Origin of the sequence: Cerasicoccus frondis, from assembly GCA_031296915.1 — a bacterium.
Taxonomy (GTDB): Bacteria; Verrucomicrobiota; Verrucomicrobiia; order Opitutales; family Cerasicoccaceae; genus Cerasicoccus; species Cerasicoccus frondis.
The window spans coordinates 55,397-170,739 of sequence record JAVDPC010000007.1; the positions used below are offsets into that span (position 1 = coordinate 55,397).

97 protein-coding genes (2 of these 97 running past the window's edge) are annotated in these 115,343 nt (G+C 56.8%); 45 read left to right on the top strand and 52 right to left on the bottom strand.

Translation table 11 applies throughout. From position 1 onward, the window contains the following. Positions 1-859, bottom strand: partial view of a hypothetical protein gene (locus RBB63_RS07625; protein ID WP_309382754.1) — the 5' portion only. Its footprint begins 1,031 nt before the window's first position; 859 of the gene's 1,890 nt are visible here — the first part of the coding sequence; it begins with the start codon at positions 857-859; its stop codon lies off the left edge, out of view. Further along, positions 856-2,748: a hypothetical protein gene (locus RBB63_RS07630; protein ID WP_309382756.1), complete on the bottom strand. Its 1,893-nt coding sequence runs from the start codon at positions 2,746-2,748 to the stop codon at positions 856-858. Before RBB63_RS07630 ends, RBB63_RS07625 begins: the two co-directional genes overlap by 4 nt. 146 nt (positions 2,749-2,894) lie before the next feature. On the opposite strand from RBB63_RS07630, the gene hemL reads away from it, so the two are divergent. From hemL to RBB63_RS07650, 4 genes are all read left to right on the top strand, one after another. After that, on the top strand, positions 2,895-4,190 hold the full coding sequence (gene hemL / locus RBB63_RS07635) for a glutamate-1-semialdehyde 2,1-aminomutase (RefSeq protein WP_309382758.1): 1,296 nt from the start codon (positions 2,895-2,897) through the stop codon (positions 4,188-4,190). A 163-nt stretch (positions 4,191-4,353) separates the two neighbouring features. Continuing rightward, positions 4,354-6,006: a sensor histidine kinase gene (locus tag RBB63_RS07640; protein ID WP_309382760.1), complete on the top strand. Its 1,653-nt coding sequence runs from the start codon at positions 4,354-4,356 to the stop codon at positions 6,004-6,006. Further along, positions 6,003-6,446, top strand: a complete 444-nt coding sequence (locus RBB63_RS07645) for a response regulator (RefSeq protein ID WP_309382762.1) — start codon at positions 6,003-6,005, stop codon at positions 6,444-6,446. The genes RBB63_RS07640 and RBB63_RS07645 overlap by 4 nt, the downstream gene beginning before the upstream one ends. Before the next feature lie 8 nt (positions 6,447-6,454). Continuing rightward, entirely contained in the window at positions 6,455-8,440 is a 1,986-nt protein-coding gene (locus RBB63_RS07650; RefSeq protein ID WP_309382764.1) for an ATP-binding response regulator, read from the top strand. 160 nt (positions 8,441-8,600) lie between these two features. Here RBB63_RS07650 and RBB63_RS07655 read toward each other — a convergent pair whose 3' ends face one another. The 4 genes from RBB63_RS07655 to RBB63_RS07670 form a co-directional block, all read right to left on the bottom strand. Next, positions 8,601-8,993: a hypothetical protein gene (locus RBB63_RS07655; protein WP_309382765.1), complete on the bottom strand. Its 393-nt coding sequence runs from the start codon at positions 8,991-8,993 to the stop codon at positions 8,601-8,603. Positions 8,994-9,049: 56 nt separating this feature from the next. After that, a complete protein-coding gene (locus RBB63_RS07660; protein ID WP_309382767.1) occupies positions 9,050-11,638 on the bottom strand; it encodes an alpha/beta fold hydrolase in 2,589 nt (862 codons plus the stop codon). Between the two features lie 96 nt (positions 11,639-11,734). Beyond that, positions 11,735-12,481: an NRDE family protein gene (locus RBB63_RS07665; RefSeq protein WP_309382769.1), complete on the bottom strand. Its 747-nt coding sequence runs from the start codon at positions 12,479-12,481 to the stop codon at positions 11,735-11,737. Between the two features lie 2 nt (positions 12,482-12,483). Next, positions 12,484-12,987, bottom strand: coding sequence for a DinB family protein (locus tag RBB63_RS07670; RefSeq protein ID WP_309382771.1), 504 nt, complete (start codon positions 12,985-12,987; stop codon positions 12,484-12,486). A gap of 160 nt (positions 12,988-13,147) precedes the next feature. On the opposite strand from RBB63_RS07670, the gene RBB63_RS07675 reads away from it, so the two are divergent. The 4 genes from RBB63_RS07675 (at position 13,148) to menB (ending at position 15,449) form a co-directional block, all read left to right on the top strand. Beyond that, the gene (locus tag RBB63_RS07675) at positions 13,148-13,774 is read left to right on the top strand and encodes an SGNH/GDSL hydrolase family protein (RefSeq protein ID WP_309382773.1); all 627 of its coding nucleotides are present in this window, start codon (positions 13,148-13,150) and stop codon (positions 13,772-13,774) included. Between the two features lie 103 nt (positions 13,775-13,877). Next, a complete protein-coding gene (locus tag RBB63_RS07680; RefSeq protein ID WP_309382775.1) occupies positions 13,878-14,123 on the top strand; it encodes a hypothetical protein in 246 nt (81 codons plus the stop codon). A 4-nt stretch (positions 14,124-14,127) separates the two neighbouring features. Then, positions 14,128-14,508 carry a glycine cleavage system protein GcvH gene (gene gcvH, locus RBB63_RS07685; RefSeq protein ID WP_309382777.1) on the top strand — a complete coding sequence of 127 codons (381 nt, stop codon included), beginning with the start codon at positions 14,128-14,130 and terminating at the stop codon, positions 14,506-14,508. Positions 14,509-14,606: 98 nt separating this feature from the next. Beyond that, a complete protein-coding gene (gene menB, locus RBB63_RS07690; protein ID WP_309382779.1) occupies positions 14,607-15,449 on the top strand; it encodes a 1,4-dihydroxy-2-naphthoyl-CoA synthase in 843 nt (280 codons plus the stop codon). 109 nt (positions 15,450-15,558) lie between these two features. Here the strand turns inward: menB and RBB63_RS07695 are convergent, their stop codons facing one another. Next, the gene (locus RBB63_RS07695) at positions 15,559-16,530 is read right to left on the bottom strand and encodes a D-2-hydroxyacid dehydrogenase (protein ID WP_309382781.1); all 972 of its coding nucleotides are present in this window, start codon (positions 16,528-16,530) and stop codon (positions 15,559-15,561) included. Positions 16,531-16,611: 81 nt separating this feature from the next. Further along, positions 16,612-19,863: a glycoside hydrolase family 5 protein gene (locus RBB63_RS07700; RefSeq protein WP_309382783.1), complete on the bottom strand. Its 3,252-nt coding sequence runs from the start codon at positions 19,861-19,863 to the stop codon at positions 16,612-16,614. Positions 19,864-20,026: 163 nt separating this feature from the next. Here RBB63_RS07700 and RBB63_RS07705 point away from each other — a divergent pair, with 163 nt between their 5' ends. Further along, positions 20,027-20,815, top strand: coding sequence for a helix-turn-helix domain-containing protein (locus RBB63_RS07705; RefSeq protein ID WP_309382785.1), 789 nt, complete (start codon positions 20,027-20,029; stop codon positions 20,813-20,815). Between the two features lie 228 nt (positions 20,816-21,043). Next, positions 21,044-23,539: a beta-mannosidase gene (locus RBB63_RS07710; RefSeq protein WP_309382786.1), complete on the top strand. Its 2,496-nt coding sequence runs from the start codon at positions 21,044-21,046 to the stop codon at positions 23,537-23,539. Between the two features lie 74 nt (positions 23,540-23,613). On the opposite strand, the gene RBB63_RS07715 is transcribed toward RBB63_RS07710, so the two are convergent. The 3 genes from RBB63_RS07715 to nagB are packed head-to-tail and all read right to left on the bottom strand — an operon-like array spanning position 23,614 to position 27,780. Further along, the gene (locus RBB63_RS07715; RefSeq protein WP_309382788.1) at positions 23,614-24,465 is read right to left on the bottom strand and encodes a PIG-L deacetylase family protein; all 852 of its coding nucleotides are present in this window, start codon (positions 24,463-24,465) and stop codon (positions 23,614-23,616) included. Between the two features lie 11 nt (positions 24,466-24,476). Further along, positions 24,477-25,871: a hypothetical protein gene (locus tag RBB63_RS07720; RefSeq protein WP_309382790.1), complete on the bottom strand. Its 1,395-nt coding sequence runs from the start codon at positions 25,869-25,871 to the stop codon at positions 24,477-24,479. Next, positions 25,864-27,780 carry a glucosamine-6-phosphate deaminase gene (gene nagB / locus RBB63_RS07725; RefSeq protein ID WP_309382792.1) on the bottom strand — a complete coding sequence of 639 codons (1,917 nt, stop codon included), beginning with the start codon at positions 27,778-27,780 and terminating at the stop codon, positions 25,864-25,866. Before nagB ends, RBB63_RS07720 begins: the two co-directional genes overlap by 8 nt. A gap of 70 nt (positions 27,781-27,850) precedes the next feature. On the opposite strand from nagB, the gene RBB63_RS07730 reads away from it, so the two are divergent. After that, positions 27,851-28,723: a helix-turn-helix transcriptional regulator gene (locus RBB63_RS07730; RefSeq protein ID WP_309382794.1), complete on the top strand. Its 873-nt coding sequence runs from the start codon at positions 27,851-27,853 to the stop codon at positions 28,721-28,723. 132 nt (positions 28,724-28,855) lie between these two features. Here the strand turns inward: RBB63_RS07730 and RBB63_RS07735 are convergent, their stop codons facing one another. The 6 genes from RBB63_RS07735 to mce all read right to left on the bottom strand — a co-directional run bounded on the left by RBB63_RS07735 (position 28,856) and on the right by mce (position 34,816). After that, on the bottom strand, positions 28,856-30,358 hold the full coding sequence (locus RBB63_RS07735) for a butyryl-CoA:acetate CoA transferase (protein ID WP_309382796.1): 1,503 nt from the start codon (positions 30,356-30,358) through the stop codon (positions 28,856-28,858). Between the two features lie 84 nt (positions 30,359-30,442). Further along, complete coding sequence (locus tag RBB63_RS07740) at positions 30,443-31,963, bottom strand: sodium ion-translocating decarboxylase subunit beta (protein ID WP_309382798.1); 1,521 nt, start codon at positions 31,961-31,963, stop codon at positions 30,443-30,445. Positions 31,964-31,985: 22 nt separating this feature from the next. Continuing rightward, on the bottom strand, positions 31,986-32,390 hold the full coding sequence (locus RBB63_RS07745; RefSeq protein ID WP_309382800.1) for a biotin/lipoyl-containing protein: 405 nt from the start codon (positions 32,388-32,390) through the stop codon (positions 31,986-31,988). 34 nt (positions 32,391-32,424) lie between these two features. Next, positions 32,425-32,811, bottom strand: coding sequence for an OadG family protein (locus tag RBB63_RS07750; protein ID WP_309382802.1), 387 nt, complete (start codon positions 32,809-32,811; stop codon positions 32,425-32,427). A 7-nt stretch (positions 32,812-32,818) separates the two neighbouring features. Then, positions 32,819-34,372 (bottom strand): acyl-CoA carboxylase subunit beta, encoded by a 1,554-nt coding sequence (locus tag RBB63_RS07755; RefSeq protein ID WP_309382804.1) that lies wholly within the window; start codon positions 34,370-34,372, stop codon positions 32,819-32,821. Positions 34,373-34,411: 39 nt separating this feature from the next. Next, positions 34,412-34,816: a methylmalonyl-CoA epimerase gene (gene mce / locus RBB63_RS07760; protein ID WP_309382806.1), complete on the bottom strand. Its 405-nt coding sequence runs from the start codon at positions 34,814-34,816 to the stop codon at positions 34,412-34,414. 151 nt (positions 34,817-34,967) lie between these two features. Between mce and RBB63_RS07765 the strand changes: the two genes are divergently transcribed. From RBB63_RS07765 to meaB, 4 genes are all read left to right on the top strand, one after another. After that, the gene (locus tag RBB63_RS07765; RefSeq protein ID WP_309382808.1) at positions 34,968-37,112 is read left to right on the top strand and encodes a methylmalonyl-CoA mutase family protein; all 2,145 of its coding nucleotides are present in this window, start codon (positions 34,968-34,970) and stop codon (positions 37,110-37,112) included. A gap of 39 nt (positions 37,113-37,151) precedes the next feature. Then, on the top strand, positions 37,152-39,332 hold the full coding sequence (scpA, locus tag RBB63_RS07770; RefSeq protein ID WP_309382810.1) for a methylmalonyl-CoA mutase: 2,181 nt from the start codon (positions 37,152-37,154) through the stop codon (positions 39,330-39,332). An 18-nt stretch (positions 39,333-39,350) separates the two neighbouring features. After that, complete coding sequence (locus RBB63_RS07775) at positions 39,351-39,722, top strand: hypothetical protein (RefSeq protein ID WP_309382812.1); 372 nt, start codon at positions 39,351-39,353, stop codon at positions 39,720-39,722. Positions 39,723-39,908: 186 nt separating this feature from the next. Beyond that, positions 39,909-41,015 carry a methylmalonyl Co-A mutase-associated GTPase MeaB gene (gene meaB / locus RBB63_RS07780; protein ID WP_309382814.1) on the top strand — a complete coding sequence of 369 codons (1,107 nt, stop codon included), beginning with the start codon at positions 39,909-39,911 and terminating at the stop codon, positions 41,013-41,015. 8 nt (positions 41,016-41,023) lie between these two features. Here the strand turns inward: meaB and RBB63_RS07785 are convergent, their stop codons facing one another. Continuing rightward, entirely contained in the window at positions 41,024-41,608 is a 585-nt protein-coding gene (locus RBB63_RS07785; RefSeq protein WP_309382816.1) for an HD domain-containing protein, read from the bottom strand. A 95-nt stretch (positions 41,609-41,703) separates the two neighbouring features. Next, entirely contained in the window at positions 41,704-42,357 is a 654-nt protein-coding gene (locus tag RBB63_RS07790; RefSeq protein WP_309382818.1) for a hypothetical protein, read from the bottom strand. A gap of 77 nt (positions 42,358-42,434) precedes the next feature. Here RBB63_RS07790 and RBB63_RS07795 point away from each other — a divergent pair, with 77 nt between their 5' ends. Next, on the top strand, positions 42,435-43,730 hold the full coding sequence (locus RBB63_RS07795) for a DUF4190 domain-containing protein (protein ID WP_309382820.1): 1,296 nt from the start codon (positions 42,435-42,437) through the stop codon (positions 43,728-43,730). Between the two features lie 74 nt (positions 43,731-43,804). Here RBB63_RS07795 and RBB63_RS07800 read toward each other — a convergent pair whose 3' ends face one another. Continuing rightward, a complete protein-coding gene (locus RBB63_RS07800) occupies positions 43,805-45,385 on the bottom strand; it encodes an ABC transporter substrate-binding protein (protein WP_309382822.1) in 1,581 nt (526 codons plus the stop codon). Positions 45,386-45,699: 314 nt separating this feature from the next. On the opposite strand from RBB63_RS07800, the gene RBB63_RS07805 reads away from it, so the two are divergent. Next, complete coding sequence (locus RBB63_RS07805) at positions 45,700-46,638, top strand: restriction endonuclease (RefSeq protein WP_309382824.1); 939 nt, start codon at positions 45,700-45,702, stop codon at positions 46,636-46,638. 430 nt (positions 46,639-47,068) lie between these two features. Here RBB63_RS07805 and RBB63_RS07810 read toward each other — a convergent pair whose 3' ends face one another. From RBB63_RS07810 to RBB63_RS07835, 6 genes are all read right to left on the bottom strand, one after another. Continuing rightward, positions 47,069-47,830 carry a succinate dehydrogenase/fumarate reductase iron-sulfur subunit gene (locus tag RBB63_RS07810; RefSeq protein WP_309382826.1) on the bottom strand — a complete coding sequence of 254 codons (762 nt, stop codon included), beginning with the start codon at positions 47,828-47,830 and terminating at the stop codon, positions 47,069-47,071. Positions 47,831-47,909: 79 nt separating this feature from the next. Next, positions 47,910-48,275: a four helix bundle protein gene (locus RBB63_RS07815; RefSeq protein WP_309382828.1), complete on the bottom strand. Its 366-nt coding sequence runs from the start codon at positions 48,273-48,275 to the stop codon at positions 47,910-47,912. 50 nt (positions 48,276-48,325) lie between these two features. After that, entirely contained in the window at positions 48,326-50,320 is a 1,995-nt protein-coding gene (locus RBB63_RS07820) for a fumarate reductase/succinate dehydrogenase flavoprotein subunit (protein WP_309382830.1), read from the bottom strand. 21 nt (positions 50,321-50,341) lie between these two features. Next, positions 50,342-51,130, bottom strand: a complete 789-nt coding sequence (locus RBB63_RS07825) for a succinate dehydrogenase cytochrome b subunit (RefSeq protein ID WP_309382832.1) — start codon at positions 51,128-51,130, stop codon at positions 50,342-50,344. Positions 51,131-51,424: 294 nt separating this feature from the next. After that, positions 51,425-52,564, bottom strand: a complete 1,140-nt coding sequence (locus RBB63_RS07830; RefSeq protein ID WP_309382834.1) for a glycosyltransferase family 4 protein — start codon at positions 52,562-52,564, stop codon at positions 51,425-51,427. A 55-nt stretch (positions 52,565-52,619) separates the two neighbouring features. Next, entirely contained in the window at positions 52,620-53,789 is a 1,170-nt protein-coding gene (locus RBB63_RS07835) for a glycosyltransferase (protein ID WP_309382836.1), read from the bottom strand. 132 nt (positions 53,790-53,921) lie between these two features. On the opposite strand from RBB63_RS07835, the gene RBB63_RS07840 reads away from it, so the two are divergent. The 4 genes from RBB63_RS07840 to RBB63_RS07855 all read left to right on the top strand — a co-directional run bounded on the left by RBB63_RS07840 (position 53,922) and on the right by RBB63_RS07855 (position 59,964). Beyond that, the gene (locus tag RBB63_RS07840) at positions 53,922-55,217 is read left to right on the top strand and encodes an FtsW/RodA/SpoVE family cell cycle protein (protein WP_309382838.1); all 1,296 of its coding nucleotides are present in this window, start codon (positions 53,922-53,924) and stop codon (positions 55,215-55,217) included. A 107-nt stretch (positions 55,218-55,324) separates the two neighbouring features. After that, the gene (locus tag RBB63_RS07845) at positions 55,325-57,076 is read left to right on the top strand and encodes an Rne/Rng family ribonuclease (protein ID WP_309382840.1); all 1,752 of its coding nucleotides are present in this window, start codon (positions 55,325-55,327) and stop codon (positions 57,074-57,076) included. 144 nt (positions 57,077-57,220) lie between these two features. Further along, positions 57,221-58,270 (top strand): hypothetical protein, encoded by a 1,050-nt coding sequence (locus tag RBB63_RS07850; RefSeq protein ID WP_309382842.1) that lies wholly within the window; start codon positions 57,221-57,223, stop codon positions 58,268-58,270. Between the two features lie 221 nt (positions 58,271-58,491). Then, positions 58,492-59,964 carry a hypothetical protein gene (locus RBB63_RS07855; RefSeq protein WP_309382844.1) on the top strand — a complete coding sequence of 491 codons (1,473 nt, stop codon included), beginning with the start codon at positions 58,492-58,494 and terminating at the stop codon, positions 59,962-59,964. Between the two features lie 145 nt (positions 59,965-60,109). On the opposite strand, the gene RBB63_RS07860 is transcribed toward RBB63_RS07855, so the two are convergent. Both RBB63_RS07860 and ppdK read right to left on the bottom strand, forming a co-directional pair. Further along, a complete protein-coding gene (locus tag RBB63_RS07860) occupies positions 60,110-61,633 on the bottom strand; it encodes a hypothetical protein (RefSeq protein WP_309382846.1) in 1,524 nt (507 codons plus the stop codon). Positions 61,634-61,771: 138 nt separating this feature from the next. Further along, positions 61,772-64,534, bottom strand: a complete 2,763-nt coding sequence (gene ppdK, locus RBB63_RS07865; protein WP_309382847.1) for a pyruvate, phosphate dikinase — start codon at positions 64,532-64,534, stop codon at positions 61,772-61,774. Positions 64,535-64,731: 197 nt separating this feature from the next. On the opposite strand from ppdK, the gene RBB63_RS07870 reads away from it, so the two are divergent. Next, positions 64,732-65,175: a GNAT family N-acetyltransferase gene (locus RBB63_RS07870; protein WP_309382849.1), complete on the top strand. Its 444-nt coding sequence runs from the start codon at positions 64,732-64,734 to the stop codon at positions 65,173-65,175. 5 nt (positions 65,176-65,180) lie between these two features. Further along, a complete protein-coding gene (gene tatC / locus RBB63_RS07875; RefSeq protein ID WP_309382851.1) occupies positions 65,181-66,005 on the top strand; it encodes a twin-arginine translocase subunit TatC in 825 nt (274 codons plus the stop codon). A gap of 53 nt (positions 66,006-66,058) precedes the next feature. Here tatC and RBB63_RS07880 read toward each other — a convergent pair whose 3' ends face one another. Then, positions 66,059-67,660 (bottom strand): ArnT family glycosyltransferase, encoded by a 1,602-nt coding sequence (locus tag RBB63_RS07880; protein WP_309382853.1) that lies wholly within the window; start codon positions 67,658-67,660, stop codon positions 66,059-66,061. 245 nt (positions 67,661-67,905) lie between these two features. On the opposite strand from RBB63_RS07880, the gene RBB63_RS07885 reads away from it, so the two are divergent. Beyond that, positions 67,906-68,802 (top strand): helix-turn-helix domain-containing protein, encoded by an 897-nt coding sequence (locus RBB63_RS07885; protein ID WP_309382855.1) that lies wholly within the window; start codon positions 67,906-67,908, stop codon positions 68,800-68,802. A 173-nt stretch (positions 68,803-68,975) separates the two neighbouring features. Here RBB63_RS07885 and RBB63_RS07890 read toward each other — a convergent pair whose 3' ends face one another. Then, complete coding sequence (locus tag RBB63_RS07890) at positions 68,976-69,143, bottom strand: hypothetical protein (RefSeq protein ID WP_309382857.1); 168 nt, start codon at positions 69,141-69,143, stop codon at positions 68,976-68,978. Between the two features lie 607 nt (positions 69,144-69,750). On the opposite strand from RBB63_RS07890, the gene RBB63_RS07895 reads away from it, so the two are divergent. The 7 genes from RBB63_RS07895 (at position 69,751) to RBB63_RS07925 (ending at position 76,302) form a co-directional block, all read left to right on the top strand. Then, positions 69,751-71,112 carry a sulfatase-like hydrolase/transferase gene (locus RBB63_RS07895; protein WP_309382858.1) on the top strand — a complete coding sequence of 454 codons (1,362 nt, stop codon included), beginning with the start codon at positions 69,751-69,753 and terminating at the stop codon, positions 71,110-71,112. Between the two features lie 133 nt (positions 71,113-71,245). Further along, the gene (locus tag RBB63_RS07900) at positions 71,246-71,944 is read left to right on the top strand and encodes a lysophospholipid acyltransferase family protein (RefSeq protein WP_309382860.1); all 699 of its coding nucleotides are present in this window, start codon (positions 71,246-71,248) and stop codon (positions 71,942-71,944) included. A gap of 259 nt (positions 71,945-72,203) precedes the next feature. Beyond that, the gene (locus RBB63_RS07905) at positions 72,204-73,196 is read left to right on the top strand and encodes a hypothetical protein (protein ID WP_309382862.1); all 993 of its coding nucleotides are present in this window, start codon (positions 72,204-72,206) and stop codon (positions 73,194-73,196) included. 47 nt (positions 73,197-73,243) lie between these two features. Next, a complete protein-coding gene (locus RBB63_RS07910; RefSeq protein WP_309382864.1) occupies positions 73,244-74,152 on the top strand; it encodes an NAD-dependent epimerase/dehydratase family protein in 909 nt (302 codons plus the stop codon). 180 nt (positions 74,153-74,332) lie between these two features. Beyond that, the gene (locus RBB63_RS07915; RefSeq protein ID WP_309382866.1) at positions 74,333-74,641 is read left to right on the top strand and encodes a YbaB/EbfC family nucleoid-associated protein; all 309 of its coding nucleotides are present in this window, start codon (positions 74,333-74,335) and stop codon (positions 74,639-74,641) included. Positions 74,642-74,671: 30 nt separating this feature from the next. Next, on the top strand, positions 74,672-75,268 hold the full coding sequence (recR, locus tag RBB63_RS07920; RefSeq protein ID WP_309382868.1) for a recombination mediator RecR: 597 nt from the start codon (positions 74,672-74,674) through the stop codon (positions 75,266-75,268). Positions 75,269-75,273: 5 nt separating this feature from the next. Beyond that, on the top strand, positions 75,274-76,302 hold the full coding sequence (locus tag RBB63_RS07925; RefSeq protein WP_309382870.1) for a phosphotransferase enzyme family protein: 1,029 nt from the start codon (positions 75,274-75,276) through the stop codon (positions 76,300-76,302). A 70-nt stretch (positions 76,303-76,372) separates the two neighbouring features. Here RBB63_RS07925 and RBB63_RS07930 read toward each other — a convergent pair whose 3' ends face one another. The 6 genes from RBB63_RS07930 to RBB63_RS07955 all read right to left on the bottom strand — a co-directional run bounded on the left by RBB63_RS07930 (position 76,373) and on the right by RBB63_RS07955 (position 79,843). After that, positions 76,373-76,867, bottom strand: coding sequence for a response regulator (locus RBB63_RS07930; protein WP_309382872.1), 495 nt, complete (start codon positions 76,865-76,867; stop codon positions 76,373-76,375). Between the two features lie 128 nt (positions 76,868-76,995). After that, positions 76,996-77,646: a ribulose-phosphate 3-epimerase gene (gene rpe, locus RBB63_RS07935; protein ID WP_309382874.1), complete on the bottom strand. Its 651-nt coding sequence runs from the start codon at positions 77,644-77,646 to the stop codon at positions 76,996-76,998. 25 nt (positions 77,647-77,671) lie between these two features. Then, complete coding sequence (locus tag RBB63_RS07940; protein ID WP_309382876.1) at positions 77,672-78,145, bottom strand: YybH family protein; 474 nt, start codon at positions 78,143-78,145, stop codon at positions 77,672-77,674. 90 nt (positions 78,146-78,235) lie between these two features. Next, complete coding sequence (locus RBB63_RS07945; protein WP_309382878.1) at positions 78,236-78,619, bottom strand: hypothetical protein; 384 nt, start codon at positions 78,617-78,619, stop codon at positions 78,236-78,238. Between the two features lie 336 nt (positions 78,620-78,955). After that, positions 78,956-79,396, bottom strand: a complete 441-nt coding sequence (locus tag RBB63_RS07950) for a GNAT family N-acetyltransferase (protein WP_309382879.1) — start codon at positions 79,394-79,396, stop codon at positions 78,956-78,958. Positions 79,397-79,444: 48 nt separating this feature from the next. Then, positions 79,445-79,843 (bottom strand): hypothetical protein, encoded by a 399-nt coding sequence (locus tag RBB63_RS07955; protein WP_309382881.1) that lies wholly within the window; start codon positions 79,841-79,843, stop codon positions 79,445-79,447. A gap of 354 nt (positions 79,844-80,197) precedes the next feature. Here RBB63_RS07955 and RBB63_RS07960 point away from each other — a divergent pair, with 354 nt between their 5' ends. Beyond that, positions 80,198-81,292, top strand: a complete 1,095-nt coding sequence (locus tag RBB63_RS07960) for an L-dopachrome tautomerase-related protein (RefSeq protein WP_309382883.1) — start codon at positions 80,198-80,200, stop codon at positions 81,290-81,292. A gap of 30 nt (positions 81,293-81,322) precedes the next feature. Here RBB63_RS07960 and RBB63_RS07965 read toward each other — a convergent pair whose 3' ends face one another. Together RBB63_RS07965 and RBB63_RS07970 are read right to left on the bottom strand one after the other, a co-directional pair. Then, a complete protein-coding gene (locus RBB63_RS07965) occupies positions 81,323-81,757 on the bottom strand; it encodes a GNAT family acetyltransferase (protein ID WP_309382885.1) in 435 nt (144 codons plus the stop codon). 447 nt (positions 81,758-82,204) lie between these two features. Next, positions 82,205-82,828, bottom strand: coding sequence for a DUF445 domain-containing protein (locus RBB63_RS07970; RefSeq protein WP_309382887.1), 624 nt, complete (start codon positions 82,826-82,828; stop codon positions 82,205-82,207). Positions 82,829-82,880: 52 nt separating this feature from the next. Between RBB63_RS07970 and RBB63_RS07975 the strand changes: the two genes are divergently transcribed. From RBB63_RS07975 to RBB63_RS08000, 6 genes are all read left to right on the top strand, one after another. Then, the gene (locus RBB63_RS07975; RefSeq protein WP_309382889.1) at positions 82,881-83,924 is read left to right on the top strand and encodes a ligase-associated DNA damage response exonuclease; all 1,044 of its coding nucleotides are present in this window, start codon (positions 82,881-82,883) and stop codon (positions 83,922-83,924) included. Continuing rightward, entirely contained in the window at positions 83,921-85,525 is a 1,605-nt protein-coding gene (locus RBB63_RS07980; protein WP_309382891.1) for an ATP-dependent DNA ligase, read from the top strand. The genes RBB63_RS07975 and RBB63_RS07980 overlap by 4 nt, the downstream gene beginning before the upstream one ends. Before the next feature lie 311 nt (positions 85,526-85,836). After that, on the top strand, positions 85,837-87,096 hold the full coding sequence (locus RBB63_RS07985) for a glycosyltransferase family 4 protein (protein WP_309382893.1): 1,260 nt from the start codon (positions 85,837-85,839) through the stop codon (positions 87,094-87,096). 17 nt (positions 87,097-87,113) lie between these two features. Further along, on the top strand, positions 87,114-87,512 hold the full coding sequence (locus RBB63_RS07990) for a four helix bundle protein (protein ID WP_309382895.1): 399 nt from the start codon (positions 87,114-87,116) through the stop codon (positions 87,510-87,512). 46 nt (positions 87,513-87,558) lie between these two features. Beyond that, a complete protein-coding gene (locus RBB63_RS07995; protein ID WP_309382897.1) occupies positions 87,559-89,307 on the top strand; it encodes an alpha-amylase family glycosyl hydrolase in 1,749 nt (582 codons plus the stop codon). A gap of 9 nt (positions 89,308-89,316) precedes the next feature. Continuing rightward, positions 89,317-89,760, top strand: a complete 444-nt coding sequence (locus tag RBB63_RS08000; protein ID WP_309382899.1) for an SRPBCC family protein — start codon at positions 89,317-89,319, stop codon at positions 89,758-89,760. On the opposite strand, the gene RBB63_RS08005 is transcribed toward RBB63_RS08000, so the two are convergent. The 3 genes from RBB63_RS08005 to RBB63_RS08015 form a co-directional block, all read right to left on the bottom strand. Beyond that, a complete protein-coding gene (locus RBB63_RS08005; RefSeq protein WP_309382901.1) occupies positions 89,761-90,360 on the bottom strand; it encodes a hypothetical protein in 600 nt (199 codons plus the stop codon). An 86-nt stretch (positions 90,361-90,446) separates the two neighbouring features. Further along, a complete protein-coding gene (locus tag RBB63_RS08010) occupies positions 90,447-91,484 on the bottom strand; it encodes a Gfo/Idh/MocA family protein (RefSeq protein ID WP_309382903.1) in 1,038 nt (345 codons plus the stop codon). Positions 91,485-91,489: 5 nt separating this feature from the next. Then, positions 91,490-92,515 carry an HAD family hydrolase gene (locus RBB63_RS08015; RefSeq protein ID WP_309382905.1) on the bottom strand — a complete coding sequence of 342 codons (1,026 nt, stop codon included), beginning with the start codon at positions 92,513-92,515 and terminating at the stop codon, positions 91,490-91,492. A gap of 211 nt (positions 92,516-92,726) precedes the next feature. Here RBB63_RS08015 and RBB63_RS08020 point away from each other — a divergent pair, with 211 nt between their 5' ends. Continuing rightward, positions 92,727-93,833 carry a hypothetical protein gene (locus tag RBB63_RS08020; protein WP_309382907.1) on the top strand — a complete coding sequence of 369 codons (1,107 nt, stop codon included), beginning with the start codon at positions 92,727-92,729 and terminating at the stop codon, positions 93,831-93,833. 2 nt (positions 93,834-93,835) lie between these two features. Here RBB63_RS08020 and RBB63_RS08025 read toward each other — a convergent pair whose 3' ends face one another. The 7 genes from RBB63_RS08025 to RBB63_RS08055 form a co-directional block, all read right to left on the bottom strand. Then, positions 93,836-94,678 carry a CHASE2 domain-containing protein gene (locus RBB63_RS08025; RefSeq protein WP_309382909.1) on the bottom strand — a complete coding sequence of 281 codons (843 nt, stop codon included), beginning with the start codon at positions 94,676-94,678 and terminating at the stop codon, positions 93,836-93,838. Positions 94,679-94,734: 56 nt separating this feature from the next. After that, positions 94,735-95,346, bottom strand: coding sequence for an HAD family hydrolase (locus RBB63_RS08030; RefSeq protein ID WP_309382911.1), 612 nt, complete (start codon positions 95,344-95,346; stop codon positions 94,735-94,737). Beyond that, positions 95,343-97,877 carry a DNA topoisomerase III gene (locus RBB63_RS08035; RefSeq protein WP_309382913.1) on the bottom strand — a complete coding sequence of 845 codons (2,535 nt, stop codon included), beginning with the start codon at positions 97,875-97,877 and terminating at the stop codon, positions 95,343-95,345. The genes RBB63_RS08030 and RBB63_RS08035 overlap by 4 nt, the downstream gene beginning before the upstream one ends. Before the next feature lie 148 nt (positions 97,878-98,025). Further along, positions 98,026-99,108, bottom strand: coding sequence for a pyridoxal-phosphate-dependent aminotransferase family protein (locus RBB63_RS08040; protein WP_309382915.1), 1,083 nt, complete (start codon positions 99,106-99,108; stop codon positions 98,026-98,028). Between the two features lie 154 nt (positions 99,109-99,262). Beyond that, positions 99,263-100,522: a cytochrome P450 gene (locus tag RBB63_RS08045; RefSeq protein ID WP_309382917.1), complete on the bottom strand. Its 1,260-nt coding sequence runs from the start codon at positions 100,520-100,522 to the stop codon at positions 99,263-99,265. Beyond that, positions 100,509-101,618 (bottom strand): amidohydrolase family protein, encoded by a 1,110-nt coding sequence (locus tag RBB63_RS08050; protein WP_309382919.1) that lies wholly within the window; start codon positions 101,616-101,618, stop codon positions 100,509-100,511. Before RBB63_RS08050 ends, RBB63_RS08045 begins: the two co-directional genes overlap by 14 nt. A 13-nt stretch (positions 101,619-101,631) precedes the next feature. Next, on the bottom strand, positions 101,632-104,448 hold the full coding sequence (locus RBB63_RS08055) for a non-ribosomal peptide synthetase (RefSeq protein ID WP_309382921.1): 2,817 nt from the start codon (positions 104,446-104,448) through the stop codon (positions 101,632-101,634). 354 nt (positions 104,449-104,802) lie between these two features. On the opposite strand from RBB63_RS08055, the gene RBB63_RS08060 reads away from it, so the two are divergent. From RBB63_RS08060 to metF, 5 genes are all read left to right on the top strand, one after another. Beyond that, positions 104,803-105,651 carry a sulfotransferase family protein gene (locus RBB63_RS08060; protein ID WP_309382924.1) on the top strand — a complete coding sequence of 283 codons (849 nt, stop codon included), beginning with the start codon at positions 104,803-104,805 and terminating at the stop codon, positions 105,649-105,651. A gap of 134 nt (positions 105,652-105,785) precedes the next feature. After that, complete coding sequence (locus RBB63_RS08065) at positions 105,786-109,226, top strand: pyruvate carboxylase (RefSeq protein ID WP_309382926.1); 3,441 nt, start codon at positions 105,786-105,788, stop codon at positions 109,224-109,226. A 393-nt stretch (positions 109,227-109,619) separates the two neighbouring features. Then, positions 109,620-110,471, top strand: a complete 852-nt coding sequence (locus tag RBB63_RS08070; RefSeq protein ID WP_309382928.1) for a hypothetical protein — start codon at positions 109,620-109,622, stop codon at positions 110,469-110,471. Positions 110,472-110,963: 492 nt separating this feature from the next. Further along, entirely contained in the window at positions 110,964-111,137 is a 174-nt protein-coding gene (locus RBB63_RS08075) for a hypothetical protein (RefSeq protein ID WP_309382930.1), read from the top strand. A gap of 246 nt (positions 111,138-111,383) precedes the next feature. After that, positions 111,384-112,268, top strand: a complete 885-nt coding sequence (gene metF, locus RBB63_RS08080; RefSeq protein WP_309382932.1) for a methylenetetrahydrofolate reductase [NAD(P)H] — start codon at positions 111,384-111,386, stop codon at positions 112,266-112,268. Between the two features lie 320 nt (positions 112,269-112,588). Here metF and RBB63_RS08085 read toward each other — a convergent pair whose 3' ends face one another. The 3 genes from RBB63_RS08085 to RBB63_RS08095 all read right to left on the bottom strand — a co-directional run bounded on the left by RBB63_RS08085 (position 112,589) and on the right by RBB63_RS08095 (position 114,149). Next, positions 112,589-112,960: a transcriptional regulator gene (locus RBB63_RS08085; protein WP_309382934.1), complete on the bottom strand. Its 372-nt coding sequence runs from the start codon at positions 112,958-112,960 to the stop codon at positions 112,589-112,591. Beyond that, the gene (locus RBB63_RS08090; RefSeq protein ID WP_309382937.1) at positions 112,953-113,597 is read right to left on the bottom strand and encodes a hypothetical protein; all 645 of its coding nucleotides are present in this window, start codon (positions 113,595-113,597) and stop codon (positions 112,953-112,955) included. The genes RBB63_RS08085 and RBB63_RS08090 overlap by 8 nt, the downstream gene beginning before the upstream one ends. An 81-nt stretch (positions 113,598-113,678) precedes the next feature. Beyond that, complete coding sequence (locus RBB63_RS08095) at positions 113,679-114,149, bottom strand: Dabb family protein (RefSeq protein ID WP_309382939.1); 471 nt, start codon at positions 114,147-114,149, stop codon at positions 113,679-113,681. A gap of 68 nt (positions 114,150-114,217) precedes the next feature. Here RBB63_RS08095 and RBB63_RS08100 point away from each other — a divergent pair, with 68 nt between their 5' ends. Continuing rightward, positions 114,218-115,207 carry an endonuclease/exonuclease/phosphatase family protein gene (locus RBB63_RS08100; protein WP_309382941.1) on the top strand — a complete coding sequence of 330 codons (990 nt, stop codon included), beginning with the start codon at positions 114,218-114,220 and terminating at the stop codon, positions 115,205-115,207. A gap of 4 nt (positions 115,208-115,211) precedes the next feature. On the opposite strand, the gene RBB63_RS08105 is transcribed toward RBB63_RS08100, so the two are convergent. Beyond that, positions 115,212-115,343 carry the 3' end of an Ntn hydrolase family protein gene (locus RBB63_RS08105; RefSeq protein ID WP_309382943.1) on the bottom strand. The gene runs 441 nt beyond the window's last position, so only the last 132 of its 573 coding nucleotides appear in the window; its start codon lies beyond the right edge, outside the window; the stop codon is at positions 115,212-115,214.

The window sequence follows — 115,343 nt, forward strand, 5'->3', positions numbered from 1 at the left end:
ACCACTCTGTGTAGAGCGTGCTTTGGATTTGCCGTTGCAAGTCGAGGTTCGTAATTTCCGCCGATCGCGCAAAAGCCAAGTTGAAGTCTGTATCCTTCAGTGTGTTAAAGTAGCCTTGGATGGCGTGGCGGTAGGCTTGGGGGGGGAGATTGCCGATGGCCGCCCAGGCGGCTTCCGGGTCCTCCAGCGTGAGCTTTTGAAAAATGCTCTGGTAGGTGTAGTCGTAGGTGGTTCCGTAGCTGAGTTGCAACTCAAGGGCGAGCGTCGGGTTTCGTCCCATGGTGTCGTGGATGAGCATGTTCAGGCATTGTTTTTGCCGATCCACAGGCATTTGTTGAATGAGATTGAGTGCGCCCTGAAGGTCGTCCCGCGCCCAATTGATCACGATGTGATGCAGGAGGTATTGGTTGAGTTTGTCTTCGGGGTCTTGCAGGTAGCGCGCATAGGCGCCCTCGAGATCCAATTCTACCCAACGGGCCAGAAGCGTATGGATGGCCGCTTGGTTTTTCACATTATTCTCTAGTTTATCGAGGCTGGTGAGGATTTCCTCCTCACTCATGGATAAGACCAGGTAGCGCAGATCGATTTGCATTTTGAATTGGTTGAGCTTCTGGCTGATGTTGACCAACTGGCTGAGCCTTTCGTCGAGGCTGCCATCAAGCTCGCCACGGTAGATGGCTTCCGCGATTTCGCGATCCGTCATGCGGTTTGTTTTGGAGCGCCACCGGGCCTCGGCTTTTTCAACGAGTATCCCCTTGCCGTCGCCATTGGAGAGAAGGGGGGGCGTCTCGTGGTCATTCAGCATCCAACCAAGGCCAAAGGCGCCGAGCATTAAGAGTAGACTGAGGGCGAATTTCATTCGAAGAGCTCCTTGTTCAGGGCTTCTTTTTCCGCGTCAGTCAGATCACTGGAGTCGAGCGCCTTTTGCGCTGCTTCGGGGTTGAAGTTCTTCCAAGTGCGCAAGCTCTCTTTGACGTTTTGCAGACGGCTTTTTTCGTCATCGATTTCCAGCGCCCAGCCAAACGAGGTATCGGGTTCGTAGCTGCGGATGTCGCGGACAATTACTTCAACGGACTCATCGCGCAGCTTGCCCTCGGGCAACTCTGCGACCCAGGTTGACGCCGCATAGGGATCGTGTTGCAGCCAATTACGAGTGACTTCGCGTGTGCTGGATATTTGGCTTTTTTCGTCCTCCAGGCTGAGCGCCCAGGCGGCTGCCTCCTCGGGGTCATCTCGGGACCAGCCACGGGCCAGGTTGCGTGCAATGTTATCCGTCATGTCTATCTGCTGGCGCGCCAGATAATCCAGTGCTGTGGAGTAGTGTTCCTGAGCCATGCGTTCGATGAACACGTCCTGCATTTCCTGATGAAGCTTGGGGTCGGCGATTTGTTGGACGAGTTGTTCCGCAATTTTAGGGTCGGCGCGTATCGCTCCATCGAGAATGCGCTGTGCGATGCTGGACCTCGTATTGCCAAAGTCAGCTTTCAGGAAATAATCAATCGCGCCAGCGGGGTCGTACTGCGCATAATAGCCAAGCGCGCTGTTAAAGCCGCGGTCGACTTCTTCGCCTGGAGGTTGGGCGGCCAGCCAATTGATCGCGGCTTGGGGATCGTTTTGCGCCCATTCTGAAACCAGCCGGTCGAGCGACAGTTGGTAAGCGTTGCCATAGGGAAGCTGCTCGACAATAGCTGCGGCGGACTCAGGGTCTGTGCGCACGAGATTGGAAATGTAATTGCTGGTCGTATGGTCCTGGGTGCTCCCATCCGTCATGCGGTTGATCAGTTCGATGGTCGCCCAGGGATCGTCTTTAGGCAGTGACCACGAGATGCTTTGCAACAGATCACCCCGGATTTTAGGTGAGTCGATATTGGCTAAAGATGTCATGGCGGCGTCACTGTCTTGGTGGATCCATTGCTGGTAAACGCCGCGCAGCGCATCATCGCGGGGTTGGCCAGCGGGGAGGTCGAGCGCGAGAGTCCAGGCTTCGGCCGGGTTTCCCATGGCGAGTGACTGGATGTAGCCCTGCCAAGCCCGGGATTTTTCCTTACCGTCAGGTAATTGTTCTATGGCGTTACGGGCTGCGTCGGGGTCCTGGGTGGACCAGTTTTGGAAAATGGTGCTGTAGAGGTCGTTCGGCTGTTTGATCTCATCCATTTCCTCAAGCATGCGCAGGGCGCGTTGCGGATCCTGTCGGGCTATTGTCAGGAGGAAAGACTGCTGCGCCCATTGTTTCTGCCGTTCATCCACCCGCTCCAAGAATTTCCGGGCTTTGGCGGTATCGTTGACGCTGATGTTTGAGAAAATACTCCAAACGTGGATGGATGGGTCTTTGCCGCTGAGGAGTAGCTCGAAAGCGGCGTCGGGATCACGCTCGATCCAGTGATTGAGATACAGGTGCTTGTGGGGGGAACTGGGTAATTCGTCAATCAGCGCCCGGAGTTCGCTGGCGCTCATTTGCTCGACGAGCTGAAACCTGCGCAGCTCATTTTCGAGGCCATAGCTCAAGTCCAGACGGAGCACTTCCTCGTAACGGTCTTGGGAATCCTGAGGCAGCGGGGCAATTTCTACTTCTGTAGCCGAGCTGATTTCTGGGGGGGAGGGGGCGGTCGATTCCGCCATGGGCGCTGGCGATACATGAACGTCAGCGACTGTGGTCAACGGGCTCGACGCCTCCCATGCTTCGCGTGCGTACCAGCCCGCCGCGATGGCGACGGGGGCAACAAGACAGAGTATCCAGTAGGGTTTCACCAAAATCAGGAATTAGACACAGTTTATGGGATTAGGCAACAGGAGTCGGAAACGGTTCCCGACAAGCGCCATCTTTTCGTAAAAGAAGGAGACGGCCATAACTTTTTGCTTCAACCGTGGCGTAAGATGCGGCACCCTTGCGTTTTATGGCATCCACGATTAACGAGGCTGATTCCGCCCAACTTTTCGAACGCGCGCGCCAATTGATCCCCGGTGGCGTTAATTCGCCGGTGCGGGCGTTCCGCTCGGTGGGTGGAGCGCCTTTCTTCACGAGGTCGGCCCAGGGCAGCCGCCTGACTACGGCGGACGGTCAGGAGTTGATCGACTATGTGTGCACTTGGGGGCCCGCTATCCATGGCCATAATCGCGCGGAAATACGGGATGCCATTGCGGAGGCGCTGGCCAAGGGCACGAGCTTTGGCACGCCAAATCCTTACGAGGTCGCTATGGCGGAGCGAGTGGCGGAGCTGGTGCCATCAGTGGAAAAGGTCCGTATGGTCAATAGCGGCACAGAGGCGACGATGTCGGCCATTCGTTTGGCGCGAGGCTACACCGGGCGCCACAAGATCATCAAGTTTGCCGGCTGCTATCATGGGCATGTGGATGCGTTGCTCGTTGCGGCGGGCTCTGGCGCGCTGACTCTTGGGAGGCCAGATAGCGCGGGCGTGCCGCCAGCGTTTGCCTCGGAAACCATTGTATTGCCCTACAATGACAGCGCTGCGCTGGAAGCCGCGTTTTCGGCGCGAGGGCCAGATATCGCGGCAGTCATTGTGGAGCCTTACCCGGCGAACTGCGGGCTCATTCTTCCGCTTCCGGGTTACTTGGAGGAAATGCGTCGCCTGTGCGACAAACATGGGGTGGTGCTGATTTTTGACGAGGTCATGACGGGCTTCCGCGTGGCTAAAGGCGGAGTGCAGGAGCGCACGGGCGTGACGCCGGATCTCACGGCGATGGGCAAGATTATTGGCGGAGGTTTGCCAGTGGGCGCCTTTGGCGGTAAGGCCGAGATCATGGATATGCTGGCTCCCGAAGGGCCCGTCTACCAGGCAGGCACGTTGAGTGGCAATCCGCTGGCGATGGCGGCGGGCATTGCCGCATTGGACTTGCTGCAGGCGGAGGACCCCTATGCCCGCCTGGACGCCATGGGGCAAAAAATCCGCGACTCGCTAGAAGCGGCTGCGCGGGAGAAAGGCCTGCCTTTGCAAGTTCCCCAGGTTGGTTCCATGTTTGCTCTGTTCTTTACTTCAGAGCCAGTGACCCATTTTGAGCGCGCGCTTTCCAGCAATAAGGAAATGTTTAACCGAGTGTTTCATCATGCGCTGGAAAATGGCGTTTACCTGCCTCCCTCAGCGTATGAGACATGCTTTATCAGCACGGCGCACAGTGATGCAGATATTGATCGGACCGTGGAGGTCCTCATCGCAGGACTCAGTCAAATTTGACCGATTGACTATTTTCCCTATGCTAGGAATACCGTATCGACCGAGGCCGTTCTACAGGGTTTTATGTAGTTTCTGCGGCGGTCGGAAAATTCCGAAGTAAATGTAGCTAAGGCGGATGCGTGTGCTTGCCTTTAGGCGCGGCCTACCCTAGGAATGCTACCACGTGTTTGCTTACTTCTATAAGTCGTTTCCTTCATTGGCGGAATTGCCCTCGCTGTTCAGCACGGATGATTTTCCGCTGCGCTGGCAATGTGGAATCTGGAGTGAGACGCATGGTTGGGTGCATATCATTTCGGACATCGCGATCTGGTTGGCCTATATGGCGATCCCGTTCGCGATTTTTTATTACGTGCGGAAGCGCCCGGATGTGCCGAACCAGCCGATGTTTTACTTGTTCATCGCCTTCATTATGTTGTGTGGGATTACTCACTTGCTAGAGGCAATGATTTTTTGGTGGCCTGCCTACCGATTTCTAGGGCTGATGAAATTGCTCACGGCGATAGTATCCATCGCGACGGTGATCGGGCTTTTGCCCATGTTGCCGAAGCTGGTAGCTGCGCCCACGACTAAGGAACTGGAGGGAGAGATTGCCCGGCGTAAAATATCGGAAAAGCAAAACGCGGAGAGCGAGGAGCTGTTTCGCAACGCCATGAAATACGCCCCAATAGGCAAGGCGATCGTTTCGCTGGACGGTAAATTCCTCCGCGTTAATCAAAAGCTTTGTGAGCTCTTTGACTACGAAGAAGATGAACTGCTCAGTATGGATTTTCAGCAGATCACGCATGCGGACGACTTGGATAAAGACCTGGAGCTTTTCCAGAAAACGGTGGCTGGTGAAATCGATGAGTATTCGTTGGAGAAGCGCTATCTAAAACGGAATGGCAGCATTGTGCATGCGCTGCTGAATGTCGTCCTCATTCGTTCCGATGGTGAGCCGCAGTATTTCATTTCTCAGATTGTTGACATCAGTACGCAGAAGAAGCTTTTGCAACGACAGGAATCACTGATCCATGAACTGGAACAAAAATCCAAGGACATGCAGCAGATCGTTTACGTGGCCTCTCATGATCTGCGTTCGCCTTTGGTGAACATTATAGGGTTCAGTTCAGAACTCGACGCCACGGCGAAAGATTTGGAAAAGCAACTGCGTGCGGGCGAAAGTCTAAGCCCGGAAGTTGAAGCAATTTTAAACAATGATTTGCCGGAGATGCTGCACTTCATTGGTTCGAGCGCCCGGCGGATGGATCGTTTGCTCAAGGGGCTGCTTCAGTATTCTCGGTTGGGTCGTTACCAATTGGTCACCCAGCGCTTGGATATGAATCGGCTCTTTGACGACATGCAGCAGGATTTGTCATTTCAGCTCAACGAGATCGGCGCCACGGTGGAGATTGGAGAGCTCCCTGATTGTTATGGAGATTTGACGCTTATCAGCCAGTTGTTCGCGAACCTTGTCGACAATGCGATCAAATACCGCTCGCCTGATCGGCCGCTGCATATAAAGGTGAGCGCCGAGGTATTGGCGATGCACATTCGCTACTCAATCGAGGATAACGGCATCGGCATTGATGAAAAATATGTGCGCAAAATTTTCGAAGTCTTTCATCGCTTGAATCCCGATCAAACGGCGGGCGAAGGGCTTGGCCTGAGCATTTGCAGCCTGATCGCCCATCGGATGGAAGGCGATATTTACCTGGATTCGAAGTTGGGCGCGGGATCAAAATTCCACGTTGAGTTGCCACGCGATGAAATTACATTATCGGAAAGAGCAGACGCCATTGCTGATGCCGGTCTGAACCAAGATTTCTTTCACTCATGAGTAAAATTGCCAACGAAGTTACTATCCTGCTTGCCGACGACGATGCGGGGCATCGCCAGTTGATGCGCCGTAATTTAAAGCGTTTCAAGATCGCTAATGACATCATTGAGTTCGAAGACGGGCAGGGCTTGCTTGATTTTTTCCGAAAAGCCCAGGACAGCGGCGCCTTAGCCAGGATGGCCTTTGTGGTGTTTCTCGATATCCGCATGCCCAGAATGACTGGCGTGGAGGTTCTGCAGGAGCTTAAGGCGGACCCATACCTGAAGCGTGTGCCAGTGATTATGGTGACGACCACGGATGATCCGGCGGAGGTGACGCGTTGCCATGAGCTTGGTTGTAGTAATTACGTGACCAAACCTGTGGACTACGATAACTTTGTGAAGGCGATACAAAACCTTGGCCTGTTCCTCTCGGTGGTGCAGGTGCCGCGCTTAGACTGACGAACGACATGAGTTCTGAAATCGGCAACAGTCACATCATTATCATCGACGATGACGCAGGAGTTCGGGCCATCGTTCGGCGCCGACTCGTGAACCTTGGCATGACCGTGACGACGGCGGCGAATGGACAGGAGGCGATTGCCAGGCTTAGTGAGGCAGAGGCAAATTTTGACCTGATGCTCTTGGACTACATGTTGCCAGACACCAATGCCGAAGAGTTTTTGACGGAGCACTGGGAGCAAGTGGGAAGGCCGCCTTTTATTGTGCTCACGGGATTTGGGGATGAGCGACTGGCCGTCAAGTTGATGAAGCTGGGGGCGGAAGACTACATCACCAAAGATGCGGATTTTATCGACCACATGCAGTCTGCGGTCGAGCGAACGCTGCGTCACCTGGCAGGCCAGCGTCGTCTGGGGCAAACAGAGCGGCAGCTCAAGGAAAGTGAAGAGCGGCTCAATCTCGCCGTGCGTTCGGCAGGCATTGCCGTTTGGGACATCAATATGGTTGATGGCACGGCGGTCATTGATGACCGCTGGCGCGCGATTGTCGGCGTGGAACTGCCTCAGAATCCAGTGCCCATGAAACGGCTGTTGGAGCTTATATCCAAAGACGATCAGGAGTACTTCAACAAGCGTTGGAAGGCATTCTTGGGCAGTAAATCGAAATCGCACAATTTCGAGGCCATGTTCCGCGTAAAGAATCCGCGTGATGGCAAACGCTGGGTGGAGTGTCAGGCAATTGTCGTAAGTGGTGATGGAGGGCGACAGCCCCATCGAGCGATTTGCACGCTGCATGATGTGACGGATAAAATGATGGTGCGCGATATCGAGGAGCAACTACGCCGCGCCCAAAGGTTGGATACCTTAGGCACTATGGCCGGTGGCATCGCGCATGACTTTAACAACGTGCTGGCCTCGATCATGGGTTACAACGAGCTGACGATGCGGGACCCAGGCAACGCGGTTTTTGTTCTGAAGAACGCAAACCACATTAGCCGCGCGGCGCAGCGGGCGCGTGAAATTATTAAGCAGATCTTGCTGTACAGTCGTCGTGGAGAGCCAGAGATTCGGCAAGTGAATCTGGTTGCGATTGTCGACGAGGCGGTTGGTTTCATTCGCGCCGTGGCGCCGCCAGACATTCAACTGATTACACAGTACGACATTGATACCGCCATTATCGATGCGGACTCAGGGCAAATTAGCCAAGTCATCACGAATTTACTCAGCAATGCTGCGCATGCTATGAAGGCCCGCGAAGGCTCCATTAGCGTCCACGTTTATGATGCGAGCACCGTTGCGAATGATTGTAGCTGTACGGATGTGATCGCTAAACAGCTCTATGTTGTCAAAGTAAAGGACGATGGCCCCGGGATACCGGAGAATATTCGTCATCGCATTTTCGAGCCATTTTTTAGCACCAAGCGCAAGGGGGAGGGCACAGGTTTGGGCTTGGCGACTTCGCAGGGCATCATCAGTTCGCACGGTGGTCGAATCACTCTGGATAGCGAACCTGGCGAAGGCGCTTGTTTTTGCATAACGCTGCCCAAATGCCGGCGTAATATCCCTTTGGTCAAGGAGGACGAGCAGACGCCTCTGACCACACCAAGCACTTTGCGAGTGTTGTTGGTGGACGATGAAATTTCTCTGGCCGAGGTGACTACGCAGCTATTGATGATGCATGGCTATGGGGTGGATGCATTTCACGATCCACAGCAAGCCCTCGATTTTTTCAAAGAAGATTCTTCGGCCTATGACGTTGCTATTTGTGACTACAGCATGCCCCGCCTGAATGGATTGGAGCTCATCAGCAAGCTGCATCAAATCAATCCTGACCTGCCGTGCATTTTGGTGACCGGTAATCTGGACGATAAACAGCATCCGGAGTTTGAAGGCGCTTCGCATATGGTGCTGCTGCACAAGCCGTATTCACACGAAGAGCTTATGGCGGCGATCACGGATATTGTCCCGGAAGAAGTTATTTCAGAAAAATTCTGAGCACTGGGCTCGACTGTCCGAAATCATCGGGCCAACAGACATTCCGCTAGCAGATTATCGAGCAAATATAGCACTTTTTATCTAACTTGATCGATCAGGCCGCAGTGATTTTTCGTGTCCAGCAAGGCGGCTTGAGCGCGGCAGGCTACATGCGGCAAAATTATTCTGGATCGGATGAGTTAAAAAGGAGTACGGGAATCTCAGGCGCGCCTTTCACGTGGGCCCATTGGGAAACGGCATTGTGGTCGAGTATGGCGTTGCGCTGTATCTCGTAGTAGCTTTTTTCAGGAACTAGAAATGAGTGCGTTTCGCGCGTATCTTCACCAAGGCAGATGAGGTGATACTGTTGCTTGCTGTTGACGAATCGGTTGTCGAGTTTGTAGGTGCGTGGCGGAAAAATGCGCTTCCCCGTGACGGCCCAACGCTGCGGAACAAAATCAAAGGGCAGCCAAGACAGCATGACTTGCCGGGCGCGCAAGTCTTTGCTGCCAAAGACAAGGAAACCGCCCAAACTCAGGATAATGACTAGTAATGTGAAAAATGTTTTCTTCATTAGAGATCGCTTGATCGATCACGCATGATTGACACCAAAAGTCAAGGCGTGCATCGTTACGCTTCGAAGACCTCAAGCCCGCGCTGGTGGATGATCAGGCGGATGACGTCGATGGTCTTGTCGGGCGCGATGCCGTTAGCGCGGTTTTGCGCGCCGATTTGGAACGCGATATTCCATTGCGCAATGAGTGTCTTCCAGCCGAATGGCGCGCCGTGCTTGGGATCGTAAATCCAGGTCGCTTCAGACGAAACACCGTTGAGCTCAATGACGCGAAACTCGCCGCGCTGCAATGCGGCTTCGCTTTCCGCGCGGACATCGTAGCGGCCAAAGTAAAAGCCTTGGTAGTGCTGGCTCACGGCATTGACACGGGCGCTGAGCTCGGGCGTGATCAAGTGCGAGCCATCGAGGAACACTGCGCCGCGGCAATGCGTGCCCAGCTCGGCGAGGACGAACTCTTCGCCTTTCGCGGGCACATCGTTGAGATGCTTGATGTGTTTCTTTAGGAAGTACGGCGCGGAGCAAACAGCGCGCTCGTCGGCGAGGATCAGGTGGCGCAGCGAGTGTTCGCCATCGCCCGTCACGCTCGTAAAACGCTTGTCGGTAATGCCCCAGGTGACGCCCGTTTCTTGGTTGGGCAAGCGGTAATAAAACACGCCGTATTCGTGGCCGGGGAGGAACTCCTGCGCGATGACCGGCTGCGGGCAGCGCGTTAAATAATCTTCGGCTTGCGCGCGGTTTTTAATGATCGCTACGCCTTCGCCGCGTTGCCCGATGTCGGGCTTTAGTGCAACGGGATAGCCAAGGCTTTCCTTCGCAAAAAACGCATCGAGTTTCGCCAGGCGTTCGGCGGCGGGCTCGGGCGGCAGGAGAGTCCAGCGGCCAATCGCATCGCCCGCGCCAGCGAGGCCGCGCAGGATGTCGGATTTTGATTCTTCGGCCAGACCCCCCATCGGCATCGCGGGGTTGCAGAGCGTGAATAGCGTCGGGCAGAGATGTTTCAACCCCTGCCACAAGATGCTCGCGATGACGGGCGGATACACTGCCCAGAATGGCCAGAATTCCCAGCGCGTCGCGCGTCGCCATTTGCCCAGCATCAGGCGGCGGCCTTCCCAAGTCATGAGCGGCGTCACTAACTTTGTGATGCAAAGCATGGCGATGATGAAGCCGAGGAATAGGAGCGGCGCCCATTTTTCAAAGCGGCCAAACAAGTCGAGGAATGTCTGCCCGAGGAACATGGATGCGCCGACGAGAATCGGCGTCCACACGACGGCGGCGAGCATCAGGTAAAACGTAAACTGCCCGAACGGCGCGCGCAGCACACCGGCTGCAAAGTAGGTCGGCAGGCGTGAGCCCGGAATGAAGCGTGTGATGAGGATCAGCGCCGGGCCGCGGCGTTTAAACCATTCTTCAGCGGCTTCGAGGTCCTGCTCTTTGAGAAACCACTTCATCGGCGCGCGGTGGAGTGACGGATGCCCCAGCCAGCGGCCGAGGGCGTAGAGCCCAACGTCGCCCAAGAATATTCCCAGCAAGCTCGCAATCGTGGCCGACCAGAAATCGATGACGCCTTGCGAAGCGAGAATGCCAGCGGCGATGCACGAGAGGTCTTCCGAAATGAACGAGCCGATGATCAGCACGACGAAGTAAAGCACGAGGCCCCAACCGCGGGCAGGCTCCGGTGGCGCGGCGTTGGCCTGCGCGGCGGCAAGCTGCTCCGGGCTTAGTTGGCTGCGGACCTTGGCCTCGCCGCGCTCGACCTTATCGACGAATTCGCTCATGCGCCCGGCGGCCCAATCCTGGTGAGTGAAGGGAATCATGTGGCCTTCGTCAGGCAGCGTTTCAAGCGTGGCTTGCGGCGCGAGGCGGGCGTGTTCGGTGGCGGCGGCAAAGGGGACCATGGCGTCCTTTTCGCCGTGGAGGATCAGCAGCGGGCCATCGTAGTTTTCAAGGATGCCGCGGAGCGGACGTTGATCGGTGTCGCTGAAGTTGCGGGCGTAGGCGACGTTGATTAGGCCGTGGTCCATGGCGCCGAAGTGCGGGAAAATGTTTTGCAGCGACCACAGGCCGAGCCACTGCGTCGAGTAAAGTGCGTGGTTGAGCGTGTAGTCGCCCAGTAGCTCCAGTTCCTGCACGCCGATGCTCGCCAACATGGTGATCGAAGCTATGCGCTCGGGCGCGATGTGTGCGAGGTTGAGGATCACTCCGCCCCCCTGACTGTAGCCAACGAGGTGAGCTTGGCCGACCTCCAGTGCGTCGAGCAGATCGCGAACGTTGTAGGCATGCGTCGCAACGGAGTAGTCGGCAATGTCGATCGTCGAGCCGCCGAAGCCAGGCAGGTCGGGCACGATCAGGCGATACTGTCCGCGCAGCTCGGCAATGAGTTGGTCCATCGCCTTGGACCCCATTGGGCTACCATGGATGATGACCAGCGTCGGAGCAGCGGGATCATCAGCAGGCAAGTCGCGGTAGGCGATTTGGATGTCGCGGCCGGTGTGCTCGCCATCGGCGTATTCCGGCAAGGCAATGCGTTGCTGCTCGGGCAGGAGTTCGCCCTCGGCAGGCAGGTTCCAACGCACGATGGTCGACGCCGTCAACAGCACCATAAACGCGACCAGAAGCCAGCGCCGAAGTTTACGTTTGGCGGCCATTAATTAGTCGGCGTTAAAGAAAGAATAGAGCACATTTCGCAGCAGTAGAGTGGCAATCGCACGCTGTGCAAATCTATCGGTCCAGCGGGACGCTGGTTAGGCGACGCAGGCTTGGCGGCGTGGGAGTTGCAGGCGGCGCGCGCGGTCGAATTGGAAGGCGCCTGGAATGCGGGGCGCGTATTCGAGCGTGATCGTGTCTTGGCCGACCACCACATGGGTGAGGCTCACGGTGCTGGCGTCGCTGCGAGACATAAAGACGGAATGTGCGGCGGTTGCGGGCGCGTAGTGTTCATGGAATGCGCGGAGGTCATCGGGTGTTGGGTCGCCGCCACGGAGGCGGACGAGGTCGCCGAAGCGTCGGCGTCGGCTGCGGAGCACTTCGTCGGGCAGATGGCTGGAGGACGTGAAAGGCTGGGCCTGCGTGACGGTTTGCATCGACATCGTGCGAGTGTCCCAAGTGAACGTTTGCGCTGGGCGAACGGGGTCCACAGCGATGAGCAGAAAGGCCTCATAGCAAGATAGCGCAGTGGTTGAAATGCGTTGGCGCACGGCGTCGGCATCAGGGCAATCGGCTAGGTTCAGGACGAGTTGCCCGCGGCTGATGCGCTGTGGGGCAGGCGAGCGTGGATTGTCCGGATATTGGTTAATGAGGCAAATGCCCACTCCAAACTCGTTGACGAGCAGCCATGTGCCGCCGCCAGTTGGGTCTTTGGGCGCCAGGAAGCGCACGCCGTTGACGAGTTGTTGAGTTGGCGGGAGGCCGAGGTCGCGGGTCTTGAGCTCGTCTCGATTAAAGAAGAGTTCGTAGCCGTTTGCGCCGCTCCACCAAGTCGCCGTGCACATGATCAGTCCGCGAGTTGGTGTTTGATGGTGGACGGGGCGACGCCAAAGTCTTTGGGGGTCGATCCACGCTGAATGCTGCGGATCACATTGATCAGCGCGTAGTGGTGGACGGTGTGGCTGAGGAGAAATTGCAGCTCGCGGCGGACGGTGGATTGGGCCGGAACAGGCAGTGCTGCGCCAGAATCCATAATCACCGCGACTGGCCTTTCGAGGTCGTCGTCCGTGATCGTGGCCAGTTCATTGGCGAGCTCCTGGAGCGCCGCGCTGGCGTAGGCGACGTCGGTTTCCAGTCGTGGATCTCTGGCGCGGGCGTCGTAGTCGATATGGCCAATGGGCATGCCGCGCAGGAAGCAGTAGGCGTGGTCAATGCTGTGGCGCAGGTGTTGGCCGATTGAACTGGAGAAGCACGGCTCGCAACATTTTGCGAAAGTTTCGTTGTTGAGTTGCTGGAGGAGTTCTATGCCTTGGCGCAGGCAAGCGACGTTGTCATCTACAATGTCAGGCATGGAAATTCTAAATACTTATTATGAGCGAGTTGCGAATATGGTGTCAGACGTCCCGATTGGCAGTTCCTTACAGGCTAAATTGTCTGAATATATAGTGTGTCTTCAAACTATGTAAGAAAATGCTTTTCGCCAGTATGATTTTCCGCTGAACATTATGGGCATGGGACAACCATTTAAAGAAGGACAAACGATTCTTTTCCAAGGCGACAGCATCACTGATTGCGGTCGCAACAGGGACTACATCGACTGCTTGGGCAAGGGCTATGCGAGCATCATTGCTTCTCTCCTGGGCGCGCGTTACCCCGAGGCAAACCTCAAGTTTTACAATAAGGGCATCTCGGGCAATCGCGTGAAGGATCTTGCGGCGCGTTGGGAAGAGGACTGTATCGACATGAAGCCGGACTGGCTCTCAATCCTGATCGGCGTCAACGACTGTTGGCGCGGCTTTGACAGCAACGATCCGACCTCGGCCGAAGAATATGAGGAAGGTTACCGTGGCCTCCTCGACCGTGTGAAGGACAAGGTTGAGCAATTGGTTATCTGCGAGCCCTTCCTGTTGCCGATCCCTGAAGATCGCATAGCTTGGCGCGTCGACCTGGACCCGAAAATTCACGTCGCCCGTAAGCTGGCCCGCGAATACAACGCGATTTTTGTGCCGTTCGATGGCGCTTTCGCTGCCGCCGCCAGCCGTCAGGAAATGGCCTATTGGGCTCGCGACGGTGTCCATCCGACGCCCGCTGGCCATGGTTTGATGGCCAAGACCTGGATGCAGGTCGCCCGTGTCTGATCTCACGGAATTTATTTTGAAGGTCTTCTAATAGGAGGCCCGGTTGACGTTTTTTTCGCGTTGACCGGGCCTCTCTATTATCCCCATACTGCGCGGCTTTGGTATGGAAATCGAAAACCGCAAACTCGTGACTCCACTGGGCGCCTTGATCGACGTTGTGATCTGTGGCGCGGTGTTCCTGTTCTTTTTCTTCGTGGTGATTCCGTCCCACGTGCCGTTTTACGAGACGTTTTGGCGACTCTTCTTCACGGCCTACACTTCGACGGTCATGGCTGGCTTCACTTGGCTCGCCCTGTGCCTGTTTCGGGTGACTCGGGTGGACCAAATGCGCAATAAAAAGAACGCCTAAGGCCATGTCCAACATCCCAGCTGATCTTAAATACACCGAAGAACACGAATGGCTCCGCGCGGAGGCTGACGGCTCTGCCACCATCGGCATTACCGACCACGCGCAAACCAGCCTGGGTGACATCACTTTCGTCGAGCTGCCCGCCGTCGGCGACACCATCGAGAAGGGGGACACCTTCGGCACGGTGGAGTCCGTCAAGGCCGCATCTGACCTCTACGCACCCGTGACTGGTGAAGTGATCGCGATCAATGAAGCCCTCGACGGTGAGCCCGAGCTCGTCAACACCGACCCTTACGGCGCAGGCTGGATGATCAAGATCAAGATCGACGATTCCGAGGCGCCTGAGCTGCTCGACGCCGAGGCCTACGCCAAGGTCTGCGAATAAGAATACTTTAACTGGAAGATCGGGAAGAGCGGGAAGTTGCGACAAGGTTGACTCTCCGTTCTTCCCGATCTTTCTGTTTTCAAAAACCCACTTTTGCCATGAGCGACTGGATTCAAGTAAAGCCCTTTGAAGAAATCCTTTACCACAAGCTGCCCGGCGAGGGCATTGCCAAGGTAACCATCAACCGCCCGCATCGCCGCAACGCGTTCACGCCCGATACGGTCATGGAAATGATCGAAGCCTTCACCGATGCGCGCGAAGACCCCGAGATCGGCTGCGTGCTGCTCTGCGGTCAAAATCCCCAGACCGACGGCAAATTCGCCTTCTGCTCCGGTGGCGACCAGACCATCCGCGGCAATAAGGCCGGTGGCTACCAGGGCAAGGACGGTGTGCCGCGCCTCAACGTGCTCGACTTGCAAAAACTCATCCGCTCGATGCCCAAGGTGGTGATCGCGCTGGTGGCGGGATTCTCGATCGGCGGTGGCCACGTGCTTCACGTCATTTGCGACATGACCATTGCTGCGGATAACGCCATTTTCGGTCAGACTGGACCGAAGGTTGGCAGCTTCGATGGCGGCTTCGGCTCCAGCTATCTGGCTCGCCACGTGGGCCAAAAGAAGGCGCGTGAAATTTGGTATCTCTGCCGTCAATACAATGCGCAGGAAGCCCTCGACATGGGCCTCGTCAACAGGGTGGTCCCCTACGAGCAACTCGAAGCTGAGGGCATCGCCTGGGGCCGTGACGTGATGAAGCACAGCCCGCTCGCCATTCGCTGCCTCAAGAGTGCGTTCAACGCCGAGCTCGACGGCCAGGCCGGCATTCAGGAGCTCGCCGGCAACGCCACGCTGCTATACTACCTGACCGAGCAAGGCGAAGAAGGCCACCAGTCTTACGTTAACAAGCAGAAGCCCGACTTTAAAAAGTATCCCTGGCTGCCGTAGTTTAATGGCAGACAATTAAAGGTCGCGCCCGTTATCCATACGGGGTAGCTTCACCCTGTTGGTAAGGTGGCGCGGATCCGCAGTTTCATCTGCTCAAGAATGCCGAGTGCTACATCACCCGATCCACCAGCACTTCGCCGCGCTCGAAGCGGCGCAGGTTGTCGATGAAGTGGCGGATCAGCGTCAGGTGTTCGCCGTGATGACCGCCAGCAATGTGCGGCGTGATGTGGCAATTAGACAATGAGTGCAGCATGTGTTCGCGGGGCAATGGCTCGGGGGAGGTGACATCCAGCCACGCTGCCTTGAGTTTTTTGAACAACAAAAACTCCGCCAGTGCGTCCTGATCGACAGTCGCGCCGCGGCCAATGTTGTAAAATACGGCGCCGTATTTCATCGTGGCGAAGCTGCGGGCATTGAAGAAGTTCCGCGTCGCGTCGCTTTCGGGCAGGATGTTGACCACGTGATCCGCCGCAGCAAGGGCGAAAGGATATTCCTGCTCAGTGATCATGGGGATATTTTCATCGCCGCGTGGTGTCCGCCGGTAGCCCTTCACCTGCATGCCCAGCGGCTTCAGCAGTTCGGCCAGCCGTTGGCCAATGGCGCCGTAGCCCACGATCAGCACGCTTTCACCTTCCAGGAGGCTTGAGCGCGAGCGGATGTCGGGCCAGCTGGGATGCGAGTGCGCCACCCGGGTATAGAGCGCCTCGGGGAGTTTGCGCGCTTCCGCAAGCATGAAGCTGAGCGTGTGGAGCGCACAGGCGCGGTTGTATACGGTGGCGCTGTGGGTGACGGTGGTCTGTCGCTCTTGCATGAGGGCGCGGAACGCGTCAGTGTCGTAACGGGTCATGCCGGATGAACTGATGCTGAGCCAGCGCAGGTGGGATGCCTGTTCGATGGACTGAACGCTGGGCTGACCAAAGGCGATGTCCGCTGTTTGGAGTTGTGGGTCAGGCTTAACGATGTCGAGCACGGAGGTCACCGGCTGTTCGGAAAAAATCAGCTCATGCTCGCCAATGTTGCTTTCCAACCAATAGCGAGCTTCGGGGGGCATCTGGAAGTCCACATAAATGCGCAAACTCATGGCGCGAACCCTATGGATTCTAATTAGGGCGTCAAACTCGCATGCGCGCTTTTGAGGAGGCCCGGTAATCGGGCCAGCTGTTTATTTGTTCGAAGGGATCACTTCATAAGCCAAAGCGGGTGGACGATCTTGAGAGACCGTTTCGGCGACAAATTCGATGCTGCCGTCAGCTCCGACTGTATGCGGTGTTTCGGCGAGACGTTTGCCGTCGAGGCCGATCGCGTAGACAGTTACGTCCGACATTTGCGTGGGGATGCTAATTTTGGCCGAGCCGCGTTTGACGAGCTTTTGACCAGTCCCGGCGTCTAGGATGCTATACATCCCTGGTTGGCCAAAGCGAACACCTTCGGACAGGACATTCGTCAGGTGCAAGACCAACAGGTGTTCGGACTGCGGCAATGGCTTATCGTCAATGGCGCCAACGAACACCGTGGTTGGGCCGCCGGTCACATCGCGCACAAAGCTTTTATCGAGCGATTGGGAATTGATCACGATTGCTTTGCTTTGCAAAGTTTCCGCCAGGAAATTGCCGGCGTCCTCAAGGATCACCTGGGCGTCATCCTGCTTGGCAACGTAACGTTTTTGTGGCTGTTGTTGCTCGAATTCCACGTTGGCGTTGTGGGTGTCAGCCGAGGCGTCATAGCGGGCTGAAATGCGTTTAGTGAGACCGAGCAGCGAGTGGTTGTCGTTGATGCTGGGCGGTGTTTTACCGAGTGAAGAGCTGTCGATCTGATCCACTTTGTAAACGGAGTCCTCGGCCGTTGTCTTGCGGGCTTGGCCTGCCTCTGCGCCATAAGCCATGTCTTTGTTGACGACGAACACGGCCTCTTCTTCGAGCGTGGGCATGTCGCCACGGAACCAAAACATGCCGATGATGTGCTCCGTCAACTGACCGATTGGGTCTTGGGCGATGTCCATCCCCATGGCGGGTTGGGGACCAATGACGAATTTGCGATCATGCACCCAGGAAAAGCGGTAAACGCCATCGAAGTCCTGTAGTGCGGCATAGGCGCCAAAGACAGGGCCGCCTTCACCGCGAAATTGGTTTGGATAGCAATAGTTGAATTCGGTTACGGTGAAGGGAATGTCTTCAATGCGCGTTAAAAACAGGCGACGTGGCAAGTCCGCAAGGTTTTGCACGACGCTGCGCTGGGAGACGCTGTAGGGAAAATTCCAAGGGCCGTTGGGAAAGTTGGGGTGATCCCAATAGCCATGATTATCGACGTAGTCGTATTGGGAGCGGATCGGTGTTTGGGCGAGGTAGTCTTTCCAGTTGTTGCCGGTGATGAGCGCCTTCACGCCAAGATCTTCTTTGAGGAATCGCTTCATCTCAGCGTCGGCCGCCATTTGCTTTTCGGCAAGGTATTCGTTGAACGCCATGTCGAGTTGAGCCGGGGCGCCGACGGGACGTGTATTCGTTTTTAGCCACTGTTTGAAATCGGCCTGGTAGAGTTCGCGCACCTGCTTATCCGCGCGTATGGCGGCCCAGATGGTATCTTCGTTTACCGGGCAGATGGAAAACAACGCCGGGTCCTCCGCCCAGGTCATACCTGTGTAGGGGTTTTTGTGGGTGAGAAAATCCCGGGCGAAGCGTTTCCAGTCATCCATCGCGGCGTCCGATATGGGAATGAGCGCCTTGTAGGTGGCGGCGTTATTGCCGTTGAATTCCTTGAGTCGTTCATCGCGCAGGCGCCGAATCGTAAAGAGATCCGTTGAAACATAGAGGCCCTGTTCCTTCATCGTGTAGAACAGATAGTCCAGTAGGTCGAGTTGGTCTTCATTGATCACATAACGGCTCGGGTTCCAACCTCCGGCGAGCAATACATCGTAGTGGTGAATGCGCACCGAGTTGTAGCCCATCTGCCGCAGGCGCAAGGCCAACGCTTCGGATTCCTCCTTGGGCATAAAGTTGGCGCTGAAGTTAATGTTGCTGCCAAAGAATCGCACCGGCTTGTTGGGTTCACTTTGGAATGCAAAGTGTCCGTCGGGCGTGGTGATTACCGGGCCATGCTGACCGGCTGGCGCAGTGGTCCAATTGGAGAAGTCCAGTGCGCTGCCTGGGATGACTGTCATCGGCGTATCGAGTGGCGCCCACTCGCGGCCAGCGGTTATCTCGAAGTAATCGGGAACCGGAAGGGGGATTTTCGCGTCGCTCAACGTTGCGCCGAGAATCATCCAGGTGGAGTCGTTCATGGCGTTGAATGAAATGTCGCGAATGGGTTTGCGCTCCAATTCAAAGCGTGACTCAAACAAGCCGGAATTGCCTCCAGCGATTGCCTTGCTCCAGACGATCGCCGCATTTTCGGATTTACTGGGGTTCCACCAGTTGCCAACGGATTCACCACTTTTAACAGGCAACGTTTGCTCAGAGCCATCCGCGTAGTGGATGACGATGTTGCCGACATGGCCCCATGTGTAGGCCGAGGCGTGTAGCAGATACAGATACCCGGGCTTGGCTGAGCCTGTATTTGCGCTGATGGTCGCGCTGACTTCCGGCCCGCGCGATTTTTCTTTGGACAGCACGATGACGGAATTGCCGTTTGTGATGAGGTTGAACGGAACGACGCCATCAATTTCGGGATTGGCGGCAAAGGCGGCCATGTCCTGCTTTGGACCTTGATCTGTCCAGCCGCCCTGACCATCGCCAGATACTTTGTCATGCAAAGTTCGGTTGACTGCGGAGCTCAGTGAAAGCTGTTGGAACTGGTGTGGTTTGAAATCAACTCTGGCAGAGAAAACGCTCTGTTTAAAGGCGCCATTGCTCGGTGAAAAGAGTAAGCGGACGAAGAAATCTTTTCCGCCAAACTTACGTGAGTCGACTACCTGGATGGAGAAGTTGCCCGTAAAGATAAGTGACCCTGCAGTTGTCGGGACCACGAGCTTACGGGCTTGTTTTATGGCGAGATTGGACTCGCCGGTATAGTCCATCGGCAGCGTCAGCGCAGCATCGTTGATAAATACATCGGCGCCGGAGAATTGATTGACTGGTAAGTTACCCTGATAGGCCAGCAGGTTGGCGTTGATGTTTGTGGGGGAGCTTACTTGGCCGCGAATCGTATAACCATTGTCCTGCTTCGCATAATCGATAGCGAAATTAAATAGTTTAGCGCCTGCCTTGTCGTTAAATGCGCCTTCGAAATGAGAGCCACTGGACTCGGCAACTTTAAAGTGATTGCTTTGTGAGCTGGGTTGCCATTTGGGGTTCATGTAGAGCAAGCCCCATTGTGTGTCGCCCACGCTGAAGACGCCCTGTTTGGAAATGGATGGCGTTTCTTGGGCGAACAGGTTGGGCAGCAGAACAAGCGCTAAGATTAGGGAAAGTAGGTATTTCATGAATATTGGGGGTAAGGACCAGTTTAGCGCACATGGTGTTCCGAAGTGGACCTGCTAACAAGACGACCTAAGTGAAACAATATACAGCCGAGTTTGCGACCTTAAAGAGACGACTTGGAAAACTGCAATTTGACATTTTCGCTCACCGGTGGTCTCCTGCTGCATGCTCTGCTACCTCGGCATTGGTGACCGTTGGTATGGCGAAAAGCCATCCCTGATTCATCGGCGCCCCTACTGGGAATTTCAGGCAGTCCTGAAAGGGGAGATTGCGATGATGTCGCCCGATCAAGACGCGGTCATGCGCACGAGGCGACTCTGGATCACTGCGCCGGAGCACGAGCATGGTTGGACAGGGAAGCCTGGAGAAGTAGCCGAGGTGGCGGTGTTTCATTTCCTGTCGATCCCGGAGTTGGTGAAGCAACGTTTCGCCAAGACCGATTGCCTGGAATACGCCTTGAGCGCGTCTCAGTGTCAGAGGATTCGGGTGCTGGCGGAAGCGGTCGATATTAGTTGGAAATCGCCCAGAGCGGACATGACGTTACGGCATGAGCATCTACTGCTCGAGCTGAGCTTGTTGGTCTGCTCCGAGGATTCCGATGATGCTTCGCCACATGATCGGCTCAAGCAGGAGCGTGTGGATAGGGCGCTTTCTTGGTACAACCAACACATGCAGCAGAATCCAAGTCAGCACGAAGTCGCACGAGCAGCCGGGCTTTCTACGGCGCATTTGCGGAGATTATTCCACGAAGTGATGCAAGCGCCGCCCAAGAAGGTATTCGATCAAATGAGGTTGCAGCGCGCGATGCACCTGATGTCGGATCACTCAGTCAAACTTGATGCTGTTAGCGAGGCTTGCGGTTACCAAAGCGCGAGCGCGTTTTCCCGGGCTTTTAAGCACAAGTTCGGCTGCTGTCCGGATCAATGGCGTGGTGGGCGTGAGTGGCGGCGTTGAAGATGTGCTGGTTTCCAATGTTAAATATAGGCTTTACTGTAAAGTGAATATCGGGCGCGGGCAGTTGAGTAAATCGTTGTCTGCATTTTGGATATTTTGGGAACGTATCTGTAACCCGATATAAATTTCCCCGCAGGCGACTACCCCTGAAAGCACGGTTTCCTTGAAAAGCAAAGAAGCTGTCATGGGGTGCTCAATGACAGGTCTAAACCTTTCCACAAATTCCAAATGTTGAAGAAAATTATTGAACTCGATGAGTCAGGATGGTCGTTTCGTGACTGTTCCGAAAGTAACTGGTTATCGGCTGTTGTGCCCGGCTGCGTGCATACAGATTTACGGGCTAACGGCCAAATTGACGACCCCTATTATGGGTTAAACGAATTGGATTTACAGTGGATTGAGGAGCGTGACTGGGAGTACCGGTGTGTGTTCCACGCTGATGAAGCCTTACTCTCCGAATCACGGATCGAACTTTGCGCGGATGGGCTGGATACGGTCGCAACGGTCTATGTGAACGATGTGAAAATTGCATCGACCGACAACATGTACATCGCACATCGGTGGAATGTTAAAAAGCACTTGGTCTCGGGTGAGAACACTCTGCGCATCCATTTTGCCAGCGCCGTCGATTACATCCGGACGAACCGGACAAGCTTTACGCCGCCTTTGGATCACTTGGATCCAGTCGGCAACTCAGTTCGCATCCGCAAGCAACCTTGCCAATTTGGATGGGATTGGGGGCCGCGTTTAGTGACGGCTGGCATCTGGCGCAGTATTCGCTTGGAGGCGTGGAGCGCTATTCGTTTGGACCATTTCAAGGTGGATCAGAATCATCGCGACAATGGGGTCGTTGGGCTGACGGTAACGCCGAGTTTCGTGGGCCGCGCCAAGGGAGTTGGCTACCGCGTCAGTGTTTGCCTGGAAGGTGAAGTCGTTGCCGTAGCTGAAGCCGAGGCAGACGAGGCAGCGATGCTGGAAATAGATTCCCCGCATTTATGGTGGCCAGTCGGGCAGGGGGAGCAGCCGCTTTATCAGGTCACCGTAACGGCCTTTAACCAAGACGGCGCCGTAGTCGGTGAGTCGTCCAAGCGCATTGGTCTACGTACGATTCGACTCGACCGCAGTGCGGATGAGTGGGGTGAAGCATTTCAGTTTGTAGTCAATGGACGTCCGGTGTTCATGAAGGGTGCGAACTGGATTCCAGCTGACTGCTTTGTCGCTGGTCTGACTCGCGCCGACTATGAGCGTGACTTACGCAGCGCGGTGCTGGCGAACATGAACTGCGTGCGCGTATGGGGCGGCGGCATCTACGAAAGTGAAGACTTTTACGACCTGTGCGATGAGCTTGGTTTGATGGTGTGGCAGGACTTCATGTTTTCCTGTGTGCTGGTCCCCTCTGATGCAAAATTCCTGAAGAGCGTAGATGTCGAGGCGCGGCAGCAAGTGGTGAGGTTGCGTGATCGCGCTTGCCTGGCCCTGTGGTGCGGTAACAACGAGTTGCCCCAGCTCAATCAGAAATTTTTCCCTGATAATCCGAAGCTGAAAGTTGGCTACGAGAAATTGTTTCATGAGCTGTTGCCGCCGATTGTGGAGGAGCTTAGTGCGGGAACGGACTATTGGCCGAGCTCGGAATGGCGTGGCGTCTTTGAGTCTGGTCATGAGCTTGGAGAAAAGTCTGGCGACACGCATTATTGGGATGTGTGGCATGCGCGTCATCCAGTGAAGGATTATGAGAAGTGGCATTTCCGGTTCTGTTCGGAATTCGGCATGCAGAGTTATTCATCGCCAGCGACGAATCGCACTTTTGCACCGGAGGGGGCCAATGTGTTTGGCCCGATCATGGAGAATCACCAGAAGAATACGGCGGGTAACCAAGTTATTCTCGATTATGTTTCGCGGCGCTATCGTTTTCCCAAATCTCAAGATGACCTGATCTGGCTTTCCCAGCTTAACCAAGCCTACTGCATGCAAGTTGGCGTGGAGCACTACCGGCGCATATCACCGCGCTGCATGGGCGCCATCTACTGGCAGCTCAATGATTGCTGGCCAGTCGCGTCCTGGTCTTCGATTGAATACACCGGCCGCTGGAAAGCGCTTAATTTCGCGGCTCGCCGTTTCTTTGCACCAGCGTTAGTCAGTGCTCATGTGCCGGGTGACGAAAAAGTGGGCATTGGCAACTACCGGGAAACGACTGTCGACGAAGTTTGCCTCTATACGGTTTACGATGCTCCGGAAAAGGCGAAAGGTTTGCTACGTTGGGATCTGTTCCATCTCGATGGTCGTGTGCTGTTAAACGGCGAAAAGAAAGTCGCGTTGCGCTATGGAGAGAGCCGTCTGCAAAAGAAGCTGAAACTAGGCAAATTGATGGCGGAATATGGTCGCGATAATATCTACTTGCGCATTGCGCTCGACATAGACGGAGAAACGGCGAGTCAACAAACGGTGCTGCTCGCCCCTCCACGTTTTATTGAACTGCCGAAAGCGCACACGAAAATCTCGCTTAAAAAGGCTGGCGCTCAATCCGTAATCCTGACCGCTGAGTCCGATGCCTATCAACATGCTTTCACCTTCGATTTTGGTGACTTAGCTTATCATGCAACGGACAATGGCTTTGACCTATATCCCGCTGAGGCGCGCGAAATCATGGTCGAGTTCAATTCCAGTGTGACGATGAAAGAGATCCGCGAGGCGCTCACCTATCGATCCTTAGTCGATAGTTATTAGTCAGAGAACGAGGTTCGCAGTGGAAAGATAAAAATAATTACTAACTGGTTTATAAAGGCTTATAATGGTGTATTTTACTTCAAGGCTATGAACTGATTCTGTACGCTCTGTTGAAACTGCTCGATGAATCGGTTTACATAAACGACAGGGTCAAGTGCGTCGTCTTCGATTAACGGATTCAAATCCAGGGCGTAAGCCACGCGATCATGCGCATCGATGGAGTGTGAATCAAAAAACGTTGCATTGGCCAGGCGTCGCCCTTCCACGGCAAGATCATAGCGTTTGCCACCAGATATCTGTGAGTCAAACACGCCGTTTAGCGACGCGGCTAAATTCGGATGCTGGCTCAATGGAAGTATGACCTTGGATCCGTCATCAAGCCAGTCCAGTGAGCGCCATACTTCGCAGCCAAGGAATTGTTTAGGTCGCTGATCCTGGGGTAGCGAACGAATCGCCGCTAAAGTCGCCAGAAAAACGCCAATATGCGTGCTGTGTTTATCTGCTGGATTGTGAGTGTAGACGCAGTCGGGCTTAGTGGCGATAAGCAGATGCTTCAGGTCTTCGACCAGCGTCTTGCGCAGCTCGCTCTGCTTGCAGTTGCTGCTGGGGTGCCCGAGCTGTGCCACAAAGCTGTATTGTCCGATGCTGGCGGCGGTTCGTTGCTCCTGCGCCCTCACGCATTTCATTTCTTCATCGGAAAAATCCTGATAGGCGCCAGTGCGCGCACTGCCTGCTCCATCGGTGCAAGTGACGCCGCCAAACCAGCGATCTTTTCGTTGGAAGCATTCCAGAATCCCATGTAACGCCATGAATTCCAAGTCATCCTGATGAGCGCCAATGCCCAGGTGAGACGTCCGCGAAAGTGCGCTGCTTTCTTCACTTGAATCGGGTATGTAGAGCTCTGCTGGTTTTTGTGAAAAATCCATAGGTTAAATTATTAATTGAGTGTTGGCAGGCTCGCTGCAGCAATCGCTTGGCCATGACGTTTCATCTTTTCATCCGGCGTACTCAGCTTGATCTTGGCGGCTAGTTCAGGAAATTCTTTTTCGAGGACAATGCGTGCATGTTTGAGGATGTGCTGTCCACCTTCACCGGAGCTGACCCGGCCGAGCAGAAGCAAATGACGAAAGTTGTAAAAGTCTGAGTAGTGGGCCAGAGCATAGCCCAAGTAAACGCCAATTGTATCGTAAATTGCGGCTGCGCGTTCGTCGCCATCTTTCATCGCTGCCTGAACGGCTTCGAGCTTTTCTGGCAGTCTAAGCTCGGAGTCTACCTTCAGCTTAGAATACGGAATGAGGCGCGCCACCGCTTGTTGAGAAAAATACTGTACGCCGCAGCCCGCATCGCCACTCCATTCATCGATTGGCGCATCCAAACGATAGTCAATGGGGGCAAAGGCGAGTTCGTTCAGCCAACCGGTGACCTCGCCTTCGTGGTCGACATAGCCTGCGGCTTGACTGGTGCCCATCGACAGGCCCAACACCGCGGAGTCTCCCAGTGACATGGAGCCAGCCAGTGCGGTCACGTCTCCATCGTTGGCGACGACGAGAGGGGCCTGCCACTCGCGCTCCAACTGATGAAAAATGCCACGGATGACGCGATCAAAATCCTCTGGACTCACCCCACGAAACAGCGAAGCTACGCGGGGTTCGTTGGCGATGTAGATGCCGGCAGCGCTGCCGCCAATAGCGTCAACCCGGGGGAGATGCTTTGCGGCAAGCAGTAGGCTGTCGCGAATTCCGGCCAAGTGATATTCCGGGTCTTGCTGAAAATAAGGGTCCCATTTTATTTCTTCGGAGTAGACGACTTCACCGTCAATCAGGGCCGCGCATTTGCGATCACTGCCTCCCAGATCGAAGCCGATGCGGCAGCCGTCGAGCTTGCGACTGTTGTTGTTGGTCGCATCGCGGGCTTGTGTCGTTTCAAGAAGTCCTGCTTCAATGATGAGCGGCTGGCCAAAGCAAGTGTCGCCCATGAAGTCATAATCAAATGAACGAGTCGCATCGGGCCGATAAGTTTGCCGCAGTAGTGCAACAATTTCCCTCGCTCCTTCGATGTAGATTCTATTGCCGCCCCACGCCCAGAGAAGGAATTTGACCAAGCGCTCTGCATAGCGCCAGTTAAGTGCGGTATATTCCGGCATGTCAGGAAGCATTTCAGACTGATATGTCCAAGCTTCGTCAGTCGGCCGTGCAATGGTGAAGGTGACCATGCGCTTGCCAGGAGAATCGGCTGCCAGTGAGCGGTAGTGGCGAGTCCAAGTAGCTGCCGGCGTAAAACCGGGGTCCAGCACAGGCGTTACCAGTGGTGATGCGGATAAGGTGTCAAACATTGGGTTGGTAGCGTTTAAAGCATTCGATGGCTTCGTATTCGGATAGACCCAGCGCATCATAATGCTGCGCGGTGGCTCGGTTTAATTCACTGGCAAGGTTCCAGGAGTTCTCGCTTTGCCGTGTCGCGGAGGGAGACTGACTGCGTTGTGTCTGGTGTTGGTAGATTCCCTTGATTTTAAATTCCAGCTCGTCGGGTGAGAGCGGCACTGCCATGTCGATTTCATGCATTTCCCATTCGGCGCCTGGGCCACGATAGAGCCAAAAATGGCAGTTCTTCAGCCATGCCTGCTGCTTGCATTCGTTTAGGGCAGCGAGGAGCAGGTCGAAGCACAGTGCAGGCGCCGAAAGTGGATCTTGTCCCTGACCAGTTGCGAAGATTTGGTGTGGCTGGATTTCCTCCAAGAGTTTCACGAGAGCGGTAATGTCCTCCTGGCTGGTCTTGAATCGGCGGTAGCGGCCCTGCTCGTAAAATGGCAGGTCGAGGAAGCGTAAGCGATTGGGAGCTAGCTCAAGTAAACGGGCGGAGGAGCGCGCTTCGCCACGTCGGATGAGTCCCTTGATCTGACGGAGCTCAGGGGTGTCCTCGCCGAGCATTCCTTTCGCGTTTAATTGTTCCTCCAGTTTGCGTGCGTGCTTAACCTCGGTTTCATCCTGAATGGACTCGCCCATTTCATTGATGAGCTCAATTGCACGTCGTGCATCCGGGTCGGGTACGGCAAGGTTGCCCGACGTCAGGTAGGCAACCGTGACTTTGTGGCCCTGATTGGCGAGACGGTGAATCACGCCGCCGAGGCAGAACACGTCATCCGTTGGCTCGGGACTCAGGATGAGGGAGCGTTTGGGAAACGGGGATGCGCGTTCGGGTCGGTTGGTATCGTCGGCATTGGGCTTGCCTCCCGGCCAACCCGTTATCGTGTGCTGCGTGGTGTTGAAGATGTCGATATTCAGGTTGTAGGCAGAACCCTTTTCGGTGAGCAGGTCGGCCATGCCGTTTTCAGTGTAGTCTTCATCAGTCAGTTTCAGGAGCGGCTTGTCGGTTTTTGACGCCAGCCAGAGCACAGACTTGCGGATCATGGCGCTGTCCCAATTGACCGGGCCAACCAACCATGGATGACGTTCGCGCGTCAGGCGACTGGCGGCAGCCTGGTCGATGCAAAATGTGCAATCGGCGTGCAGTTGAAGGAAGCTGGCGGGAATGCGCTCAGTTTGGCTGCCTTCAACGGATTCTGCGATGACCGATGCCTTGGACTCGCCCCAGGCCAAGAGGAAAACCTTGCGGGCATCGAGGATGGTGCCAACCCCCATGGTGAAGGCGTGACGGGGCACGTTCTCTTCGCCTAGAAAATCGCGCGCCGCATCGCGTCGCGTCAACGTATCCAGGGTGACGAGGCGGGTGCGTGATTCAGGACCGGAGCCTGGCTCGTTAAAACCGATGTGTCCAGTGCGCCCAATCCCGAGGATTTGAATGTCGATGCCGCCAACGTCTTTGATCGACTGTTCGTAGCGCTGGCATGAGTCGAAGACATCAGCGCGGGGGGCCAGCCCGTCGGGCACGTGAGTGTTCTCCGGTAGGATGTTGATGTGGTCGAAGAGTTGGTCTTGCATGAACCGGCGATAGCTCTCGGGATGCTCGCCGGAAAGCCCGTAATATTCGTCGAGGTTATAAGTGATAACTTGCTCGAACGAAAGGCCCTCTTCAAGGTACCGGCGGATCAATTCGCGGTAAAGGCGCACCGGCGTCGAGCCTGTGGCGAGGCCAAGAATCGTGGGCTTACCCGCGGCATTGCGCTCGTTGATCAGCTCGGTTATCGCATCGGCAACATAGGCGCAGGCCTCATCTGCGGTTGGGTAGATGTGGGTGTTGATTCGCTCACGTTGGGTTAATTCAGAAAAGACTCCCTTGCTCATGATAAGAGTTTAGCATTTCCTTGAATGTCTTTTATTGCCATTTTCGGAAATTATTTTGATTATTTCGGCAATGCATACGGCCAGTGTTGACTTTCCTGCGGCTTTGAAGACTCCGAATAGCTACTATTCCGGGATTGGTCAGTCGTTGAGGCCGGTTAGCCATAATGTGGTTGTTTTCATGCGGACGGATCGTTCGTCGCTGCAGCAAAAGCATTTCTCAAATCGCTCACATCATCGTTTCGTTTTCATGCTGGTGCTCGATACTCCAGGCAGCGTGATTGTGGATGGCGCCGAAATTCCCTTGCGGGCAAACGACGCCTTTTTGGTGCGTCCGTTTCAATTTCATCACTACATTAATATAGAGGCAGACAAGCTGCGTTGGCTTTTCATTACCTTTGATTTATCGGATGCAGGAGCGCGCATCGATGATGTCGAGCCGCGCGTCATGCATCAGGATCAAGACAGTTTGTGCTTATGGTGCGCTATCGCTGAGCTTTCCCAGCAGACCGGCAGCACAAGGCAGGAAGAACTGTTGCCAGTGCTGGATCGTTTGCTGCTCCGCTTTACGAAGCAAGAGCGGGCGCTCCCGGCGAAGCCCGGAACGCCGGTTGCAAATTCTTGGATCGTTCGAGCACAGACTTTGGTTTTACAGGCGATCGAGCAGGGGTGGACGCTGGATGTCGTGGCGCGCAAGATTGGCCTTTCCGAGCGTCAATTTCGCAATCGCTTCGAGCAGGAAACCGGGGTTACCATTCGTCATTACCGGGCCAATTATCAACTGCACCAAGCCATGGCTTTCATGCGGGATTCGCGTTTAAGTCTTGGGGAAATTGCTGAGCGTGTTGGCTTTAATTCCTCGGCGGCTTTCACGCGTTTCATCCAGCGTGAAATGGGTTGCAGCCCACTGGAGCTTCGGCGTCGAAAGGATATTCAAGCCGTGTGAGGGGATAAAAAACTACCGGCCCAGCCAACAATAAGGCTGAGCCGGTTCACTCTACTACTGCTACTACTACTCTATTGGCTTATATAGAAATCCTCCGCGGATAGGTGTTCCATATTTTCGATAAAAAACGCATCATTTCTGCGAATCGCAGGACCATGAGACGTTGTGCATATCGCCGCTTTGGAGGAATGCCTGGTGCATGCTATAGGCATCACCCAGGCTCTGTGGGGTGTGACCGTCTTTGACGGAATCTAAATAGTGATGCAACTGCTCGCGGTAGTCCGGGTGCGAGCAGTTGTCGATGATCGCAATCGCGCGCTCATGGGGATCTTTACCGCGCAGGTCGGCGATGCCCTGGTCGGTGATGACTACCTGCACGCTGTGCTCACTGTGGTCGAGGTGGCTAACGAGCGGTACGATTGTGCTGATGGCGCCACCCTTGGCGACCGATGGGCAAGTGAAGATCGAAATAAATGCGTTGCGGGTAAAGTCGCCCGAACCGCCAATGCCGTTCATCAGGTCCTTGCCCATGACGTGCGTGCTGTTCACGTTGCCGAAGATATCCAATTCGATCGCGGTGTTGATCGAGATGATGCCCAGGCGGCGGACAATTTCCGGGTGGTTGGAAATTTCCTGCGGGCGGAGCAAGATGCGGGTCTTGTAGAAGTCGAGGTTTTCGTAAACTTCCTTGAGAACCGGTGGGCTGAGCGTCAGGGAGGTTGCGCTGCCGAACTTCACGGCGCCGTCCTTCATCAGGTCGATCACGGAGTCTTGAATAACTTCGGAATACATCTCGAAGGCAGGGATGTCGGGGTGCCGTCCCATCGCGCCGAGCACCGCGTTGGCAATGTTGCCGACGCCGGATTGGATGGGCAGGAACTTGTAAGGGATACGGCCGCTCTTGAGTTCGTTGGCCAAGAAGCGAGCGACGTTATCGCCAATCTTGAGCGTTATGCCATCGGGCTCTTTGAAACCGCCGGTTTCGTCGGGCAGATTGGTGCGCACGATGCCAACGATTTTGGACGGATCAACTTTCAGCACTTCAGAACCAATGCGATCTTTGCACTGGTTGACTGGGATTGCCTCGCGGCAGGGCGGGTCCATCGGCTCGTAAATGTCGTGCAGGCCGCGCAGGGATTTGGGGTGCTGCTCGTTGAGCTCGATGATGATTTTATCTGCGACTTTGCAAAAGGTTGGGGAAGCGCCAACGGAGGTGCTCAGCACGATCTCGCCATCTTCCGATACGTCGCAGGCTTCGACCACGGCGAACTTGAATTTGCCCAGGAAGCCGTAGCGCACGTTTTGCGGCAGCATCGACAAGTGCATGTCGAAGAAGCGCGTTTTACCGGCGTTGATCGACTTGCGGAGATACTTGTCCGACTGGTAGGGCGTGCGCCAGGCGACGGCGTCAGCACGGGCTAACTCGCCATCGAGCGAGTCGCCAGTTGAGGCTCCAGTCACCACACCGATCTTGAAGGGGCGTCCGGCTTCATGCTCTGCCTTGGCGCGTTCCGCCAGGGCGCGTGGGATGGCCTTGGCTGCGCCAGCGGGTGTGAATCCGCTGAAGCCAATGGTGTCGCCATCGTTAATCAGAGCTGCGGCTTCGGCTGCAGTGAGTTCGGGAATTGCCGTCATGGTCATCATGATATTCGGGTTTCTATATAAGCTTTGTGATGCAGAGTTTGTTGAGTATAGGTAAATTGCTTTGCGTGGCAAAGTTTAATGAGCGCTGGCGAAGACCGCCATGAAGTAGCCTGCGGCGAGCGCAGTGCCAATGACGCCAGCGACGTTCGGGCCCATCGCGTGCATGAGCAGGAAGTTGCTGGAGTCGGCCTTTTGTCCTTCGACTTGGCTGACACGCGCCGCCATGGGAACGGCGGATACGCCGGCCGAGCCAATGAGCGGGTTGATCTTGTTTTTGCTGAAGAGGTTCATCACCTTCGCCATCAAGATGCCGCTCGCTGTTGCGATGCTGAAGGCCACTACGCCGAGCGCGAGGATCATCAGCGTTTCCGCTTTCAGGAACCGGTCGCCGGTCATGGTGATGCCCACGCTCGTGCCGAGGAAGATTGTCACGACGTTGATCAACTCATTTTGTGCGGCCTTGGACAGGCGTTGCGTTACGCCACATTCGCGCAGGAAGTTGCCGAGCAGGAGCATGCCGATCAGTGGTGAGGCGTCAGGGGCGACCAGGATGCAGAAGATCGTCACGACCAGGGCGAAGATCAGCTTTTCGAGACGGCCAACCTTGCGCAGGCTTTGCATGCGAATCTTGCGTTCCTTCTCGGTGGTTAAGGCGCGCATGATAGGCGGCTGAATCACCGGCACCAGCGCCATGTAGCTATAGGCGGCGACGGCGATGGGGGCCATCAAATCCGGCGCAAGAGCGTTAGCGAGGAAGATGGACGTTGGGCCATCCGCGCCGCCAATGATCCCAATTGAGGACGCTTCTGCGCTGGTGAAGAATCCTGAGCCAATCGCGCCGAGGTAAGTGGCGAACACCCCAAACTGCGCGGCGGCGCCTAGGAGCAGGGTGCGTGGGTTGGCGATCAGCGGGCCGAAGTCAGTGAGTGCACCCACGCCGAGGAAGATCAGCGGCGGGAAGATTTCCAGGATGATGCCTAGCGATATGTAGTGGAACAGACCGCCATTGTGATCACTGTGCACCCGAGCCAATGGCTGGCCCGCGACGACAGTGTCGCCCGCTTTGACAAAGGCTTGTGATACCTTGCCCGAAGCCTGCGCCCAGACCAGGTAATCGTCGGAACGCACCATCACCTTTTCGTCAGAGCCTAGCCACGGCACTGTGGTTTCGATAGGCTCGTTTTCGCCGTGTGCAGTGTCGGCGCGCACGACGTAGAGCAGCGTCTGACGGCCTTCGCCGTAGAGGAGGTTTTCCTCGGCGAAGATCCGCTTGATGCCAGTCTCGCCGAGCTTGGTCAGGTGGGTGTCGCGCTGGCGTGGGGTGTCGGGCATTTTAACGACTTGCCCGGGCTCCGCGTAGGCGGCCACCACGACGCCGCTGACCGGGCTGAAAATTTCCCCGGGCGGCGTGTCGATCATGTTTTTGGTTGGCAGGTTGGCGAGCAACGCGCCGAAGGCAATGGGGACCAGTAGCAACGGCTCAAACTCCTTAAAGACCGCGAGGTAAAGGAGGACGGCGACCACCACCCACATGATGATCATTTGCCAGTTGAGTGCGGCAAATCCGGTTAGTTTAAATAGTTCGCTGAGTTCCATGGAGGTGCTCCTTTGGCGGTGATCACTCGACGGAGATCAGGCCCTGACCTTCCTCCACAGCGTCGCCTGGTTTCACGTGAATGGCTTTCACCGTGCCGGCTGCCGGCGCGTTAACCATCGTGTTCATCTTCATCGCTTCGAGTGTGATGAGCTGGTCGCCTGCGTTGACTTGCTGGCCGATTTGCACGTCGATCGAGACCACCACGGCCGAGAGCGGGCTGGGCACATCGCCAGCGCCAGTGGCGCCCGTTGCGGCGGGCTTGGGCGCGGGCGCTGCGGCTGGAGCCGGAGCGGCGGCAGCGGCGCGACGTGGGGCGGAGCGTTTGGCTGGCGTAGGAGCGGAAGCCATGGGTTGTCCGTCGTCATCGAGCATCTCGACCTCGACCTCGTAGGTTTTGCCTTCAACGGTGATTTTTAAGCGTTTCATGATGAGTGAGAGAAAGTTTGTTTTTGAAATTTAGTTAGCGAACTGAGTGCGATGAGAATATCTGGCGGCGGCCTTCCTGGGCCCAGCTTTGCTGCTCTGGTCGAATGCTCAGGATGCGGTGTGGCTGGTTGCCTAAAACGGTGTGCACTGCTGCGGCGACGATGACTGCGGTGATCGCGGGATCGAGCTCCTCGACCGTCTCGTCCACCGGCGCTTCCACCACCGCAGGCGATGCGCTTTTCGCGGCGACTACGGGCTTGGCCTTGGCTGGCTGCTTGAAGGCGAGGCCGATCATTTGCGTAATCCCGGCCAGCACCAGCAGCACGAGAATCACGAAGCAGAAGCCAACGAGGATAAACTGCAGGTTTTGACCCAGGCTCGGGTGCGCTGGAAGGGACGCGATGATTGCTGGCGTTTGCATGGCGATCTTACAGTGGGATGTTGCCGTGTTTCTTGGGCGGACGCGTATCGCGCTTGGTCAGCGTTTTGCGCAAGGCCAGGGCGATCGTGGCGCGGGTTTCTGAAGGCTCGATGACGTCAGTGATCATGGCGTTGGCCGCAGCTTGGTATGGTGATGCGAACTCGCCTTGATACTCGGCGACGAGCTCCTTGGTCTTGGCGACGGGGTCGTCCGCTCCCTTAATTTGGTTGCGGAAGAGCACCTTGACCGCGCCTTCACCGCCCATGACTGCGATTTCCGCAGTTGGCCAGGCAAAGACCAAGTCGGCGCCCATGTCGGCCGAGCACATCGCGAGGTAGGCGCCGCCGTAGGCCTTGCGCATGATCAGCGTGATCTTCGGCACCGTGGCGGCCGCGTAGGCAAAGAGCATTTTCGCGCCATGGCGAATGATGCCGCCGCGCTCCTGGGCGAGGCCAGGCATGAAGCCGGGCACGTCGACGAGGTTGACGATCGGGATGTTGTAAATGTTGCAGGTGCGAATGAAGCGCGCGCCCTTATCCGAGCTGTCGATGTCCAGTGTGCCTGCCTTGACCTTGGGCTGGTTGGCGATGATGCCCACCACGACGCCGCAAATGCGGGCGAAGCCGACGATGATGTTCTTCGCAAAGTCCGGTTGAATTTCGAAGAAGTCACCGTCGTCGACGAGTAGGTCGATTACTGCGTGGGCATCGAGCGGCTCTTTCGGGCTGGCCGGAACGATGTCATTCATCGCCAGATTTTTGGTCAGGTCGATGTCGACGTCCAGGTCGTGTGGCGGATCAATAATGTTGTTGGCGGGTAAGTAGCCGAGCAGCTCCGTGGCAAGGTCCATGGCGTGCTTGTCGTCCTCGGCGATCAGGTGGATGTTGCCGCTGACCGATGCATGTGCCGCGGCTGAGGCGAACTGCGCGAGCTCGGCTTTTTCCCCGGTGGCCGCCTTGATGACATCGGGTCCGCAAATGAACATATTCGCGTTGTCCTGCGTCATGATGATGAAGTCGGTCAGGGCGGGGGAGTAGGCCGCGCCGCCAGCGCAGGGGCCCGCAATGACCGCGATCTGCGGTACGACGCCGGAGAGGTATACGTTCTTAAAGAACACTTGGCCGTAGCCTGAGAGCGAATCGACGCCTTCCTGAATGCGCGCGCCGCCGGAGTCATTGACGCCAACCACTGGAATGCCGGCTTCGTGCGCATACTCCATGAGGTCGCAAATTTTCTTCGCGTGAATGCGGCCCAGCGCGCCGCCGCCGACGGTGAAGTCCTGGCTGAACGCCGCGACCGGGCGGCCATTGACGTAGCCGGTGCCGCAGACCACGCCGTCGTAGGGCATGGGCTTGTCCGCCATGCCGAAGCGGTGGCAGGTATGCTGCGCGTGCATGCCGAACTCCTGAAACGTGCCGTCTTCAAAGAAGTATTCCAGCCGTTCGCGGGCGGACATTTGACCTTTTTCCTTGCGCTTGGCGAGCTTGTCCGCGCCGCCGGCAAGAGCGGCTGTTTCGCGCCGCTTCTTCAGGTCTTCAAGTAATTTTGGGTCGATGGCCATGGCCTTGAGTGAGTGTTTGGTAACTGGTGAAAGGTTGGGTTAGCTCTTGGGCATGCAGAACTCGGTCAGTACGCCGTGGGTGGACTTCGGATGAAGGAAGGCGACGAGTTTGCCCGCGGCGCCGTCGAACGGCTTTTCATGGATCAGGCGTACGCCGCTGTCGGCCGCGCCCTTGAGTTGGCCTTCGATATCGTCCGTGCCGAACGCGATGTGGTGAATGCCCTCGCCGCTTTTCTCCAGAAACTTGGCGATTGGGCTGTCTTCGGCAGTCGGCTCCAGCAGCTCGATGTGGACTTCGCCCACGTGAAAAAATGCGGTGCGCACTTTTTGCGATGCCACTTCCTCGCGGCCTTCGCACTTCAGACCGAGGGAGTCCTCGTAGTACTTCACGACTTCGTCGAGGTCTTTGACCGCAATGCCCAGGTGATCGATTTTCTGAATCATGGTTCGATTAGATAGAGTGGTGTTGTTTGATAAGCAAAACTTAGAATAAAGTTATCTGATATAAAATAAACTGATTGACAGGATGGGCCTATGTCAACAGTTATTTGAATATAAAGTTTCTTTATTATTAGAAAATCAAATCCACTCACTCATGGAAAACGATGCTAACCAGTCCCTGCTCGCCGAGTTCAACACGCCGAGCTATGAAGAATGGAAGGAAGCCGCCGTTCAGCTGCTGAAAGGCGCCCCATTCGACAAAAAAATGCTCACGCCAACCCCTGAGGGCATCACGCTGCAGCCGATTTACCGCCGGGAAGACCTCAAGGCAGCCCCTGCGGCCGCCACGCTGCCGGGATTCGATGAGTTTACCCGCGGCGCCCGCCCCGATGGTTATCGCGTCGAGCCTTGGGAAATCGCGCAAGAGCTGCCCTACGGCGAACCGGCCGAGTTCAATCAGATTGCGCTCGGCGATCTCTACCGCGGCCAAAACGCGCTCAATGTCGCTTTTGACATCGCGACGCTCAAGGGGCTCGATCCGGATTCCGCCAAGGACGGCGAAGTCTGCGCCTGCGGTCTGTCGATTGCCAGCCTGCGCGATTTCAAGCGCGCCTTTAAGGACATCTTGCCGACGGCGATCAGCATTTACTTTCAAGCTGGTTGCGCGGGTGCGCCGATCCAGGCGCTGTTCAAGGCCTGGTTGGCCGAGCAGAAAGAAGTCGATCTGAAAGACGTCAAGGGAGGTCTGGGGCTCGATCCGCTTTCGGTCTTGGCCAGCGCAGGCGCGTTGCCGACCTCGATTGACCAGCTATACGACGAAATGCTTTGCGTTGCAAAGTCCAACGCTGAGGAGATGCCCAACTTCACCGCGATCGGCGTCAGCGGTTTGCCATATCACTGCGCAGGCGCCAGTGCTACGCAGGAGCTGGGCGCGGTGCTCGCCACTGGTCTTGAATATCTTCGTGTACTCACCGAGCGCGGGATGGATGTCAGTGCTGCGGCCAAGCAAATTCGTTTCACGGTCGCGATTGGCGGTAACTTCTTCATGGAGCTCTCTAAGATTCGCGCCGCCCGTCAACTCTGGGCGCGCATCGTGAAGGAACTTGGCGGCGATAAGGAATCGCAGGTCATGAAGCTCCACGCGCGCACGGGATTTAATAATAAAACCAAACACGACCCGTACGCCAACATGCTGCGCACCGCCACGGAAGCGCTTTGCGGCGTAGTCGGCGGCGTGGACAGCCTGACGGTTGGCGCGTTCGATGAAATCATCCGCGTGCCCGATGAGTTCTCGCGCCGTATCGCCCGCAACACGCAAATCATCCTTCAGGAAGAGTGCGAGCTGACCGCCGTGGTCGACCCGGCCGGCGGCAGTTGGTATATTGAAAACCTCACCAACGAAGTGGCGCAGAAGGCCTGGGCAGTCTTCCAGCAGATTGAGTCTGCCGGTGGCGTTTATCAAGCTTTGCAGGGCAAAGTAATCCAGGACATGGTGGCCGAAGTTGCGAAGCAAAAGACCAAAATGGTCGGGCAGCGTCGCATGTCCCTCGTTGGCACGAACCAGTATCCAAACCTCGAAGAGAAGCCCTTGGACCCGCGGATGCCGGACTACGTGACCTTGCGCTTCAAGCGCTCGATGGAGCTGGAGCGTCAGCGTGTCGGTTGCGACGAAGAAACCGACAAGGCGATCATCGAAATGCTGGGCGGCATTCAATCCGCCAAGCTCGACGCGAAACTGGGCAAGCTAGTCGAAGCCGTAATTGCGGGCGCCAGCCTCGGTGAAATTTCCCGCGCGCTGCGGGCTCACGCCGATGCGCCGATCTGCATTCAAGCGTTGCCGAACCGCCGACTGGCCGAGATCTACGAAGAGCTCCGCGCCGCGTCCGCCGCTTACAAGCTGAAGAAGAGCCACGGACCGAAGATTTTCCTGACCAACCTCGAGAAGCTCAAGCGCCACAAGCTGCGCGCGGACTTTACCCGCAGCTTCTTCGAAACGGGTGGTTTTGAAATTGTGCCTTCGGCTGGCTTCACCGATCCGGCAGAGGCCGTTGCCGCCTTGGAAAAGTCCGGCGCGAAGGTCACCGTGGTCTGCGGTTGCGATCCGGACTACGAAGCCATGGGCGCAGACTTCATGAAAGCGATCAAGGCCAAGCTCCCCGACGTCAAAGTCATCCTTGCTGGTTTCCCCGGCGATAACGAAGAAGCGTTTAAGGCCGCCGGCATGGACGACTTCATCTTCATCAAGTCCGACAACTACGCCACGAACCGCAAGTACCTCGAATTGCTCGGCGTTCTCTAATCAACCACGACTGAAAAATTTAGCAGGAAAGATCGAACCATGAACAACGTCGATTTCTCAACTTTGGATTACAAAGCTCCCGACGCGGCATCGAGCCGGGAAGAATGGAAAACGGCCGTGGAGTCGAGCGCAGGGAAGTCCCTCGACGACTTGATGACCGACACCATGGAGCAAATTCCGGTGAAGCCGCTCTACACCGCCGACGACTACGAAGGCATGGAGCACCTGGACTTCACCGCCGGTCTGCCTCCGTTCCTCCGCGGGCCGTACGCCACGATGTATGTCTTCCGCCCCTGGACCGTTCGCCAATACGCGGGCTTCTCCACGGCCGAAGAATCCAACGCCTTCTACCGCCGCAACATCGCTGCCGGACAGCAAGGTCTGTCCGTCGCCTTCGACTTGGCGACGCACCGCGGCTACGACTCCGACCACCCGCGCGTGGTGGGCGACGTCGGTAAAGCCGGTGTGGCCATCGACTCCGTGGAAGACATGAAAGTGCTCTTTGACGGCATCCCGCTGGACCGCGTATCCGTCTCCATGACGATGAACGGCGCCGTGTTGCCGATCATGGCCTTCTACATCCAGGCCGGCCTCGAGCAGGGCTGCGACATGAAGGACCTCGCAGGCACCATTCAAAATGACATCCTTAAGGAGTTCATGGTGCGCAACACCTACATCTACCCGCCCGAACCTTCGATGAAGATCATCGGCGACATCTTCGAATACACCTCGAAGAACATGCCGAAGTTCAACTCGATCTCGATCTCGGGTTACCACATGCAGGAAGCCGGCGCCACCGCCGACCTCGAAATGGGCTACACGCTCGCCGACGGTCTCGAATACCTCCGCACCGGTGTGAACGCGGGCCTCGACATCGATGCCTTCGCGCCGCGCCTGTCGTTCTTCTGGGCCATCGGCAAAAACTTCTTCATGGAAGTCGCCAAGATGCGCGCCGCCCGTTGCCTGTGGGCCAAGCTCGTCAGCCAGTTCGACCCGAAGAACTCCAAGAGCCTTGCCCTGCGCACGCACTCGCAGACTTCCGGTTGGTCGCTCACCGAGCAGGATCCGTTTAACAACGTCATCCGCACGGCGGTCGAAGCGTTTGCCTCGGCTTGCGGTCACACGCAGTCGCTGCACACCAATGCGCTCGACGAAGCCATTGCGCTGCCCACGGATTTCTCTGCTCGCATTGCGCGCAACACGCAGCTTTTCATCCAGGAAGAAACCGGCATGACCAACGTGATCGACCCGTGGGGCGGTAGCTACTACGTGGAAGCGCTGACGCACCAGCTCATGCAAAAGGCCTGGGCGCACATCGAGGAAATCGAATCCCTCGGCGGCATGACGAAGGCCATCGAAGAAGGCATTCCAAAGCTCCGCATCGAAGAAGCCGCTGCGCGCCGCCAAGCCCGCATCGACTCCGGCAAGGAAACCATCACCGGCCTCAACAAGTATCGCCTGGAGAAGGAAGACCCACTGGAAATTCTCGACATCGACAACACCGCCGTTCGCCTGTCGCAAATCGAGCGCCTCAAGAAGCTCCGCGCCGAGCGCAACGAGTCGGACGTCCGCGTCGCCCTGGAAGCCATCACCAACTGCGCCGAAAGCGGCAAGGGCAACTTGCTAGAGCTCGCCGTTGACGCCGCTGGCAAGCGTGCTACCCTCGGTGAAATCTCGGACGCCTTCGAAAAGGTGGTTGGTCGCTACAAGGCAAAAATCCGCTCGATCTCGGGCGTCTACGCGAAGGAATTCGGAGAAGATATGAACGTCAACGCCGTGCAAATGCTTGTCAAACAGTTCGAAGAAAAGGAAGGCCGCCGTCCGCGCATCATGATCGCCAAGATGGGCCAGGACGGCCACGACCGCGGCGCCAAAGTCGTTGCCACGGCCTACGCCGACATGGGCTTCGATGTGGACATCGGCCCGCTGTTCCAAACTCCGGAAGAAGCCGCTCGCCAAGCCGTGGAGAACGACGTGCACATCGTCGCCATGAGCTCCCTGGCCGCCGGTCACAAGACCTTGCTCCCGCAGCTCGTTGGTGAGCTCGAGAAGCACGGCCGCGAAGACATCATGGTCGTCTGCGGTGGGGTTATCCCGGCGCAAGACTACGATTACCTGCTGGAAAATGGCGCCAGCGCTATTTTCGGCCCCGGCACCATTATCCCCGAGTCCGCTCGCACCATCCTGCAGATGTTGCTGGAGGACGGCGAGGACGCTTAAACTCTCAACTCAATCCCAATGGAAAAACTTGCCATGCTTCTTCAGGCCAAGAAGGCCGATCCGAACCTCGCGCACGATGTCGTGACAGAGGCGTCGGATTGGCTCAAAGGCCAATTCAACACTGCGGACATTCCGTTCAACTTCGCCAATTGCGAAAAGGAATATTGCGGTTTCTCGACGTTTCAAATCCAGGCGTCCTATCACGGCGCCTCCGTGACGCTGTTCATCAAGATTGCCGAGATCAAAGGCCAGGCGCATATCTTTGCAGATATTCGCGTGCTCGACGAAGTGCAGCGCATCATGTTTCCCTTCTTCGGTGAGATCAGTTCCGACGATGGCAAACTGACGGCGCTGAATTACATCGCTGACTTTCTACTTAGCGTCGAGTAACCAGCGTCCCGCTGGGCCGTTGGATTTGCACAATGTGCAAATGCTTCTGCTTCAGCTCAGCATTTTACTATTCAAAGTTAGCGCCCGTTATCCTTAACGGGCAGTTTCACCCTGTAATCAAGCGTGAGGCATAGGCTTGCCCGTTAGGGATAACGGGCGCTACCTTGGTTATCATAGATTTCCACCATGCACGACGAACACGCCAAAAGCCGCAAAACTGAATGGACGCCCAAGGAAGGGGACGAACACCACGGAACCTACGCGACTGAGGTGATGCACGGCGTGCAAGGTGTGGCGACCGTGCGCAACCACCGTAAAAAACGCCGTACGATCTCGGCCGACGAAGCCGTGGAAGGCGTTCTGGCGGGCGATCGCACCACGCTCGCGCGCGCCATAACTTTAGTCGAAAGCAAGGCCGAGGCACACCGCGAAACCGCGCGCGAAATCCTCCGCCGCTGCCTGCCGCACGCGGGCAACTCCGTCCGTCTGGGCATCACGGGCACGCCGGGCGCCGGCAAGTCCACCTTCATCGAATGCCTCGGCATGCAGATCTGCGAAAAAGGCGGCAAAATCGCCGTGCTCGCGGTCGACCCCACCAGCTCCCGCAGCGGTGGCAGCGTCCTGGGCGACAAGACGCGCATGGAGAAGCTCACGCGCGAGGCCAATGCCTTCATCCGCCCGTCACCCGCCGGCGAAGCCCTGGGCGGCGTTGCGGCGAAGACCCGCGAAGCCATGCTGCTTTGCGAAGCGGCGGGCTTTGACAACATTATCGTGGAAACCGTCGGCGTGGGCCAAAGCGAGGTTGCCGTGCGCACGATGGTTGACTTTTTCCTGCTGCTCCAAATTGCGGGTGGCGGCGATGACCTGCAAGGCATCAAAAAGGGCGTCATCGAAATGGCCGACGCGATTGCGGTCAACAAGGCCGATGGCGACAACATCAACAAAGCCAATCTCGCCTGCGGCGAATACAAGCGCGTGATGCATTACCTGAAGCCCTACACCGATGGCTGGGCCCCGCAGGCGCTGACTTGCTCGGCGGCCACCGGCGCTGGCGTGGACGACGTTTGGGCGATGGTCGTGCGCTTTTGCGAAGAGCTGAAGGCGCAGGAAAAGTTTGCGGCGATTCGCTCCGAGCAAAACCGCCAATGGCTCAAGGCGCTCGTGCGCGACGCGGTGCTGCTGCGCTTTTACAAGAGCCCGCACGTCGTGGCCAAGCTCCCGCAAATCGAGCAAGACGTTTCCCACGGCGTGTTGCCCGTCGTGGAGGCAGTTGAGATTTTACTGGGTGAGTAGGGCGCCGTTTATTCAGCCGATCGTTTCGGCAACAGGCCTCTGGCCGACGCGTCATCGAGCAGCTTTTTGACGTAAGCCCACAGCTCTTCCGAGGCGTCGCGAATCGACTCATTGCGAGCGTAAACTTGCTCGTAGACGATGCCGTGTTCGAGCCAGGTTTGCCCGTTGTTTTGATAGTTCTGAATGAGTGGCAACAGGCGGTCCAGGGCGTTGGCGAATTTTGCTTCCGGGCTGTCGCAGGCTTCAAACTCCAGCCAGAGCTCCATGAATTCGCTCGTGAGATCCGCAGGCAGCAGCCCAAAGATGCGTTCGGCTGCGCGGTGTTCGCTTTCGGCTTTATCGGGGCGTATATCGTAGCAATACGTGTCGCCAGCATCGATCTCGACGAGGTCGTGGATCAGTAGCATTTTGAGCGTGCGAACCTGATCAAGAGGTTCATTGGAGGCGGGGAAAAGCGTGATTGCGGCGAGCGCCAAAGACCAACTGTGCTCAGCGGAGTTTTCCCGCCGGTCATGCGCGACGGCTTTGGTGCGGCGCTGGACGGACTTGAGCTTTTCGCTTTCAACAATGAATGGAATAATGGCTTCGATCATCTGGGTATTGGGCGATCAATATTTCATGATGAATAAAGTTAAACTTTAGGCAATAAATGAGTCGTACTCGGAGATTTTTGCCTTACCTCTATTAATCATGGACGAAACGCCGCCACCCATTCCGCGCCACAGTAAATACACTTTGGCTTATGGCGCGAGGTGCGACAGTTGCAGGCGGGGCACGTGACCATGAAAGAGTCGTCATCGACATGTCGCCCGAGGGGCACTCCCAAACGTTCACTTAGCATTTTTGCGAAAGCGAAGGACATGCCTTGTACATCATAGCCAAAATCCATTGTACCGTGTTTTTGCTCTATCAGGGAACCCAGCATGGGTGACGGTTCATTGAACGTCACTTTTTGATCAAATAAGCGAAGGGGCCGCCCAATGAAGACGCAGAGATCGTGCTTCATATCTTCTTGGGTGGAGACACTGACATGAAAGACATCTTGAAGATAGTTTGGACCGTGATCTGAGCTGGCCATACCCCATGTTGTATCGTAAGGGCGATCCAGGCTGTGCTCAATATAGGCGATCGATGAAAGGGGCAATATCGTGTTCATCGGTGTACGCCAAAGTGAGCTGGTTTCGATGCTAAGTTGGGCATTGCTAAAATCAATTTCAACATCGTGAGAGTGTAGCCCCAACTTTCGCGCAATGCCTGTATTTGCGATTATGAGCTTCTCAGGAAGTTCAGTGACACTTGGCCAGCGCGCAAAGATATTGTTCTTGGGAAAAACCAGCCCCATCACTCTATATTGATTAAAATCAAAGGGGTGGCAATAAATGAGTCGAGTTCAGTTAATAATGCGTTTTGAGTTTAATCATGGACGAAACGCCACCACCCATTCCGCCACGCCGTAATCCACTTGGAGCAATTCCCAGCGCGCCTCAGCAAAGCGCCCCGCCTCCGATGCCGCCACAGCTTCCGCCCAGTGCGCCAACTGCGTATTCGCCTGAGCCGGAGCCGCAGGCACGCTTGTGCAAGATGGCGGTGGGCAGCTTGATTCTGAGTATCTTGGGCTTGTTTGCCCTCGGCTTGACGTCGATTTTTGGCGTGATCTTTGGCTTTGTCGCGATTTTCCGAATCAAAGGATCAGGCGGAGCGTTAAGAGGCAAAGGCTGGGCAATATCTGCCGTGGTGACTGGTTTCTTGATCTCGGGCATGGCTGGCTATATCGCTTACGAAGGCTTTGCGGCAGTGCGTGATCAAATGGAGGCAAATCGCTCACCCTACACATACATTAATACGCCGCCCAGTTTTTCGCAGTTGATGGAGCGCGCGGATAGCGCCGTGTTGGGTAATGTCGACGTGCTGCAAGTTCAGACTCACGGCTCAGAACCCGCGCAGAATATGCAGCTCCGCATTTATCTGCCGCCCGGCGCCTGGGATGCCGAGCCCGGCACGCTGCCTTGCGTGTTGGTGGCGCCTGCAGGAACGGATTTGCTCAGTGGCGCGATGCTGGGCGAGCTTGACGCCGATGCCTACCACGACGAAACCTTGCCCTATGCGGAGGCAGGAATCGTGACCGTGTTCTACTCCATCGATGGCGGCTCGGAAGAAATTTATGATGACGATGAAGCCATGATGGATGCAGCGAGTTCGCAGTATGATGCGTTTCGCGATTCGCAGGCAGGCATACTTAATGGGCGCTATGCGCTGGAGTTTGTGTTGTCGGAACTCCCGATGGTGAACCCCAATGCGATATACACCGCAGGTCACAGTTCGGCGGGAACCTTGTCACTTTTGCTCGCCATGCACGAGCCGCGCATTGCGGGCTGCGTTGCGTATGCGCCTGGCGTCGACATCGAAGCTTTTCACGCCGAGCTGTTGGAAACGCCGTTCGTTGGCTTGGTCTTCCCCAATGTCGAAAATTTCCTGAACAAAAGCTCGCCGACCAACAACGTGGAAAAGCTCCAGTGCCCGACCTTTCTCTTTCAGTCCAAGGAAGACATGGTGGTCGGCATCGATGAGTTCAATGCTTTCACGGACAAGCTGAATGCCCAACCAGATGCGCCGGAGCTAGACATCATGATCGTTGACGAGGGCGACCACTATTGGACCATGATCGATGAAGGTATCCCGGCTGGCATTGAGTGGATAAAGGAGAGAACAAATTAAAGTGGGCAAATTAAAGGAGGATGTCAGTTGTTTGCGCTGTCTCTTTAATTTTAAATTGGCTTACTTTAACACTCCTACTTCCACTGTACTGGGCCCAAGAAAATATTCCCCGTGGGTGAGAGCACGAAGCCTACGACTTCGCTGCGCATGAGGACCATTTGCTCAGCGTGGACGAGGGGGATGATCGGCAAGTCTTTCGACCAGACTTCAAGCGCTTCGTTGTAGAGCTTGGCGCGGGTGGCGGTGTTGCTTGCGCGGCGGGCGGCATCGAGCAGCTCGTCCATTTTGGGGTTCCGATAGAATGCGAAATTGTTGGCGCTGCCTTTCACCGCGCCACGACTGTGAAGGAACGTAGCAAGGAAATTGTCGGTGTCGCCGTTGTCGCCAACCCAGCCAATGAGGCCGCACTCGAAGTCGCCATTACGCAGTGTTTGCAGGTGGCTCTTGAAGTCGCGGGATTCGATTTCAACGGTCAGCCCGGCTGCTTCCCAGTCGCTGCGAATCAACGAAGCCACGCGCTGCGGATCAGGGAAATACGGCCTCGAATCGGACAACGTGCTCAGCACAATGGGCTCTTTGAGAAACTCCGGATGCTTGGCCAGAATCGCCTTTGCGGCGGCGGGGTCGTAGGTGAAGGGGGGGGCGGCGTCTTTGGGCTCGCCGAGGAAGCCAGGCGGTATTGGGTAACTTGCGGGCACGCCAGCGCCGTCCAGCGCCAAGTTGACGATGGCCTCGCGATTGATGGCCATCGCGAGGGCGCGGCGGATTTCATGGTCGGCGAACTTCGGGTTCTCGGTTTGAATCGCCAGGTAGCCGACGTTCATCCCCGGACCACGATAGAGTTTGAACTGAGGATTGTCGGCGAGGGCAATGGCTTCGGCTGGCTGCAGACCATCGACTGCATCTACGCCGCCAGCTTCCATTTCCAGGCGACGCACGGTGTTCTCTGGCACGGTTTTGAGGATTACGCGCTCGAAATGCGCGGGCTCGCCCCAGTACTTGGGGTTACGCTTAAGGAGGACGGCCTGGTCTTTTTCCCAGCGGTCAAAGTGATAAGGACCGGTGCCAATCGGGCGTGTCGGGATGTCGGCTGGCGGCGTGTTGGGGCTGATCAGCCACGCGGGGAAAATGGCCAGCGAATAAAGAATCGACGCATTGGGCTGCTTCAGGCGGAAACGCAGCGTCATTTCATCGACGACTTCCACGGCCTCGACGTCGTTGTAAAGATAGTTCCAGTAAACGAAGCTCGCGGTCGGCAAATGCGCAGGATGATTTGGATCAAGTTGCCGCCGGAAGCTGAACGCCGCCGTCTCCGCCGTCAGCGGCGTGCCATCATGAAACGTGACGCCCGGGCGGATTTTAAATGTGTGCGTTAACCCATCTTCCGATGAATCGAAGGACTCCGCCAGCCACGGTTCCAGCTCCAGTGTGCCTGGTTTAAACCGCAATAAGCCTTCACAGATTTGCGCCAGTGTGTTGACCGATTCACCGTCGTCCACATCAGCGGGATCAAGCTTTTGGGCGTCACTTCCGCGCGCCAAGACGAAGACTTTTTTTTCCGCAGCGCCGCCTTCTGGCTTATCGCCGTCTCCACAGCCAATGAGACTCAACGCGAGCGCAAGGCATCCAGCGAGTAATACGTTTTTCGTGAGCATTGGTGAGTATGATACGAGTCCGTTCCTTGCTCGCCATCAAAAACGTTTTGCGATAAATAGTAACTTTTGGACAAGAACATACGTCGAGCCGCCATTAGAGAAACGGGTAAAGAATTGAATCGTTAATATTGGGATTAGCACTTGAGGCAAATTTCGGACTTCCCTTTGCCGAATTGGCTTGTGATAAAATTGGGCATGTCCAAGGGCGAACATATAACGTTCTTATCTGAGTCTAAGTAAATTTTTTCGGTTTCGACCGCCTCTCTCTCCTGAAAATAGGGCTGGGCGATTCAGCAACCACAAATTTAGCCGATATGCCGATACCAGAATTCCAGGAATTTCATCTACCAGTGCTTAAGCAGTTTTCTGAAGGTGTGATTATCTCGCCTAGTGACCTTGAGTCATATTTCGCTGACTACTTTAAGCTGAATGAAGAAGAACGTAAGGAATTGCTTCCATCCGGGAAGCAGCGAAGGCTGCTTAACCGCATAAATTGGTCGCTGTATGATCTATTTCGAGCCGGACTGCTGGATCGACCAAAGAAAGGTAAGTATCTCCTTAGCAAGCGGGGCCAAGAGATACTTAATAATCCCCCGTCCAAGATTGATCGCGAGTATCTCAATCAGTTCGCCGAGTTTAGAAAATGGCAAGCACAGACTTCCAGTGGTTCAGGCGCGACCTCTGCTCAGTCTAAAAATACAGGGGATACCCTTCCCAATGAAGTCGATGACGCGACTCCTGAGGAAATTGTTGGTAAAGCTATGTCCACGCTAGCCGCCAAGCTGAAAGGTGAAGTCCTTGACCTCACTAAGGCCATGGACCCGCTGAAGTTTGAGCAACTGGTCCTGGACCTAATGCTAAAAATGGGCTACGGGGGCGCGCGCGAGGGCGCCGGGCAACTTACTCAGGCCAGCAACGACGGTGGCATTGATGGCTTGATCAACGAAGACAAGCTCGGCCTGGATGTCATTTACCTTCAGGCCAAGCGCTATATAGATGGAACTATTGGCCGACCAAAGATTCAAGAGTTTGTCGGCGCTTTAGCAGGCAAACAGGCGAACAAAGGCGTTTTCATTACGACTAGTGCCTACTCTCAAGGCGCCATCGATTATGCCAATGCGGTCCAACAGAAGATTATTCTGATCGATGGCGAGCGATTGGCGGAATTAATGATCGAGCACAACCTCGGTGTTGCGGTGGAGACGGTCTATGAAGTTAAACGTATCGATTCCGACTTCTTTGAGCAGGATTAGAGATTGCATCTTCCAAACCCTCAATAGGGTTTTCAAAACAGCCTGTGCTATGTTAAGGAAACAACGCATGCTATGTTGAGGCAACAACCGAGGGGTTGTTAGGGTAACATAGCATAAGGCTTTTCAACAACATAGCATAAGGCTTTTTGAAAACAACCCAGTAGGCTTTTCGAAAACACAGCATAAGGGTTTTGGGAAACAACCGGGTAGGCTTTTGGGGCGAAGCTGGTAGCTATGCCGCCGCGTGGATACGTTCATATTTGTCCAAGCTGTGGCGTAGCCACAGTATCAGTGGTCATGTAGGGGCGAAGTTTGCTTGAGGATACTCGGTGGCGGTATGAAACGGTCGAGCGCTTGATTCACGACACGCAAAAACGCCCGCCAACGAAATCGTAGGCGGGCGCGTTTTTTGCTGAAGCGTCGGAAGACGTTAGCAAGCCTTATTGAAGAAATTGCGGACGCGGGCTACGGCGTAGTCGCGGTTCATTTTAGCGATGAAATCGAGGGTGATTTCTTTCGGGCACACGGCCTGGCATTCACCGTAGTTGGTGCAGTTGCCGAAGCCGGCGCTGTCCATGGCTTCGACCATTTTCATCACGCGCTGGTCCTTCTCGGCCTGGCCTTGCGGGAGCAGGTTGAGGTGACCGGACTTGGCGGAGGTGAAGAGCATGGCGGAACCGTTCGGGCAGGCGGCGACACAAGCGCCACAGCCGATGCAGGCCGCTGCGTCCATCGCCTTGTCGGCGATGGGCTTCGGGATCGGGGTGGCGTTGGCGTCTTGGGCCGAGCCGGTGCGGGCGGTGATGAAGCCGCCAGCCTGGATGACTTTGTCAAAAGCGGTGCGGTCGACGATGAGGTCCTTGACCACCGGGAATGCCTTGGCGCGCCAGGGCTCGATGGTGATGGTGTCGCCGTCCTTGAAGTGACGCATGTGGAGCTGGCACGCGGTGGTGGCGCGCTGCGGGCCGTGGGCTTCGCCGTTGATGACGAGCGAGCACATGCCGCAGATGCCTTCGCGGCAGTCGTGGTCGAACGCGACGGGCTGCTCACCCTTGCCGACGAGCTGCTCGTTCATGATGTCGAGCATTTCGAGGAAGGAGGAACCTTCGTCGACATCGGGCAGCTCATAGCTGACAAACTTGCCTGCTTCTTCGCCGTTCTTTTGGCGCCAGATTTTCAGATGTAATTTCATGTCTGGTTGTTTTTTAAAGGGAGAAGGGAGATGGCAGAAGGCAGAAGGGAAGTGATGGTTTGGCCGCTGCCATGTGGAACTAAGATTTTGATTCGAGTTTGTTGATCAAGGAGGCGAGCATGCGTTCTATCTCGGTGGAGAGTGAATGGATCTCGGTGGTGTGTTGGGGCTCGGTGTAGCTCAGGTTACTCGCAATTTCGATCTGCGTTTGGAGTTCATAAAGCGAGCCTGAGGCAATGCGCAGGAAGCGAATGTAGTCTATGCGGGAGCGGCGTCCATAGCCCTCGGCGATGTTGCTGGGAATGGAAACAGCAGAACGGCGAATCTGGTTCGTTAGCGCAAACTGTTCAGACGGCGGAAAGTCAGTGCTCACACGGTAAACGAGCGTCACCAGCTCCATCGCCTTTTGCCAGACGATAAGGTCTCTGAAACTCTCTACCTTCATAGTGTTAGCGTACCCTTCTGCCATCTGCCTTCTCCCTTCTGCCTGCGGAGTTACTTGTAGCTCCGCGTCGCCATGTGGACTTCTTCGTAGACGAGCGGTTCTTTGTTGAGCTTGGGTTCGACGTCGTCGCCCATGTATTCCCAAACGCCAGCGAAGGCGAAGTTTTCGTCGTCGCGCTTGGCTTCACCTTCAGAGATGAGGCCAGCCTTGACTTCGGGGTCGCCAGCCATCGACTGGTGCTCCGAGCGGAAGTGACCACCGCAGGACTCCTCACGCATGAGGGCGTCGCGGCAGAGCAGTTCGCCGAACTCGAGGAAGTCGGCCACGCGACCGGCGCGCTCCAGCTCCTGGTTGAGTTCGTTGCCTTCGCCGAGGACCTTCACGCGGCTCCAGAACTCCTTGCGCAGGGCTTGGATTTCCTGGATCGCTTCGGTGAGGCCTTGCTTGTCGCGAGCCATGCCGCACTTGTCCCACATGATCTTGCCGAGGCGTTGGTGGAAGCTGCGCGGGCTTTCGTCGCCCTGAATGGAAAGGAGCTTGTCGATGCGTTCGCGGACGGCCTTTTCAGCTTCGTCGAATGCCGGGTGGTCGGCCGAGATCTTGCCCGCCTTGGCGATGCCCTGCTTGCCGAGGTAATTACCCAGCGTGTAAGGAAGCACGAAGTAACCGTCGGCGAGGCCCTGCATGAGCGCGGATGCGCCGAGGCGGTTCGCGCCGTGGTCGGAGAAGTTGGCTTCACCCGCGACGAAAAGGCCGGGGACGTTGCTCTCGAGGTTGTAGTCAACCCAGAGACCGCCCATGGTGTAGTGGACCGCCGGGAAGATCATCATCGGCACCTCGTAAGGATTGTCGCCGGTGATGCACTGATACATATCGAAGAGGTTGCCGTAACGCTGGGCGATGACGTCCTTGCCGAGGCGCTTGATTGCGTCGCGGAAGTCCAGGTAAACGCCAAGGCCGGTGGAGGCGATGCCGCGTCCGTCGTCGCAAGCTTCCTTCGCCGCGCGGGACGAGATGTCGCGCGGGGCAAGGTTGCCAAAGCTTGGGTACTTGCGCTCCAGGTAGTAGTCGCGATCTTCTTCGGCAATGTCGCTGGCCTTGAGTTCGCCCTTGCGGACCTTCTGGGCGAGTTCCTTCGTCTTCGGCGCCCAGATGCGGCCGTCGTTGCGAAGCGACTCGGACATGAGGGTTAGCTTGGATTGCTGTTCGCCGTGGACGGGGATGCAGGTCGGGTGAATCTGGGTGTAGCAGGGGTTCGCGAAGCCTGCGCCCTTCTTATACGCACGGTAGGCGGCGGTGACGTTGCAGCCCTGCGCATTGGTCGAAAGGAAGAACACGTTGCCGTAACCGCCGGTGGCGAGGACGACGGTGTCGCCGGCCCAACGCTCGATCTTACCGGTCACGAGGTTGCGGGTGATGATGCCCTTGGCGTGCTTTTGGCCGTCATCGTCGTCGACGAGGACCAGCTCAAGCATTTCGTGGCGGTTATACATCTTGACCGCGCCGAGGCCGATCTGCTTGGAAAGCTGCTGATAGGCGCCGAGGAGGAGTTGCTGACCAGTCTGGCCGCGGGCGTAGAACGTGCGGGAGACCTGAGCGCCGCCGAAGGAGCGGTTGTCCAGCAGGCCGCCGTATTCGCGGGCGAACGGAACGCCCTGGGCAACCATTTGGTCGATGATGTTCACGGACACTTCAGCCAGGCGGTGAACGTTGGCTTCGCGGGCGCGGAAGTCGCCACCCTTGACGGTGTCGTAGAACAGGCGGTAAACGGAGTCACCGTCGTTCTGGTAATTCTTGGCGGCGTTGATGCCGCCCTGGGCTGCGATCGAGTGAGCGCGGCGCGGGCTGTCCTGATAACAGAAGCACGACACCTGGTAGCCCATTTCCGCGAGGGAGGCAGCTGCGGAAGCGCCTGCCAAGCCCGAGCCCACAATGATGACGTGGTATTTCCGGCGGTTGGCCGGGTTGACCAGTTTGATCTTGGTCTTGTGGCTGGACCACTTTTGGGCCATCGGCCCGTCGGGTATGTTGGAATTAAGTTCCATGACGATTGCGGTGTTGGGAAATTAGTGGTGTGCGGCGGGTGCGGTTTGCGTGGCGGGCGCAGCGCCAGACCAGATGGCTTGCTTTTCGGCGAGGTAGTCCTTGCCGAAACCAGCCAGGACGGCTGCGGGGATCGAGGCGAAGCCCAGGAAGATTACCCAGCCGAAGACAGCTGCAGCGCACTTGAGTTTGTAGCGCCAGGCTTCGTTGCGCAGACCGACGGACTGGAACATTGAGGCGACACCGTGGCTGAGGTGCATGCAGAGCAGACCCATCGTGACAATATAGAACAGCGAAATGATTGGGCTGGAGAAGCCGCTGACCATCATCGCAAATACGTCAAAGTATTCCAGTGGCACGTGACCGACTTCGATCATCGATTCACCGATGGTTTCGTTGTAATGCTCCGGGACGACACGCGTGGTGTATTGCAGGATGTGAAAAACGATGAACGCCAGGATCAGCACGCCGGATACCGGCATCGTGCGTGACGCGTAGGTCGACACCAGTGATTTCTGGCCGAGATAGGATTCCGGGCGTGCGGCGCGATTTTCCTGAGTCAGCAAAATAGCCATCCACACGTGGATCGCCAGGAAGGCGAGCAGGGAACCGCGAATGAGCCAAAGCGTAACGGGGGCGCCAGGGAGGTGATGCAAGTGGAATGCATAGGCGTTAATTACATCCGGACCGAGGAAGAACTGGAGGTTCCCCAGCATGTGCCCGATAATGAACAAAACCAGGACAAGCCCGGAGATGGCCATTAAGTATTTCTTAACCAGCGAAGGTATGCGACAGGGTTTAGACGTGCTCATAGCGGGGATCGTATTATAGACCGTTTCAGTGCTGTTAGCTCATAAAAATAGCTAATGCAAGAGTTTGTGAGCGCCGTCGCAATAATCAATGCTCACCTTGTATTTACGCCGAATATAAGCGCGGCTAAGCCCCATATTATAAGCAATACTGGAGATTGAGATTCGTTTGCGATTACTGGCCGGTTTTGGACTTATTCTGCCGGATTTGAGGGCGCGAGCAGTGCATCTGAAGTGCGTTGAGTCATTTTTCTAATAAGCGCAGGGACAATGTAGAGGACCAAAAGGGCTTTATTTTTATCTGCCATGCGCCAACGCGTCGGCGTCCTGTAGTAGTTTGACATAGATTTCCGCCCAACGTGCATTGAGATAATCTGGCTCCAGCGGACGTAAGCTTCTACGGTTTACCTTGGGAAAGGGGCGCTTGCCGCTGATTAGTTCGGCAATCGTGTTCGCCAATGCGCGGGAATTGTTGGTTGGAAAGGTCAGGCCGTTCTCCGGTGGCGTAAACAAGTCAGCGGCGCCCACGGTGTCACTGGCCAGAACCGGAGTTCCGGCAAAAAGTGATTCGACCACGGCCAAGCCAAACGGCTCATGTTCTGCGGGGTGGACGAGTAGGTCGATCTCGCCATAGAACGAACTGACGTCGTTTTGATGCCCACGCCATTCGACGTTGTTTTCCAGTTTATGCTCAGCCACCAATGTCTTGAGTTTGCGCGAGTATTCCTGGGAAATGGCCTCATCCAAGGGATCGCCAATGTGGATGAACTTGATGCGCTGCCTGAGCTCGGTGGGTAATTTGCCCAGAGCTTCGAGGATGATTTCCCAGCGCTTCCAGTCCACAATGATGCCGCACCCCCCCAGGGTCAGGGTCCGCTGACTTTCGGGGCCAAAGAATGGCGGAACGGTTTTCCCGGGCTTGCGCATGCGGGGGGGGACGCTACCGGGGATGCAGTCGCGCCAATTTTCCGCAGGCAGTCCGTAGTACCGTTTCATCGCCGGGCAGAGGAAAATCATGCGTTCGCGCATCACGAGGTGCCCCAGGCGGTAGAACCAGCGGTGGCTGCCATTGATGTGGATGGTGACCACGACCTTTTTATGGCCAAGCAATGACAGGATGATGCCGATCAGCACACCGCCACGTGAATGCCCGTGGTAGATCAAGTCCCGGCGCTGGACGAGGACACGGCGCATCCAAATGACTTGTTTCAGGCTGTCGAACACTGCCTTGGGAGAAACCAGCGAGCCGTAGTCGCCCTTCTCGATCCGCAACAGCTTCATGAATGGCTCGCGGGTTTGTTGAAAGTCCTTCTGCACGATCAGGATGTTGCGCGCTCCGTTCTTTCCCGTGAGCGAACGGATGTAGGACAGGGTTCCGCCGACATCCCATTCAGCGCCCACAAAGTGCAAAACGGTTGGTCCTTTATCAACAAGCATGGGCGGTATTTATAGGAATATATTCCGAGCGCCCAGCAGAATTATTTCGTGCGAATTAAAATCTGTCTGCATTGAGGTGGCGCCGATTAAGCGTGGTAACGAGCGACAGCGGGGCGAAATCCCATGGGCTTGAGCGCCGATGTAGTGCGGGTTTCGCACGTGCCGACCGTTGATGGACATCATTAATTGCTGCGTGGAAGTCTCTTTGGAAGCGTTCGAGGGATCTGGTTTTCACCAGTTCCCGGACGAACTGGCTGATGGCGGCAAAGTCCGTGGCGGGCATTTTTTGCAAAAGGGAAATTGAGTCAGCCAGCGCCGCGATATGGCCAGTTTCGTAAGCCAGCTCCGGGTGGCGTTGAACGTAGGGCAAGTCGCGCACGGCTTCATCATAAATGGGCAACAGCGGGATTGCGCCGGTGAGCATGGCTTCATCGAGGAAGATGGATGCGCCCTCGTAGTCACTGAGCAACACCGCGCAGTGAGCTTGCGCCAGCTCGCTCCAATAAGCGTCCCCCGAGATCCTGCCAGTGAAGCGCATGTGGCGGTCGCCTCCAAGCCGTTGGCGAAGCCAGGGGAGGAGGGGGCCATCGCCAACGAGGGTGAATTCAAAGGGGATCTGTCGCTTGTCCAGTTGCTGGATCAGCATGGGCAGGCGATCCAGGCGTTTTTGCTCTTTCACCATGCGCCCGCAATACACGAGGCGAATTGGGTTGCGGGTATCTGCGCGCTCTGGCGCCAATTGTTTGCCCGGGGTGAGCCCGGTCGAGCATAGGTAAAAGGCCTCGACGGGGAGCTCGGGCAGCAACCGACGGGCATAGGCGAGGGTTACTGGCCCGCAGGCAATGACGCCATCGATCAGCGCCGTCAGGTTTGGCAGTGTCTGGCTGAGCAGGGGGGAAACCGTGTGGATATAGATCAGCCTGCGCTCAGCCCGGTCGAGGTCCGCCAGCAAGCCCAGCGCGTAGGCGTTGTGGTAAACGATGCACGCCGTGGATGCGTTTTGCTGGCTTTGGCGAAAGGCTCTTCTGAGCTGAGCGGGGGTGGTCAGCCCGGTCGCTCCCAGGCCTAGTTCGCCATCCATGCCTGTTTCAGGGGCTTCATAGAGGCGAACGATTTGATCGATTGGTCGCTTTAGCATTTCCACAATCGCCTGCATGCCGCCCCATTCCTCGCGCAGGTAGGTGGTAAGGTGAGTGACCGGAAGCTCCTGAGGCATTGCTTTCATTCAAGGTGGCTTTTTCTGGGCATGACAACCGTAATTACCCGTTCAAAGGCTTGCGGAAGCGCGTAAATGCTTTTTCTTTGTCGCAATCATTAGCCCTGAACGATTCGCCGAAAAAGGCGTCAGACACCTTTAATGCCTCCGATTTTACTCACGCTGACGGAACTTTTGCGTCAATTTCCTCTCCGCCGCTTCATGCAGTTTGGCGAGGAGCACCGCAGCGACTGGGTGAGCCCGCTCTGTATGGCGGTGCTGGGGATCATGGGCGTGTTCTTTATTTATTCAGCGCAAAAGTACCTGGGGGGGGGCGCCTGGAAAATGCAGATCCTCTGGCTGGTGATTGGCGGAATCACTTATTCGGTGGTGTCTTTGGTCAATTACAAGTTCTACTTGGAAAATGCCCACATATTTTACTGGCTGAGCGTGGCGTTGCTGGCTCCGCTAGCTCTTCAGGCGATGATGTACGACCTCGGACTCTCGATCAAAATACCTTTGGTGGAAACCCGTTGGGGATCAACGAGATGGATTGATTTTGGGCCGGTTTCGGTCCAGCCGTCGGAAATTGCGAAAATCGGGGCGCTGCTGATGGTGTCGAGCCTGCTCGCGCGTTCAGAGGTGGGGACCTTTCGGGAGTCGATTAAGGTCTTGATAAAAGTTGGGATAGCATTTTCAATTCCAGTGTTTTTGATTTTCCTGCAGCCCGATTTAGGGTCTTCGCTGGTTTTTCCTCCCATGGTTTTCAGCCTGCTTTACGTATCCAAGTTATCGGAGAAGTTCTTTGCCACGGTTTTTGGGTTATTCCTCCTGGCAGTGGCTTTGGTGGCTGTGGATGTGTACCGGTATCAGGACTTTATGCATCAGAACGGTTTTGACCCGCTGCGGGACGCTGGCCGTTATGAGGAACAATCCCTGTTGCCGTTGAAGGATTACCAGCGTAACCGTATTTTGGCGTTCGCGGCCCCCTCGGTCGTCGATCCCCGGGGCACGGGGGTTGCCTGGAATCTCAATCAGTCACTTTACGCTGTCGCCGGGGGTGGTTTGACGGGAAAAGGCTTGGGTGAAGGCACTCAAGCCAAGCTCGGCTACCTGCCGCCTACGGTGGCGACAAACGATTTCATCTTCGCGGTCCTGGCAGAGGAGTCAGGATACGTCGGCGCTTTAATAGTCTTAATCCTCTTTTTTGTGTTGGTCGCTAACGGCATCCGAATCGCCGGGATGGCGCGCGACCGCTTCGGCGCTCTTTTAGCCGTCGGAGTATCTGTAATATTAATGATCCATGTATTCATCAACATCGGTATGACGATAGGCTTGATGCCCATTACCGGGCTGCCCTTGCCCTTCGTCAGTTACGGTGGTTCCTTCGTTTTAAGCTGCTGTATCCTACAAGGTCTCATCCAAAGCGTTTACCGCTACCGTCGGGATTTCTCCTGATGGAAAGAGACCATTTTTCACCCGGGCGCAGATTGTGCGCCGGGCGCCGCCGTTTAAAGCTCCAGGAGCTGCTGGCCGATGCCTTAAACCATTAGGCATAGCCAACAATGACTCAATCAACCAAGAACACTGACACCATCGACCCCAAAACTCACGAAGAACTCCAGAAACCCCCGAAAGAAGAAATTATCGAGCACATACCTGCGGAAAAGCTGAAAAATGAATCACGCTCCCGCGCCAAAAAACAACCACTCCTCCAGAAAATAGCCCGCGCCTTGTCTGCCCAAAAGCACGAACCTTACCGCGAACTGATTATCAACGCTGAACCGCTTGAGACGCGCGTAGCCCTGCTCGTCGACGGTGTTCTGGATAAGTTCGAGGTCGAACGCACTGGCGAGCAACGCATGGTGGGCGCCATCTTCAAGGGCAAAATCCAGAATTTGGAGAACGGCCTCAAGGCCGCCTTCGTTGATATCGGTCAACCCAAGAACGCATTCCTCCACTACTGGGACATCATTCCCGGCGCGCAGGAAGATAACTCCATCGAAATTGTTCGCGACACCCGTTCCGAGGAAAAGCGCAACAAGAAGGTCGAGAAGCCGAACCTGAAGGACATCCCCAAGATGTTCCCGATCGGTACGGAAATCATCCTGCAGATCACCAAGGGGCAAATCGGATCCAAGGGCCCACGCACCACGACGAACCTCGCCATTCCCGGTCGTTTCCTCGTGCTGATGCCGTTCAGCGGCCAGTGCGGCGTGTCCCGCAAGATCGACAACAAGGAAGAGCGCGATCGCCTCAAGGGCATTCTTCGCGGATTGAAAATCCCCGAGGGCATGGGCGTCATCATCCGCACTGCGGGCGAGGGCAAGAAGACGCGCTATTTTGTGCGCGACCTCTACATGCTGCTGAAAAAGTGGGAAGACATCCAAAACCGTCTCAAGACGCAGGATGCGCCGTGCATGCTCTATCAGGAGCCGGACATCATCGAGCGCACCGTTCGCGATTTCCTCACCGAAAACATCGACCGCGTGCTCGTCGACAGCGACCAGCGCCACAAGGCGATGATCGAGTCCGTGAATCAAATTTCGCCGCGTTCCCGCCGCAAGATTGCTCACTTCTCGGACGATATCCCGATCTTCGAACGCTTCAACATTGAGCGCCAGATCGAGCAGACCTTCCAACGCCGCGTGCCGCTGCCCAGTGGCGGTGAAATCGTCATTGAGGAAACCGAGGCGCTCGTTGCCATCGACGTCAACACCGGTGGTCACCGGGGCAAGGACAAGGACGGCAAGAATTACATTGTCAATGTGAACCTGGAGGCGGCTTCCGAGATCGCGCGACAGATTCGCCTGCGCAACATCGGCGGCCTGATCATCATGGACTTCATCGACATGAAGGCCAAAAAGGACCGCAATGCCGTGCTCAACCGCATGCGCAAGGAGATGGCGATGGACAAGGCCAAGAGCCACATCCTGCCGATCAGCCCGCTGGGCATCATGCAGATGACGCGCCAGCGCCACTCGGAAAGCCACAGCTCCGGCATCTACGAAGGTTGCCCTTATTGCACCGGCAAAGGCATCGTTAAGAGCCCACGCAGCATGAGCGTGGAGATCCAGCGTCGTCTGGTGTCGATTATCCGCCACGCCCGCGCCGATGAGCGCAACCAGGGCAAGCAGCTCAGCATGCGCGTGCTCATCCACCCGACAAACCTGGAACGTCTCCGCCGCGAAGACGCCCAGCACCTTGTCGACATCGAGCAGGCTTACAACGTGCAGCTGTCTTTCCGGGCTGATCCGGCTTACCACGTCGAAAACTTCCGCATCATCGACGCCGAGTCCGGCAAAGAACTGCGTTAGGTTTCGCCATTAAATCGCTTTTTCTGCGCCCGTCGGAGTATGTCCGGCGGGCGTTTTTTGTGAGCGAATAGCGAATGGCTCGAAGCCATTTTCACGGGGCAACTCTACCATTGATTTTCCGGGCAGGGCGCAGAAAATTCAGTCATGAAGTTTTCCGCCGTTGCCCTGGTTATCCTTACCCTTTCTTCGTTACTTCACGCTCAGCGCTTTGAGGAAGCGCTGCTTGGACGGTGGGTGGTCGAGTTTCAGGAGCCGCCGGAGAAGAAGATCGTGCAGGAGCAACTGCGTTCGCTGAACTTGGGCTATCTCATGTCACGCATTGATTTACCGGAGCTGGATCCGTTGATCATTACGATCTCGCGCAACAAGTTCCTGATTCAGGCCCATAACCAATTGTTGGAAGAGTATAACTGCGTGCTCGAAGATGGCCGGATCGTGATCCTTGATCGGCAAGAAAAGTTGTCACCCGTGCCGCGTGAGTATGTCTACAAGCTCGAGGGAAATAAGCTGCTGCTGATGGGCACGCTCAATAAGATCAACAATATCCCGGTCACGCTGAAGTTGCGACGGGTTATGGCGATTCCGACTTACGGAGATGGTTCGCGTGGCTGGATGTCGCGTCAGGGCTTTCTGGATGTTGGCAAGGCGACACGCTTTACGGGGGAGCAGGTAACCATTGACCGAAAGGAGAAAAAGCCGATCATCGTGAGCATTGGCCAACTGATGCCATTGGATCAGATTTCCTTGCACGAACCCGAGCTCGTGACGCCAGACCGCATTCAACCGACCTTCGAGGAGGAAAAACAGCGCTTCATTGGCCTGCCATACCCAATCATGGAAAGCGAGGTTGAGACCATCACGCCCATGTATTTCACGAAGGAGTATTTTTTTGATGAAGACCAGATGGACGAGGGCTATTTACTGACGATCTATAATACGGAGGAGGGCGTGATTAAGTTTCGCGCGCATGGCAGCGGCGGCGGCTCCAGTCGCGGCGCCTTGAACATCCGCTACATGAAGGACCGTAAGGACTACGACCGCATGATCGTCTGGGTCAACGATGAGGAAATTTTTGAGCGACCGATGGATGAAGTGGAGCAAGAGCAGACTGCCGCTCAGCAGACGTCGACAAATACGACGACTGATGTTTCAACAGAAAACGAAGCTGACCCGGCCATGAGTGAGATGATGTAGGCAACTTTGGTTTTAAGGCAGAAGCTGTGTGAGCATTGCGAAATTGGCTAACTGTGCTAAGCTACTTCGGTTTATGTCGATAGGACGTCGGGCGGAGATAATTTTCATCAAAACGTTAATTGTGTGAAAAGAATTCATACTGCGTGACGCCGCTTGCCGTCTGTCCGGAAACCGTTAATTTCCTAACTTTTCCCTGCAACCAAAAGTCCGCTTTTTATATCATGAGCACCGTTACCGAACTACCCGAATACATTGACGGCCTGCCCAACGTGGCTGGCTCCGAATCCTTGATCGAAGAGACCATCGCCGAAGCGGCGAAGAGCTCCCCCTACGCGGGCGACAACTCGATCAACTTCGACAACATCAAAGCCGCTGCGGCCATCGCGCTGCACCAGCACCAACCGCTGATCCCCCAGCGCACGGGCAACCTGCAAACCGCCCCCCTCATCAGCAACCTCCGCCACATGCGCGAGCACCCCAGCGAGGGCGACAACCACAACTGGCAAGCCTTCGCCTGGTGCTACAAGCGCATGGGCGAATTTGTTCCCGAGCTCGTGGGCGCCGGCAAGGAGCCGCGCTGCATGCTGGAATACTCCGGCACGCTGTTCCACGGCCTGCGCGACATGGGGCTCAACGACGTCATCGAGTCTCTCCAGGGCATCACGATGAACCCCGACTACTGGCGCTGCGTTGAGTGGCTCGGCATGCCGTGGGGCCACGCCGTGGCGCCGTCGACTCCCGTTCAGGACTACCGCCTGCACGTGAAGGCGTTCCAACAGCACTTTGCCTCGATCTTCGGCTTGGAAGCCCTTGGCCGCGTCCGTGGTTTCTCTCCTTCGGAAATGGCGCTGCCGAATCAGCCTGACGTGGCTTACGAATTTGTGAAGACCCTCGTGGACTGCGGTTTCGAGTGGGTCCTCGTCCAAGAGCACACCATCGAGCTGCCCGAGACTGGCCATGGCCCGCAAGCCCGCCACCTCCCGCACCGTTTGGTCGTCCGCAACAGCAATGGCGACGAAGCCAGCATCATCGCGATCATTAAGACGCAGGGCAGCGACACCAAGCTCGTCGCCCAGATGCAGCCTTACTACGAAGCGCAGAGCCTCGACCGCTGGGAGCTCGCCGGCAAACAGGTCCCGCCGATCGTTACGCAAATTGCCGACGGCGAAAACGGCGGCGTGATGATGAATGAATTCCCGGGCAAGTTTAAGGAAGTCGTCCACAACGCCTCCCACACCAACACCCCGCTGATGAACGTGTCCGAATACCTGGACAAGCTCTTCGCGATGGGCATCAAGGTCACCGACTTCCCGGTCTGCCAGCCCGTCCACCAAAAGAAGATCTGGGACAAGGTGAAGCCCGGCTGCGGCCCCAAGAAGCTCGAAAAGGCGATTGAAGACTGCAAGGCCGAGGATCACCAGTTCCACATGGACGGCGGTTCCTGGACGGACAACATCTCCTGGGTCAACGGCTACGACAACGTGCTCGGGCCGATGGAAGAAGCCAGCTCCATCTTCCACGAGAAGGTGCTCAAGCCCGGCATGCCGACCGATGAAACCCGCTACCGCAACGCCCTGTTCCACCTCATGAGCTCGCAGACCAGCTGCTACCGCTACTGGGGTCAAGGCGAGTGGACGGATTTCGGCCGCGAGATCTGCCGCCGCGTCGGCGCCATTGTCGAAAGCGATTACTAAGATCGAGCCAGAACACGCTTTCCAACATTACGATGCGCGGTTTCAACAATCGCGCATTTTTTGTGCACAGGTCGTTGGCGGCGTTAGAGCACTTTTCATCTAGATTGGCCGAATTAAGTGGGGATCAGTTAGATGAAAACACTCCCTAGGGCTTGGGATTGGCGACCCATTCACCAATGCGCTTGTTCATGTCCACCCAGACAAATTTCCAATTATCTTTGCCATTGGCTTGATTGGGAATCTGCTGGCGATACTGCGCCCACATGTCTTCGACGAAAGGATCGGCAGTCCGTTTGCCGGGCATCCACTGTGGCATGGCATAGGCGTTGTCTGCGCTCATCCAGTAGTCCACGTAATCAAAGAACGCGTCGTGATTCCATTGCTCCTTGGCTCCCATGAGCAACGCCGATAACGCCGTGCCGACATAAGTCGATGCGTTGATGAGGCAGTAGCCGTTGGAGCGTTGGTCCGCCTTGCTCCACTCACTCTCTGGTTTCTCCTGGTAGGGTGGCTTGGGGCCAGTGTGCCAGCACATTTGCCAGAGGACATCCTGACCGTCAGCTCCGTGACCATAATAGGTGTCGAGATCTTCCTGAAATGGTATCTTTGGCTGCGGGCAAGCGGAACTGGGTTGCAGCCGCTTGTCGTCAGCGGGCATCAATGGCCAATCCGCGATTGACGGCTCATCGAGCATGATGCTGGTAAATAAAATGGGCCACTTGCGGCCTTGCCACCAGCCTCCATCGGAGAAGAAAATTTTGCCGCTGTCGATGACCCCACGCAAATCGATGCCCCACTGAATGATCTCGTAGAGCAGCTTTTCTTTTTGCTCACGCGGGGCGGCGGTCATGAGCATCAGCGTGGCGATGTTGCCCATTCGGCTGACTTCGCGTCCGTAGCCATTACCATTGAGGGATGGGCCAAAATACTGGATCAACCAGCTACTGGGAATTTCCAGCCATGGGCGTTCATGGACGCGTTCGTAAGTTTCCCAACTGGGCATCGTGTTCGGCGCGGGAAGGTTGGGCAGCATATCCCACTGTAAATTGCGCGCGTAATAAACTGGGCGTTCGCTGCCAGCGTAAGGTGGACGAAAGGCGTCTTTGGCTGGCGGCTGCGCCACGCAGGTGAGCAGGGCGGCGGATTCCACCACGAAATCGCCCTTGGGCTTTGTATAGAAAATCTTTTGCTGCCCGAGCATGTTCGGGGTGACGAGTTTGCCCTCCGCATTGTATTGTTCGCTGCTGACTGAAGAGAGAAGCATGTCGCTGGGCTTCAACTGCAGGGGAAACTCTACGCTCAAATCTTCCTGGTAACTCTTTGAACGCGAGTCCAGGCCTTGCTTACCCAAAGATTCCGAAATGCCGGGGTTAAGCATCGAGCCATTGCGCATGCGCTTGTCGTCCAAATTGGCTGTCGCGCCATAAATGCTTTTGCTGCTGTCCTTGGCGTCAGAGGTCGACTTGCCAGGCTCCGGGCTGACCCTGACTACCGTTGCTGGACCAACGACCCAGTAATCGCCAGACACGAATTGACCGACTTCATAGGGCTTGTCGAAGGTCCAGGTAATGCCGTACTGGCTGACTTCTTTGGCCATTTCGGCGGGTAATGTTGAGGCCAGTCCTAAGCTGGCAATGAGCAACAGGGGGATGCGGGGGATGCTTAACATAATGAGTTAGGTGGGATATCACTTCGTGACGCTTCAGGTCGATACTATTCGAAAAATTTCCTAACATGATTTGTGCGGGCATCAAAAAAGCCCCGGCCGCAAACGACCGGGGACTTTGAAAACTTTGCTTAGGCAGCCTTACTTGCCGAGCGCAGCCTGAGCGGCGGCGAGGCGGGCGACCGGCACGCGTGGCGGCGAGCAGGACACGTAGTTGAGGCCGACCTTGTGGCAGAACTTCACTGAGTTCGGCTCACCACCGTGCTCACCGCAGATGCCGAGCTTGATGTCGGGGCGGGTGGAGCGGCCCTTTTCGACGCCCATCTGGACGAGCTGGCCAACGCCAGTCTGGTCGATCGAGTCGAATGGGTTTTGCGGCAGGATGTCGAGCTCCTTGTAGTCCGGGAGGAACGTGCCGACGTCGTCACGGCTCATGCCGAGCGTGGTCTGGGTCAGGTCGTTCGTGCCGAAGCTGAAGAACTCAGCGGTCTCAGCGATTTGGTCTGCAGTCAGGGCTGCGCGTGGGATTTCGATCATGGTGCCGACCATGTACGGAATCTTCACACCCTTCTTTTCCTGGACCTCTGCGGCGACGCGGTGGACGACTTCAACCTGCAGGTCGAGCTCCTTCTTGAAGCCAACGAGCGGGATCATGATTTCCGGGGAAACCTTGATCTTCTTCTTGGCGGTCAAGCAAGCTGCGGCTGCTTCGAAGATCGCGCGGGCCTGCATCTCGGTGATTTCCGGATAGGTGATGCCGAGGCGGCAGCCACGGTGACCCAGCATTGGGTTTTGCTCGTGCAGGGCCTTGACGCGGTCGCTGATGAATTCCGGCGTGACGTTGAGTGCTTCCGCGATGGCGCGGCGGCTGGAGTCGTCGTGCGGGAGGAACTCATGCAGGGGCGGGTCGAGGAGACGCACGGTAACCGGGCGGCCTTCCATAGCCTTGAAGAGACCCTTGAAGTCGTTGCGCTGGAACTTAAGAAGCTTCTTAAGCGCCTTGCGACGACCGTCTTCGTCGGTGGCGAGGATCATCTCACGCATGAACGTGATGCGGTCGCCTTCGAAGAACATGTGCTCGGTGCGGCAAAGGCCGATGCCTTCAGCGCCGAAAGCAACTGCTTGCTTCGATTGCGCCGGGGTGTCGGCATTGGTGCGGACGCCCATGGTGCGGTACTTGTCCGCCCACTTCATGACCTGGTCGAACATCTTGAAGGTGTAGCTCTTGGCGGGCTTCAGCTTGCCATTGAACACCTGGGAGACTTCGGAAGGAGCGGTCGCCATGGCGCCGGCGTAGATTTCACCAGTGGTGCCATCGATCGAGATGAAGTCGCCTTCACGCAGGATGGTCTTGCCGACGGTGAGCGTCTTCTTGCCGTAGTCGATAACGACTTCATTCGCGCCGCAGACGCAAACCTTACCCATCTGACGGGCAACGAGCGCAGCGTGCGAGGAAACACCACCACGGCTGGTCAGGATGCCTTCAGCGGCGATCATGCCGCGGAGGTCTTCCGGGGAAGTTTCCACGCGGCAGAGGACGACCTTGTTACCCTTGGCAACCTGTGCTTCAGCTGCGGCTGCGGAGTAAACAATGTGACCGGCGGCAGCGCCAGGGCCTGCGGGCAGACCAGTGGTCAGCGGCTTGGCTTTCTTCAGCTCGGCGGTGTCGAAGATCGGCACGAGGAGGCTGGAGATCGAGTCAGCCGGAATGCGCTTAACCGCAGTGGCGTCGTCGATGAGCTTTTCCTTGACCATTTCGTAAGCGATGCGAACAGCGGCGAGGCCGGTGCGCTTACCGTTACGGGTCTGGAGCATGTAAAGCTTGTTGTCTTCAACGGTGAACTCGAAGTCCTGCATGTCGGTGAAGTGCTGCTCGAGCTTGGCGCGAACTTCTTCGAGTTCAGCGTGGGCTGCAGGCATTTCTTCAGCGAGCTTGGCGATTTCGTGCGGGGTGCGAACACCGGCCACGACGTCTTCACCCTGAGCGTTGATGAGGTATTCGCCGTAGAATACGTTCTCACCATTGGCCGGGTCACGGGTGAAGGCCACACCGGTAGCGGAGGTGTCACCCATGTTGCCGAAGACCATGGTCTGAACGTTAACTGCGGTGCCCCACTCAGCCGGGATGCCGTACTTCTGACGGTAGAGGATCGCGCGCTCGTTCTGCCAAGAGGAGAACACGGCGCCGACTGCGCCCCAGAGCTGTTCGTAAACGTCCTGCGGGAAGGAGGAGTTGGTGAACTTCTTGATGAGGGCCTGGTAGCGCTTAATGAGTTCCTTGAGGTTCTCAGCGGTCAGGTCGGTGTCGTTTTCAACGCCGAGTTCCTTCTTGAGGCCATGGAGAACTTCTTCGAAAGGCTCGTGTGCGTCTTCGTCGTCGACTTGCACACCCATCACCACGTCACCATACATTTGGATGAAGCGGCGGTAGCAGTCGTATGCGAAGCGTTCGTTGCCGGACTTTTCGGCGAGGGCAACAACGGTCTTGTCGTTCAAGCCGAGGTTGAGGATGGTGTCCATCATACCGGGCATCGACTCACGGGCGCCGGAGCGCACGCCGAAGAGGAGCGGGTTTTCTTCGTCGCCGAAAACCTTCTTGGTCTGCTTCTCGATGTTAGCGACCGCAGCCTTTACTTCGGCTTCGAGGGTCTTCGGGTAGGACAGCTTGTTGTCGTAGAAATACGTGCAAACTTCCGTGGTGATGGTGAAGCCCGGGGGAACGGGCAGCTTGATGCGCGCCATTTCAGCAAGGTTAGCGCCCTTACCGCCGAGCAGCTCCTTCATCTTGGAATTGCCCTGAGTTTTTCTTCCGAACTCGTAGACGTATTGTACCGCCTTTGCTGCGGTCTTCTTCGCGACCTTTTTCTTCGCGGCTTTTTTCGCCTTCTTCGTTTTTGTTGCCATCCTGTGTGATGATATATGGGTTTACTTTTGTGCGAATTTCCTCCGCTGTATCGCTTGTAACGAGGCGGAAAAGACGTGACACAAAAGCGGTTTTCCAAACCCTGTCAACGATTTGCCGCGTAAGCAGGCACTAAACATTGATTCTGTAACGCTGGACAACGAACGCTTCGAAGCCTTATTAGCATTTTTGCATTTAAATGAAAATCACGCTCCGTCAGGCAAAGCCGAGTGACGTGGACTGGCTTGAGCCGTTCTACGAATCTCTGATGCGCCCTTATGTTGAACTCACTCACCAATGGGATGATTCCGTTTTTCGGGCTAGGTTTCAGCCAGAATACACATCGATTATCCAACTGCGCGGCAAGGACATCGGCATGTTTAAAGTCGAGCCGTGTGAGGAATATTTATTTTTGGGCGACATTCAAATCGACTCGGAGCACCAGGGGCAGGGTATTGGCTCGGCGCTGATAGCAGACTTGTGCGACGCCGCCCAGCAAGCCAATCTGCCGATCCGCTTAAGGGTTATGAATGGCAACCCTGCGAGGCAATTTTATGAGCGCCGCGGTTTCCGCAAAATTTCTGATCTCGAAAACTGCGTTGAAATGGAATGGCGCGCGCCTAGCCGACCACGCAAAAAATAATTGATATGAGCGACGACCTCATTTCACCCGAAGACGATGCAGCCCCTGCCGAAGAGACGGGGATCATGGGTTTTTGGGATCACGTTGAGGAGTTGCGCTGGGTGTTGATTAAAAGCCTGGGGGTGTTGATGGCGGCCTGCGCTCTGGTATTGGTTTTTGGCGTCAAGTTTGCCGATGTGCTGCAATGGCCGCTTCTGCAGGCCTTTGATATGTTGGGCGAGCCAGACCGCGTGCCAGAGCTGCGCACGGATGGCCCCATGAATGTTTTCACCTTCATTCTGCAATTGGCGTTTTTCGGCGGGACGGCGCTTTCGCTGCCATTTGTTTTATACTTTGCCGTGGGCTTCATTGCCCCAGGGTTAACGGATAAGGAGCGGGGCGTGCTCAAGCCGGTGTGCCTGGCGATACTGTTGTTGTTTATCTCCGGCTGCGCTCTGGGTTTCTTCCTGCTGTTGCCGTTTTATTTGTTTGTGTCCTTGAGCTTTGAGCAGGCTTTCAACTTTGCCTCGTTGTGGACGCCGGTGAAGTATTACGGCTTGGTGGTGTGGACGACGCTTGGCCTGGGCGCGCTGTTTCAATCGCCGTTGGTGATCATCTTGCTCATCTACCTGGATATCGTGTCCGTCGAACGACTGCGGGCGGGACGTCGTTACGCGATGTTCATCATTGTGGTCATCTCGGCGTTGATTACCCCGGGGGGGGATCCGCTAACGCTGTTGGTGACCGCCCTGCCGTTGTGGGGACTTTACGAAGGATCGCTGCTCGTCGGCGCCCGTCTGCGCCAACGCAAGGTCATCGAGGAGGAAGAGGCCAACGAAGAGTGGCGGTAAAGCGGGTCCGCTCGGTCCGAACCGGTCATCCAATAATAAAGCGAAAAGGCTGCTTAGGGGTGGGACTGCTTAGGAAGTTTGATTACCTGCGCGTCTTCGACATTGCCATAAATCACGTATTTATCGTCGGGTGAATAGGACCATTGCGGCAGGTTGGCGGCATTGCACTCTTCGGCTGTGGCTGGCACGTAGTATGGATCTGAGTAGGTGCTATCGAGAAAGATAATGGCTTCTGAATTGCGCACTTCGTCGAAAATTCTCTGCATGGACTCGTCGTAGTAGGGGTTGGTTTTACCCGTTGTGTAAATCACGCTTCCAGGTAGGTGTTTGGACTGAAGGCCAAGTCCGAAAAATAGCAGTTCAGTGCGATTGGTGTAGATGGTGCGTCCATCATCCCGGCTTGCCAACATACGCTTTTCAATCTCCTCGTTATCTAGAGAAACTTTGATAATTCCCATCCCGTCCTGCCAGCGATCCATGTAGAATGGCATGGCGTTGGTGACGAAGCGTCCCCCGAATATCAGAAAGACGAGCGCCAGGGCGATGCGGCCTTTTCGTTTATCCAGCGGAAGGAGTTTCGCGACGTAGAAAACCATCAGGAAGACCGTTGCCCAAATAACTGGGCTGAGGATGCGGTAGCTCAGCAGGGTCGCGTGATCCAGAAACGTAAGTGAGAAGGCAATAAAAGCCATGTAGGCCAAACTTAGCCCGGAGACATAGGCAGGTATGAAATGCTGGAAGCGCGCTGCTCGGGCTTGCTCTCCATCGGCGCCTTTGGTCTTAAAGATCCTGTAGACCTCCCAGCAGAAAACGGCCAGTAGCGTCAGGATAACCAGAACGCCCAAAATTTGGCTGCCCGTGTAGATGGTGGAGCCGAGGGTGCGGAAGGCGCTTTGCAGCTTTTCGGTGGGTATCGGGTGCCAGGAAATCGAACGGGCCCCGCCGGATTGACCGAGTATTCGCCAGCCAGCAAACCAGGCAAACAGCGGCGCATACGACACCGCCCCCAGCAGGGCGCAGTTAAACAGCCGCTTGATGATTTTTTCCCGGTCGGGGTAAAACAATATGAAGGGGACCGAGGCCACCGCAAAGATAACTGCCGCATAGCGCGTAATGCTCGCGAGCCCGAAAAAGACGCCACAGAGGATGAGCAAGCTCAGTCTTGGTTTTTGTCGCCATGCAGCAAAGCAAAGGCCGCCTGCCAGGATAAACACCAAGCACGTTGTCTCACTCATGGCCAGGGCGCCAAAGGTGATAAACACAAACTGAGCCAGCATGCCTAAAATGCCGAGCGCGATAAGCCCGGCAGACTGATAGGCTCTGCTCATTGCGCAAAAGGTCAATGCGCCCACCAAACCAAAGGTCAAAGCGGCGACGATTCGTGGGGCGACTTTGAGGGTGTCTGTTTGGAGCGCATAAGCGGTCGATGCAATCAGCGCGGGATACAGGGGGGGGTAGTGCGTGGAGTATTGGCCCGTCAGGTCTTTATAGGCGAGCTCATCCTTGATGTTGCCAGCGAGGGAGAGATAGCTCTTGGAGTCGGGGTAGTAGCCTATTCCGCTCGGAGCCGTCATGGCCCAAATCAGGGCCGCTGAGGCAAGGCCAACGACGAGCAGGGCCCATATACTTGAATGTATCGGTTTTGAGGTCATCATTTGCAGTGGGGCATTTTCTCCGCCCAGAGTAGTCTTTTCATCGCCTAGTCTCGATACTCGGAAACATGGCTGTGGAGACATCCAAAGCAAACCTATTTACCGGCGCATCGGGCCCAGGCTGGCTGCATGGCCAGGTGGAAATGAACTGGCAATGAAGTCACCTGGTAACTATCGAAGAATGATGCGCCCCAGTCGTGTTTCAGTTTTGTGCGCCGCGGATGCGTTCTCCACGAGTTCTCTCAGTTATGGGTAAAGCGGTCCGGCAGACATCCTCTGGCGCTCGCATGCGGGATTGGACCAAGCTTAGCACCGAGCTCATTTGGGCGTATGAAGGCGTGCTCAAGTCCAGTTATGTTAAGCTGCCCCGTGACATCGAGCCCGGCACGCCCATTTACTTCATTGAGAAAGGTTCGCTTACCCTCGAAACAGAGAGCGGCGAACTCAAAATCCCGGAGGGGCATTGGGTGATCATTACCCAGAAGCTGAAGCGGCGGGATTTTTCTCTGGGGGCCAAAATCATTTCGATCCGCTTTCACTTGGTCCGACCCGATGGGCGCTCTTTCTTTGACGAAGGGTTCCCGCAAACTTTTGCCCATGAGGCGAACCCTGAACTCTACGAGCGCACGCGGCCTTTGCTGGAGATCATTCACGCTTCGATCCCAGAAGCCTACACCGACTTGTGGAGCCAATGGAGTGACCTCGATAGCTACTTGATGATTCAAGAGGCGTTCTATGCCTGGCTGCGTTGCCTGATCCGGATATGCCAGAGTTTGGATCGGGCGCTGAACCCATACGAGGGGTTGGATGATCGCATGCAAATGGCTTTGGCGCATTTGGATGAATTGCCTCTCGATGCGGAATTGACGGAGGCAAGCCTCGCACGGCGAGTGGGATTGAGCGTGAGCCAGCTTAACCGCTTATTCAATGCGCAGCTTGGCGAATCACCAAAGCAATACTGGGACGGCCGCCGCTTTAACGCCGCCATTACACAGTTGTCCAGTTCGGCAACGCCCATCAAGCAGCTTGCGCAGGAGCTCGGGTTTCGCTCGCAGAATTATTTTGCGCGTTGGTTTCGCAAGCGCGCGGGATTAACTCCCAGCGAATACCGCGCGAAGTATTCGTCGCCTTGGCAGCGGTACTGACCGCTCTGAAAGGGCGTCCCCAAAAATCGGATGATCCGCAGGGGAGGGGGGGGGGTAAACCTGCCTAAAGTTGATATCAAAGAACACTGCCGTAACCGCCCGCTCGCCGGGACGAGGCGCAGGTGGGGCGCAGGCGGCTCAGGGGCCGCCGGCCGGAGCGACGGGTAGCTCCGTCACTCGCACGTCGACACTGCGTTGGCCAGGCTGGCATAGGGCGTCGTGCGTGGCGCATTTCCAGAGAGCGTTTGGGCGTCGTCTGACTGGTTGTTTACACCAAGCCAATCAGCGAATGGGCCCCGCTCCCCGGCGCGACCACACACGCGGCCCGAATGGCCCCGCATGGCGTCGACTGGGATACCTCAGCCAACGCGCCGTTGGATCCTGAGTTTGCCGCAATGCGGCAAAGGCGAAATTGATGGGAGTGTGGTGCATGGTAAAGTCAGTTTGAAAGTGTCTAGATGGATAGGTTGGGGGGGGGGAGTTAGTAATGTGGGGAAGGTGGGTAGTGTGGGGAAGGTGAGTAATGTGGGTAGTGTGGGTAATGTTGGGGAGTGGCTGCGCTGACGTAGCACAGGCGTCTCGCCTGTGTCCCGATTCCCAACTGACTGAATACACAGGCGGGGCGCCTATCTTACGGTCATGTGCATGTGGGGTAGAGCACAGGCGGGACGCCTATGCTACGAGGATGAGCAACGCCTGATGGGGTGATCAATAACACACTAAACATTAAAGCCGCCGCGCCAAACAAAAAGTGAACGTGCGAGCATTTTATTAGTGAGTGTCTCTTACTAATAATCCGCCTTGGGAACCAACGACTTACACACGCGAAGTGGACGTTTGAGAGGAGATTATGTATCCATTTTTGCGCAAATAGTGCTAGCTGATGGTCTTGTTTGTTCATTTGCCAGTGGCAGAATGGGATGCGTTTAACCTTAACCTCTCCGGATTATGACGAGTTCAAAGAAACCCCAGTTTGCACGGTTGGCGATGACCAGTGAGGATCGTGCAACCAAGACATTCGTGGAAAGCGCAAAGACTGGCTGGTGGGTTGCGCCCTGCCGACTCATCGGCTGTCTCTTGTTGAGTTTGCTGATGACGGCAACCGCCACGCATGCGGATCGCGTTGAACGACCGAACATCCTGATCATTCTCGCGGATGACCTCGGCTACGAGACCCTCGGGTGTTACGGCGGTTTGGATTACGAGACGCCCGAACTGGATCGAATGGCTGACGAGGGGCTGCGGTTTTCGCGCGCCTACGTCCAGCCAGCCTGCACGCCGACGCGAGTGAGCCTGCACACCGGCTTGTATGCGGCCGACCACGGGCATACGGCGGTCTTATCCGTTCACACGGGGACTTCGGATAAAGTTGATTTCGACGCGATGCCCACCTTTGCGCAGCTCTTTCAGGCCGATGGATACCAGACTTCCACTACGGGTAAATGGCAGCTTGCGACCTTGACCGAGCACCCGGACCACATTGCCAATGCCGGGTTCGACTCGTGGTGCGTCTGGCAAATCTGGGACGGCGCCGCCAAAACCGAGCGCTATTGGGGGCCTTATTTGAACCGGGATGGCGTGGTGATGACCGGCCTGGAAGACCGCTTCGGTCCTGATGTTTTGAAGGACTATGTGAAGGAGCGCATGGCGACGGCGACGGCGGCTGAGGAGCCGTTTTTAATCATCCACAATGAAATGCTCCCGCATACGCCGCTCACTCCAACGCCCGATCACCGCAAGGCGTCGCTGGGCAACATGATTCACTACATGGACAAGTTGGTGGGCGAACTGCTCGATGAAGTCGTGGCGCTCGGCATACGCGACAACACCTATGTGATCTTCATTGGCGACAACGGCACGGATACCGGCGTGACGCGTCATACGGCGGCTGGCGAGGTGAATGGCGGTAAGCGTGATTTGAGCGACAGTGGGACGCATGCGCCGTTCATCGTTTGGGGGCCGCCTGCGGTTCACCAGGGCGTTAACGATGACTTGATTCACATCGCCGATGTTTTCCCCACCGTCTGTTCTTTGGCGGGCGTGGCAATCCCGGACGCGATCGAATACCGTGGCGTAAGCTTTGCGCCGCAGCTTGAGGGGCGCGCCGGTTCGCCGCGTGAATGGGTTCCGGGCGGCTACCGGGGCTTTACTGTCTTTGACGGGCAGTGGCGGCTCAACCATGACGGCTCGCTTTACGATGCGCGCAATCTGCCAGCCGAACCGGAGGTCACTGAGCCAACGCCCGAAAGCGAAGCGGCGCGTGAGAAACTGCAACGGATTCTCGACCAGGTCTTGGGCGGCCAGGCGTGAGCGGGAAAGGGGCGCTTGATGAAACACTACCTCGGGCTCGTGCGGCATTCAAATTTCTGACGAACAATGCGCAGTCACCCCGGCAGGGAAATGTTGATTTTTACGCGGGGCTGCATTGTGTTTGGCTGTCTGCATGATGCCGGAATCGAAAAGTGCGTGGCGTGAGTGGCTACTGGCGGCTTACTTGCGCCATAAATATTGCCAGCGATTTTACTCGATTCGCGTGGGTGGGTTTTCTGGCTGGGGAGATTGGCTGATGTCGGACGAGCCGTTTCCGCTAGTGCTATATGGCAGCCATCAAACTTGGTGGGATGGCCTCATGGATTTTTCCCTGACGCGGCGTTTTCAGATGGATCAGCGTCTCATGATGGACGCGCAAAACCTGGCGAAGTTTTCGTTTTTCCAGCGGTGTGGCGTCTTTGGCGTAACACTCGATTCGCAGCGTGATCGAGCCGAAGGTTTGTTGCATGCCGTGAGCTTATTGCGTGAGCCCTCGGAGCGACGCTGTCTGATCATTTACCCTCAGGGAAGACTCTCTGCGGACTGGGAGGAAGCGCCATTTGAAGGCGGTTTGGAGGCCATTCTCAAGCGTGCGCCGGAGGCGACGGCGTTGCCGGTTTGGCGTCACTTCCACCACGGGAAGCATGAACTGCCGGAGGTGGGAATCCAGCTTGGCGCGCCAATACCTGGCAGTGAGCAGCCCACCACACAGGTGTTGGAAAATGCCCTGAATGTAACGAAAATGGCGCTTTTTGAGCGCCTGAAAAGTGACGCCGGAGGCGATGCACTCTACCTTTCCAAGCGAGTAAAAGCCTTACGTGGAGAGACTTAAGGGGCGAGGGGAACTTGCTTGAATGTGATTGAGGATTTTTCTTTACGTTTTATGGGGTTCTCGCGATGATCATCGATCCAACTCGTATCATTCACCCATGGCCGAAAAATCAACTTTAGTTGAAAAATTGCCGCCGATCGCCAAGGGCGATAGTCCTGCGGTAGTTTCAACTCCTACACCTGCGCCCACTCCGGCTGCCAAACCCGCTGCAACAGTATCGGCGGTTAAACCGTCTCCACAGCCTGCTGCTAAGGCTGAGGTGAAAACTACCACGAAGGCTGAGACCAAGGTCGCGGCTCAGGAACCCGCCGCAGAAAAGAAAGACGAAGTGACTGCGGTGGCTGCAGTTGAGGAAACGCCGCCGCCGCCGAGCGTCAACTCGACCGCGCTGACGCATGCCACTTATTATTCCTTTCTGGGGGATGCGATTATCTGGGGCTGCCTGGGATTATTTCTGTTCGGCAAAGCATTTAAGGATAAGGCCAAGGTGCGCTTCGTTTCCATGGCTACCTATGGCGGCCTGCTGGTCGCCGTGGGATTCATGTTCTTCGTGTTGAGCAAGAGCTACGCAGCCTTCATCCGAGGCGAGGCGGCCGAGCCCGGTCTGGGCTTGCGCGGCTTCTGTTGGGCGGTGTTTGCGCCTGTCCTGTTCTACGTGCTGTCGCGGATTATCAAAGTGCCGGCTCAAGACAAAAAGCTGTACCTCACGATGTTTGGCTTAGGTTCCGGCATTTTCTTTTTCATTGGCTTGTCCCACCTGTTCAGTGGGCGGATGGAGCAACTGGGCTTGTCCGTGTTCCCATTTCTGTTTTCGGCAAGCTTGACCATGCTGCTTTTCATGACGCTGGGGCAGGGCGCGAGCGCGCTGCGCGGCAAACTCAAGCAAGGCGTGCAGGTCATTGTATTCATGATCATTGGCGGCTGGTTCCTGTATCCGGTGATCAACCTGCTTTCGCACCTGACCGGCAACATGACGATCTTCAGCCTCGCGCTGAACCTCCTCGATTTCGTTCTGCTCAGCGGCATTACCTACGGCTTGTGGGAGTCCGTCTCCACGCGCACGGATCGCATCTTGTTCAAGCCGTCGTTTGGTAAGGCCAAAAATGCGCCCAAGTCGCCGGTTGCGGCAGGCTCGGAGGCTGCTGAGGACGAGCCGGATCTGGTGGTGACCCGCGCCGATAAGCCTGCGCCGCCTTCGGCGAAACCATCTTTCAAACGCCCGAAGCGTCCGTCTGAAATTTCCAATAATTAGCCTGCGAAGGGTTGACCCGTTGGATTGCATCGCCGTAATGGCGAGGCATGGCAAGTGATGTTTTTCAAGGGCGCACGGCGCTGATCTTGGGTTGTGGCTATGTCGGCGTCGCCGTCGGTCAGGCGTTGGCTGAGGCGGGCGCCACAGTCGATGCGTTAACCCGCAATGCCGAGCGTGCGCAGGAAGCAGCCAGCTTTGCCCGCAAGGTCATTCGCTGTGACCTCGATTCCGCCGAATGGCACAACCAGGTCGCCTCGCATTACGACTTCGTGCTCAACTGCGTAAGCTCCGGCGGCAATGGCATGGAGGGCTATCGCAAGAGCTACATCGGCGGCATGGAGTCGATCATTGCCTGGGCGAAAAGCGCGACGATCGGGACCTACGCCTACACCAGCGCGACCAGTGTTTACCCGCACAGCGATGGCCGCATCGTGACCGAAGAGGACGTCCCGGCTGACCTCACCGCGAATGGCGACGTCCTGCGCGAAGCCGAGGAATTAATTGAAAATGCGCCCGCCAATTCGTGGGACCGCGCCTTCATTCTGCGCCTGGGCGCCATCTATGGCCCAACGCGCCACCACTTGCTCGACGCCCTCAAGCGGGGCACGACCACCTTCCCCGGCGAAGGTGGTTTTTACCTGAATTACATCCATCTGGATGACATCGTCAGCTCGGTGCTAGCGGCTTTTGCGTCAACGGATTCCACTGGCGGCGCGTTCAATGTGGTCGACGGCGATTACCCGACCAAGGCCGATGTGGTGGAGTGGCTCGCTGAGCAAATCGGCGCACCGAAGCCAGTCTTTGATCCCAACGCTCAAGGCCGTCGCGGCCCGATGCGCACCAACGCCCAAGGCAGCCTGCCGAACCGTCGCGTGTCCAACGAAAAGCTCCGCCGCGAGCTGGGCTGGGCGCCGAAGTATCCGGATTTTCGGGCCGGTTACGCGGGGTTGTTGTAAGCTTGTAGCATGGGCGTTCCGCCTGTGCCTCAATCGACGATATAAAAGTTATGGTTCGGGCACAGGCGAGACGCTTATGCTACCGCCGCCGCTGCCCCGCGATTTCCGCACTGCGGAAATTAACCGGTCCAGCAGGATGCTGGCTTGACTCAGGGCGCGGTTCGCAAACGCTAGGTGATTATGGCCGGAGTCGGTAAACTTTTAAAACAAGCACAGAAAATGCAGCGCAAAATTGAAGCGTTGCAGGAAGAACTCGCACAAACCGAGCTGGACGTGTCCAGCGGCGGTGGCGCGATCCAGATCAAGATCAATGGCGCGGGCGAGTTCCAGTCCATCAAGCTCGATCCGGAGTTCCTCAAGGAGGACGCTGAATTCGTCGAAGAGACGCTGCTCGAAGCCGTCAAGGAAGCCGCCGCCAAGTCGAAGGCTTACAACGAAGAAAAGATGGGCGACGCCACTGCGGGATTCCAATTCCCGGGGATGATGTAGCGCCTGCGCCGTGCGCCAACTGCTTATCTTGTGTCGCCGGCATTTGAGAAAGTCCACCAACTGCTGAAGCAGTTGCCCGGTCTGGGGCACCGCTCCGCTGAGCGCGTGGCGATGCACCTCATTGTCGAAAAGCCTGAGCGCCTGCAACCGCTATGCGAGGCGCTGCAGGAGGCTGCCGAGAAGCTGCATCGCTGCCCGGTCACGGGTAACCTGACCGAAGGCGAACTCTGCGAAATCTACGCGGACATCACGCGCCGCAGGGAGATTGTGTGCATCGTGGAAACCGTTCCCGACCTCATGGCGATCGAGCGTTCGGGCGCCTATCGCGGCGTTTACCACGTGCTGCATGGCAAGCTGTCGCCCCTGCACGGCATTGGGCCGAGTGACCTGAATTTCGCGCCGTTGACCAAGCGTATTGAGTCAGGCGAGGTCAGCGAAATCATCCTCGCACTGTCCAATGACATCGAGGGCGAGGCGACCTGCCACTACATTCAGGACGAGCTGCTGCTCGGGCGCGACGACATCTCGATCAGCCGCATTGGTTTCGGCCTGCCCAGCGGCGGTGGGATTGTTTTTGCCGACGCCGCCACGCTGCGCAACGCCCTTGAAGGGCGGAAAAAATTTTAGCCGCCATGCGTCCCGAGCATCATTTGGCGGAATCCGAGCCCTATCATGATGCCTTGTATCGGTGCCTCAATGACTGGGGCTTGAGCGAAGCCAAGGCCGAGCTCTTGCGGCACGGCGTGAACCATGTGTTCGCCACGCAGTCGCTGCGCGGAGAGCCGGTCATTGTGCGCGTGAGTGACGGCGCCCATCGTCCCCGGCATGAGCTGGAGGCCGAATTAATGTGGCTAAATTGGTTGATCGAGCATGAATGCGTCGTCACCAGGCCTATTCCGTCGCAGCAGGGCGTCTGGATCGAGACGACGGCAAACGGCGCGGGTGAATTCCACGTTTCCTGCTTTGAGCGTTTCCCGGGACATCCGCCCAATCCGGGCAATCCAGCGGAATGGAACGGCCAGTTTTTTCATGATTTGGGGTGTTCGCTGGGGCGCATTCACCGCGTGACGGATCAATTTTCGCTGCCCCCCGACCGCCAACGTCAGTTCTGGTGGGAAACGGAAATGCACAACTTCCCGGCAGACGTTTCGCCTTACGATCCAGCCACAGTTGAGGCGATGCGGCGCTTTTTGGCAGACTTTAAAAATCGGCCACAGACGCCGCGTTGCTTCGGGCTGATTCACCACGATATCCACGGCGGCAATTTGTTGTTCGATCAAGGACAGGTGGAGATCATCGATTTTGACCTAGCTTGCTATGGCTGGCGGATGACGGATTTTGCCGTCCTGCTTTACAGTCACTATTCGTTTCTATCGTGGAAACATGCGGAAGCCACGCCGACAGGGATTGGCCGGGTCGTGGATGCGCTGACGGCGGGCTACCGGGAGGAATACACCCTCGACGATGCGCAACTGGCGATGCTGCCCGACCTCATGCGCCTGCGTGAAACCTTGTGCTACATTATCATGCGCCCCGCGATGGACTATTGGCAAACCGCATGCGGCAAGCCAGTCGTGACGATTGCCGAAAGCATGGCGCACATCGAAGCTCGCTGGCGGGACGGCGCGCCATTTGAGATCACCGGCATTCCGGGGCGTTAGAGATAACATGAAGTTGCCGGGTTGAGCAAGTGCTGGACCCGGCAACTTCATGTTATCTCTAGCCATTCTTTCAGGCGACCACCTGAGAGTTGACCGCTGTGCGACCAAGGATGGCGTCGATCTTGGCGCCGAACTCACGCGCGATCAGTGGCTTGCTGAAATAGAGATCCAGGCCGGTCAGCTCCGGTGTGATCTCGTATTTTCGCCAGTCCATGACGCCGCAGCCGACGATGCACAACTCGCGGTTGAGCTGGCCGACGTGTCCGTTGCGAATTTCATGGGCGATGGTGTGCTTGTCGATGCCCGACATCTCGATGTCAAGGACCACGAGGTCGTATCGACAGTTTCTCAGCTTCTGATAGGTTTCGGTCGCATCGGAGGCCTCATCGGTGATGTATTCTCGTCGGCGAAGGATGTATTTGACTAGCAAACGCGCGTCGCGCCTGCCGTCCGCGATAAGGGCGTGAGGCGACTTTATTTGAGTAGGTGACTGGCGCATCATACCCATTACTTCGCTTTTTCCCCCAATAATGCGCCAAGTCTCGGGTGTAGGGCGAATAGGCAAAAGCGCCTATTTTTTGAGCTTTAGAGCATTCTAAAATGCCCAGATTGCCTTAATTTTTCATTAATTAAGGTTATTTAGGCTGAAAGCCTATGGGAGGCTAAGGTTTGTTGCCCAGGTTGATTTTTTTATCAGCTCTGTAGCCCAGCGACGAAGCCGGGCTTGTCCGGGTTCTTAAAGAACGCCGAGCCGGACACCAGCGTGTCTGCGCCGGCCTTGAGGCAGTCCTGCCCAGTAACGGCGTCCACGCCGCCATCGACTTCGATGCGCCACTGGTAGCCCTTGTCCGCGCGCCATTTCGCGACGGTTTCGATCTTGGGCAAGACGTCGGTGCGGAAAGATTGGCCGCCGAAGCCTGGCTGCACCGTCATCAGCAGGACGAGGTCCACGTGGTCCAGGTAGGGCAGCAGGTCATCGGTCGGCGTGCCGGGGTTGATGCAGATGCCGCACGTCGCGCCGAGCTCGCGAATGCGCTTCAGCGTGGCCAGGTGGTCGTAGTCGGGCTCGGTGTGGATGGTGACGTTTTGCGCGCCGGCCTCGATGAACTGCTCGATGTATTGATCGGGGCGCGCGAGCATCAGGTGCACGTCGAAGAAGAGCTTACTGTCCGGGCGCAGGTCTTTGACCGTTTGCGGGCCGAAGGTGAGGTTCGGCACGAAATGCCCGTCCATGATGTCGATGTGGACCCACTCAATGCCGGGCGTGGCCTCGGCGACGGCCAAGCTGTCAGCGAGGCGGGCGTGGTTTCCGGCAAGGATCGATGGTGCGACGAGTGGCTTCATGCGCGATATGCTTTGTAATGCAAAGTTAGTGTTGGTGCATCAGGTGCGGGAGCAGGTCGGTGTGGTGCGAGACCATCTTCCACTCGCCGTTGATGTTACGGAAGACGTTAGTCGCGCGGATTTTGACTTCAACCTTTTTGCCCTCGTTGTCGAAATTTTGCCCCACCTCGTAGCACTGCACCACGGCCATGCCGTTGCCCAGAATCAGGTGGATGTCGGTCGGGGTGACTTTGCCGCCGAGCTTCAAAGCCGCCTGCTTCTCCCAATCCGCCTTAATCTTACTCCAGCCGACCACGTAACTGCCGTCCGGCCCCATGTAAGTCGCCTCCTCCTCATCGTGCGACCAAACTGCCTCCATCGGCGCAACGTCGCCCGTGAACATCGCATTCAACGCGGCGTAAAATTCCTCCGTGGCTCGCAGCACCTGCGGCCCACTGGCAGCCTGTAGCCCGGAGGCCAGCGTTAACAAACAAAGCGAAGCGAGTAGGTGTTTTAGCATAACGGCGTATTGATTGAACGCTCAGTTAATGCTGATTGCTCGGCCGTGGCGAGTCGGAAAGGGGGGAGAACGATGAGTTGCGGCACGCCGTTAGTCGTTTTCAAGAAGCGATTGGTTATCCTTTTGCTTGCTCTGGTCTGGAAGAAAGAACAGGACCATAAGCCCGATGAAGCCAGTAAAGGCGATGAGAAAGAGTACGGGATGGTATCCTTTTCCTTTCACCGCTTTCCAGAAGCCTACCAAAAAAAGAACTGCCGCTGGAATCAAGGGGAGGCTTGCGACTAGATTTATTTCTTCCGAGAACGCATTCATCCTGAAAATCCAACCCGTCAGCAACCAATGGACCGCCCATATTCCAACCCCCCAAGCGATAAGTTTCCTTCCTGGAAAATCCCGTTCTTGGAAAAAATCGGCCGGATCTTTATATTCCTTTTCCATTTTCTTCGTCGAACGCTCAGAGTAGCTGACCGACATGGAGCGCCGGGAGGCGTGGAATGAAGGGTCAGCTATCTCGACTGGTTCGGTTGCTGGTTGCGGTGCGGTTGTATGGTGGAGGATTGGTAATCTTTGTAGGTGGGTTTCAGGTGGATGGCAATTCTTCAGTGTGATGGAAATAGATTTTCTGTGGTGGAGTGGCTTTGCGTCTTCGCGCCTTCGCGTGAACAACTCCTACGTAATGATCTCACGCGAAGACACAAAGGCGCGAAGAGTTTCTTAGGAGTGGCAATGTTGACCGAACGATGAGTTCACACGTGGAGAGCAGCGCAGCTGCTCGGATATGTGTGCAACGATTGGTTAGACTTATCAGGCTTACGCTATATTCTTGAAGAATGACAGTTCTTTCCCTTCTTCGCCTTCTTGCACAAATCCAAATTTCTCATAAACGTAGATTGCACGTCGATTTTCGGGGAAGACACAAATTTTAAATCTTTGAGCATCTGGAAACAATTCGAGAGCTAAATCAGCTGCTGAACCTAAAAGTGCCTTTCCATATCCTCTGCCTTGGTATTCATGGTGGATTGCAATCCTGACAAAATTGATAATCCGAATGTCATTTTCGACAAAAGGATAAAGCAACATATACCCCACGATTTCACCATTAATAGAAGCCAGTTTGAATATCGCATCCTTGTATACAAAAGCATCTGCCATAGTACACGTTATGTTGGCAATGAATCGCTTTTGCTCTTCGCCAACTGATAGCTTTTTAGCTACGTCATAGTTTTCTGGTGTAACGTCTATTAACTTCATACTTTACGGTCTAACGTTAAGAGCTGGTGGTGAAAAACCGGAGGTTTTTCAATCATCAGTTTCGCCTGGCTCTGATTCGATTGCTTCCATCAAATTATTCACCATTTCAGCTGACACATCCTTCGGCTCTTCTACTTTAGAGATGATCGAGTCTGAAACAGTAATGTCAAACAAGTCGCCTGAGTGCCCTCTCAGTCGAAATAGATTACTATCCTGCTGCAAGGCGAAGTCGTTCCATTCTGCTTTTTGGTTCAAATGCTTGAGCACTAATTCAAAGTTCGCTCCTTCAAGGTCCTCTCTTTCAAATTCGCGATCAACGTAAAGCAAGATAAAACCAGGAGGAAGGATCTCCGCAACAGCCTCTGATTCGTAGGTAACCTCTTTTTCGCATCCCCCAAAAGCCAATATACACAAACTGCTAGACAGAACTTGGAACAAAGCTTTCATTTTCAGAACAGTATTATTGATCACACCTCAAAACTTACGAACTAGGTGGCACATGGGTGTGTTTCATCGCTTGAGAGTGGCTGTATAAGTCTTGTTCGTCAAGGATTGCGCTTGTTGGGGATGGATTTATCTTGGTGGTGGTGGATATTCTAGTTTGTAAGTTTTTGCTCCGAGGAGGCAGAGGCTTTGCGAGCGTATGCGCAGCCAGCGGATTGGGTTACTGCGGTTGGGCTTTTTTTGGGGGAGCACCATGAAGGGTCGCTGGCCGTGGTTTTCGATAATCTGTCGCCTTCGCTTGCGTCCACATGGAAGTGGGCTTCATCTTTGGAGTTTAATCAACGCATTTTCCGCGCCATGAGATTTCAACGTACTTCCATAAAATCCATTCTATCGCTCTCGTTGATGGGCGCCATCGTTGCGCTCACCGGTTGCCAATCCCAGCAGGCACAGCGGCAGGGAGAGGCGGTCCTGCAGCCGGTTGCTTTTTCGGACCAGCAGTGGACCGGTGTGGCGGTTTCCTCGGCGGGCCGCATTTTTGTGAACTACCCCCGCTGGTCGGATGATGTGCCGCTATCGGTGGCGGAGCTGGTCGATGGGCAGCCTAGGGCCTATCCCAATGTGGCGATGAACCAATGGACGCCCGGCAAGGACCCGGCCACGCATTTTGTGTGCGTGCAGGCGGTCTATGCGGATGGCCGTGATGCGCTGTGGATCCTCGATCCGGCAAACCCGAAGTTTCAAGGAGTCGTTGCCGGTGGGCCCAAGCTGGTGCAGGTCGACTCGGCCACCAACGAAATTGTGCGGACGTATCGCTTCGGCCCGGATCTGGCTCTGCCCGCCAGTTACTTGAACGATGTGCGCATCGATCATCAGCACGGCTATGCCTACATGACCGACTCCGGGACCGGCGCGCTCGTCGTGCTAAACCTGCAGACGGGGGCCGCGCGGCGGGTGCTTGACGAGCATGCTTCGACATCGGCCGAGGGCGTTACGCTAAACATCGGCGGTAAGCCCTGGCTGCGCAACGGCCAGCCCCCGCAGGTGCAGGCCGACGGCATTGCCTTCGATGCTGAGGGCGACGTGATTTACTACCAGGCGCTCTCCGGTCGCACCATGTATTCCGTGCCGGCCGCCGCGCTGCGCAATGCGGACCTGACGCCCGCCGAGCTTGCCGCGCAAGTAACCGAGGTGGGCAAGACAGGCTCGTCAGACGGCCTGGTCTATGCCCCCGATGGCCACGTTTACATCACCGCGCTGGAGCACGACGCAATCCTGCGCACGACACCCAATGGCGTGGTGGAAACCGTGGTGCAAGACGACGCCATCGCCTGGCCCGACACCTTTAGCCTCGGCCCGGACGGGTGGCTGTATTTCACCACTGCCCGCATCCACGAAGGCAGCGAGCCACAAGACCGCTACGGCCTTTACCGCATCCAATTGTGGGATTAGTCTGGTTGAAAACTGATACTGACAAACGCTCTATGTGACTTGGTAAGGGGCATCGTTCTCAAGACGTTTACCCAAGCTTATCACCGGATCGACTTTGAACCCGATACTCTCGTAAAAGGCTACGACACCAGCATTCGAACTTCTAACTTGTAGATTGATTTTGGGGCATCCGGCATCTTTCAGGAGTCGCTCCGCTTCGGTCATCATTTGATGTGCATATCCTTGCCTTTGTTCGGTTGGAGTCACGGCCAGGTAATTAATCCACCCGCGATGCCCCTCATAGCCAACCATGCAGGAGGCTATGATTTCACCTTTCTTGAGCCCCACCAGTAGCCATTCAGGGTTTACCATCGACTTCCTTTGAATGTCCTGAATCGGGTTGTTCAGTCCAGTAATCAATCCGCACTCTGTCCATAATTGCAGGAGAGCTTCTTGGTCGGAATTCTTGTAAGGCCTGATTTCCATTTTGTATGCTGAACGTTATAGTGGGAGTGTGTGGCTAGATGCCGCTTAATGGATGCTACCCTGATTGGTTGTGCAGACGCCAGTATTCAAAAAAGGCTGCCGGTGTTGTGTTGTAAACTAGCCTTATGTTAGGACCACAACAGCCCGTGAGTCACACCAAAACAGGTGGGTGTCTCTCCCGAAGCGTCGGCGACGCTCCCAGGAAGTGTCGCCGACACTTCGAGCTACAGTCGGCGACGCTTGGTCGCACAGTCGGCGATACTTCGTGAGCTCTGGAGGCTTCCGGTGGGCCGACTGTTCATGGTTTGAGTATGGCGAAACGGGCGCAGTCTGGCGAAGGAAAAATCGGAGGAAAAAGGAAAAAGATTAAAGGAAAAAGGGGCGGCGGGATTGTTGATTAACCGCGAAGAGGATGCCGGGTTCGACCTTTTCCTCGCCGGCGATTTATCACCCAATCGCGAGCAGGATCGCCACCTGTGCGATGCCGACGATGAAGCCCAGCGCGCCGCCGAGCCATTCGATCAGCTGGAATTCGCGGTTGGCGATGCGGCGGACAAGCTCCTCCAGCTTGAACATTTCGAAGGCGAGGATGCGCTGGCGGACGATGTCGCGCACTTGCAGGCGCGCCTCGACGTCGGTTGCAATGCGCTCGCGCATAGGCTCGATTTCGGCGTGGATGGACTCCAGCGCCATGCGTTCCAAGCTGGAAATTGTGCTGTCGTTGATCATGCCGCCGATCAGCGGGATGCCGCGCAGCTTTTCGGCGACGCGGCCACGGATGACTTTGCGGACGAAGCCGTCGATGTAGCTGTGCACATCGAGCTGCTCGATCTGCTCGCGGATGACGTGCTGGGTGAGCAGCTCGGTCTCGACAACCTCCGCGACGCGCTCAGCGATCTCCTCCTGACGGCGCGGGATGAGGCCTTGGATTTTGATGCCCAACACGTTGACGGGCAGTCGAGGGCGGAAAAGCATTTGAATCGCCAGCCAGTTCGTGAGCCAGCCGATAAAGGCCGTCACAAATGGGATCCACGAATAGCGGATTAAGGCGTCGGTGATTTCAGGGTTCATTGAACAAAGGGACCATATTGCATACAGTGCGTTCCGTCTCACAACGAAAATCGTGTCCCGCGTCCCCCTCATTCAGCCCAATCAAAACGGCCTCTTCTGCGAGGTCGGCGGCTTCTACATCGATCCGTGGCGGTCGGTGGAGCGCGCCGTCATCACCCACGCGCACAGTGATCATGCGCGTTCGGGGTCGCGCGCCTACCTGTGCTCGCGCCGTGGGGAGGGCGTGCTGCGGCATCGCATCGGGAGCGCCGCGCCGATTGAATCGCTGCCCTTTGGCGAGACGACGATGATCAACGGCGTGCAGGTCTCGCTGCATCCGGCGGGGCACATTCTGGGCTCGGCGCAGGTGCGCGTGGAACATCAGGGCGAGGTCTGGGTGGTTTCTGGCGACTACAAAACCGCGCCCGATGCGGCGGCGGAAAACTTTGAGCCTGTGCGCTGCGACACGTTCATTACGGAGTGCACGTTCGGGCTGCCGATCTACCGATGGCCCGCGCAGAGCGAGGTGTTTGCCGACATCAACCGCTGGTGGCGCGCGAATCAGGCGCTCGGGCGGACGTCCATCGTGCTGGCCTATTCGCTGGGCAAGGCGCAGCGTGTGCTGGCGGGCGTAGATGCCAGCATCGGGCCGATTGCGGTGCATGGCGCGGTGGCGCCGTTTTTGCCGCTGTATCGCCGCGAAGGTGTCGCGCTGCCCGAGGTGGAAACGCTGACCAAGGACAACGCCGCGGATTACCGGGGCAAGGGCCTGGTCGTCGCGCCGGGGGCGGTGCAGGGGACGACCTGGCTTAAGAAAATTGCGCCCAATTCGCTGGCCTTCGCCAGTGGCTGGATGGCGGTGCGCGGCGCGCGGCGTCGCCTTTCGCTGGATCGCGGGTTCGTGCTGAGCGATCACGTGGACTGGACGGGCCTCATTGACGCGGTCAAGGCGACCGGCGCGGAAAACATCGGCGCGACGCACGGCCACACCGCGCCGTTTATCCGCTACGCGCGGGAGGTCATGGGGCTCAACGCCTACAACGTGCCTTCGCGCTACGAGGGCGAGCGCATTGACCGCGAAGAGCCTGAGGAGCCGCAAACGGAGCTGCCGCTGTGAAGGCCTTTACGCAGCTCTTCGCGCGGCTCGATGAGTCCAACCGCACCAACGACAAACTCGCGGCGATGCGGGATTATTTCGCCGAGGCCGAACCGCGCTCGGCAGCGTGGGCGCTGTGGTTTCTGATGGGCAACCGCCTGAAGGCACCGGTGAAGACCAAGATGCTGCGTGAATGGGCGAGCCAGCTCTCGGAGTTTCCGCTGTGGATGGTCGAGGAGTGCTACAGCCACGTAGGCGACCTTGCCGAGACGTTGGCGCTGATCCTGCCGCCGGGCGAGGACGATGCGGAGGATTTGCCGCTGTGGCAACTCGTCGAAGACAAGGTGATGGCGCTGGCCGATTGGGACGGCCCGCTGCAATTCCCGCTCGTGCGCGCGGCGTGGGGTGGCCTCGGCAGCAGCGAGCGCTTTGTGTATAACAAGCTGATTACGGGTGGTTTTCGCGTCGGAGTGAGCCGGATGCTCGTCGTGCGCGCGCTGGCGGAGTTTGCGGGCGTGGAGCGCGCGGTGATGGAGCACCGATTGATGGGCGCCTGGCGTCCCTCGGCAGAGAACTTTCAGCGGCTGCTCTCGGACGAAGGCGATGATGAGGGCAACGCCGCGCGGCCGTATCCCTTCTTTCTCGCTTACCCGCTGGAGGGCGAGCCGGCGGACCTCGGCGATTGCGCGGACTGGCGCGCCGAGTGGAAGTGGGACGGCATTCGCGCACAGCTGATCAAGCGTCAGGGGCAGGTGCTGCTCTGGTCGCGCGGGGAGGAGATGATTGCCGAGCGCTTCCCGGAAGTCACGACGTTGGCCGCGCGCCTGCCCGAGGGCACCGTGCTCGATGGCGAGCTGATGGCGTGGCGTGATGCGCGCCCGTTGTCTTTCGCCGCGCTGCAGAAACGCATTGGCCGGACGAAGCTAACGGCAAAAGTGCTGGAGGAGGCACCGGTCGCGTTCCTCGTTTATGATTGTCTGGAGTTTGGCAGCGAAGATTTGCGCGAACGAACTTTGCGCGACAGAGTTACTTTGCTTGGCAAAGCAATTGAGGATGTTGCCGGGCCGGATTCGTCGATCTTGCTCGCGGAAAGCGTGGAGGCGGATTCGTGGGCGCAATTGGCCAAGCTGCGTGGCGAATCGCGGGCGCGCGGCGTGGAGGGGCTGATGCTGAAGCGCTGGGATTCCCCGTATCGCGTGGGCCGCGTGAAGGGCGATTGGTGGAAGTGGAAGATTGATCCGTATTCGATCGACGCCGTGATGGTCGCTGCGCAGGCCGGGCATGGCCGACGTTCGGGTTTATATACCGACTACACCTTTGCGCTGTGGAAGGGCGAGGAGCTCGTGACTTTTGCCAAGGCCTACAGTGGCTTGACTGATGGCGAGATCGCGCGGGTGGACCATTGGGTGCGGCGACACACGTTGTCGCGACATGGGCCGGTGCGGGTGGTGGAGCCAGAATTGGTCTTTGAATTACATTTCGAAGGCATCGCGGAGTCGACGCGGCACAAGAGTGGCCTCGCCGTGCGTTTTCCGCGCATTGCGCGTTGGCGGGAGGACAAACCGGCTGCCGAGGCGGATTCGATTGAGACGGTGCGGGCGCTGTTGGGGGCATCGGAATAGGGACGGCATCATTTTCCATTGAAACGATTTAACCACGAAGGACACGAAGCGCACGAAGGCTGAGAGGCAAGTGATTTGAAACTCACGCCAAGACCCAAAGACCCAAAGTTTCCATCATAAGAAATTAACTTGGGGTCTTTGGGTCTTGGCGTGAAATAAACTACGACTCGCTGGTCTTCGTGCGCTTCGTGTCCTTCGTGGTTAAAAAATGCGGAAGGATTTCCACGTTCAGATTAGAAAGTGCCGGTTGTTGCTTGCCGCGGAATGAATTTCATACATACTGGCAGCTAAACTGCTAAGCTAAGTCCTCCATGCCCAAGAACATCGGATTTATCTCAACCCGCTTTGCCGGAACAGATGGCGTCTCACTTGAGAGCGCTAAATGGGCGGAAGTCCTGTGGGACGATCGCCACGTGAGCTATTGGTATTCAGGGCTCAGCGACCGGAGCAAGGACATTGCCTACGTCGTGCCCGAGGCGTATTTTGGCCACCCGGAGAACATGTGGATCAATGAGCGGCTGTGGAATCGCACCGTGCGCGACCCATTGGTCTCGTCGCGAATCCGCGACATGGCGGACTACCTGAAGAGCACGCTGCATGATTTTGCCCGCAGGCATAACCTGGATTTCCTTATTCCGCAAAATGTGCTGACAATTCCGATGCACGTGCCGCTGGGCATCGCGGTCACCGAGTTTCTGGCCGAGACAGGCATTCCGACCATCGCGCACCACCACGACTTTTATTGGGAGCGTACGCGCTTTTCGGTGGGCTGTATCCAGGACTACCTGGACCAGGCTTTTCCGCCGAGCCTGCCAAATATTCGCAATGTGGTGATCAACCGCCCGGCGGAAGAGCAGTTTGCGCTGCGCAAGGGCGACTCCGCGCTGCTGATCCCGAACGTTTTCGACTTCGATAAACCGGCGCCGCAGCCCGATGATTACTCGGCGGATATCCGCGATGAACTCGGCTTGGAGCCGGACGACATCATGATTCTCCAGCCGACGCGCATCGTGCCGCGCAAGGGCATCGAACACGCCATTACGGCCGTGGGCATGTTGAAGGACCCGCGCTGCAAGCTGGTCATCTCGCACGCCGCAGGTGACGAAGGTATGGACTACAAGCACATGCTCGATGAGAAGGCCAAGGAAGAGGGCGTCGACATTCGCTACTTCGACAAGCGCATCGGGGAAGTCCGCCAATACGACGACGACGGCAAAAAGATTTACACGCTGTGGGACCTTTACCCGCACGCGGACTTCGTCACCTACCCGAGCACTTACGAGGGCTTTGGCAACGCGCTCTTGGAGGCGGTTTATTTCCGCAAGCCCACGCTGGTCAACCGCTACTCGATCTTCATTCAGGACATCGAGCCCAAGGGGTTCCGCTTCGCGCTGATGGACGGCATCGTGACCAATCGCGTCGTGAAAGAGATCAAGCGCATCCTCGACGACCCCGCCTACCGCGAAGAAATGTGCGAGCACAATTACCGCGTCGCCCGGAGGCATTACAGCTACACGGTGCTGAGACGGTCGCTGCGGATGTTGATGACGCAGCTCACAGGTCTTAACTGAGACCTGTGAAGATTAAAGTGAGCAAATTAAAAATTAAAGTGGACTACGAGATTGAAGAACCGGCAGTTGCTTTTGAGAAGCTTCAGGTGTGGAAGCGTGCCTGCCGCTTGACGGTATCACTCTATAAAGTGTTGGAGAGTTTTCCGGATCGATCGCTGAAGGATCAGATGACCAGGGCTTCTGTTTCGATTGCGTCCAATATTGCGGAAGGGTACGAGCGAAACAGTCCGAAGGATTTTGTCCGCTTCTTACGCATCGCCAAAGGTTCAACGGGTGAACTGCGCACCCAGCTTTATCTCGCGCAATCGCTTGGCTTTGCGTCCAAAACCGACGTTGACGCGTTAGTCAGTGAATGCAGTGAAATTTCCGCCATGCTCCAAGGCTTCATCAAGTCGATCCAATCCCGGCAAGTATGAGCAGTTCGCCACGATCTTTAATTTTTAATTTGCTCACTTTAATCTCATGATCAAACACATCGACCAGGCTATTCTTTCACGCATTAAGCGGCGCCTTTTCAACCTTTACGGCGATAAGGCGCACCAGCTCACCGAGCGGCTGTATTACATGGTCGGACGCTATGGAGTGGGGACGAATCCGCCGATTAAGCCCGAGCATCGATGGACCGAAAACGACGTGTTCCTGATTACCTATGCGGACATGGTCAAGAGCAAGCGCAGCACGCCGCTGGCCACGCTTAAGCGCTTCGCGACGGAGAACCTCAAGGGGGCTATCAACACCGTGCATATTTTGCCGTTTTATCCGTGGTCGAGTGACGACGGTTTCTCCGTGATCGACTACCGCGAGGTGAAGGAGGATTATGGCGCGTGGAACGACGTCGAAAATCTCGGCGACGAGTTCAAGCTGATGTTCGACCTGGTGTGCAACCACTGTTCCAGCCAGAGCCCGTGGTTTCGGGATTTCCTCGTGGGCATTGCGCCTGCCAATGAATACTTCGTTGAGATGGACCCGGAAACGGATCTGTCCGCCGTCGTGCGGCCGCGCACTTCGCCGCTGCTCACCAAGACGGTGACGCGTGATGGCGACGCCTGGGTCTGGACGACCTTCAGTGCGGATCAGGTGGACTTGAATTGGCAGAATCCCGATCTGTTGTTTGAATTCCTGGACATTCTGATGCTCTACATCAGCCATGGCGCAACGACGATTCGCCTCGATGCGTGTGCGTTTATGTGGAAGGAAGTGGGCACCGATTGCCTGCACCTGCCACAGACGCACGAGCTGATCAAAGTCATGCGCGACTTCTGCGAACTCATTGCGCCGGAGGTATTGATCATCACCGAGACGAATGTGCCGCACGACGAAAATGTCAGCTATTTTGGGCGAAACGATGAGGCGCACATGGTCTACAATTTCAGCCTGCCGCCTTTGCTGTTGCACGCCTTACTGACCAACAACAGCAAATACCTGACGAAGTGGGCGACCAACCTTGAGTATCCTGAACCAGGTGAAGGCACGTTTTTTAATTTCACTGCTTCGCATGATGGGGTGGGCGTTCGACCGCTGCAGGGGTTGTTGCCTCAAAGGGAATTCGACAAGCTGATCCATGCGGTGGAGCAGCGGGGCGCGCATGTATCCAAGCGCACTTTGCCCGATGGCTCACAGAGTCCGTATGAGCTGAATATTACGTATTTCTCGGCGCTGTCCGGGCGCCATGATTCCGAGGGGATGGGCGCGGCGCGGTTCCTGTGTTCTCAGGCGGTGGCCCTGGCGTTTAAGGGCGTGCCCGCAGTGTATTTTCACAGTTTGGTGGGAACGCCTAACTACCACGAAGGCGTTGAGCAAACGCATGCGCCCCGGACGATTAATCGCCGCAAATACGATGAAAAAGAGCTGGCCGACTTATTGGCGGACAAGACGCGCTCGCAAGGCACCATCTTCCGCAAGTATCTGCAGATGCTGCGTCGGCGCACGAATTATCCGGCCTTCCACCCGGACGGCGACCAAAAGATAATCGACGCCGGCCCGAAGATTTTCGCGCTTGAGCGCACATCGCCGCGCAAGAATCAGACGGTGTTCTGCGTGTTCAACTTCACCGATGAAGAGCAGTCTGTGGTGAATCCCAAAGACACTGAAGTGCTCAAGAAAGCGAAGAAATTCTACGACATCCTTTCAGGTAAAACCCACAGTGATGGCTCGCGCGGCATCAAGCTCGCGCCTTATCAAGCCATGTGGCTGGTCCCGCGTTTAGATTGATTACACCCGATGAAAGAAGCCCAATACTCCGTAACCATTCATGCGCCCAGAGCAGCTGTCTGGGAGATCATGTTTGCCGAAGAAAGCTATCGCGACTGGACTTCGCCTTTTTGTGAAGGCTCTTATTATGTTGGCAGTTGGGAAGCCGGCGCGGAAATCCGCTTCATGTCGCCCAGTGGCGATGGCATGTTTTCGCGGATTGCTGAGTGTCGCCCGCACGAGTTTGTTTCCATCGAGCACCTGGGCCTGATCAGCAATGGCGTCGTCGACACTGAGACTGAGAAGGTCAAGCAATGGGCGCCCACCAATGAGAACTACACTTTTACGGAGGAATCAGTCGGCGTAACGACCCTCTTGGTCGAGATGGGAATCATGCGGGAATATGAGGCTTTCTTTGATGAAGCCTGGCCCAAGGCGTTGGCTCGCCTCAAAGAGCTTTGTGAGGCAAAGTAATTACTCCTCGATCTCGTGCTCAGCTTCTGGCATCGGCGTCTCAGGGAGCGTCTCCGCCTCGACTTCCACGGCTTCTTCGGTTTCAGGCGTAACTGTATCCAGCATCGGCAGCAACGCGTCGTAGGCGCCTGGCTTGGAAAACAGATAGAAGCCCTTGATGCGCGCAGGACCGCCGAACTTGTAGCCAATGACATTGGCGTGGTCGATGATGGCGATCTTTTTGGTGACCGGGTAGCCAGCCTCCTTTAGGTCGGCAAGGATGCCATCCAGCGCCTTGGTGGAGCGCTCGGTGGACTGCTTGATGAGCGCAGACTTCTTACCGAAGGGATAGAACTTGATTTTGAAGAGGATCGTGGAGCCGTCTTCGCTGGCGGCGAGTTGGATTTCCTCACCGTTGACGACTGCTTCGCGTTTCGGACCCAAGCGCCACGAATCGCGCGGCACCGGGTAAGGCTCGCGGTTGTCGATCGAGATATCCTGAATGGTGTCCAGCTCGGCTCCTTTGTATTCGAACTCGCGGGCCGAGTAGCAGCCAGTGAGCATCAGGCCGAGTAAGCCGGTGATAAATAAAGCTAGGTTTCGCATGACGGCAGTCTTCATTGCGAATTGGATTTAGTGTTTCTGGCCGTCGCTTCAAAGGCGAAATGACGGGTTTACACGAACGTCACATTGCGGTGGGTACGCTGCTACTGATAGACTGCAGGCAGTGTCTTGCCGAGCTTGGCGCTTTGGGCGGCGAGATCGAGAATGTGGATCGGGCGCCGCGACCATTCCGGGGTGATGATCAGGTCGGCTTTGCCGGTCAGAAATTCAGCAACATTCTGGTAGTAGAGCTCCTGCTTGGTTTCCTCCTGGGCGCCTTCCTGAATGCAGCGCTCTTTGCCCTCCTGCTTGCACAGCCGGTACCTGGAATGCGGGTCCATGAAGGTCACCGAGCCTTTTGTGCCCACCACGCGCATCATGCCATCGGGGGAGTCGCTGTCGAGGTGGGTGACGCTCAGTTCGACGCGGGCGCCATTGGCAAAGCGAATGACCGCTGCGGCTTCGTCTTCGTTGGCGTCGTCGCCCCAACGGGTTTGGTTGCCCCAGAAGCCATTGTAGGCAAATCCAGAGACTTCGGTGATTTCTGATTCGATGATTTGCAGCGAATACTCGAGCAAATGAACGCCCCAGTCATAGAGAACGCCGCCAGAAATAGTGCGGCTGGTGCGCCACCAGTCCCGTGGCTTGTGGCGGTGGCCCATGCGGCATTGGATCTTGTAAATGTCGCCCAATTCCCCCTCAGCGATGAGCTTGAGGGCGGTCAGCGGAATGCCGTCCCAGTGCCGGTTGTGGTAGGTGGACAGCATGACGCCGGATTCAGCGGCGGCGGCGATCATTTCGTCGCACTCGGCGGTGGTGATGGCTAGCGGCTTTTCACAAACCACGTGGCGACCTGCGCGCAATGCCTTGAGCGCCAATTCGGCATGGGTGTTGTGCGGCGTGATGAGCACGATCAAGTCTACGTCGGACTTGGCGAGCATTTCATCGATCGACGCATATGTGCCGATGCCGGGAAAATCTTCGGTCGCGACCTTGAGGCGTTCAGCATCCATTTCGGCAACGGCGACAGGGACCATCCCCTGGTCCTGGAGCTCTTGCAGGTGCTTCTTGCCCATGTTGAATGCGCCGCCGTAGCCGACAACGCCGACCTTGATGTCACTGGAGGAGGGGTAGGATTTCATGATGCTTATTCGAAGAGTTCCTTTTGTTCGTCTTCGGGACCAGGTTCAACGATTTTCTTTTCGGGCGGGTGTAAATGCTGCGGCGGTTTCTTGACGCGCAGGGCGAGCGCGGCCTCACCCTCCACCACGAGACGATCGCAAATGCGGCGCACCTGCATCTTGATCCAGCGATGGGATTGCGAGGTCGGCGTGTAGTCCGCAGGTCCGTAGCTGTCCACGCGACCGTCTTGCAGGAGTTGGTCATTCTGCAGGAACTCGCTTTCGCGCTCGGGATCATAGACTGCGAAGGTTTTGCCGCCATTGCGGCGCACCACGGAGAAAACAGGCACATCGCTCGGGCCATCGGCAATGTAGATCATGTTTTCCATCGGCACGCGGCGATCTTCCGGCAGCATCTTGGCGTTCACGGAGATGTCCGGGTTCTTGTTGGAGCCCTTGTTGATCTCAAAAATGTAGCGCGTTTTGATGGTGTTATCGACCATGACGCCGATTTGGCTGATCTCGAAATCCATCGGAATGGATAGCTCGTTCTGCTTGAGGTAGTAGGGGGGGAGTGGCGCTTCGATGAACTCACACCCAAAAACGCCGTCGACGGCATCGGCAATTTTGCTGCCGCGAATCATTTCCGCCAGACCGGTGCTGATGATGTAATGCTCCAACTGGATGTCGTGTTTGCGGTAGGCGGCCTCGGACTTGGTGAAGTCTGTCAGTTCCTGAAAGAAATCCGGCAAGCCTGGGTAGAATGGCAGTTCGGCGCCCAGTTCGCGGAGGATGCTGTTGCGTAGGCCTTTGAGCGGCCCGTTCTTAATGTAGCTCAGCAAGTGGTTCAGGTAAACGGTGTCCGGCGAAACGTGGACGCCGCGCTCGGCGTAAATTTTAGGGAGCTCGTTAACTTCCTGCCAGAATTGTTTGCCGTCCACTTTGTAGCGGCGAAAGAGCGGCTCCTGCATGTAGCCGGGTATGAGGGTTTTATCAAAATCCCAGACGCAGGCAACGATGCGTCGGCGGTTCAGGCTATGACTAACAGACATGGTTGGTGGAATTTTCCAAATAAGATGGGCCGAGGGCGAGACTCAAAACGGCCAAAACCATGGATAATCTACGATTGAAATATGGAGTAAACCGGTATTGGCTAGTGTTGTCATGGATCCTCGATTTCCCCATGGTCCCCCGCCACCTCCGCCAGGTGGAGGTCCGATGCCGCCCTATCCGCCGGGCATGCGGCCTCCGCCAGGGTATCCTATGGGTCCACCCTTTCCGCCGCCACGCCCGCCTCGGCGCAAACCAGGCGAGGTGGACCCCGATGAACAGCCCCGCAAGGGACGCTGTTTGATCCGCGAAGACGATCAAGCAACGACGCCGAAGCCAGTCATTTCGGAAGAGCCTAAGCAGACTGCGCGCGTTGGGAAATCGACCGATTACCAACTCATCAACGGCATTCGGATTAACAAAGGCTTCTTTTGGCTGTGTTTTTCACTGTTCGCTTTGGTCTTGATTGTCGGCGCCTGTATCCCGGCATACTTGATTTTGAATGGACAGAAGAGCCAGACCACGACCGTTGCAGAGGCTGAGCAAACCGCAGTGCCTCAACGAGACTCCACGCTGACCGATGTCGGCGCAGCGCCGTTGCGTGATTCATTTCAGGAGATGAAAGCCGCTGCGCTCAAGCGGGTTGAGGACCCCGCGTCCATGGTCGAAGAAATCATGGAAATCAACGGACAGGTGACTGGTTGGGGAGGCGCGAGGACTTATTCAGTCGAAGGCATCGTTAAGACCAACCACCGGGAATACGACATGAACCTTTTCGTCAAGGCGCCGAATCAGGTTCGACAGGTGTTGACGCTGGAGGACATGAAAATCACTTCCATTTATAATGGACTGAGTGGAGAGTTGCTGGCGGAAGATTTCAATAAGCAACGCTCTGTGGATCGTCGCATGAGCAAGACGCAATGTGTTTCGCTGCTCATGTCCGCGATGCCCACTTTGCCACTGTGGCAGTATAGCCTTGATGCGAGCTTGCTGGAGTTTGAAGGCAAGCGCTCGCACGATGGCGTCGTGTATTATGTAATAAGCAACGAGTCGTATCCGCCTTATGTGGTCAAACATTACTTCGATGTCGACACCATGACCGAACGTCACCGGCATTTGGAGGGACTCGATGATGAGGGGCAGTCGTTTTCAGTGGAAATCACCTTCTCCGATTACCAGCGGGATGGAGATTTCTACGCGCCCATGAAGATCGAAGTGTTGGAACGATCAGCAATCGAGGTGGCGAGTGAATTCGACATCGAAAAATGGCGCTTCAACCACGGGCTCCTGCCCAGCTTGTTCAGCCTGGATAATTCGTAGGCTTACTCCACTGCCTGCATTTTTCGGTAAAGGTCGAACAAGGCGTAGCAATACATACGGTGCGCCTTCAGCTCGCCGACGGGGGTGTCGAACGTGTGCATTTTCTCGCCGTCGTAACCGAAGATGACGACCTTGCCCTTAAAGGCGTTGGGCGCGGTCTTGTCAGCAATCAGGTTGGTAAATGACGTATAAGGCAGGTCGTCAATTTGCGGGTATTGAACGGGGGTTAGCATGCTTGGCCCAATGGGCAGCGTGTGCCCATCGATGCTGAGCGATTGCTGGGTTAGCTTGGCTTCCGCGCCAAAGGCCTGCTCCAGACCGATGAGGTAAAGCGACTTCACGACCTTGCCCTGAAAGCGCTCCAGGATTGGTGCGGCGGTCGGGTGCATGTGCTCGGCGAAGCCAACCGCGAGGGCGTTCTGTGAAAGCACAGGCAGGGGAATCCAGCCCGAGTCGCCGACGATGCTCATCGACCAGTTCTCTGGGATGCCGGGCAGAAAAAATTTCTCCGGCAGCGGATTGGGGTTGGGCTCCGAGGCGTCGATGCGTGCCTGAAGAACCACTGGTGCGCGGGCGACGGATTCCGCCAAGGCGGCGTCGCCGGGCCCGGGTTTGGGCAGATCGATGAAGAACTTGAAAATAATCGCGCGCGGCTCCTGCGCGGCAATGGCGTCGATGCCCCGGGCCATCATTTCGCGGGGCAGGGGAAAGCCACCGAGCTGCTGCTCGTCATGGGCGTCGATCAGCACGACGGCAAACGGCTCTGGCGTGTTGGCAACGGTTTGGGCAACACACCAGCAGCAGGCGAGCAGCGACAGGAGAAACGACCGGAGCAGAGATTTCATGTCCGTCGTTTTTAGTGGATCATGATTAGGCTGCCGAGGATATTTCTGTGTGGTCCTTATCCGCCGACGGAATACTTGTCCGGGTCCACGTAGACCCAGCGCATGCCGGCGGCTTCGGCGGCTTGGAGGCCCAGCTTGCTGTCCTCGTAAACGACGCAATACTGCGGCTCAACGCCGAGCATTTCCGCAGCCTTGAAGAAGCCATCGGGGGCGGGCTTGCTGTGGACCACGTCGGCCTTGGTGACGACCACTTCGAAGAGGTCGTCGATGCCGCAATACTTGAGCGTGCCGTGGACGTGGCGCGGGTCGCCGCCGGAGGCGACGGCGATGTGCAGCCCCTCGGCCTTGAACTGGCGCGCCAGTTCGGCCACCGGGAGGATGGGCTCCACGGCGTGGTGCTCCTTGACGATGTAGTCGTGGTTGTCTTTGACGACTTGGTTGACGTCCAGCGTTTCCTGGAACTTCTCGTTGATGATCTCGACGGTGTGGTGCATGCCGACTCCCGCCATCGAGTAAAAGAGATCCCAGGTAAACTCAAACTCCGCGCCGTTCTTCTCGTAGGCGTATTTCCACGCGCGGTAGTGCAGCGGCATGGTGTCCGCCAGTGTTCCGTCGCAATCGAAAATGACTGCGCGCGTTTCACCCTCGGGAAGTTTCAGGTCGCTCATGTATCTTTATTAGCGGCCTTTTTCGCGGCTTTTTTAGCCGCTTTCTTGCGCGGCGGACGCGGCGGAAAGTCAAATTTGATTTTCCCGTTGTCTTCCAAGAGTAGGAATGCGTCGAACAAGCGCCCGGTGCGGTTGGACTTGAAGCCCTTGATGAGGTTAGTCTTTCGTTCAGCCAGAAGCTTTTTCACCTCTTCGGCGGGCAGGGCCTTGCTGAGCATGTTGCGGCTCAGGCGGAAGGCGGGCTTGCCGTCGGGGTCGCGGCCTTCGGAAACGTAGGCATTCGGCGTTTCGCGGACGGGCGTGCCGTCCACCGGCGAATTGCCGACGACCGGGTATTGGCTCAGGTCGACGCTCTCATCGAGCGCTTCCTCGCCGTTGTTACCGAAGTCCAGCTCGACGCGGTGCGTGCCGTTTTCCTTTTCGGTCAGCTTGAGAATGGCTGAGAAGGACTTGCCGGTCTTCGAGGAAAAGCCGTCGATGGGGCCGATTTCGCGCTTGGTGATGAGTTCCTGCACTTCGTCCAGCTCCAGCTTCCGGTTGCCGATGACTTTGTTGACCTGGAGCACGGGGTATTCGCGGCCGCGAATTTCCACCTTGTCCTGAGAGAACCACGCGCGGTGGTCCTCCATCAGGGGCTCATTGTTGGTCGGGGAAATGAGGGTGGTCTTCTCTGCGGGGGGCGGGTTGTTGAGCTTGTCCACCATGTCCTGAGTCTCTTCCACAATGCCCTTCATGAACGCGTCGCGCGAGAGCTTGCCCTCTTCCACCAGGTGAAGCTTGTGTTCCCATTCGCCAGTCATGGCGGGGGAGGTCAACTGGTCGATGTCAAACTGCTTCAGGAACTGCATGAGGCTTTCGGCCTTTTGTGTGGGGTGCAGTTCGCGACCCTGACGTTCGATGTAACGCTCGTGCGCCAGGTGGTCGATGGTGGCCGCGCGGGTAGCCGGCGTGCCAAGGCCCTTTTCCTTCATGGCTTCGGCCAGCTCTTCGTCGTCGAGCAGCTTGCCGGCGCCTTCCATGGCGGAGAGCAGCGTGGCTTCCGAATAGCGGGGCGGGGGCTTGGTCTGGTCTTCTTCGAGGTGGGCTTCCTTGCGGTCGGCAATGGCGATCTTCGGCTGGCCGCTGCGAGCAAAGTCCGGATCGGTCAGTGGGGTCAGCGTGTCTTCGCCGATGCCGCCCTTGCCGTAGACGTCCATCCAGCCACCGACGGCGAGCACCTTACCTTCGGTCTTGAAGGAGTGCCCGGCGATCTCGCTGGTGCGGGTGGTCACGTCGAACTCCGCTGGCGGGAAGAAAATCGCGATGGTGCGGCGGGCGATCATGTCGAAGACTTTGGCTTCGAGCTCGCCGAGCTTCTTGGGCTTGGCGTCGGTGGGGATGATCGCAAAGTGGTCGCTGACCTGCTTGTTGTTAAAGATGCGCTTGTTGCCGGTGTGGACCCAGTTGTTCTGGAGCACCTTCTCGGCGTGGACGGCGTAAGGCTCTTCGAGGTTGGCGAGGGTGTTTTTCACCGTGGGGCCGTAGTCTTCCGGCAGGGCCCGCGAATCAGTTCGCGGATAGGTGATCATCTTGTGCTTTTCGTAGAGGGCCTGCGCGATGTTCAGCGTGTGACCAGCGGCGAGGCCGAAGCGGCTGTTGGCTTCGCGCTGGAGGCTGGTCAGGTCGTAGAGGCGCGGTGCGGATTGCTTGGTGCGCTTCTTCTCTTCGGTGACAGAGGCTTCGCCCGCAGCCATGATTTCCTGGACGATGGCTTCCGCCTGCTCCTTGTTCCAGAGGCGGTCAGCGCGGTCATGCTCGTCGTCGCTTTTCTTGAAATCGGGCTTCTGGTAAAGGCCGGTGTATTGGCCAGCGGCGACGCCGAAGTCCACCGTGATGCGCCAGTAATCGCGGGGCTTGAAATTGCGGATCTCCATTTCGCGCTGGTAGATCATCGACAAGGTGGGGGTCTGCACGCGGCCAACGGTGGCGGCGCGTCCGCCCCGGCGACCGAAGACGACGGTGGCGCCGCGGGTGCCGTTGATGCCGATCAGCCAGTCTGCCTCCGAGCGCGAGCGCGCGGCGTCCTGCAGCGGCTGCATCTCGGCTTCATCGCGCAGGTTCGCGAAAGCTTTCTTGATGGCGTCCGGGGTCATGGACGACATCCACAGACGCTTGACGGGCTTCTTGTTGTTGGCGAGTTCGAGGATGTAGGTAAAGATGAGCTCACCCTCGCGCCCGGCGTCACAGGCGTTGATCACGGAGGTGACGTCCTTGCGGGCGATGAGCTTTTTGAGCTCTTGAAACTTCTGCTTGGTTTTGTCGATCGGCTTGAGCTTAAACTTGTCCGGGACGATGGGCAGCGTCTTGATGGTCCAGCGCTTAAGGTCCTTGCTGATGTCCTCGGGCATGTAGAGCTCCACGAGGTGGCCGACGGCCGAGCTGATCACGTATTCGTCGTTTTCGTAAAAATCGCCCTTCTTCGGGATCTTCCCCAACACGCGGGCCAGGTCGCCCGCCACGGATGGTTTCTCGGCAATAACTAAAGTTTTCATGTAAAATGTGATCCTTGATGGACGCAGAAAGTAAACCGCAGAGAACGCGGAGAACGCGGAGGCGCTGAAATGGCTTTTTTGAAAACCCTCTGCGCTCTCCGCGTCCTCTGCGGTTAAATCAAACTGTTTGCTGGTTCGTCAAATTGGCTTACTTAGGCAGGAACTGCGGGAGGAGGTCGTCGAGCTGCTCCAGGAGTTGGGTGATGGTTTCGTCGGTTTCGTCACCCATGTTGGAGATGCGGAAGGTCTTGCCCTTCACCTTGCCGTAGCCGCCGTCGATGTCGCAGCTGTACTTGGCCTTCAGTTCCTTGCGCAGGCCTTCGAGGTCGATGCCGATCTCGTTCTTAAAGCAGCACAGGGTCTTGGAGCCGAATTCCGCTGGCGGAAGCAACTCGATGCCGTGCTTGGAGCCCCAGGCGCGGACGAGGTTGTTCAGGCGCTCGTGGCGGGCGTAGCGGTTTTCGAGACCTTCTTCGAAGATGTCCTCGAGCTTGCTTTGCAGCGCGTAAATCAGCGGGATGACCGGTGTGGACGGCGTCATGCTCTTCTCGTAGTTCGACTGGAACTCGAGGAAGTCAAAGTAGTAACCACGGCCTTCGACTTCGGCGGCGCGCTTGAGGGCGCGTTCGGAAACGGAGAGCAGGGCGAGGCCGGGAGGGCAGGCCAGGGCTTTCTGCGTGCCGGTCAGCAGCACGTCGATGCCGAGCTCGTCCTTCTTGATCGGTAGGGCGCTGAAGGAGCTGACGGTGTCGGTGATCGAAATCACGTCCGGGAACTCGCGGAGGACTTCCATGATGCCCTCAAGCGGGTTCATGGTGCCGGTGGAGGTCTCGTTGTGGATGAAGGTGATGGCGTCGTACTTGCCGGTTGACAGCTCGCGGCGAACGTCTTCCGGGTCAATCGGGGTGCCCCAATCATACTGAAGCTTGCCGCAGGGGAGGCTGCAACGTTTGGCGACGTCGTTCCACTTGTCGGAGAAAGCGCCGGACATACAGTTGAGCACGCCCTTTTTCGTGACGTTACGAATCGAGCCTTCCATCACGCCCCAGGCGGAGGAGGTGCTCAGGTATACCGGGTCCTGCGTGTACATCAGCTCCTGGAGCTTCGGCTGGACGGCTTGAAAGAGGTTGACGAAATCTTTGCTCCGGTGCCCCATCACCCACTGGGTCATGGCTTGATAGGTCTTTTCCGAAACAGCGATCGGTCCTGGAATGAAGAGTTTATAGCTCACGTTGTCTTGCGTTGAATATTATAAAGCAGCAGCGGCTATAGAGTGGAATGCCGCGCGGTGTCAACGTATGTATCGGAAATTTTATCAATGACGCCTCACTTCGCCTGTGGAGATCGGCCGGGCTGAACCGGTCGTTTCGCGGGTGGACGTTGTGCTATTGGCGCACAGTCAGAGACTTGAGCCACCGGTGCCCGAGCCGGTACTGCCAATCCAGCGTTGCATCGCAGATGGTTAGATTTGGGGCGGCCTGAACCAGCGCTTGCAGCGAGGCCTCCATTTGTAGTTTGACCAGGGAGCCGCCGAGACAGGAATGCTTGCCGCGCCCGAAGCTGAGGTAGGGGTTGGGGCTGCGCTGGATGTCGAAGCGATTGGGCTCTGGAAAACGCTCGGCGTCGCGGTTGGCGGAGGCCAGCACGAGCAAGATCGCGTTGCCTTGGCGGATGGTTTGCCCATGCAGCTCGAAGTCTTCCAGAGCGACGCGCCCGATGAATTGTGCGGGCGATTCAAAGCGCAGGCACTCGTCGACCGCCGGGCCGATCTCGGCGGCGTCTTGGCTCAGTTGAGACCACGCATTGCCGTGTTTTAGCAGGCAAACCACGGCGTTGGCGATGCCGCTGTCGACGTTCTCAATGCCGTCGGCAAAGATCAGCAAACAGTTGTCGACCAGCTCACGGTCGGTGATCGCGGCCTCCCCGGCGGCTTCGTTGGCTTGAACCAGCAGGGAGAGGAAATCGCTGCCGGGAGTCGATTTGCGCGCGGCGATCTCAGCGTCAAAATAAGCGCGGAACTCGACTAGCGTTCGGTCGACTGCTTCGCGAATCTCAACCGACGGTATTTGCGTAAAGAGGTAGAAAAAATGGTCGGTCCAGGCTTTTAATTTATCGGCGTCGGCGGAGGGCAGGCCGAAAATCTGCAAAATAACTTCCAGCGAGAATGGTGTGGCAAAGCGCTCGATGAGGTCGAATGGCTCGTTGTGCGGCAGTTCTTGTGCGATGCTGGCGGCGATGGCGTTCAGGTCGGGGAGACCTTCGCGCATGTATTGGTGGAAGGCGCGCGCGAGCAATTTCCGGGCGGCTGTGTGGTCCGGCGGGTCCATGAACGCGATCAGGTTGTTCGCGACGTCGGCGCAGGTGTAGCGCTCCCGGTTTTTGCCGTTGATAATGGCGTAGCTTGCTGGCGCGTTGCTCAGGCGCTTATCGCTGAGCGCGGCGGTGATGTCATTCAGGCGCGTCAGCACCCAGGGGCCGGAGTCGCTGCGTAACAGGGGCGCAGACTCGCGTAGCGCCTGCAGAAACGGGTAAGGGTCCGCGATAAACTCTGGTGATGCAGGGTGAAAGACCGCCGGGGCGGGCTTTTCTGGGGATGGCTCGACGGGGGCGGTCTTCTGTCCAAAAATGCGTTTAAAGAGCGACATTCCACTTGGCGATTTGGGCTGCATTCGCTTCGAGGTGCTGGCTCACGAGGGCGCGTTGCTTGTCACTCAGCGGTTTGCCGGCGGCAAAGGTTGCGAGGATGTCGGCATTGTAAAAACGAAGCGCCGCCGACAGCATGAAGACTTCGTCGCGCAGGTCCTCGGTCGTGCTCGGCGAGCAAATGTCGGCGATGTTGTCGCTGGCCAGGCGGATCGGCACTCCGGCGGCGGCAAACTCCAACAGCCGCGGAATGCAGTTGTAGGTGGGCGTGTTGATGGCGCGAAGCTGGCGCATGCCCACGGCAGCCGAGGGGCAGCAGATGACGCCGATGCCCGTTTCCAGCATGCCGTCCACCAAGCGGTTGAAGCGGTCGTCGTCGTAGGTGGAAGGGGAGATCAAATGGACCGCCCAGACCATGGGGTCTCCGTTGGGAGACTGGGGGGCGCCCCAGCGGCGCACGGCTTCCACAAGTCGCTCGGTGCCGGATTCGCTGGGCTCATTGCGCTGGTCGGTGTGGACATGGATTGGTTTGCCCAGCTCCTGGCCCAGCTCCAGAAAACGGCGGCAATGCTCCATGAACCCAATGTGCTCGGGGTATTCGTCCTGGTCGTCCGCTTCGGGCAGGGCGGACAGGAAGTCTGCTTTTTGCGCGGCGGCCTGGAGGATTTCCCAGCGTTCGGGCTCGTCGTCGCGGAAACCGAGCGGAGAGTAAGCCGCCACCTGAAGGTCGATGGAGTCCCGGTATTTATGCTTCAGGTCGAGGGCGATTTCCAGAGCGTTGAGCTTGACGCGGTCCGCAGTGGTGTCGGTCAGGGTGTCGGCGCGGCGCGTGCCGCAGTCGATCAACCCGTTGAGGTAAAGTTCAATGCGTTCGCGCAAATCCTCCGGCTCATAAGCGCGCCCGGCGTGCACGGCGCCAATCAGGTGGTGCTTCTCATGCAGCGACAGATGGAAGTTCCGGCTGATCTCGTGGTCGACTCCCGCAAAGTATTTTTCGTGCAGCGTGCCAGCCCGATCCAGGTGAAGGTGCGCGTTGAAGATGCCGCCTTGTTCGTGCAGGCATTCATTCAGTCGTTTGTAGAAGGGCGATTCAATCATGGTCGCTAGTCGTTCAGGTAGTTTGCGGCTTGGCGGGGATCCATTGCAGCCATTTGGCGGAACCCATCACATTGATGGGGAACCGTAAGGTATTGGAGTGTGTCCCGTGCGTCAAAATGTGGTGAGCGGCCTCAACCACCTCCAACTCCAGGATGCGGCGGCAGTTCGCCACGGGGCAGGGGATGTCTAAATCTAGTTCTAGCTTGGCGCCCGGCGCCAACTCCTCGGTCAGCGAGGCAGAGCGCCCGGCGTCGCCACGGCAGTGGAATTGCCGATTCAGCCAGCGTGCCCGCAGGACGGCGCCGCTGGCCGGTTTAAACGGTTTATCCGAAACATTCTGCAGGGTGACACGAAGGCGAATGCTGCCTTGGCGAGTGACGAGGCGCGGCGCTGTCGTCCGGATGACAATGCCTGGCTTTGGCATCGGCATCGGAGCAAAGTCTGCATCAGGCAACTGAGGCAGGCGCTTTACGAAGGCATCGCGCAGCACCGAGCGGATCAGCACGTTTTCGTGTTGGGCGTCAAACTCATGGACGGCGAACGCTTTACCTGACAGGTTGGCGAAATAGCTGCGAGCAGCGTCGGAGGCCATCGCGTTACGCGTCCATTCGCTGGTCAAAAATAGTTCAACTGGAAATGGATAATCGGTTTTTGCGGGCAGGAAATCCACCCCCGCGAGGCAAGCTGTCTTGCGGCCAAGCTGGGCTAGATAACCTGCGGTCAGGAAGGCGATTTTCGCGCCCTCGCAAACGCCGCCCAAGAATATCTCGCCCTGGGGTTGGATGCGGTCGATATCCAGTGCGTATTGGCGGGCGATGGCTTCGTTGAGCGCGTTGGAGCGACCATCGACTTTGAACAGCGTGCGCATCATGTAGATGCTCAGGCGCCCTTGTAAATCCTCCTGGCAATGGCGGATCTCGCCCTGGTCGCACCAGAACAGATTCTGCTTCCCGGCCTTGGTTCCCTGGACAATTAACTGGCTGTGCCCGCAGCGTTCGCCCTCCCAAAAGCTGGTGAAGTGCATGACCTGCCGGTGGATGGCGGCGGGCAACTCTCCCTCCGCCGCCGGGTCGGACGCCGCGTTGGTCGCCACGGCAACCAGCTCGCTGAACGCGTTGAATTCTGAGGCGTCGAATAGCTCGTAGGTTTTGACGTCTACGTTCAATCGGCTGCGGATCGTTTCGATCAGATTCAGCGCGCTGAGCGAATCGCCGCCCAGGTCAAAAAAGTCGTCGCCATGAGCCACTTGCTCGACCTTGAGCACTTCTTTCCAGATCGCGGCGATTTTGGCTTCGAAAAAACTGAGAGGAGCGTCGTCGCCTTGCTCATTTTGTGCTGCGCCAACGAACATTTCCGCCAGGCGATAGCGCTCCAGTTTGCCCCCCGGACGGCGGGGCAGCGAGTCGGCAAAAAAGACTTTGCGCGGTGTCTTGTAAGCGGCCAATTGAGAGCGCAGAAAATTCAGCAACTCATCGGCGTCGACGGCCCCGGGCGAGTCCGGGACAACGGCCAGGGCGACGTCCTCCCCCAGTGACGGGTGCATGATCGCAAATGCCGCCGCCTCGCGCACTCCGGGAAATTCCTGGGCGAGCGCATCGATCTGCGTGGGGGCAATTTTCTCGCCGCCACGGTTGATGATTTCCTTGGCGCGCCCCGTGAGGTAGAGGAACCCATGAGCGTCCACGCGTCCAATGTCGCCCGTGCGCAGCCAGCCATCCACCAAGGCGGTTGCGTTGACTGACTCCGGGCTTTCGTAGGCGGAGATCACGGTTTCGCCGCGGACCCAGATTTCACCCGTCTCATCGGTGGTGAGCGGGGCGCCGGCATCATCCGCAATTTTTATTTCGGGGCCGCAAGGTTTGCCTACCGAGCCGACGCGACGTTCTTCGGGGGTTAGTCCGTTGCTCGTGATGACGCCAGCGGTTTCGCTCATCCCGTAAATTTCCACGACCGGGACGCCGAACTTGGCCTCGATGTTGTGATGCAGGACGGGGGGCAACGCGGAGGATACGGAGCGGATCAAGCGCAGCTGATGCTTTTCGGGCGCCGGGGCGTCTGAGTTGAGAATGTCCTGGAGCATCGTCGGCACCCCCTGATACCAGGTGATCGGCTGGCTGGCCAGCGATTGGTAAAACGTTGTCGCGCGACTGTCGGGCGCCAGGTAAACCGAGCCGCCAGCTTTGAGCGGCGCCAGCAGTAGATCGACCACCGCGCCAATGTGAAACATCGGCAACACGCTCAAGCAGCAGTCTGACTCGGAGAGCGCGAGTGAGCGAATCAAGTTGTCGCACGACGCGTCGAGCTGTTGGTGAGTTAGCGCGATTACTTTGGGTTCCGCAGTGGAGCCGCTGGTGTGGAGGACCAGCGCCGTCGGTTCGCGCTCAACTGGTTTCGGCTCAGGCAGTTCGTTGAGCTTCTCCAGTTGCCAGTTTTCGGCGCTTTGACCAAGTGGCGCGTGCAGGGCAAAACAGGGTATGTCCAGGCCAAGCGCAGTCGCAGTGAGCTCGGCGTTTGCGCCTTCCACCACGATCCAGTCAATGGACATGCGCTGGGCGAAATCCGCCAGCTCGGATTGAGAGTAAGCCGGGTTCAGGGGAACGGCGGTGCGGCTGCGCATCGCGCCCATCAAGCAAAGCGCATAAAGCCAACGGTCCTCGATCAGCAGGCCGATTCGCTGACCGTTAATGGAGGAAAATAGCGCCTCTATCTGCTCGAGCCATTGGCTGAGTTCGCCAAAAGTCAGCGTAGTCCCACCGCTATGGATGAGTGCAGTACGCGTAACTCGTTGCCTGGCAGTAGACTCCAGGAAATCTCGATCAGTAGTAGACATCTGATGGAACATTTTCTCTAATGCTTAGTGACTTTAGTCAAGTCGTTGCGGCCCGTACCCGCTGATCTCGCGGCCCCAGCCGATGAGCTTGATCAGCATGGGTTGCCCTCATTCGTATGCGTGGTAGGCGTGCTCGGCAGGGTTCGAAGTGAAGGGCGTTGGTATTGCAAGATATAGAATTGACAGTGAATTTTCGCAGCCACTATAAGGTCGGGGCTTTTTTTGAGGGGTTGCTTTCCTCATTGCTATTGCGATTCTGTGCAGATCCAGTAACCAACTTATTAGACTGAAATATTGATGCTCCCCTGGCCTTAGTGGGGGCTATCCGGGAAAACTACGCTACCCTACAATTTAATGAAAAGCGATAAATTCGGGCCTCCTGTGGCAACCGCAGAGCAACAACAGGCTGTTGCCAACATGCTTAAAAAGCTACAGCCAGCAGTTGTGCCACATTCATTTCCCAATCTCTTAATTATTGGTCCACAGTGCACTGGCACGACTTGGGTTTACCGCAACCTTGAGTCGCATCCTCAGGTTATGTTTTCCACCGAAAAGGAGCCGCATTTTTTTGCTGAGCACTCGTTGATGGATTTTATTGATAGCGGCGAACTGCCGGATTTAGCCGCTTATCAACAGATGTTCGCGCGTCCTTTCATGAAACGTGTTTTGGGCCCTAAGCCCTTTATCTTGGCTGAGGCGACCGCATCCTACGCTTGGCAACCAACCTATATCATCGATGCGATCACTTCCTTTAAGCCAGACGTCAAGGCCATCATGTTGGTGAGAAATCCTGTCGAAAAACTCTGGTCTAACTTTCGGCGTAAGATGGTGGATGAAGGCTGGTATCAAAGTCTGGATGAAGTGCCCGAGGCGGTTATCGAGCAGTTTATCCAAGAGCCGCGGCAAATATACTCCGCGAGCTTCACCAAGATGATTGCAAATTGGAAAGCCCGCTTACAGCCAGGACATCTCTTTATTGGAAGGTTTGACGATCTATCTGCACGCCCAGCAGAATTAATGCGCGACATTTTTCAGTTCCTGCAGATCGATGGTCGCATTCAGGTCGATGAGGCGGTGAATAAGAATAAAATTCGCATATCAAGTAAGATGGATCTGCCTGAAAAATATCGAAACTTATTGAAGCAAACTTTTGCCGATGAACTTGCTTTGCTCGCCTCGGAGTACGGTTACTCTTGGGAGTAATTTTTGTCCGGTGTTTACTCGGCCCGTAGGGGCGCATTTTTAACGATTGGGAATGAGCTCCGGTTGTTCTGATCTCATTCCATCCATATCGGTAAACCTTGACTTAGTGTGCGTCCTATTAGTTTTACTATAATATGGATAAGTTGCTTGCCGCCAATCGTTCTGAAATTGCTGTCCGTATCTTCCGCAGCGCCACTGAGTTGGGTCTGCGCACCGTCGCAGTTTATGCGGAAGAGGACCGCTTTGGCGTCCATCGTTTCAAGGCAGATGAATCTTATAAAGTAGGCGTCGGCAAAGGCCCCGTTGCCGCCTATCTTGATATAGAGAGCATCGTCGCCTTGGCTAAAGAGAAGGGCGTAAAATACATTCACCCGGGTTATGGTTTCCTTTCGGAAAACGCCCACTTCGCGCGCGCTTGCGCTGACAACGGCTTGGTCTTTGTGGGACCGCAGCCCGAGATGCTGGAGCGCATGGGCGACAAAACCGAGGCCCGCAAAATCGCGGAGCTCGCCGAGGTGCCCACGCTTCCCGGCACGAAGGATCCGATCAAGGACCCGAAGAAAGCCAAGGCTGCCGCGAAGAAGGTTGGCTTCCCGCTGATCATTAAGGCGGCGTTCGGCGGAGGCGGCCGCGGCATGCGCGTCGTTAAAAAAGAGGCGGACCTCGAACACCTCCTCCTCGAAGCGCAGAGCGAGGCGCAGACCGCGTTTGGCAACCCCGCTGTGTTCCTCGAGCGCTACGTCGGCCGCGCCAAGCACATCGAAGTGCAGATCCTCGGCGACAAGCACGGCAACGTCATGCACCTGCATGAGCGCGATTGCTCCGTGCAGCGCCGCCACCAGAAGGTGGTCGAAGTCGCCCCGTCGATCAACCTGCCCGACGACACCCGTATCGCGCTTTGCGACGCCGCGGTCAAGGTCGCCAAGGCCGTGAATTACGAAAACGCCGGCACCGTTGAGTTCCTCTACGACCTCGACACCCACGAGTGGTTCTTCATCGAAATGAACCCCCGCGTGCAGGTGGAGCACACCGTCACGGAAGTCATCACCGGCATCGATATTGTCCGCTCGCAGATCCTCATCGCGCAGGGCAAAAAACTGACCGACCCCGAGCTCGCGCTGCCCAAGCAGGAAGACGTGCCGCGCAACGGCTTCGCCATGCAGGCCCGCATCACGACCGAGGACCCGGAAAAGAATTTCGCGCCCGACTACGGCAAGATCGTCAACTACCGTTCGGCGGCCGGCTTTGGTATCCGCTTGGATGGCGCGATGGGCGACACCGGCTCCGTCATCACGCCGTTCTACGACTCGCTGCTCGTCAAGCTGACCGCGTCCGCCTCGAGCTTCGACATCGCCTGCCACCGCATGGTGCGCGCTTTGCAGGAGATGCGTATTCGCGGCGTCAAGACGAACATTCCGTTCATCGAAAACGTGGTCAACCACCCGGACTTCGTCTCGGGCATGGCGACGACCACGATGATCGACACCTCGCCCGAGCTCTTCCAGTTCAAGCCGCGCAAGGACCGCGCCACGAAGCTGCTCAAGCTCCTCGGCGAAACGATCGTCAACGGCAACGACCAGGTCAAAGGCCGTCCCGTGCCGAAGATGGACCTGCCCGTCATCGTCCCCGAATACAACCACAAGGAGCCGATCCCGCAGGGCACGCGCGACTACCTGCTCAAGCACGGCGCCGTGAAGTTTGCCGAGTGGACGATGAAGCAGAAGCAACTGTTGATCACCGACACCACCTTCCGCGACGCCCACCAGAGCCTGCTCGCCGCCCGTATGCGCACCTACGACATGATGCAGGTGGCCGACGCGATGGCGCACCGCGCGCCCGAGCTTTACTCCATGGAAATGTGGGGTGGGGCGACGTTCGACACCTCGATGCGCTTCCTCAAGGAAGGCCCGTTCAAGCGCCTGCGCAAGCTTCGCGAAAAGATCCCCAACATCTGTTTCCAAATGCTCTTCCGCGGCTCCAACGCCGTGGGCTACGCCGCCTATCCGGACAACGTCATTAAGGGCTTCATCAAGCACTCGGCCGAGGCGGGCATGGACATTTTCCGCATCTTCGACTCGCTCAATTACCTGCCGAACCTGAAGGTCGCCATGGAAACCGTTGCGGGCCAAACCCACGGCGTTTGCGAAGGCACCTTGTGCTACACGGGCAACATTACCGACCCCAAGCGCGACAAGTATGACCTCAAATACTACGTCGATCTCGCCAAGGAGTTGGAGAAGATGGGCGCGCACATCATCGCGATCAAGGACATGTCTGGCCTCTGCCATCCGCTCGCTGCGGAGAAGCTCGTTAAGACGCTCAAATCCGAAATCGGCATTCCGGTCCATTTCCACACGCACGACTCCAGCGGCATCGCCAGCGCCTCGATCATCAAGGCCGCCGAAGCTGGCGTCGACGTCGTGGACCTCGCGATCTCGTCGCTCTCCGGCCTCACCGCGCAGCCCAACCTGAACTCGATCGTTTACGCGCTCGCCGGTTCGAAGCGTGATACCGGGCTTGACCAAAAATTCCTCAACGAGCTTTCGATTTACTGGGAAGCTGTCCGCCAATACTACGGCCCCTTCGACACCTCGCCCAAGTTCGGCAGCGCCGAAGTTTACGAGCACGAAATGCCCGGCGGCCAATACACCAACCTGCGCGAGCAAGCCTCAGCCCTTGGCCTGGGCGCCCGCTGGCCCGAAGTGGTCCGCTACTACGAGGAGGTCAACGAACTCTTTGGCGACATCGTCAAGGTCACCCCGAGCTCCAAGGTGGTCGGCGACATGGCCATCTTCCTGCTCACCCGCGGCATCGAGCCGAAGGATCTCGTGAACCTCGAGCCCGGCAGCCAGCCGTTCCCCGCATCGGTTATCGACATGCTTGGCGGCGGCCTCGGCCAGCCCAAGGGCGGGTTCCCGAAAAAGGTCGTCAAGACCGTCCTCGGCGACAACAAGCCGAAGAAGGGACGCCCCGGCAGCTACGCTGAGAAGATCGACCTCGATGAGACGATGGCCAAGGTCACCAAGATGCGTGGCCGCGAGGCCAACACGGACGACCTTTACAGCTACCTGATGTATCCCGACGTCTACAAGCAGCTCGTCGATTTCGTGAAGGAGTTCGGGCACTCCCGAGTGTTGCCGACCCCGGCCTTCTTCTACGGCCTCAAGCCCGGCGAGGAAATTTCCGTCGAGATCGAAGCCGGCAAGACGCTCTTCGTGAAGCTCATCCACGTGGGCGACGCCAACTCCGACGGCAACCGCACCATCACCTTCGAGATGAATGGCCGCGCCCGCGAAACCGTCGTCCGCGACAAGTCTATCGCCACCGAAAGCCAGAAGCGCGCGCAAGCCGATCCGGGTGACGACAAGCAGGTTGGCTCGCCGATCCCGGCCATGGTCAGCAGCGTGGCCGTCAGCGTGGGCAACAAGGTCAAGAAGGGCGACAAGCTCGTCGTCCTCGAAGCCATGAAGATGCAGAGCACGGTCTACGCGCCGTGCGACGGCGTCGCGCAGGAAGTCACCGTCAAGACTGGCGACCAAGTCGACGCCAAAGACCTCCTCGTCCGCCTCGGCTAGCCAGCCAGCCAGCCTCCGGGCAGCGTGCCGCTGCACCCATCGATTTGCCCATTGGGCAAATGGCCAACAAAACGAATTCAAAAACGGCGTCCGCTCAGGGCGCCGTTTTTTTTGCTAGGGTAGGGCGCCGCTTACCATTCTACTTTGCTCATGGCAAGTAGGCCGAGCCGCCGCGCTGCCGCTTCGCCCAAATCCATCACTCCAAGGTGGCGCGGATCGTCCCCGATCCGCAGTTTCATTTGTCATGTACGGCTCGCGCTTGCGCGATGGGACGTTGCCTTTCTCCCAATCAAGGTTAGGTCACCGCCTCATAAACCCTTACGGATATTACTGGGTTGGGTGCTTTACCTTGCGCGCCGCCTGACAAGGCAACAGCATCACGGCGCTACCACGATGAAACTTGCAGCTTTTCATTTGATTCGCGCGATGGAGCGAAGTTTGCCTTTGCCAGTGTTGCACGTGGCTTTGGGGCCGATGGTAAGCTCCGCCAATCGGCGTGAACGGGCATACCATGCCAAGCAAGCTGAAGCCATGGGAAAGCTGCCGGTTGATTGGTTTGCGGGCGAGGACCACGCCGTGACGGTCGCCGCCGAGCGGACGCAATACCACTACTCGCGCTTCATGAATTTCTGGCCGGACCGCTTTCAGGCGCCGCGCTGGGCTGAGCGAATCGACGCCTCGGCGCTGGAAGGCTGGCCGCGTGATCGCCCGTTGGTCTTGGCCACACTGCACGCCGGGCGTCTCTTCATGTTGCACTATGCGCTGCGCGCGCAAGGGGTGGCGGCGGCCACGCTGATCGGCGGTTCGACGCGGAACCGCTCCGCCGTCAAGCGCGCCAAAGACCGCTGTGCGGCAGGGCGGGGGCCCGCGGTTTTTTCGCGCAGCCAATTGAAGGGCGCATTCCAACACGTTCGGGCCGGCAATTGCCTGATCGTGGCGATGGACAAGCCGTCGGAGCACATGGCCACGGTGGACTTCGGCGGCGCGCCGATCCGGCTGTCTGATGGCGCCGTCCGCATTGCCGAGATGAACGAGGCTGCGCTTGCGGCCTGCCTCATCGTGGAGACTGCGCCCTGGCGCTATCGGATTTGCCTGGGCGAGCCGATGACCGATCTCAGCGATATCGAGGGCGCCGTGAGGCGCTTGTCCGCCGACTTCGCGCAGATGCTCCGTCCGTATCCTGCCCAGTGCGGCTGGGAAACGCTGGACTGCCTGCGCTCACCCGACTCGCTGGCCGTGGCGTGACCAGGCGGCTGGGGTGGAGTCAGGCAATGCTCAAGGCAGTGTTCTACCCAAGGTGGAGCCCGCTGTCCCGACCGCGCTTGTTTCATCCAGTGGGGTGGCAGAGAGGCAATAGCTAGCCTGATCGGGGCACCGGGCTTCACCTGTTAAAATAGCTTTTTTGCAGTCTCCACCGTGCCTGCCCGCGGTTTCGTAGAATGGTAAATTTAATGCTTTAAAGTTCACTTAATGCTTGCGCTTGGCTGATTAGTGAGTATGATCGCATTTTCACTTAATTAACTGACAAACGCCATGTCTGCCATTTCTCCATTTTCCAACGTCCACCCGCCATAACGGGTGGCTAGTCGAGTCGATGTGACCTCGAATGCATTCGTTCGCGTGTGATGTTGTCGCCGTTGATCAAGCCCATTCGCCCCCGCGCTGGTGACAGCAGCCCGGTTGGCGACGCTTGTAGGCGTTAATGCGGTTAACCGCCGCGCAACTTCACGCCCGATTATGTCAGCTTGCCCTTCCGAGCATCGACGTATGGACGCCCGACACAACGGGGCGCCAGCGTTCCGCTGGGCTGATCATTTCACATTCGAAAAGATTGGCGCCGTCGGAGCGCACCTCTCCTGCGCCGCTGATTGGCGTCGGGGTGGTTGCCTGTTCTTTGATATTTCGATCTGATCGCATTTTACCCCCCCGGGGGGGTGGGGGGGTGTGGCTTTTATTTAACTTTGGACTGCTTTCCACCCACCCCCCCCCCCCCCCCCCCCCGGCCCCCCGGCCCAAGGACGCCTCAGATGGTTTTCTGAAGGCTGAGTTTTTTACTCGGCTTGCCATTGGGAAGAGGCGATCTTCTGTCGGAGCTGACAGATTAATGGTTGACGGAAATAAATCTCCCATCAACATATCAAAATAAATTGATGCGTTATGTCTCGTAGAATTATATCCAAGATGGCTGAAGGTCACAAAGTGATCTCGGCAGAGTTTTTTCCGCCCAAAACTGAAGAAGGCGCCCGGCAGATCCTGCGCACCGCCAACGCTTTGAAGCAGTATCAGCCGGACTTCGTCTCCATCACCTATGGCGCGGGTGGTTCTGGCCGTGAGCGCACGATTGAGTACGGCGAGTTGCTGCGTGATTTATTCGATTTCGAAGTCATGCCGCACCTGACTTGCGTGGGCCACTCGAAGGACGAACTGGCGGGCATTTTGGACCGCTTCCAGAAGAGTGATTTCCACAACATCATGACCCTGCGTGGCGACCCGCCAAAGGGGCAGGCTGATTTCAAGCCTCACCCTGAGGGCTTGGCCTACGCGTCAGATCTCGTGGCCTTCATTAAGGAGCGCTATCCCGAGTTCTGCCTCGGCGTTGGCGGCTACCCGGAGAAGCACCCGGAGGCGCTGGACATGGAAACCGACCTCGCCAACCTGAAGATCAAGGTCGACGCAGGCGCGGATTTTATCACCACGCAGCTCTTCTTTAACAATGCGGATTATGCGCGCTTTGTGGATGCGTGCCGGGCGCGTGGCATCGAGATCCCGATTTTGCCTGGCATCATGGCGGCTTTGTCCTTTGATCAAGTGCAGCGTTTCAGCGCCTTCTGCGGGTCAACCGTTCCGCGTGAGCTCCTCGGCAAGCTGGAGTTGGTCAAAGATGATGCGGCTGCCTCCGAAGCAGTGGGCGTCGACTGGGCTTTCCAGCAAATTCGAGACCTTCTGGATAAAGGCGCGCCGGGCGTGCACCTTTATATCCTCAATCGCTCGAACATCGCAGTGGAGCTCATTGAACGATTGCGGGCGGAGAAGGCGCTGTAGAATCAGCTGTCTTTTTTAACCACGAGGGACACGAGGAGCGCGAAGTTTCTCAGCTCGTGATTTTTCACGCGTAGACCCAAAGAAAGCATTTCCAGAACTTTGGGTCTTCGGGTCTTGGCGTGAGTTTCAAACTCGCCTCGCTGGCTTCCCGCTCTTCCTGCCTAAAAACTACGTTTCGCTGGGTATTCCTTCTTCGTGCTCATCGTGTCCTTTGTGGTTAAAAAACTCGCCTCGCTGGCTACGAAGTCCTCCCAGTAAAACCGCACAAAAAAGCCGGCCATTGCTGGCAGGCTTTTGGTGACTTCGATGACAGGAGGCCGCTAGGCGGTGACGCCTTTGAGCACGCTGGCTTTGGACTTGGTCTTCGAGCCCATCGACTGGGCGGCCTGCATTAGCGCGACTTCCAGCGATTCCAGGTATTTGACGAACTTGCGTCGACCAGCGGCGGACAGGCGGACAATGGTCCGGGCGCGGTTGCCAGCCAGGGATTTTTTCGCGATGACGATCTTTTCTTCCTCCAGCAGCTTGAGGTGCCGGTTCAGATTGCCGTCGGTGAGGTCGCAGGCTTCCTTGAGTTCGCTGAAGCTCAGGCCAGCGTCCGATTCAGCGATCGCGGCGATCATGGCTAAGCGCTTGGGTTCGTGGAAGATACGTTCCAGATTTTCGTAAGGATTGTCCGATTTTTTACTCATAACTTTGGGACAGGTTGGGGAGCCCGAAAAAGCTCCAGATAGTGCGGCCTTCGGCCTCGTCGTAGTGCAAAACAAGGCCGCCGAGCCATTCACCGATGAAAAATACGCCGCCCATCACCAGGGACTGCTGCCAAGCCCACTGCGGCCACAGCAGGCACACGCCGCCAGCCGCCAGATACCAGGCGCCGACCCAGCAAATGTGCCGGGGCAAAACCCGCCGCGTGCTGAGGTTGGCCAAGCCGTAAAGGGACATCCACAGGCCAGGAAGCAACTCCACGCTACCTTGTCGGATGCAGGCTACCGTCGCAAAGGCGCCGGCAACAAAAGCTGGGACAACTTCCAGCGCGGGCTTGAGGCTTTGCCAGTCTCGATCAGCTTCTTCGTCGTTCAGAAACCAGTAAACGAGCGCCCCGTAGTTCAAGAGCAGACTTGCGGCCAATACCGCGCCCCATGCGCTGAGCAAACCGACTAAATCACAGGGAATGTAACCCGCGCGTATGGCCAGCGCCGCCGCCAATGCAGTGCAACCCCCCAATGCGCGCGCCCGGCCTGAATAGCCTTTAAAGCGCTGCTTCGTCAATATGTGACGCTTGAGTTCGCGCACTTCGCGCAGCGCATGATGCAAGCCGAAGGACATGTTTCTTTGTATGGCAAAGTTACTTTGCAAAAGCAAGTAAAAGTTTACGAAAGGCCCGTGGATACTGGCTTTGGGCCTGGGCTAGTCGCCTGACATTTCCCGGTAATGCTGATACTGCCGCTTGCGTAACTCCTCCCGAGTCAGTCCGCCACGTGGGCTTTCAGGCGTCTGAAAGTCGTAAACTTGCACGTTCGACGCGACAGGCGCGAGGATGGTGCGGATGGCCTCCTGATGCGTGGGGTCTTGCTCATAAGCGCGCAATGCGGCTTCGCTCTCGAACACCATCAGCACGCCATAGTCATAGTTTTGCACGACCTTGCGTTCCCCAGGGATGCCGACGCCGTGGGCAACGCTGATGACTCCAGGATAATCTTTCCACGCTTCGGATTGCTCGGCGATGCGCTCTCTGGCCTCGCTGTCGGCTGGGTCCTTCAGGCTCACCGCAACAAAATGGTAAACGTGGCCGCCATTAGACAAATCCGCCGTCGGCATGGTTTGACAGCCAGCCAACGCCATGAATAAACCAATGATGATGAAATTAGCGCGAAGCATGGGCGACAGCCTTAGCGAGCCGTCGCTGGCGGCAAGCTTTTTTCCCAAGCAGGGGAGGGAGGTTGCCTGTGGCTGAGCGGGTGAATCGCGCGCGTCGGCCACTGTTTAGCTGGCGAAATTTCGAGCGTGTCGTCTTGGCGCTTTGCTGGTTGGCGCTGGTTGTATTGAGCGCGGTTGGTTATTGGGGGCGCGAAGACTGGCGGTTGGATTTGCTCGCGAATTTTAGGATGCAGTATTATTTTGCTGCGCTGGTGTTGTGCGTTGTCGCGGCGTGGCGCAGCTTTCGCATCATCTTTTGCTTGAGCCTCGCGGTCTTCCTTTGGAACGGCGCCCTGGTGTTTAACTTTGCACCGCAAAGTGAAGAGTCGCCTGATCATATTTATCGAGCGATCAGCGCCAATGTCTACACGAAGAATACCCAGATTGATCGCGTGGTGGAGTACATCCGCCAGCAAGAGCCGGACTTTGTTGCGTTGATTGAAATCACCGAAGCCTGGGAAGAGACTTTGGACGAGCTCAAAGACATTTTTCCCTATGAGCGCCGGCAGATGTGGGGCGGTCGCTATGGCGCCGTCATCTTATCCAAGTATCCGCCTACGCCGGAAGGAAGAGTGCAGGGTTATGCGGGAGTGGGTTCGATACCGTTGGAGGTTATGACGCCGGACGGTCCCTTGTTGGTGCTGCTGATTCACCCGCTGTCGCCGACGAATGAGCGCTCATGGAACTATCGCAAAAATGCGCTCAAGGCGATTGCAGACTTTGCGGCGGCGAATGAGGCGCGTGCGCCGCTCCTTGTGATGGGGGACATGAACACGACGCAGTGGTCGCCATTTTATCAAGACTTTGTAACGCAAAGTAACTTGAATCCGGTTGCGACGAGCTTCTTTCCCCGGCGTACCTGGCCGACGCGCAATCCGCTGCTATGGATACCGATTGACCAGTTTTTCCTGTCCGATGAATTGGCGCCCGTATCGCAATGGACGGGGCCCGATGTCGGCAGTGATCATTACCCGATTGGCTTGGACTTTTGCTTTGCAACGCAAAGTAACGGCGAATAACGTGTTACTTTTTGAGCCGCATCGTGTGGACTTGAATCGGGGCGCCGCAGGAGTCATCAAAGGCGATGGCGGCTTCGACTCCATGTCGGGCAATGGCGGCTGGGTCTTTGAGACGGTCATAGCTTGCGTGCATGGA

Excerpts from the sequence above, each read along its gene's own strand:
- hemL (WP_309382758.1), top strand. The coding sequence starts at position 2,895 with ATGGCATCCACGATTAACGAGGCTGATTCCGCCCAACTTTTCGAACGC.
- RBB63_RS07645 (WP_309382762.1), top strand. The coding sequence starts at position 6,003 with ATGAGTAAAATTGCCAACGAAGTTACTATCCTGCTTGCCGACGACGAT.
- RBB63_RS07650 (WP_309382764.1), top strand. The coding sequence starts at position 6,455 with ATGAGTTCTGAAATCGGCAACAGTCACATCATTATCATCGACGATGAC.
- RBB63_RS07655 (WP_309382765.1), bottom strand. The coding sequence starts at position 8,993 with ATGAAGAAAACATTTTTCACATTACTAGTCATTATCCTGAGTTTGGGC.
- RBB63_RS07660 (WP_309382767.1), bottom strand. The coding sequence starts at position 11,638 with ATGGCCGCCAAACGTAAACTTCGGCGCTGGCTTCTGGTCGCGTTTATG.
- RBB63_RS07665 (WP_309382769.1), bottom strand. The coding sequence starts at position 12,481 with ATGTGCACGGCGACTTGGTGGAGCGGCGCAAACGGCTACGAACTCTTC.
- RBB63_RS07670 (WP_309382771.1), bottom strand. The coding sequence starts at position 12,987 with ATGCCTGACATTGTAGATGACAACGTCGCTTGCCTGCGCCAAGGCATA.
- RBB63_RS07675 (WP_309382773.1), top strand. The coding sequence starts at position 13,148 with ATGGGACAACCATTTAAAGAAGGACAAACGATTCTTTTCCAAGGCGAC.
- RBB63_RS07680 (WP_309382775.1), top strand. The coding sequence starts at position 13,878 with ATGGAAATCGAAAACCGCAAACTCGTGACTCCACTGGGCGCCTTGATC.
- gcvH (WP_309382777.1), top strand. The coding sequence starts at position 14,128 with ATGTCCAACATCCCAGCTGATCTTAAATACACCGAAGAACACGAATGG.
- menB (WP_309382779.1), top strand. The coding sequence starts at position 14,607 with ATGAGCGACTGGATTCAAGTAAAGCCCTTTGAAGAAATCCTTTACCAC.
- RBB63_RS07695 (WP_309382781.1), bottom strand. The coding sequence starts at position 16,530 with ATGAGTTTGCGCATTTATGTGGACTTCCAGATGCCCCCCGAAGCTCGC.
- RBB63_RS07700 (WP_309382783.1), bottom strand. The coding sequence starts at position 19,863 with ATGAAATACCTACTTTCCCTAATCTTAGCGCTTGTTCTGCTGCCCAAC.
- RBB63_RS07705 (WP_309382785.1), top strand. The coding sequence starts at position 20,027 with ATGCTCTGCTACCTCGGCATTGGTGACCGTTGGTATGGCGAAAAGCCA.
- RBB63_RS07710 (WP_309382786.1), top strand. The coding sequence starts at position 21,044 with ATGTTGAAGAAAATTATTGAACTCGATGAGTCAGGATGGTCGTTTCGT.
- RBB63_RS07715 (WP_309382788.1), bottom strand. The coding sequence starts at position 24,465 with ATGGATTTTTCACAAAAACCAGCAGAGCTCTACATACCCGATTCAAGT.
- RBB63_RS07720 (WP_309382790.1), bottom strand. The coding sequence starts at position 25,871 with ATGTTTGACACCTTATCCGCATCACCACTGGTAACGCCTGTGCTGGAC.
- nagB (WP_309382792.1), bottom strand. The coding sequence starts at position 27,780 with ATGAGCAAGGGAGTCTTTTCTGAATTAACCCAACGTGAGCGAATCAAC.
- RBB63_RS07730 (WP_309382794.1), top strand. The coding sequence starts at position 27,851 with ATGCATACGGCCAGTGTTGACTTTCCTGCGGCTTTGAAGACTCCGAAT.
- RBB63_RS07735 (WP_309382796.1), bottom strand. The coding sequence starts at position 30,358 with ATGACGGCAATTCCCGAACTCACTGCAGCCGAAGCCGCAGCTCTGATT.
- RBB63_RS07740 (WP_309382798.1), bottom strand. The coding sequence starts at position 31,963 with ATGGAACTCAGCGAACTATTTAAACTAACCGGATTTGCCGCACTCAAC.
- RBB63_RS07745 (WP_309382800.1), bottom strand. The coding sequence starts at position 32,390 with ATGAAACGCTTAAAAATCACCGTTGAAGGCAAAACCTACGAGGTCGAG.
- RBB63_RS07750 (WP_309382802.1), bottom strand. The coding sequence starts at position 32,811 with ATGCAAACGCCAGCAATCATCGCGTCCCTTCCAGCGCACCCGAGCCTG.
- RBB63_RS07755 (WP_309382804.1), bottom strand. The coding sequence starts at position 34,372 with ATGGCCATCGACCCAAAATTACTTGAAGACCTGAAGAAGCGGCGCGAA.
- mce (WP_309382806.1), bottom strand. The coding sequence starts at position 34,816 with ATGATTCAGAAAATCGATCACCTGGGCATTGCGGTCAAAGACCTCGAC.
- RBB63_RS07765 (WP_309382808.1), top strand. The coding sequence starts at position 34,968 with ATGGAAAACGATGCTAACCAGTCCCTGCTCGCCGAGTTCAACACGCCG.
- scpA (WP_309382810.1), top strand. The coding sequence starts at position 37,152 with ATGAACAACGTCGATTTCTCAACTTTGGATTACAAAGCTCCCGACGCG.
- RBB63_RS07775 (WP_309382812.1), top strand. The coding sequence starts at position 39,351 with ATGGAAAAACTTGCCATGCTTCTTCAGGCCAAGAAGGCCGATCCGAAC.
- meaB (WP_309382814.1), top strand. The coding sequence starts at position 39,909 with ATGCACGACGAACACGCCAAAAGCCGCAAAACTGAATGGACGCCCAAG.
- RBB63_RS07785 (WP_309382816.1), bottom strand. The coding sequence starts at position 41,608 with ATGATCGAAGCCATTATTCCATTCATTGTTGAAAGCGAAAAGCTCAAG.
- RBB63_RS07790 (WP_309382818.1), bottom strand. The coding sequence starts at position 42,357 with ATGGGGCTGGTTTTTCCCAAGAACAATATCTTTGCGCGCTGGCCAAGT.
- RBB63_RS07795 (WP_309382820.1), top strand. The coding sequence starts at position 42,435 with ATGGACGAAACGCCACCACCCATTCCGCCACGCCGTAATCCACTTGGA.
- RBB63_RS07800 (WP_309382822.1), bottom strand. The coding sequence starts at position 45,385 with ATGCTCACGAAAAACGTATTACTCGCTGGATGCCTTGCGCTCGCGTTG.
- RBB63_RS07805 (WP_309382824.1), top strand. The coding sequence starts at position 45,700 with ATGCCGATACCAGAATTCCAGGAATTTCATCTACCAGTGCTTAAGCAG.
- RBB63_RS07810 (WP_309382826.1), bottom strand. The coding sequence starts at position 47,830 with ATGAAATTACATCTGAAAATCTGGCGCCAAAAGAACGGCGAAGAAGCA.
- RBB63_RS07815 (WP_309382828.1), bottom strand. The coding sequence starts at position 48,275 with ATGAAGGTAGAGAGTTTCAGAGACCTTATCGTCTGGCAAAAGGCGATG.
- RBB63_RS07820 (WP_309382830.1), bottom strand. The coding sequence starts at position 50,320 with ATGGAACTTAATTCCAACATACCCGACGGGCCGATGGCCCAAAAGTGG.
- RBB63_RS07825 (WP_309382832.1), bottom strand. The coding sequence starts at position 51,130 with ATGAGCACGTCTAAACCCTGTCGCATACCTTCGCTGGTTAAGAAATAC.
- RBB63_RS07830 (WP_309382834.1), bottom strand. The coding sequence starts at position 52,564 with ATGCTTGTTGATAAAGGACCAACCGTTTTGCACTTTGTGGGCGCTGAA.
- RBB63_RS07835 (WP_309382836.1), bottom strand. The coding sequence starts at position 53,789 with ATGAAAGCAATGCCTCAGGAGCTTCCGGTCACTCACCTTACCACCTAC.
- RBB63_RS07840 (WP_309382838.1), top strand. The coding sequence starts at position 53,922 with ATGCCTCCGATTTTACTCACGCTGACGGAACTTTTGCGTCAATTTCCT.
- RBB63_RS07845 (WP_309382840.1), top strand. The coding sequence starts at position 55,325 with ATGACTCAATCAACCAAGAACACTGACACCATCGACCCCAAAACTCAC.
- RBB63_RS07850 (WP_309382842.1), top strand. The coding sequence starts at position 57,221 with ATGAAGTTTTCCGCCGTTGCCCTGGTTATCCTTACCCTTTCTTCGTTA.
- RBB63_RS07855 (WP_309382844.1), top strand. The coding sequence starts at position 58,492 with ATGAGCACCGTTACCGAACTACCCGAATACATTGACGGCCTGCCCAAC.
- RBB63_RS07860 (WP_309382846.1), bottom strand. The coding sequence starts at position 61,633 with ATGTTAAGCATCCCCCGCATCCCCCTGTTGCTCATTGCCAGCTTAGGA.
- ppdK (WP_309382847.1), bottom strand. The coding sequence starts at position 64,534 with ATGGCAACAAAAACGAAGAAGGCGAAAAAAGCCGCGAAGAAAAAGGTC.
- RBB63_RS07870 (WP_309382849.1), top strand. The coding sequence starts at position 64,732 with ATGAAAATCACGCTCCGTCAGGCAAAGCCGAGTGACGTGGACTGGCTT.
- tatC (WP_309382851.1), top strand. The coding sequence starts at position 65,181 with ATGAGCGACGACCTCATTTCACCCGAAGACGATGCAGCCCCTGCCGAA.
- RBB63_RS07880 (WP_309382853.1), bottom strand. The coding sequence starts at position 67,660 with ATGATGACCTCAAAACCGATACATTCAAGTATATGGGCCCTGCTCGTC.
- RBB63_RS07885 (WP_309382855.1), top strand. The coding sequence starts at position 67,906 with ATGGGTAAAGCGGTCCGGCAGACATCCTCTGGCGCTCGCATGCGGGAT.
- RBB63_RS07890 (WP_309382857.1), bottom strand. The coding sequence starts at position 69,143 with ATGCGGGGCCATTCGGGCCGCGTGTGTGGTCGCGCCGGGGAGCGGGGC.
- RBB63_RS07895 (WP_309382858.1), top strand. The coding sequence starts at position 69,751 with ATGACGAGTTCAAAGAAACCCCAGTTTGCACGGTTGGCGATGACCAGT.
- RBB63_RS07900 (WP_309382860.1), top strand. The coding sequence starts at position 71,246 with ATGATGCCGGAATCGAAAAGTGCGTGGCGTGAGTGGCTACTGGCGGCT.
- RBB63_RS07910 (WP_309382864.1), top strand. The coding sequence starts at position 73,244 with ATGGCAAGTGATGTTTTTCAAGGGCGCACGGCGCTGATCTTGGGTTGT.
- RBB63_RS07915 (WP_309382866.1), top strand. The coding sequence starts at position 74,333 with ATGGCCGGAGTCGGTAAACTTTTAAAACAAGCACAGAAAATGCAGCGC.
- RBB63_RS07925 (WP_309382870.1), top strand. The coding sequence starts at position 75,274 with ATGCGTCCCGAGCATCATTTGGCGGAATCCGAGCCCTATCATGATGCC.
- rpe (WP_309382874.1), bottom strand. The coding sequence starts at position 77,646 with ATGAAGCCACTCGTCGCACCATCGATCCTTGCCGGAAACCACGCCCGC.
- RBB63_RS07940 (WP_309382876.1), bottom strand. The coding sequence starts at position 78,145 with ATGCTAAAACACCTACTCGCTTCGCTTTGTTTGTTAACGCTGGCCTCC.
- RBB63_RS07945 (WP_309382878.1), bottom strand. The coding sequence starts at position 78,619 with ATGTCGGTCAGCTACTCTGAGCGTTCGACGAAGAAAATGGAAAAGGAA.
- RBB63_RS07950 (WP_309382879.1), bottom strand. The coding sequence starts at position 79,396 with ATGAAGTTAATAGACGTTACACCAGAAAACTATGACGTAGCTAAAAAG.
- RBB63_RS07955 (WP_309382881.1), bottom strand. The coding sequence starts at position 79,843 with ATGAAAGCTTTGTTCCAAGTTCTGTCTAGCAGTTTGTGTATATTGGCT.
- RBB63_RS07960 (WP_309382883.1), top strand. The coding sequence starts at position 80,198 with ATGAGATTTCAACGTACTTCCATAAAATCCATTCTATCGCTCTCGTTG.
- RBB63_RS07965 (WP_309382885.1), bottom strand. The coding sequence starts at position 81,757 with ATGGAAATCAGGCCTTACAAGAATTCCGACCAAGAAGCTCTCCTGCAA.
- RBB63_RS07970 (WP_309382887.1), bottom strand. The coding sequence starts at position 82,828 with ATGAACCCTGAAATCACCGACGCCTTAATCCGCTATTCGTGGATCCCA.
- RBB63_RS07985 (WP_309382893.1), top strand. The coding sequence starts at position 85,837 with ATGCCCAAGAACATCGGATTTATCTCAACCCGCTTTGCCGGAACAGAT.
- RBB63_RS07995 (WP_309382897.1), top strand. The coding sequence starts at position 87,559 with ATGATCAAACACATCGACCAGGCTATTCTTTCACGCATTAAGCGGCGC.
- RBB63_RS08000 (WP_309382899.1), top strand. The coding sequence starts at position 89,317 with ATGAAAGAAGCCCAATACTCCGTAACCATTCATGCGCCCAGAGCAGCT.
- RBB63_RS08005 (WP_309382901.1), bottom strand. The coding sequence starts at position 90,360 with ATGAAGACTGCCGTCATGCGAAACCTAGCTTTATTTATCACCGGCTTA.
- RBB63_RS08010 (WP_309382903.1), bottom strand. The coding sequence starts at position 91,484 with ATGAAATCCTACCCCTCCTCCAGTGACATCAAGGTCGGCGTTGTCGGC.
- RBB63_RS08015 (WP_309382905.1), bottom strand. The coding sequence starts at position 92,515 with ATGTCTGTTAGTCATAGCCTGAACCGCCGACGCATCGTTGCCTGCGTC.
- RBB63_RS08020 (WP_309382907.1), top strand. The coding sequence starts at position 92,727 with ATGGGTCCACCCTTTCCGCCGCCACGCCCGCCTCGGCGCAAACCAGGC.
- RBB63_RS08025 (WP_309382909.1), bottom strand. The coding sequence starts at position 94,678 with ATGAAATCTCTGCTCCGGTCGTTTCTCCTGTCGCTGCTCGCCTGCTGC.
- RBB63_RS08030 (WP_309382911.1), bottom strand. The coding sequence starts at position 95,346 with ATGAGCGACCTGAAACTTCCCGAGGGTGAAACGCGCGCAGTCATTTTC.
- RBB63_RS08035 (WP_309382913.1), bottom strand. The coding sequence starts at position 97,877 with ATGAAAACTTTAGTTATTGCCGAGAAACCATCCGTGGCGGGCGACCTG.
- RBB63_RS08045 (WP_309382917.1), bottom strand. The coding sequence starts at position 100,522 with ATGTCGCTCTTTAAACGCATTTTTGGACAGAAGACCGCCCCCGTCGAG.
- RBB63_RS08050 (WP_309382919.1), bottom strand. The coding sequence starts at position 101,618 with ATGATTGAATCGCCCTTCTACAAACGACTGAATGAATGCCTGCACGAA.
- RBB63_RS08055 (WP_309382921.1), bottom strand. The coding sequence starts at position 104,448 with ATGTCTACTACTGATCGAGATTTCCTGGAGTCTACTGCCAGGCAACGA.
- RBB63_RS08060 (WP_309382924.1), top strand. The coding sequence starts at position 104,803 with ATGAAAAGCGATAAATTCGGGCCTCCTGTGGCAACCGCAGAGCAACAA.
- RBB63_RS08065 (WP_309382926.1), top strand. The coding sequence starts at position 105,786 with ATGGATAAGTTGCTTGCCGCCAATCGTTCTGAAATTGCTGTCCGTATC.
- RBB63_RS08070 (WP_309382928.1), top strand. The coding sequence starts at position 109,620 with ATGAAACTTGCAGCTTTTCATTTGATTCGCGCGATGGAGCGAAGTTTG.
- RBB63_RS08075 (WP_309382930.1), top strand. The coding sequence starts at position 110,964 with ATGTCAGCTTGCCCTTCCGAGCATCGACGTATGGACGCCCGACACAAC.
- metF (WP_309382932.1), top strand. The coding sequence starts at position 111,384 with ATGTCTCGTAGAATTATATCCAAGATGGCTGAAGGTCACAAAGTGATC.
- RBB63_RS08085 (WP_309382934.1), bottom strand. The coding sequence starts at position 112,960 with ATGAGTAAAAAATCGGACAATCCTTACGAAAATCTGGAACGTATCTTC.
- RBB63_RS08090 (WP_309382937.1), bottom strand. The coding sequence starts at position 113,597 with ATGTCCTTCGGCTTGCATCATGCGCTGCGCGAAGTGCGCGAACTCAAG.
- RBB63_RS08095 (WP_309382939.1), bottom strand. The coding sequence starts at position 114,149 with ATGCTTCGCGCTAATTTCATCATCATTGGTTTATTCATGGCGTTGGCT.